This window comes from Sphingobacterium sp. CZ-UAM (assembly GCF_002000245.1).
Taxonomy (GTDB): Bacteria; Bacteroidota; Bacteroidia; order Sphingobacteriales; family Sphingobacteriaceae; genus Sphingobacterium.
The window spans coordinates 288,358-403,700 of the sequence record NZ_MTCM01000001.1 but is presented as its reverse complement, the minus strand read 5'-3'; the positions used below and the strand labels follow the sequence as shown (position 1 = coordinate 403,700).

Here is a 115,343-nt window from a genome sequence, read left to right as displayed (position 1 = left end):
GGAATAAAAGTACCGTTGATCGTCCGCTGGCCCAAAACAATCAAAGCAAACACCGAGACGGCTGTTATCTCAGCACAATATGACCTGATGGCTACCTTTGGACAGTTGGTCCAACAGGATCCCGGTAAGACCAATGGACTGTCCCTCCTGCCAACCTGGCTAGGACAAAAGAACCAGAAAAAACACCGATACCTTTACTTTGAATATCCCGAAAAAGGCGGGCAGATTGCCATACGTGAAGGACAATGGAAGGCAATTAAACTGGATCTAAAAAATAATCCAAAAGCAAAATGGCAATTGTATGATCTAGAAACAGATCCATGGGAGCAAAAGGATATTGCGAACAAACACCCCGAATTGCTTCGTCATTTTGATGAAATTATCCTTACTGAACACCGTCCTGCACACATAAAAGAATGGGAAATCGTAGACAGTAAGCTGGTAAAAAAATAAATTTCTCCGGATCTCATTTATTCACCGTTAAAAAACTTGGGTTGTCATGCTTGAAAACATGACAACCCAAGTTTTTTATGTAACTTCGTTATAAGCATCTGTGTTGGGAAGCGGACCTGTAAATATCCTATTGAACAACAACAAAGACCATGATATCGGTCAATGTGTCCATCTTAGGACAATGAAAGAAAAATATTGATAACCAAACATGCTTCAACTAGAGTCGCATATTAACGCATTAAAAGAGGGTAATGAAAGCGCATTGTGCTTTTTCATGGACCATTTTGGCCATGCGCTACGTTATTTTGCCTTTTCTTATCTACGCAGTAAAACCGATGCTGAAGAAATTGTATCTGATATCTTTGTCAAACTCTGGAATCACAGACAGAAAGTGGACAATTACGAAAGCCTCAAAGCATTTTTGTATATCGCGACAAAGAATGCCTGTATCGATATGAAAAGATCGGCTCGATTTAAAATGCAGACCGAAGAATTGGATATCCTTCAGAATTTATCCCTACCCGAGGACGATATTCTAAAAAAAATATTTAGAACAGAGCTAACGGAGTTATTACTGGCCGAAATCGATAAACTACCAAAACAGCAGGCTAAAATATGTAAATTGAGTTTTTTAGAGGATTTAGATACTGAAGAAATCTGTAAGATACTGGACACTACCCCATCAAATGTCTATTATGCACGTTCCAAGGCACTCCTCGCATTAAAAGAACGCTTCAGATCCAAAAATTTCGAATACCTTATTTTAATTTCAATGTCCGCAATACATCTTTTCAGAAGCTAAGAAACATTCATCTTTTCAGGCAGCTCCCTATCGTATAGCTATACTTACTGCCTTTTTGCTTTTACAGAAAGCCCACAGCTATTACATTCGATTACAGGTTGTTCAAAAGCAATAAATCCAGCGTTTTGCGAGATCATCAACACTTTAGTAAAAAACACGAATCAAATAAAAAATAGGTAATTCAGAGAAAAGAAATGGTCGGACCGAATTGTAATATAATCAACTGTAAAACAGCATATTATTATAGAACAAAAAAAAGCTTAGCATTTGGTCGGGCGACCTGCTAAGCTTTTATAAATACCTCTTTGTAAGAGGCAATCAACCTAAACCTATGACAAAGATAATGCTTCAAATGATATAAACAAAAATTTTGTAATATTTTTTTTCAACTCCCATAAATTTGTTTTGGCACAGCTGCAACAAAAAGAATAGTAAGTGTACAATATACACACAATCTTTTTGCTATTTTCAGAAGCCATTTTTTTAGCATACTATATCAAAGCAGATTCTATTACAGTATTTATCTCTTTCATGAATTATATTCACGATAAATTATTCTGTCATTCATGCGTCTATTTTGTTCGCAAAAACCGTGTTTCCTTCGATTATTTAGTAACTTTGATTTCATCAAAAATTTTAGTGCATGTTTACCGGAATCATAGAAACCTTAGGAAAAATCGAACGTATCGAACATGAAAAAAGCAACATCCATTTTTATGTGAGCTCTCCGATCTCCAATGAATTTAAAATAGATCAGAGCGTAAGCCACAATGGTGTATGCCTGACTGTTGTTGGACTGGAGGATCAGGTGCACAAAGTAACCGCGATTGATGAAACCCTGCAGAAAACGAACCTGGCCGAGTTGAAAGTTGGTGACTTGGTTAATATCGAACGCTGTACCCTAGCTGGCGGAAGATTTGATGGACATATTGTCCAGGGGCATGTCGATCAGACCGCAACCTGTATACAGAAAACAGATGAGAACGGCAGTTTTATTTTTACGTTTCAATACGACCCCACTAAACAGAATATCACTGTAGAAAAAGGATCCATTACGGTGAATGGCATCAGTCTAACTGTGGTTGATTCCCGCGATAACCGTTTTTCTGTCGCAATCATCCCTTATACCCTCGAACATACCAATCTCCAACAGGTTGAAGTAGGTACAACAGTTAATCTTGAATTTGATATTATTGGAAAATACGTCACAAAAATTATGGCCATGCGTGGCTAATCCAACGCAACCGATACTTACGACTTACATGGGTGGAACGATCAATCCATGTAAGTCGTTTGATAAGCCCTCAAGTTAAGCGCATATTAGATAGGACCATTCAAAAAAATCTGTCCTGAAATAGGTCTTCACTTCGACCCATCTTTACACCTATTCTGCCCGGTTTACTCTAGATAATGACCTTGACGGATAAGTAATGCGCGGTATTTATTAAAGACACTGGACTTGGATACAAAACCCATATATTTGTTTTCATCTCCAAGTACAGGTAATATCCAAGTGTCATCTTTGTTCATCTTAGCCATCACAATTTCCATGTTTTCGTTAATCCCCACCGTATCGTTTGGCTTCTGTGCCAATTTTTCAAAGGGCGTATCCCCCCCTTCTAACTCCCCTAACAGGACCGAAAATAAAAACTCACTATAGAGAAGTCCCATAAATTTACCTTCATAACTTACCACCGGAAAAATATTACGCTTGCTATGGATAATATCCGTCTGTCTACTTTTGGGCGTTTCATCCGGTCGTAGGATCACAAAATTGGTTTCCAGTACATATTTAATGCGCATCATGCTCAGTACCGAACGGTCCTTATCTTCATACGAAATCAGGTCGCCCGATTCGGCCAATACTTTTGTATAAATTGAGTGCTTCAATACCGCACGATTAATCAGATAAGAAATCGAACAGACCAACATCAAGGGGACCATTAAAGTATATCCCCCCGTCACTTCCGCAATTAAGAAGATACCCGTTAATGGCGCATGCATAATACCACTTAGTGCACCAGCCATACCGGCAACCACAAAATTGGGGACGTTAAGCTCCGCAATTCCCGTCAGATTGACCCCATAGGAAAAGGCAAACCCCAATAGACCGCCCATCACCAGGCTCGGTCCAAACACCCCACCGTTTCCGCCACCATTCAAGGTGAATAATGCCGCAAACGACTTACCAAATAAAGTCAAAATGGTATACCCCAGCACCACCAATCCCATATCTTTATAATCAGAAAACAAGCTATTTTTTACGATCGAGTTAAACTGCCCATTGAGAATCTGCTGGATGGTAATATAACCTTCGCCATACAGTGCCGGAAATACGAAAATCATAATCCCCAGGGATATTCCGCTTACCCATACTTTGTTATAGGGATTCTTTATCTTAGCAAACCATTTCCCTACCGAACTGGATACACGGGCAAAGTAGATTGTATACAGTCCAATCAATACCGCCAATAGCAAATAAAATAACAGGGCCGAGATTTGCCAATCCGAATTGAATGTGCTAAATAGCGGTTCACTGTACAAAAGCCGCGATACCACCGAGGCAAGCGCTGACGATATTAAAAGAGGAATAAAAACCGGAATGGAGAATTCCGGAAGCAATATCTCAATCGCAAAGATCATTCCCGCCAAAGGACTATTAAATGCACCCGAAATACCTGCTGCCGCGCCGCAGGCCAAAAGCATGGTGACTTCTTTATATTGCAGACCAAAAAAACGGGCAATATTGGAACCTATCGACGAACCTCCCAATGCGACGGGAGCCTCCAATCCACAGGAACCTCCAAATCCAACCGTAATCGCCGAAGTGACAACCTGCGAATAAATATTGCTCGGATCCAATCGGCTCCCCTTACGACTGATCGCATAGATAATCGGAGTGATACCATGCTCCATCTTCTTTCCTTTCAGAAATTTTCGCACAAAAAACACGCTCAACAATATCCCGATCAACGGAAAAATCAGGTAAACAGAATACTTCACTTTCCAATCAATATCATCCTGAATTGTCGCCGCTATAAAATGCGTTAGTCTTTTTAAGACAGATGCCATCAGACCACCAACAATTCCAACTAAAAAGGCCAGGAGAATAATAAAGTTCCTATTCGAAACTTTTTTCATCCGCCATTGATTGATCTGGTCTATTTTCTTAAAAAAACGTACACTGAGATTTGCCATGTCTTCTTATTGAAAGCTCAACACTTCCTTTTTCTTTTTTGTTTTGAATTTTTCGGGTACAACCGCCAATATCTCCCTTTCCAAAGCCTGGATTGCATGTCGTTTCACATAATTCTGCGTAGTGACTAAAGATATCTCCCGAACAGGTTCCGGTGACTTAAAATATCGGATTTTATCCAGTTGTTCATCCACATAGTCTGAAATCGAAAGCTCCGGCAGAATGGTTATCCCATCATTGATATCCACCATTCTTTTAAGTGTTTCCACGCTGCCAGTATTATATTCAAAACGCCCAGAAAGATCCTGATTATGTTTATGATGGCAAATATTAAGTACCTGCCCTCGCATGCAATGCCCCTCATTCAACAGCCAGAGTTTATCATCGGCAATGTCATCTCCACTTAGCACTTTCTTGGAAAACAAAGGACTATTTTCAGAGATATAAGCAACAAAATTTTCATAGAACAGAGGCGACTCCAGTATCCCCTGATCATTTAAGGGTGTTGATAGCACACCGCAATCCAAAAGCCCCACCTTCAATTCGTGAACAATACGTTCGGTGGTATATTCCCAGATTTGCAATTGCAATTTCGGATACTTCTCCATAAATGTTGTCAGTACCTTCGGCAATAGATAAGGCGCGATAGTCGGAATAACACCGATCTTTAAGCTGCCCTCGATCTCCCCCTTCTTATCCTGTACGATTTCAGCGATCTTTCGGCTCTCCATCAGTACCGATCTCGCCTGTAGAATGATCTTCTCACCGATTTCGGTAGGTACAACCGGCTGCCGGCTGCGGTCAAAGATTTTTGCTCCCAGGGATTCTTCCAGTTTCTGGATCTGCATACTTAAAGTCGGCTGTGTCACAAAACATTTTTCGGCTGCGGCAACAAAACTACGATAAGTATCTACAGCAATGATATATTCCAATTGGATTAAGGTCATGTTAAAATCTTTAAAGCGCAAAATTACGAATACTCGTTTAAAACGATGGCAAATACACAATATTTTAAGGCTTGACCATTGCTTTCCCGTACATATTACACAATAAATACCTTGCCAAAAAACAAGAATTGATAGACTATTATGACAATAGTTGACCGAAAAGTCGGATTCATCAAAAAGCTTTTCTTAAATTTGGAGATTTACAACAGTTGATATAAAAAAAACCATGAAGTTTATACATCATACGACAATTGCACTGGCGCTATTATTATCGGCAACAAATATCCCACATGGTATAGCGAATCCAGATGAAGGAATGTATCCATTGAGCGATCTAAATAGAGCTGGATTAAAGAAAGCCGGATTAAAGATCAGTGAAAAAGATATTTACAACCCCGGTCAGGTTGGATTAGTGGATGCCCTCGTTCAGGTCAGTGGATGTACTGGATCATTCGTTTCCAATCGTGGCCTGATTATTACCAACCATCATTGTGCGTTTTCAGCAGTGCAGCTGGCCAGTACAGCCATCAACAATTACCTCAAAAATGGTTTTGTGGCACAAAATCAGGAACAGGAGATTGAAGCAAAAGGGTTAAAAATCAGAATTACCGACTCATACGAAGACGTATCTGTTAAAATATTAAATGCTGTTGCCAATATCAGTGATCCCGTAGAGCGTATTAATACAATTAAAAGAAAACAAGAGGAACTTGTCAAACAGGCTGAAAAAGAAGATCCTACAATCAAAGCCGAAGTGTCCGAAATGTTCATCGGTAAAAGCTACGTGCTGTTTCGCTACAAAACAATAGAGGATGTACGCCTGGTATATATACCACGTCAAAATATTGGCGAATTCGGTGGTGAGACTGACAACTGGGTATGGCCACGCCACACCGGCGATTATTCTTTCCTTCGTGCTTATGTGAGTAAAGATGGAAAATCTGCCCCCTATTCCAAAGATAATGTGCCCTACCAGCCTAAAAAACACCTAAAAGTCAATCCAAATGGCGTAAAAGAGAATGACTTTACCTTTATCTTGGGCTATCCGGGAAAAACATTCCGGCACCGTCCCGCACAATATATTAAGTACCAACAAGAATACTTGCTGCCTTATGTTTCCGATCTCTACGACTTCCAGAATAAACAGATGGAAGAAGCGGGTAAAGATAATACAGATATCGCGCTCTCTTTAGCAACGCGCATCAAACGCAACGCCAATGTACTCAAAAATTACCGCGGGAAGCTCAAAGGATTGCGCGGCATTGATCTTCTTTCAACTAAAAAACAAGAAGATGAAGCACTTGCCGCCTTTATTTTAAGCAAACCTGAACTTAAAGATAAGTATGGTAACCTGTTAAACGATATCGCTGCCTACTATCAGGTTAGTGACCAAGACGCGTTGAAAGAACTTTGGATTAATAATATCTATAACAGCACAAGCTTACTGAAAGTTGCCCGCGATCTCAATACCTTAAAAGTGGCAATGGGTAAAGAGCGCTCTTCACATGCCGCAAAACAGTTATTCGACTATAATGTCGAACAGCTTAAAAAAAGTATTCAAGAAACTTACGAAAGCTACAACAAACAGGCTGACCAACGTATTTTTGGGAAAATGCTTGCCGACGCTGCTGCTTTCCAGGGTAAAAATCAGATCACAGCCATTCAAAAGCTCCAATTGAATAACGAATCAGCCAATCAATTTGCAACACAGATCATCAATGGTAGTAAGCTTACCGATCAAAACTATATCTTAAATACCGTTTTGGCCGATGCAAATGCCCTACAGCAATTTGATGATAAACTGTTAATTCTCCAAAATGAACTGAACAGCGATATTGTTATTTTTGCTGCCGAACAGAAAAGACGCGAAGGCGTGTTAAATAAACTAATGGGTGACTATGTAGCGGTCAAGGAAATTTTTCAGGCCAAAAACTTTATTCCGGATGCCAATTCCACCTTGCGCTTGACTTATGGACATATCAAAGGTTATGCTCCGGCAGATGCCACCTATATGAAACCATTCACCAGCATTGAAGGTATTATCCAGAAAGGAAACCTCGGTCTGCCTGAATTCGACTATCCGCAGGAAATCAAGACAGCGTATCTCAATAAAAATTTTGGTCCCTACCTCAAAAAAGACCTGGGATCGGTTCCTGTCAATATACTCTATGACATGGACACGACCGGTGGCAACTCTGGTTCGCCGATCATGAATGCAAATGGGGAGTTAATCGGCGTAAACTTTGACCGTGCTTATGATGCAACAATCAACGATTTCGCATGGAATGAAAGCTACAGTCGGTCCATCGGTGTAGATATCCGTTATGTGTTATGGGTAGCCGATAAAATTGATAATGCGCATTTTATTTTGAAAGAAATGGGTATATAATCCCTTTGCGTAAAGTAACTACTACAACAAAAAAGCACCTGAATCATTTGTTTAGGTGCTTTTTTTTATCGTCACTATGGCTTATAAAATTATACAAGCATTATTTTTCCATCAAATTCTGCAGCACCTGTTTCAACCGATTTAATCCCTCCTCTAAAATTGGTCTCGCACAGGCAATATTCAAGCGGATAAAGGAATCACTTCCTTTTCCATACATCGCTCCAACATTCACCTGTAAGTGGGCTTCCTGCAGGAGCAACTGTCCCAGCTTCCGGCTGGAAAGATTTAAAGCCGAACAATCTAGCCAAACCAAATAGGTACCTTCCAGGGGAACAATTTTCAGGAAAGGCAAATGTTGAGCCACGTAATTTTTTACATAAACATAATTATGATGAACATAACTCAAAACTTGCTGCAGCCATTCCTCACCATGTTGATAGGCCGCTATTAAACCAGTTATCGCAAAAGGACTTATACTGGCGATCTCATTGACAAGAAAAGCCTGCTGCACCTTTTTGTTCAGCAGTGGATCCGCGACAATAACCGTGGCGACTTGCAGGCCCGCCAGATTAAAGGTTTTGCTCGGTGCCATGCAAGTGATGGTATTCGCCAGAAAGGCTGGATCAATCGTTCCAAAAGGAATATGTCGATACCCCTCATAAACCAGATCGCAGTGGATCTCGTCCGAAACAACCAGTACATTGTTTTTTAGACAGATTTCACCCAATTGCTCAAGCTCCGCTTTTGTCCAGACCCTACCCGCAGGGTTATGTGGGCTGCAGAGAATAAAGAGCTTTACCTTTGGATCACTTGCTTTCCTTTCAAAATCCACAAAATCAATGGTATACTTTCCATCTTTGTACAGTAGATCATTGGAAACAACTTCACAGCCATTACGTTCGATCGACGAAAAAAAACAATGATACACAGGTTCCTGTATCAGCACTTTATCCCCCGTTTCGGTCAATGCGGCGACAATTGCCGACAGTGCAGGTACCACACCTAAAACCGGAAGTATCCACTCGCGCTGCAGTTGGAAACCATGTTTACGGCTAGACCAGTCCGCTACTGCTTGATAAAAAGCATCCGGAACTCTTGCATAACCATAAACTGCATGTTGCACACGTTCGCTCAGCGCATTAATAATTTCGTTGGATGCAGGAAAGTCCATATCGGCAACCCAGAGTGGAATTAAATCCGCATAATCCTGCTGATTCCATTTGACCGAATCCGTACCCCGACGGTCAATTATTTTATCAAAATTGTAGATCATAAAGCAATTTACTCAAAAATACCACGTACTTCCAACAATACTTCTGAGAAAATAGGAAGTAAAAAAATTGTCGAGACAAGCTGCCACGGCCCTGACAACTGCAGGACAGCGCGCGTTCAGGATCACGGCCATTCGCAAAACGTTCCTGACCACTGTTATTATCAGAAGTCAGCACATAAACTGAAATTAAGGGCGGTCAAAAATCAAGGGAAAGATTATATTTACATAAAATATAGCATATTGACTATGGCCCAAAGCAACTTTTCATGGAAAGCAAGAATCCGAAGTTTTGGTTATGCCTTCAATGGTTTAAAAATCGTCTGGCGGGAAGAACACAATTTCAGGGTACATCTCCTAGCCGCAGTATTGGCAATCGCACTTTCCTGGGCCCTCCGGATAAGTCCTTATGAATGGTTAGCCGTTGTCTTTTCGATCGGTTTTGTTCTTGTCTGCGAATTACTGAATACAGCACTGGAAAATCTAGCTGATTTTGTCTGCCCCGAAAAAAATCCCAACATAAAAAGGATCAAGGACATCGCAGCTGCAGCCGTTATGCTGAGTAGCTTAACGGCCTTATTAATTGGACTGCTTATATTTGTTCCTAAACTGCTATCATTGGCTCACATGTTCTAAGGCAAATTTTTCGTCATAGCTCAATTTATCCGGGGCAACAAAAGACATCTTCCCTCCTTTTTCCTCCATGTTTCCAAAACCTTCGACTGCCCTGTTTTTGGAAAATTTAAAAGCAACCTGCCGAACAGATTGTTGCCCTTCCGAGGCAAAAGTATAATCAGCTAACACTATACTGTCCTTTAACACCCCATCAATATGGCCTATATTGCGGTCTTTCTCTTTCCATCTGTAACTCAGGTCGCCGTGCACCCGGTTACCGTCGATCGCAATGGTCAGCGAAATTGTGTCACCATTTTTGAGGTATTGATACTTTCCCGGCTCAGCAACTGCGGCAATAGTTGTTGCTGTATCCCGGTTCAATTGCACCTGGTCGCCTTGCTTTTTACCACTTTGCTGACAAGCGACGGTAAAAAGCAGTAACGATAATCCAATATTGATTACTTTCATGCGAATAATTATTTTTCTTAAATATACACTGACAAGCTGCAAAATCAGCGCCAATGGGAATTTATTGATGAACTGATGCGTACCTATAAACGAGCTATTTCCTCTGCTCTGCTCATTCTTATCAATAGCAATCAAAACAATATATTGTTTTAAATAACTAACATTTAAACTTTTGAAATTCAGAAAACAAAAATTGCCGCAATATTGTTTATAAGTTAGCGACTGATAAAATATTAAAAATAAACAATTTAGTAACAATAAAATTATTCACAGCATATTGTAAAGCTAATTTTTATTAGTAAATTGTACATTATAAAATTCAGAAATTCTTAACCAATATTAGTATGAAAGATGTAAGCTTTAAGAAATTTGACAGTGGGTGTACATCCCTCACTAAATTATCCATTGAAACAGATTTGGCTATTATTGTAAAAGAGAATGTTTCTACTTCTTCGGAATCGAAAATAGAAAAACTTCGACGCTGTAAAGAGGAGTTATTGAAGAGCCTTTGGTTTGTTCAACGCCAGTGTTGATCGGTAATTCACAAAATTCAATCAATAGTCCGAATACCTTATTTTTCCTAAACAGAAAGCCTCTCCAGTTATTTTAAATTGGAGAGGCTTTTTTAATAGAATGCTGCTGATCTACGCGAATCAGAGTGATTTCAAATGTTTATAATTCGACTTAATGGTATCCCAGACCTCCTCTACATGGCCGGATAGCATTAATTTAGCCATACTTTCGGTCATTCCTTTCATTTGGCTGAATGATATTTTGGGTGGCATAGCCAAGGCATTGGGACTGGTATAAATATCCACGAGTACAGGTTCGTCCGTTATGCCGAAGGCCTCACTCAGTATTCCGTCTACCTCCTCAGGTCGGGTCACCGTAAATGCACGGATTCCCATCGCCTGCGCTACCATTGCAAAATCTGGGTTGACCATATTGGTTTCCTGATCTTTTAAACCGGCAACCTGCATCTCCAATTTAACCATCCCGAGTGAACGGTTATTGAACACAATCAGCTTGATCGGCAAATTATATTGTTTTATCGTCGCAAGATCACCCAGCAACATCGAAAGGCCGCCGTCCCCGCAAAAGGCTATAATCTGTCTTTCGGGATGTGCCAATGCCGCTCCTATAGCCATTGGCATTGCATTCGCCATGGATCCGTGATTAAATGAGCCCAGCATTTTGCGATCCCGGCGTTGATTGATATAGCGTGCTCCCCAAACACAGGACATCCCTGTATCTACTAGAAAAATAGCATCATCGCTTGCTTTTTGATCAATTGTATGCGCCACAAATTCTGGCTGAATAGCACATTCACTGCCCGGGTCTTCGACATAGATCATCAGATCTTCTTTTACCTTCTCATAGGCAGCCAATTGTTTTTCGAGAAAATTAGAATCAGTTCGTGCTTCCACAAAGGGTAGGACAGCTTTCAACGTGTGCTCAATATCTCCCACCAGGCCATAATCCACAATCGATCTTCGACCGAGTTTCTCGCCCTCGATATCAATCTGAACAATTGTTTTATTGGTGGGTATAAAATCCTTGTAAGGAAAATCTGTCCCCAGCAGCAGGATCAGATCCGAATGGTGCATACTCTGAAAGGCAGAGGCTGTCCCCAAGAGCCCTGTCATTCCAATTTCGTTGGGATTATCCCGTTGAATATCCAGTTTGGCCTTAAACGAATAACCTACAGGTGCCTGAATTTTTTCAGAAAGCTCCACAACTTGTTTTTGGGCCTTTCTGGCTCCTACACCGCAGAATAAAGTCACTTTATCCGCTTGGTTGATATATTGAGCCAAACGACCGATTTCAAGTTCCGATGGCCTGATCTGTGGTTCGGTGAAAAATACCTTTGCCGAAGTGTTCATATGCACAGCCTCCATTTCGGAAACATCTCCCGGCAGACCGATAACGGCAACATCCCGTTTCGAAATCGCTTGTTGTAAGGCATTCTGCACCATCCGTTGCACTTGTTCAGGTCGGGTGATCATCTGATTATAACAGGAGCAGTCGTCAAATAATTTGATTGGATTTGTCTCCTGAAAATAATCTGTACCAAACTCATAAGTAGCACAGGTCGAAGCAATCACCAACATTGGCACACGTGTTTTATGTGCTTCATACACTCCATTGATCAGATGTACATGGCCGGGGCCACTACTTCCCGCACAGCAGGCAATGCCCTGCAGATCCGCTTCGGCCGTCGCTGCAAATGCACCGACCTCCTCATGCCTGACGTGTATCCATTGCATGCTCCCATCCGCATGCACGGCCTCATTGAAAAAGTTTAAACTATCCCCCGTTACGGCATAAATACGCTTAATTCCCGCATCCTTTAAAATACCAACGATCTGCTGTGCTACATTTTTCATACCCATATGATGATTTAGAATTTTGATAAGGCGATGATACGCTGAATACGTTATCGCTTCTTTATAACAACAATATTGAATAACAATGGTTTTGGATATTCCACTATTCGACAAAAGGTACAGACGGATGGATCGGCAATTTTTATACCCCAACACGAGATGACAGGCTATGGCTTTTTAGAAAACCTTGCCTCAAAAAAATAGGCTGCTCTCCTGATACCGGAGAGCAGCCTATCATTCAACTATAGGATCGTCTAATTATTTGATCTTATTGGATAATTCACTTACAAAAGCTTTGGCATCATTGAGATCCTCATTCCAGGCAGCATAACGTCGAGATTTTTTTAATTTAGCGATTTTTGCATTCAGCTTGGCCAAATTCGCCTGATCATTGGATTTTTCCAACTTTTCTTTCAGAATATTTACTTTCGTGTAATCCTGGATCCCCTCCAGCATACGCTCGTAACGGATAGAGCTACGACCTTGCGGATAAACAATATACGTATCTCCGGCAGGCCATGTACGGAATCGTGAATCTTGCATTGGATTGGCTACCCAGGAATTAAAGGCCCAACGCAGTGCACCGTCAAATCCCGCAGCCAGTGCGTACCAAGCCATATAGGTCGATTCCGCCGGATCGGAAAATGTAAATTGGTTCGGAAACTCATCTGAACAGCAAACATAAAATGTAGTGATATACCCTTTTTTACGTCTTTCAATTAAATCATTTTGATCGAAAGGATCCCCTACAGCAACACTGATATCGGTACTTTTTTGATAACGCTTATAACTTTTATGGTTGTCCGCAAAAGCAATTCCAAATTCAGGTACCACACGTTCTAAAAGTTCCACCGCTGGATCCATTTGCTCCTGTGCTCGCTCATCCATTGCAATATTGGTAATTTTCAACCAGCCTTTGGCGCTGACATGTTTACTAAAATCTTTTAAGAAAGGTGTCCATAGCTCCTCAAACACAGGCGTGCCGGGTTTTGCAACCACATTGACCTGTTCATTTTTTGCTTCATCGAAATAATGTACCTCATTGTTCCAGGGCAGTAAAGAGTAACAATTGATCTGTTTGTTAATTCCCAGATCCATCATAAATTGAACCCATCGGTCAAATACCGCATAGTTATAGCTCCAGGATCCATCTTTTGCTTTCTTCCAGGTGATCATATCCGCATAGGGATCATAGGTCTGTACATTCCAGGCATCCTTATTTAGGGTTGCTGTGATGACTTTCTGACCAGCAGCAGCCAGCTGCTTCATTGTTGGCTTTAAGGCTTCAAAATGCTCATCACTCCACATCTTAACATTATTGACCCGCGCTACAGCCGATGGGTGTTGCCACTGATCCAAATGGAATGACCATTGTGAAGCCGGCGGTAATACATGCTCCTGAACATTCACAATCAGATCCAAATTCTGTACGACCTTACCTTTTTGTTTAACAGCAATGACTGTCTTATATTGACCTGCCGCCGCTCCAGCAGGAACTTTTACCGTAATCCAGACTGGACGTACGCGCTTGGCCTCAAGATTATAGCTTTTGACATCATCGAGCATATCGGCAGAAAGAGCAGCTTTAAAATCTTCGGGTTTACGATAGCCACAACCCTCCGCAAATTCATCTGTCATCACATAACGAACAAATCGTGCCTGCACCGCATCGGCGGAAATGGTTTTCCCGGTCCTTGACCTTAGCTCGCCCGTCGAAATGACAACATCCGGTGCTGCTGCGCTTGTCCACAGGAGCATTTGTGCCGATACCTGCTCCCCTTTCCAGGCATCCACCGTATTGTTAGGCTGGACAGCGATATTCGGGTTTAAAGATTTCGGAAAACGTTTATCGATAGACACAAACGATGCGTGCAAACCCGGTTTAACATTTGACCAATCGGAAAGCGTATCTCTTGTCGGATCTGCCATCTCAGTAAAAGTCGTTCCCACAGCATAACGCCCCTGGGAAAAACCTTGATTATTGCCGCAAAATAATAGACATGCGCATGCAATAGTAGAATAAATAGTAGTTTTAGGCATAACAGTTGTAATTAACAAAAAAAGCAAACATTTTCTGTTTGCTTTAAAAATACTAAAATTTTATTTATCTTCGCTTAACTTTGCTCAAAAATTTTAGAAAGTGCAGTATAAAGCTCCGGATGGTTTTTCTGAAATTTTGCTGGATTTTCAAAAAAGTATTCTGATGCGACAGCAAAAAATTCCCCGGGGTTGGTCATACCATAGGTATCAATATCCGATTGGTGCTGCTTTATCTTACTAATTTCCGTACGTATTAAATACATAAAAGGAATAACAGCTGCTTTGTCCAACAAATAAGTCGGAACACCATCTATTGTGCCATCGCTTTTATCAATAAGGTGCACAAATTCATGAATCGCTGTATTCTGACCATCACTTGGATTTTGAAAACCATATTCTAATGCTGCTTTAGACAAAATCATCTGTCCGTTCATGGCTCCTTCCCCCACCATTCCCATGATATTCCGGTCTGCATGACCTTCAAATTGATAATCAGCATTGAAATGGGCGGGATAAACCATAATATTGGTCAGGTTTGGATAAGTCCATTTCTTGAAAGCAAAGATCGGAATAATTGCGCTGGCCGCAATAAGCATATAATCTTTCAGTTCTAAGACAACCCCCACGCCCTCAATCTTGACCGTATCCAAAAATGACAGACAGCGCGACTCAAATTCCTGTTTATCTATGCTAGAGAGCTGCCGGTAATAAGCAACCTCCTTTTCGAGGATATCCTTCCCCTCATCACTCAGGACGCGTTTAATAGCCTTGTTGTTTTTCGCAGTACGATTTAACAAGTAATAGACAACATAGATGGTTACCGGTACAAGTAGTATAATAAAAATCTTTCCTAACATATTATTTTATCTTTATCCAACGGGGATCTCTGGCCTGCAAATTACGCAAAAAGCCTTTAAAATGAGATGTGCCAAATAAGATTAAAATTTTCTGCTGCGGAGCGTCAGCCACAAGAGAAGCTAGATTTTCTTCCCGTTGTTGCATGATAAATTCTTTATCAAACTTATTCTTGAGTGCTGTTTTTATGGGTTTGCAACCATAGGGTGCATTTAGCGGAGTATCGTAGTCGCAGGCATCGAGCTTTATGGTACCATAGCGGTATTCAAAATCGTCCAACAGCTTATTCTTTGGAATATCTGCATTCACAGCGGTTTCGTAATTAACCAGAAAAAAAGAGTAATCTGGCTGACTGATGATACGTTGTCCCAATTTACGGTACAGGGGCGCCCTCAGTACTTTTGATGTATCTCCGGGAGTTTCAATGCATTGTTGCAAGCCAAGGCGGTTGCCGGTCAGTTTTCTGAATTTTCGATCATATAGATCTCGTTGTTCGGCGCTATCCACCCTGTAGGCAATACTTTCATAAAAAACAACATAACCCGATTTTTGGAGAGAGTCTACCGCGGCCTGGATCTGATCATAATATACACGCGTTCCCAAATGCCGCATCGGGATATATATAATGCGGCGGTCACCGTTATGAAGTTCAAATCTTCGCGAAGCATCTCGTAACACGCCGGTGCTCTGTACCATTAAAGAAGTATCACAACCGGCAAATGTGATCAATAAAAAAAGAAGGGAGATAATCTGTTTCAAAGCATTTTTTTATTACAATAACATGCAATTATAACAATATATTATCTCCCTTGTTTAATAAATTTATACGGTGGCCAGCCCGATTGTCGTGCCACTTGGGATAACAGCATTTTTTTTGATCACCACAATACCATCGCAGACTGTGTACGTCTGATGATTGGCATTCAACAAATGGGGACCGCCATTAATGCGCACATCATTTCCGATACGACAGTTTTTATCCAGGATCGCATTTTCGATATAACAGCGTTCACCTACCCCAACGATAGGCATATTTTTTCTTTTCGCTTCATCCATATCCGAAAAATCCTCGTAATAGTCGGACCCCATCATATAAGTTCCCCGTACGACTGAACCAATACCAATACGTGAACGTACACCGATCACCGAGCGGTCTACCTTATCGGCATGGATAATACATCCATCAGAGATAACCGAATTAATCAATGTCGTGCCCGAAATCTTAGAAGGAGGCAACATACGTGGCCGGGTAAAAACCGTATTTTTATCAAATAGGTTAAAGGCTGGAATATTATCCGTCAGCCCGATATTCGCTTCATAAAACGACCCTATTGTTCCAATATCGGTCCAATAGCCTTCATACTGATAGCTGAGTACTTTGATATTTTCAATCGCATCCGGAATAATCTCTTTTCCAAAGTCCATTCCGCTATTTTCTTCCAACAGACGCTTGAGTACACCTTTACTGAATACATAGATCCCCATGGAGGCCAGGTATTCCCGCCCCTCCGCCTTCAAGTGATCGTTCACTTCCGAACTCCAGTCCAGCAACTGCTCACTATTGGGCTTCTCGATAAACGATGTGATGTGGTTGTGTTCATCCGATTTAAGAATACCAAAACCTGTTGCATCTTTGCCATTGACAGGAATGGTCGCAATTGTCAGATCACCTTCATTCTGTACGTGAAAGTCCACCAGCGCATCAAAATCCATCTGATAAAGCTGATCCCCCGATAAGATCAAAACATAATCGTAATCTATGCTTGCCAGCTTCTTGAACGATCTACGCACGGCATCTGCGGTGCCTTCAAACCATTTGTCACCATCATTCGTCTGTTCGGCCGCTAAAATATCGACAAAACCCTTACTAAAAATACTGAAGTTGTATGTATTTTTTATATGGGAATTCAGCGAGGACGAATTGAACTGTGTCAACACAAAAATCTTATTGAATCCCGAATTGAGACAATTCGAGATGGGAATATCAACCAAGCGATATTTTCCTGCAATAGGAACAGCTGGTTTAGACCGTTGGTCGGTCAACGGATATAGACGTGAACCCCTTCCTCCGCCCAAGACGATAGCTACTACATTGTGATGTGACATATCAAATTAAATTAATTGGTTATATAGACTTATATATTTCGCTGCGGATTTATCCCACGAAAAATCCAAACTCATTATTTTGTGTTGGTTGTCCTCAAATTTGGACCTATTTTCATAATACTCGACAGCGCGGATAATAGCTTTTCTGATATCAGCCACCTCAAGCGTGTCAAAACCAACACCATACCCATCGTTTTCCAGATCGATGACCGTATCTTTTAGGCCACCTACACGGTGTACGATCGGCAAGGTCCCATATTTCATGGCATAAAGCTGATTGAGCCCGCAAGGTTCGACCCGCGAAGGCATCAAAAGAAAGTCAGCACTTGCATAGAGCCAGTGTGCAAGATTTTCATCATAACCAAAGAACACATCAAAATTTTCTACCTTTTCCTCGACGAGCATTTTTACCCGTGCCTGAATCGCCGGATCTCCAGCTCCCAGTATAAATATACTCAATCTGTCTGAAAAATTTTTGGTTAGATCCAAAATTATATCCGGTAATAAATCAGCTCCTTTTTCAGCGGCAAAACGTCCGATAAAAACCAATAAAGGAAGGTCTGGATTAATTTTATACTGCTGCGCCAGAGCCTGCTTATTTTTTAGTTTACCGGCAAAGGCCGAGGCAAGATCATAATTTTCAATCAGGGTATAATCTTTGCCGGGGTCCCAGATATCCCAATCAATTCCATTGACAATCCCGACCGACTTGTTTCGTTCATCGTAAAACAGATGCTGTAGTCCGTTAGCTTCCACATACAATTCTTCAAGATACCCCTCCGAGACCGTCGTATAGGCATCACAGCACTTGATCAGTGCTGCAAGTGGATTTATCAAACCGTCCCAGTCCAACAGCCCCCATTTCCAGCTGTCAAATCCAGGCAATAAAATCGCTTTGCTCCAGTGTGTCCAACCCTGATACTGACCGTTGTGAACAGTCGCTACCGTCTTTACATCGGCAAGGAAATTATATTCATTGCTGTATTTCATCAAAAAAGGCATTAAACCCACATGATGATCATGGCAATGCACGATATCAGGTACAATTGCTTTTTCCTTAAACCAATTTAACACAGCATGCTGAAAGGCAATAAACTGCTCGCCCTCATCCGGATAGCAATAAACCTCCCTGCGATCCAGTTTGCCAGGAATTTTAATCAGATAGAGTTCAAACCCCAATATATTGTCTTTTTCCTTGAAAACACTATAATGCAATAATTCGGATCCTTGAAAAAAAGTTCCTTCATGAATCACATCGAAGGAGTGTTGTTGAACAAATGGACGGTCGTACCAAGGCATGATAACAGCTGCATCCACACCAAGTTTAGTTTGATACTTAGGCAATGCGCCGACCACATCTGCTAGACCACCAACCTTGGCTATTGGATAACATTCGACACTTAAATGAAATACTTTCATTGGTACATATTTTTTCCCATCGTTCAGATGGAGCTTATGTTATTTAAATTTATTTTCATCTACTTCTACTACGAGAACAGCATCTTAGACGGGAATACGTTCCGCTGGCTTTACAGGAACAGTTTCTCTCAGCTCCTTCTTCCGCTTAAGGATATACCCCCCGAGTGGTGGAAGATCGACCTGGGCCGACTGTGCACGGTTCATCCAATGCAGGTGTTCCGTTTCCACATGTTGACTGCTGACTCCTGAACCAAAATATGCAAGATCATCCGAGCTCAAAACCACTTCCCATACGCCGGCATAAGGCAGTCCGATACGAAAATGTTCACGGACAACAGGCGTCAGGTTAATCACGACCACCGTATCATCCCAGGAGTCAAACGCCTTACGCCAATAAACCAAGATTGAATGCTCACGGTCACCGGCATCTATCCATTCGAAGCCCGAGGCATCAAAAGCCTTTTGATAGAGACTGGGTTGTTGCTGATAAGTTGCATTTAAATCGGCCACGAACCTTTTCATCCCTTGATGTGGCATAAATTCCAGCAGATGCCAGTCGAGTGACTGGTTCACATTCCACTCAGACGTTTGCCCAAACTCTCCCCCCATAAACAACAATTTCGTTCCTAAGAACGTATACATAAATAAGTATAAAGCCCTTAGATTGGCGAATTTTTGCCACTCATCTCCAGGCATCTTATAAATTAGAGGCTGTTTTCCATAGACGACTTCATCGTGCGAAAGCGGGAGCATAAAATTCTCATGAAAAGCATATACTGTTGCGAATGTGATGCGATCGTGATGGTACTTCCTATTGATCGGATCTTCCTTAAAATAATCCAGGGTATCATGCATCCATCCCATCATCCATTTCATTCCAAAGCCCAGTCCACCTGCATAGGTCGGCTTACTCACACCCGGCCAAGAGGTTGATTCTTCGGCAATGGTCTGTACGTCGGGAAAATGCGCATAAACAGCTTCATTAAATTCCTTCAGAAATTGTACCGCCTCCAGATTTTCATTACCGCCGAATTCATTCGGAATCCATTCACCGGCATTCCGGCTATAGTCCAGATACAACATCGAAGCAACGGCATCCACACGAAGCCCATCGATATGAAAACGGTCCAACCAATAAAAAGCATTACTGATCAGGAAAGAGCGCACCTCATTACGGCCATAATTGAAAATATACGATTGCCAGTCCGGATGGAAGCCCTTTCGTGGATCTTCGTGTTCATAAAGACATGTGCCGTCAAAGCGATGAAGTCCATGCGCATCGCCAGGGAAATGTGAAGGTACCCAATCCAATAATACCCCAATTCCCGCTTCATGTAACGCTTCGATCAGGTACATTAAATCCTGTGCAGAACCGTAACGCGAACTCGCTGCAAAGTAGCCCGTGATCTGATATCCCCAGGAAGGATAATAAGGATGCTCCATCAGTGGCATAAATTCTACGTGCGTAAAATTCATTTCCTTGACATAAGCAACGAGCTGCACAGCAATCTCCCGATAGTTCAACAAGGTGTCCGGGCTCTCCGGATCTCTCGCCCATGAGCCCAGATGCAGTTCATAGACCGACCAAGGTTGATCCAGTCTATTTTTTACAACACGCTCCTTCATCCAGTTTCCATCATTCCATTCATACCAATTAGAATGAACAATGGATGCCGTTTTGGGTGCTACCTCCCATCTGAATGCGAAAGGGTCACCTTTCTCAAGCTCTTCTCCGGAAGAGGATTGAATACAATATTTATAAGTTTCACCATTGGCAATGCCTGGAATAAATCCTTCCCAGATGCCACTTGTATCCCAGCGGACATTTAAAGGGTGGCTCCCTTTGTCCCAGAAATTGAAGTTTCCCGTTACGGAAACGGATTTTGCATTTGGGGCCCAAACCGCAAAATAAACGCCTCTTTCACCCTCTACTTCCAGTTCATGCGAACCAAATTTTTCATACAATTTGAAATGCCTGCCCGACTGGAACAGAGCAACATCAAATTCCGAAAAAAGACTATGCGGTATTACTTGATTGGCCATGTTTAACCCTCTATCAATATGTTTTCAAATTCACGTGCGACATTAATCCAATATCGCCCCTGTTCATCCTGTTGTATTTTTGTATCGATTCCATCTGTTTTCACTTTTTTAACTGCAAATGGCAAACCTATTAACTGGAGCTTATACTCTTCGTATCTTTCGGTAAATAATCCATCACGGGTCTGTTTGATCGACAGGGAATCTTTTAATCCGGACACTGTAAAGCATTTTTCCAAATAGATATCCTGTTCATATGCGAATGTGTCTCCATGATCAGAATACACATATGAACGGTGTACCCCTTCCGAAAAATAGATATTCAACTGTAGTTCTTCGACCTTCTTTTCACCTGTGTATTGCATGACCGGGTATTCTGGGATGACAGAACCGCCACGGATAAACATCGGCATTTCATCCAGCGGAGTTGCAATGGTATGCTCTTTTCCGCCAACATAAACCTCATTATTGAAGTAGTAGAACCAGTCTCCGGCAGGCAGATAAACCACCTTGCTCGTCTGACCGGGCTGCAACACAGGCGACACCAATATCTTATCGCCAAAACAGAATTCTTCCTCGCGCTGCCAATTCGTAGGAATATGCTGCTCCACCATTGAAATCGGACGCAAAATCGGATACCCATATTTCGTTTGCTCCCAAAAACAGGTGTAGATATAAGGCAAAAGTTTGTACCGCAGTTCAATAAACTTTTTATTGATTTTCTCCCAGTCCTCACCGAAACTCCAAGGTTCGCGATCACGGGTATCCCCCGCTGAATGCACACGCATAAACGGAGAAAAAACACCAAATTGCATCCATCGTGTGAACAGTTCCCCATCTGGCTCCCCGGTAAAACCACCAATGTCCGTTCCACAGAAAGACATTCCTGAGGTAGACAAACGCTGCAACTGCAGGGTACCTAGTTTGAGGTGTTCCCAACTCGCTAAATTATCCCCGGTCCAAACCGAAGAATACCGCTGCGTTCCTGCATAAGCCGCTCGTGTAATGGTAAATGGACGTTTGTTTTTATACAATTTCTTTAAGCCGTCATAGGTAGCACGAACCATTTGCATGCCATACACATTGTGCGCTTTTCGGTGCGATCCACGATGCCCATCGTATTGATGTCTGACATCATCCGGAAAAGTCCCACGGCCAAAAACTGCCGGCTCATTCATGTCATTCCAAAAGCCTGCGACACCATCTTCTACCAGCCCCTGATATAAGGTTCCCCACCACTGTCTCACTTCGGGGTTGGTAAAATCAGGAAACTGACAGCGCCCGGGCCAGACAAAGCCTTCCATAAAATAGTCATCCCCACGGCGACAGAAATATTTATTCTCTTTCCCTTCCCGAAATACCCAATAGTTTTCATCCACCTTAATACCCGGATCAATCATGACCACTGTCTTGAAGCCCTCATTGGCAAGATCAGCGATCATTTTCTTGGGATTTGGAAAATATTGTTTATTCCATGTAAAACAACGGTAGCCATCCATGTAATCAATATCCAGATAAATGGCATCACAGGGAATCTGTCTTTTTCTGAATTCTTCGGCTACCTTACGCACATTCGCTTCCGGATAATAACTCCATCGGCATTGATGGTAACCGATTGCCCAAAGTGGTGGTAAATAATGTGTTCCTGTCAAGGTATGGTACCTGCGGATCACGTCAATGATATGCGGTCCATGGATATAGTAGTATTGTAATTCTCCGCCCTCTGACCAAAAACTGGTTTTTCCCGGATCCTCAGCAGCAAAATCGAAATAGGTCTTAAACGTATTGTCAAAGAAAATACCGTAAGCTTCACCGTCCTTCAGTCCAATGTAAAAAGGAATGGTTTTGTATAAGGGGTCCTGGTCATAAGCAAAAGCATAGGTGTCCGAGTTCCAATTCTTTAATCGCTTGCCACGCAGATTAAGCTTAGTAGCCTTATCGCCCAGTCCATAAAATGCTTCATTTTCAAAAGCAACTTTAGTATTATAGACATAATAACCCCCAAAATCCGGGCTCTCCTCCCAATGCATCGGCGCCAAATCCGCGTTGAATAATTTACCCGCTCGATCGGAAAAGGAAATCAAAAAATCACTTTTATTGATGCGACAGGAAATAGTGTTGGTATGCACACTATAATGGTCTACCTCTTCTTTACATTGATGTATACTGACCCGATGGTCTTTCTTTGCCAGTGCATAAGAGAAATCCTCCAGAAAAGTCCCCTGTGGAGCAAGTCGAACACGCACGATCTCATCCGTTACGATTTTCACCTCTACTTTTGCCTTACCATCAGAAAAATAGTATGATTTGTCATTTTGATGATGGGATACAACTGACTCAAGGTATTTCTTTTCAATTTTAGGCAAATCCAGTACCGGATTATTCACATGATGCATACTTTCCAAAGTATCATCATGTTCTTCCTCGTTTAGTGTGGTTTGATTTAGGTTGTCGTCTTCAAGCATAGCTGTAATATATTAAAAGTTTCTGTAGGCTTAATTCCTCTTTAAGATAGAAAAATTATCCCGCGCCGGCAACAAAACATAAAAAAAATCCCGTTCCTATACAGGAGCGGGATTGTTTATGTCAAATGGATCTCAACGCTGCTATTTTAAAAAATGAGCACGAAGCATCCAAGCCATTTTCTCGTGTTTTTCCAGTAAGCCCACCAAAAAATCTTCCGTACCATTATCCGCGGTATCACCAACGACAGCAATATCCGCCCGAATGGACATCGCAATAGACTCATGATCCGATAATAATTCCTTATAATAAGATTGACTATCTGTCTTCTCCGAGGTGGATTCTGTCAAGCGGGTTAATTTCAGGTATTTATCAAATGTACCTACCGCATAGTGTCCCTGGGTACGTACACGCTCCGCAACTTCATCAATAACTTCTGCCAACTCATCGTATTGGGACTCTAAAAATAAATGAGCAGCATGAAAATCAGCCCCTTCGACATTCCAATGCGCATTGCGTGTTTTCATATAGATAATGTGCTCATCGGCTAATAAGACATTGAGCAATTTCGCAACTTTTTTTAAGTCTGCATCTTTAATTCCAATTGAAGTTTTCATATTGTTTTTATTTGTTAACTATATCTTTTCATTGCTTAGTTAAATTTACCCAAAAAAGCAGGGAATACCAAAAAAACTAAGATTAAAATGTCATTTCAATAGCATAATAACCGTATTTTTGCCAACAAAATATTATTAGAGGGAAGACTGTGGGTACTTTAGACAACAACACTTATTTTCATGCATTCAAGGCGGATATTTCGGACATCGAACTTCCCCTGCGATTTACCTTTCCATTTTGCTATGAGCCACACCCACTAGCCATTGCTGCCGCGGAAGAACTTCAGGCTTACCTTGAGATCCAAAACGAATGGAAGCATAACTTTGGCCTTGGAGAAAATAATAAAGGGCTTGCCATAGGCAAGATGTTTGGCATACTGGTTGTCCGCGATCAGCAGCATCGGCTTGGGTATCTTGCCGCCGTATCCGGAAAACTTGCCGGCAGCAACAAACACCGCTATTTTGTCCCCCCCATATTTGATATGTTGGAAGAGGACGGCTTCTTTTTGAACGAAGAAGTACATTTAAATGCCCTCAATAGAAAAATTGAACTTCTTGAAAACAGTGAAGAGCTTGAGCGGACAAAACACAATCTCAACGTTTTAAAAGATCAATGGAACACACAGCTTGACCTGCTCAAAACAAAACTCCGAAATCAGAAAAAAGAACGCAAGGAAACCCGGACGAAATTACGGCCGCTCCTTTCGGATGAGGATTACGAAATACTGATGGACGATATGCGCAGCCAGAGCCTCAAGGACAAACAGGAGCTTCAGCGCTATCAATATGACATGCATCGGGCACTGGAATCGGAAAACCTTAAACTCCAAGGCTTGCTTTCTGACATTGCTGTATTAAAAGAAGAGCGTAAGATGCGATCCGGAAATCTGCAAAAACAGCTTTTTGAACAATATAATTTTTTGGACGCAACTGGGCAGCACAAGAATGTTGTTGCAATTTTTCAGGACTTTGACCAAAGCACGCCACCCGCGGGCTCCGGAGAATGTGCCGCACCGAAATTATTGCAATATGCCTACAGCAACAACCTTACACCCATAGCCTTGGCCGAATTCTGGTGGGGCTGCTCCCCTTCGTCCGAAATCCGCAGACATAAAAATTATTATCCGGCCTGCCGTAAAAAATGTGAACCAATCTTAGGTTATATGCTTCAGGGACTCGAGGTAGACCCCAATCCCATGCAACAGGAAACGACATTGCACACCGAACTTCCACAAATCTATGAGGACGAAGATATCATTGTTTTCAATAAACCGGCCGAGTTTTTATCCGTCCCCGGAATATATGTCAAAGATTCCGTCTACAATCGGGTACTCCAACGCTATCCCAATGCAGGTCCGATAATTATCCATCGACTGGATATGTCCACTTCGGGATTGCTGGTTGTTGCCAAAAATAAAGAAGCCCATCAATTTATACAGGATCAATTTATACGACATACCATAGCCAAGGAATATATCGCTTTGTTGGATGGTATCGTTGAACAGGAATCCGGGTTAATCGACCTTCCTCTGCGTGTGGATCTCGATGATCGGCCAAGACAAATGGTCTGTTACAGCTACGGCAAACCCGCCCAGACCAAGTGGGAGCGGATCTCAATCGAAGGTGATAAAACAAGAATCCGTTTCTATCCCTTAACAGGCCGCACACATCAACTTCGTATGCATGCCGTTCATCCAGAGGGACTCGCCACACCTATTGTCGGCGACGATCTTTATGGCAAAAAAGCGGATAGATTACACCTCCACGCAACTTTTATCAAGTTGATACATCCAAGTACCAAACAGGAAATCAGCTTTGAAATCCCACCTGAATTTTAACAGAATTGACTATATCGTTACAAAAGTCAGCAAATAGAGAAGCGGAAAATCATCGCGAAGTCAAAATGTGGGTTATAAATTATTGACCTAAATCAATAATTTATCACAAAAACCTGAAAAACAACAACTTAAATAATAAATAAAGTAGAGCGATTCCCTATATTACATTACAATAAAATTTTAAATATTCTTAATTTTTTGTTTCCTTTGTTCACTGATTTTTTGATTTTAATACTTATAAAGTCAAAAATAAAGTAAAAACAAGAAAACAATTTTGAATTTTCAAGATTATAGCAATATAATGGAAGCTAAATTAAACGCAAAATCCTTCATAACTAAACTCTTTTTCTCGATAACATTACTGCTATCAGCATCCATAGCCCTTGCGCAAACCAAAACGGTTACAGGCACGGTCAAAGATGCAAAGACAAAGACTCCCATTGCTTACGCTACCGTGGCTGTCGTAGGCGCACCAGCTTCTGCCGGAACCTCCACCTCGACCAATGCCAACGGGGAATTTAGATTGGTATTTCCAACATCTTATGTTAAAATCAGAGCAAGTTATGTCGGTTATGACAATAAGGACGCTTTCGTAACCAATGACGCTGTGCAGTCAAAGGAAATTCTAATGGATGCCCAGGACAATATGCTGGAAGAAGTCGTTGTTAAAGCCAAAAAGAAAAAATACAGCAACAAAGACAATCCTGCGGTCGCGCTGATCCGTAAAGTCATTGAAAATAAAGAGAAAAACCGTCTGTCGGGACAACAATACGCCGAATTTGATCAATACGAGAAAATGTCCCTGGGCTTAAGCAATCTTTCGGAGAAATTTGTCAACAAAAAAATCTTTAAAAATTATCAATTTCTTTTTGAAACAGACGATTCAGCAAAAACGGCAAATAAATATGTATTACCGGCTTTTATCGAAGAGAAAATGTCCAAAGTGTACTACCGTAAAGATCCAAGCAAAACCAAACAATATATACTGGGTAATCAACGGGCACAATTTGACCCCAAATTTATTGATAATGATGGTCTATCGTCTTATTTCAACAAACTTTACGAGCAAGTCGATATCTACGACAATAATATCTCATTGGTCACCAATCAATTTTTGAGTCCAATTGCGAACTCCGCTCCAACATTTTATAAATTCTTTATTACCGACACCATCAAAACTTCTCAACCCTGGTTGGTTGAACTGAGTTTTGTTCCTCGCAATAAAGCAGATATGTTATTTAAAGGGCAGCTATATGTCACTTTGGACGGAAATTATGCGGTTCAGGGTGCGAATATGACCGTTGCCGATGACATCAACCTAAATTTTGTGCGCGATCTTCAGATTCAGCTTAAATTTGAGAAAGACAGCAAGAGCAGATTTTACCTCAAAACGAGCACTTTAGGCATTGACTTTTCACTGACAGAAAAAGGAATGGGGATCCGTGGTAGCCGGACGGTCGACTACAACAACTATAAAGTCGGCATTCAGCAACCTGATAGTCTATATGATGGTCCTTCTACAGTCATTGCATACAATATCGAGAATAAGAAAGCGACAAAATCCTTATTTGAAACACAACGCCCGTTGGCCCTGGCGCAGAATGAATTGAATATTTATCACAATATTGATACCCTTCAAAAAATTCCTTCATTCAGGACCTTTATGGACGTTGCGGCCTTACTTCTCTCGGGTTATAAACAAGCTGGACCGGTCGAAATCGGGCCAGTGAACACCTTCTATAGTTTTAACCCTGTGGAAGGATTTCGCCTGCGTGTGGGTGGTCGTACCACGGAATCCCTGAGCAAACGTTTCTATGCAGAAACCTATGCTGCCTACGGATTCAAAGACCAAAAGTGGAAGTACTTTTTCAGTGGTACCTATGCCTTTAACAATAAGTCTGTATACTCTTTCCCGATGCATTATATCCGGGCTTCGTATAAAAAAGACACCAAGATACCAGGGCAGAAACTCGAATTCATTCAAGAGGACAACTTTTTGCTATCATTCAAACGTGGTGACAACGACCGCTACATCTACGAAACCAATTATGGTTTGGAGTATAAAAAAGAATTCTTAAACCATTTAACGATCGGTGCCGGATTTAATATCAACAAACAGTCCCCTGCAGGTAGTCTGACTTATCAGATGCTGGATGAAAATGGACAAAACAAATTGTTCAATGAACTAAATTCAACCGAATTGTCTGTCAACTTTAGATACGCGCCACATGAGGAATTTTATCAAGGCAAAATCTATCGTACACCGATATTCAATCAATACCCGATATTCACGTTTAATTATACAGCAGGAATAAAAGGTCTGGCAAAAGGAGAATATAATTACCATAGTTTTAACGTCGGTGCATTCAAACGTTTTTACTTAAGTCAATTTGGTTTTGCTGATGTCACCGCTGAGGGTAACTACATCGCCGGAAAAGAGATTCCATTCCCCTTCCTGACGATCCACCGGGCAAACCAGACCTATGCGTACCAGTTAAACTCGTACAACCTGATGAACTTCCTGGAATTTGTCAGTGACCACAACGCTTCCATCAATGTGCAGTATTATATGAACGGATTCCTATTGAATAAGATCCCATTGGTCAAAAAGCTTAAATTACGCGAAGTCTTTAGTTTCAAAGGTGTGTATGGTGGTCTTCGCAAAGAAAATGATCCAGACGATCCAAATTATGGTTCTAAAGTATTTGCATGGCAACGCAATGCAGACCAAATCCAAAGTTCATATACATTCGGCTCTGAACCTTATATGGAGGCAAGTATCGGTTTATCCAATATCTTTAAGATTTTGCGTGTAGACTACGTCAAACGTCTGAACTATCTTGACCATGTGGATGCTCCAGCTTGGGGAATCCGCGCCAGAGTCAGGTTTGATTTCTAAGAGTTTCCGTAAATTTATATTATAATTTTGGGGCCCTGTCGTTCTCTCAATCGACAGGGCCTCTTTTTTTATATGGGACATCTTCTGGTGGCATCCTTCGACAGGCCTTCGATCAGCCCTGCACATTCCTTCGGGAGACCTTCGGCAATTCTTCGGCTAGTCGTCGGAACAGCTACGTAACAAGGTGCAGACATCGTCGGAACAGCTCCGACTATCTTTCGGGATTTCTTCGACACTCCTTCGACACTCCTTCGACTGAGCTTCGACAATCCTTCGACTGGGCTTCGGGAAAAAGCCAATGAGCAGTCGAACAATTGTCGAACAGCTGCCAAAGAAATCCCGCAGCAGTCCCGTCCTTGTCTCGAAGCTGTCCCGTCCCTGTTCAGAAGCTGTCCCGAATAATACCCGATAAACATCCGAAGCCGGGCCAATCCAGAGTCGACGCGCTAGCGAAGCACAGCCGAACGGAAGAACAAAAAAAATCCCCCCTGCAAACAGCAAGGAGGATAAAATTAGAATATGACGATGGTTAGTTTCTCTTTTTGAAAGCATCTACACCGCTCTGTAGAAATGCCTTGTATTGTTCAACATCGTAATTAGCGCCGCTTTGAGGAACCAGTACCTGACCATTTGGATCAACGATGACATACAAAGGCTGGGAATTGCTGTTAAATACAGCGGCTTGGAAGTCGCTGTTTTTATTTCCTATAGTCTTTATTTTTTTATTACTGTACTTGGAAACAAATTGCTCATTGACTGGTAATTCGGTTTTATCATCCACAAATAATTCAGCCATAACAAATTCCTCTTTCAACAATTTAGCTACTCCGGGATCCGTCCATACGTTTGCCTCCATTTTACGGCAGTTGACACAATTCCATCCCGTGAAGTCAATCAATACAGGTTTATTTAGTTCTTTTGCTGTCGCCAGGGCCTGCTCGTAATCGTAATAAGGATCAAAGCCTTTTGGTGTACCACGCTCATGGAATATCTCGGCATATTTTTTCACCTTACCGTCCGTATGGGCTGCCGTACCGCTGCCAACTCCCGAAGACAGGTCAAAGTCCTGCGTTGCAGATGGTGGCAAAAAGGCTGAAATGGACTTTAAAGGCGCCCCCCATAAACCCGGAATCATATACACAACAAAAGAAAAAACAACAATGGCTAAAATGGTCCTTGGAACAGATAGAAATTTAAGCTCACTATCGTGGGAAAACTTAATTTTACCGATCAGATAAAGTCCCATCAAACCAAATACGGCGATCCATAAAGACAGGAATACTTCCCTGTCCAACCAGTTCCAATGATAAGCCAAGTCCACATTCGATAAAAATTTCAGGGCCAATGCCAATTCCAAAAATCCAAGTACCACTTTTACACTGTTCAACCAACCGCCCGATTTTGGCAGTGATTTAAGCATTGATGGGAACATGGCAAATAAACCAAATGGAATAGCCAAAGCAATGGAGAAGCCCAACATACCGATGGCCGGGCCTAATCGCTCGCCTTTTGACGCCGCTTCCACCAACAGTGTCCCTATGATCGGACCGGTACAGGAAAAGGATACCAGCGATAAACTAAAGGCCATAAAAAATAGGCCGATGAGCCCACCTTTGTCTGACTTAGCATCCATTTTATTAACGAAAGAACTAGGCAAGGTAATTTCAAATGCACCAAAGAAAGAGGCCGCAAATACGACCAGCAGCAAGAAGAAGATAAAATTAAAAATTCCGTTGGTTGAAAGTGCATTGAGTGCATCAGAACCAAAGGCAATGGTAATAATCATCCCTAAAGCAACATAGATCACGATAATAAAGAGACCATATAAGAGGGCCTTGCTAATGCCACTAGCGCGACTACCAGACTGCTTGGTGAAAAAACTCACCGTCAAAGGAAGCATCGGAAATATACAGGGCATCAATAAGGCCGCAAAGCCCCCAACCAAGCCCGCGATAAAAATACTCCACAGTGATTTTTTACCGTTTTCAGTAGATTCTTCCACCTTATTGGTCGCAACAACCGTTTTGCTGGAATCAACACTTGCTGTCATGGTATCGGGTGACTCTTCGAATGATAAAGAATCCGGACTGATTGTTCCGTCCGTAAATTCCAGACCTTCCGTGCTAGCTGTACTATCCTGTTGCGCAAACATAGCAATAGGAAAGATAAGCAGGAATAAAAGGGTTAATAATTTAAAATTAGTTTTCATCAGCGTATAATGTGTTTTTCATAATTTATTTGTCTGGAGACTGATTATTTGTTCTGCTGTAAATAAAACCCGAGGAGCAATATACTCCCCGAGTTAACTATAAACATATGAAACTAAATCTTATTAGGCTCCAAATACTGGATTCGGTAGTCTACATATTGGTTGAAAGCCCAGAAAATTAACATCGCTGGATAGATATCCTGGTTTAACAGGTTCTTCTTTTACCAGGTCCGTGCTTAAATATTTCTTATTGTCATCACATAATAGCGTCACAACGACTGCTTCCTCCCCCAGCTCCTGCTGTAACTTAATCGCTCCGATAACATTCGCTCCAGAGGAAATCCCAACAGCAAGCCCCAGTTGTCTTGATAATTTTTGGGCCATAATGATTGAGTCACCATCGTTGGCACAGACCACTGCATCAAGTTCATCCAGATCAACGATAGCCGGGATAAATTCATCAGATATACCCTGAATACGGTGTGAACCTACTTTATGTCCTGTCGTTAAAGTTGGACTTTCCGCTGGCTCCAAGGGATGTACACGAACATTTGGATTTGCTTTCCGTAAACTACGTCCTACACCCATAACAGTTCCACCGGTGCCCACTCCCGCGACAAAAGCATCTGCCACCAAACCCTGCTCCTCCAATTGTTCCACAATCTCATAGCCGGTTGTTTTCTCATGCGCTTCTGCATTATATTGATTCTCAAACTGACGTGGCAGAAATACACCACCCGCCGCCGCGAGCTCTTCACTTAAACGAATACTTCCTAAAAAGCCACCTTCTTCTTTGCTGATCAACTGAATATCAGCCCCCATACTTCTGATAATATCGGTACGTTCCTTACTTAGCCAGTTTGGCATGATGATCTTTACCTGATGCCCTAGTGCTTTACCAATAGCCGAAAAAGCAATTCCGGTATTTCCACTCGTCGCTTCGATTACAACATCCGTTGGGCGGATCTGGCAATTCATATACGCTTTATACAAGATGTATAGCGCCATCCTATCTTTGATACTACCTGTCAAGTTGTAATTCTCACATTTTACAAATACCCGACCTGGCTTACCTTTGTAGGTATACTGCAATTCCAACATGGGGGTATTCCCAACCAGTCGCCACAAATGCTTAAATCTTTTGTCCAACGCAGGGGATAAACATGCACTTAGTAATTCTTGTTCCGCCATTTTTATATAAATGATTATTCTGTAGCAAAATTGAATAATAACAAGATATTATTCAATACATAACCATTATTTCAAGAAAAATTCAATAAATACACACTAATAACAATAAATTATTCAAACAAACATTATAATTTTGCAACAACACCGAAAATATTCAGATTATGGAATTGGACGATATTGATCTAAAATTATTACGCCTATTGCAGCATGACGCTTCATTAAGCAACAAAGAACTCTCCTTCGAATTGAATAAATCAATTGCGGCAGTACATGAAAGGGTAAAAAAATTAAAAAGACTGGGTTATATAAAAAAAACAGTGGCAATCCTTGACCGGCATAAAATCGGAATCGGACTGATTTCGTTTTCGCAGGTATTCCTCAAAGCACATACCTTCGAAGTGCTTAATGAATTTGAAAAAGAAGTGGCGAAATTTCCTGAAGTGATGGAATGTTATCAGATGGCAGGTTCTTATGATTTCATGTTACGTATTGCGACCAAAGATATGGATGCCTATCATATTTTCTTACGCCATCGGCTTGCAGTATTACCTCAGGTCAATACAGTACAGACGTATTTTGTGTTATCGGAGACAAAGAGCGAAACAGCCTATCCGCTGTAATCGAGGACATCTGATCCAAAAATAAAACGACGAGGTATTGATTTAACATAAATCAATACCTCATACATATTATTGAATTTAATCGAACAATAGGGTTCCGGTTACATTCCAGCTGCTGAAACTCGTACCTTCGGGTGCACCCTGCGGGATCTGCACCTGTAATTTGTAATCCCCAGCTTTTAAATCGCCCAGATCGATATAAATTGGTGGAGTCACTGTTCCCGGACACCAGTTAGAGCGGCTCAGATCTGATGAAGACAATCCAGTAGCAAAATTACCCGAAGCAGGATTGGACAGACGGTAAGAACCGCAATCATTGCGCCAAGGTGTATATTTAAACAGCAAGGCGTCGTTTAGAAAGATGCGGTTTTCCTTAGGAACGAATTCATCACCATTGCCCCAGCCGCCATGACCGGTCGTGATATAGCGTAACTGTACATTTTTAGCGTCCTGATCCAAGTGAAACGACAAGGTCAGCCCTTTTTCTTTATCAAACATAGATCCATACTCCTGTCCCCCCATTTCCATCACATTGGTTGTGGTAAATAACGACATCGCCTTTTTCAGATTTCCTTCCGAGCCCTCCTCAAACCCAGGATGTATGGTCAGCTCTACACTCACCTCGTGACCGTTCTTATCATAGTTACCAATGAAAGCGCCCACATACACTTCCTGTTCACTTAACATGCCCGCGAGCTCGGACACATCCTGTCTATAAAGCACAGAATCCTGCCAAACCTTATCCTTTAGCTGAAGATAGTTAAACTGCTTAACACCAAAGGGTGTAAAAAAACGCATCAGCTCAACAATCGGCTCAAAAGTTGCCGTTCTTACCACGCCTTGATAACTCTTTCCATTTCCATTTTCATACTTCGGTAGGGTCGACATACCGTTTTTCATCCCATCCAGAAAACTCTGTGCTTTATTCGCCGGGATAATAAAAACGGACCCCGTACGATCGTATGCATCACCTTTAGACTGTTCCACAAGCTGAACGAACACATTATCACTAGGTTTTATTTTCGGTATTTTGACTTTCTTGACAATGACTGTCCCGTTGGCAAAACGTAGGATTGAATCTGATTTGGTATCATCTGAAAAACGAATGCGTTCCTTTTGAAACACCGGAAGTTGAATGAAACGGTTTTTCCAGATAAGATCTTTATAGGACAGTTCGTCATAACGTTTCTCGCTTCCTTTTAGTTTCAATTGCTCCGGGATGGTCTTGACTTTCTCGACCTTCGTGGCGAAAGTCCGTGTATTGCCATTTCTGACGACCTCCAAAACCAGCCCTAGATCTTGCCCCAGTTCGCTAGGAGCAGCTTTTATACCTAGTTTGTCTGTATACCATAATTCCAATTTATTGGAGTTGATACTCGTTTCCACTTTTTTACAAGGATACCCCAAGATGGTCTTAGTTTCGTTCGTCGGGGTGAATTTCTGCTTAGAGAGCGCCAAAGAATCTCTTGTCAGGATAAGGGAACCATCTTTCAGTTTCGCAATTTTTAGCAGGGCATTTCCAACAGACCGCTCCACCAGTACACGTTCGTATGGCGGTAATAATTGTCCCTTTATATCTTTTTCCGAGCTCACGTAAGTTTCATTTGCATTGGCATACACCAGTACCCCATTCTGATTAGCGGGTGTATTCCCATTAAAACTCTGATTATACTGGATCATATAGCTCGTTAGCTTCTGCGCATAAGAGGACAATGACAGACATAAAATGGAAACAAAAAGGATATTTTTCTTCATCGTATACATATTGGATTAAACACAAAAATAAGAAAGGCTTTAGGAATTCCTAAAGCCTTTCTTATTTTATGCTAAAACGTTTATTTTATCAACCAGATATCCAAAAGATAAAAAACCGCAAAGATTACCGACGCATAGCCATTGGTCGTCATAAAATCGCGGTTTACCCGACTTAAATCTGTCGGGGAAAATAGCGTATGCTGATAAATCAGCAAGGCACCGTAAAAAACCACACCTAAATAATAAATCCAACCAACAGACATTAAAAATGCCGGTATTAAAACAAATATAAAAGACAGCACATGCAAAATTTCCGATACGCGCATCGCTCCTTTGGTTCCCAGCCACACTGGAATGGAGTTTAATTTATTGGCGCGGTCAAAGGCTTCATCCTGCAAGGCATAAATAATATCAAATCCACTCACCCAGGTTAACACAGCAAACCCATAAAGAACAGGTACAGTTGCGAACTGCCCTGTAATCACAAGATATGCCCCGATAGGCGCCAGCCCCAATCCCGCACCTAATACCAGATGGCATAAGGGGGTGATACGTTTTGTATAGGAGTAAAAAAGCACCACAAAAAGCGCAATCGGAGATAACATAAAACACAGGGAATTTATAAAATAAGTCGCCGTGACAAAAAGTAAGCAATTGACAATGGTAAAGATCAAAGCATTGCGGGCCGAAATCTTCCCCGCGGGAATATCCCGCATGGCTGTTCTGGGATTAATGGCATCAATATCACGGTCTAAATACCTATTGAAGGCCATAGCGGCATTTCGCGCCGTTACCATGCACAATAACATCAACAGCAATAATTTCCAGGAGAAGGTATATTCAGTGGTGTGCAGCGCCAAAAAGAAGCCAATCAGGGCAAATGGCAATGCAAACACGCTATGGGCAAATAATACTAAGGAAAGATACTTCTTCATGAGGCGATCTTAATTACACTTTCAAACGTTCAGCATCCTATCCCCGACAATGATCCGATTGACGAAGCCCGTATGTTGAACGTTATCTACTTATTAATTACTTAAAACGGCATTCTTTCTTCCGGCTCTGGTGCCACAAATCGACTATTGACCTCATCGATGGTTTCCAAAATTGCTTCATGCCCCACTTTCTTCTCAGCGGAGGTCAAAAATATCGGCGGCACCTCCTCAAACCATTGCAACAGCGATTTTTTAAATTTCGCAATGTTCGCATCAGATTTCACAGCTGATTGTTTATCCGCCTTAGTAAAGACGAGCATAAAAGGCAAACCGCATTCACCAAGCCAATAACAGAAATCAAGATCGATTTTCTGTGGTTCGAGGCGACTGTCAACCAAAACAAATACACATTGTAAATTATCTCTATGTGTAAGGTATCTGCGAATGAATTTCTCCCATTCATTTCGACTCGTTTTGGACGCTTTCGCGAATCCATAACCGGGTAAATCGACCAGATACCAGGTATCATCTATGATAAAATGATTGATCAACTGAGTCTTACCAGGTTTCTGAGAAGTCTTGGCAAGCCCCTTCTTATTTGTCATGGCATTGATCAAAGAAGATTTACCTACATTAGAACGGCCTATAAAGGCGTACTCAGGCAAATTTGGCGCAGGTAATTTGTCAACTCTCGTGTTGCTACACACGAATTCGGCTTTTTTTACTTCCATGGAACAAAGGTACATTAAATGAAACCGTTTGACAAGGTTTACTCCGCTTCTATACGATAAAAAAACTTCAACCGCCAATCTGTAACATTTAACAGCAGACAGATACTAATAGTCAAAATAAACAAGTGTATATTTGATAGCAAGCGATATATGCTATTTTTCCATAGAGAATTTAATTAAACCTTAGAAAAGATGTTACTCGAAATCAATCATGTCACCAAGGATTACGCCAATCACCGGGCATTGGACGATGTGTCCCTCCAGATTCCAAAAGGAAAGATTTTTGGCTTACTGGGACCAAATGGCGCGGGAAAAACATCCCTGATCCGCATCATTAATCAGATCACTGCACCTGATTCCGGTGAAATTCGCTTTAATGGGGAACTGTTAGGTCCACAGCATATTGGGCAGATAGGCTATCTTCCGGAAGAACGCGGTCTCTACAAGAAAATGAAAATCGGGGATCAGATGCTTTATTTGGCGCAACTGAAAGGGCTTTCAAAAAAAGAAGCTTTACATCGTATAAAAGATTGGTGCGAACGACTTGATATAACTTCATGGTGGGACAAGAAGATTGAAGATCTCAGCAAGGGAATGCAGCAGAAGGTGCAATTTGTGGCCACCGTTATTCACCAACCGCAATTGATTATCCTTGATGAACCCTTCTCAGGTTTTGACCCAGTGAATGCCAATATCATTAAAGAACAGATCCTGCGGTTAAATGCTGAAGGTGCTACAATTATCTTCTCCACCCATCGCATGGAAACGGTAGAAGAGCTCTGCGATCATATTGCCTTGATCCACCGCTCCAAGAAAATCCTGGATGGTCCCGTACAAGATATCAAGAAAGACTACAGGAACCAAACCTATACCTTGGAATTTACCCCCAATGCAGAAAGCATTGACATCAGCAATGAAAGTCTATTTAAAATTGTCAGCTCATCACAAAAAGAAGATATTTACAAGGCTACTATTCAGCTAAATAAATATATTAATATAAACAACGTATTAACATCTTTATTACCAAAAATACAGCTTAATCAAATCATCGAGCTTGTCCCTTCCATGGCAGATATTTTTATCCAGAAGGTTACTGAGGCCTCACCTTTATCCCCAGATCATGCATAAGATATTACTCATCATTCAACGGGAATATCTATCCCGAGTCAAGAAAAGATCATTCATTGTGATGACTTTCGCGGTCCCGCTTTTCTTTTTTGCACTGTATGCAGGTATGTTTTACCTGACAAAAAAGAGCTTTAAAGATGCCCATACAGAAGTCTTTATCATTGATCAACAGGGCGACTTCGCCAATAGGCTTCAAAGCAATAAAAATGTAAGCTACAAGAAGAGTCAACTACCCCTTCAACAACAAAAACAACGCCTGGCCCAAGAGCAAACCAAACAGGCAATCTTATACATCCCTCAAGATATCCTGACGACACAAAAGGCTGAATTGATTACCAGCGGCAAAACAAGTTTTGTCACGCAGGAGATTATCAGTGGTCAGTTGGAAGACATCATTCGGGAAAAGGAATATAAAGCCAAAGGGATAGACCTCAAGCTGATCCAGTCCATTAAACCCAAAGTAGCGCTTGATGCCAAGGAAATTACCGTCGACGGTGAAGAAAAAAACAGCAACACAGCCATAGCCATGGGGATTGGCGTCGCCTTGGCTATTTTGGTTTACCTGTCTCTCTTTCTCTATGGCGCACAAGTCATGCGCGGTATCATTGAAGAAAAAAGCAATCGCATTATAGAAGTTATTATATCTTCTGTAAAGCCCTTTCAGCTTATGATGGGTAAAATTGTTGGGATCGGTATGGTTGGCCTTACACAATTTGTGATGTGGCTTGTACTCACGCTAGGGCTCTTTCTTGTGGCTACTACATTATTTGTCAATCCACAAGACATACAGGAAGTCGCCGCCGGCCAGCCTGGAGCGGCCAATATGGGAACAGTATCCAAAGCAATGGGACAAGGTGGTTCTGCCGCTATTCTCGCTTCAATCCAAAGTTTCAATTTCACCGAGGTTATTGTATTCTTCTTTCTGTTCTTTATAGCAGGTTACCTCCTCTATAGTGCTATATTTGCTGCTGCGGGCTCTGCCGTAGACAACGAAACCGAGGCCAATCAGTTTTCCATGCCGATCACCATGCCCCTATTGTTAACGTATATTCTCTCTTTCGGAGTTATCATTAACGATCCCAATGGTCCAATTGCCACCTGGCTGAGCTTTATTCCATTTACATCCCCCATCGCTATGCTGGTCCGCATTCCTTTTGGTGTCCCTTTATGGCAGATATTAACTTCATTGACCTTGCTTATTTTAACCTTCCTATTGGTCACCTGGATAGCTGCACGTATCTATCGTGTGGGGATATTGATCTATGGAAAGAAAGCCAGTCTCAAAGAAATCATCAAATGGTTTAATTATAAAAATTGATCGGACCGATCAACAAGGCATATAAAGAAGCGAAGGCTAGATTGTATTGTACAATCCAGCCTTCGCTTGTTATCAACCCAACTGTCAAAACCTCAGTTCAAACAGCTCCATAAACCTACTTTTCTTTCAGTATGACAACTACAGGGCAAATGGTTTAATATCTAATATTGAACTTCTGAAATACAAAATGCCATAACCAGATCGGACCTATCAATAGAAATTGCATAAACTGCTTTCCAGTAATTGCCTTTTTCTCTTTTCTTTTACCGAGAAACAGTGCGACTAACGCCAGCAATGCGATCGCCAAGCATACCCAAATTACCGCAGGACCGCCATTTTTTTGTACGTATTCCAACTGAACAATAAAAAAACTCATTGCACCGATCGAGAATAAAATGGCATAAGACAAGGTTGCCGATAATTTCAGGTAAAAATAGATGACAATTGCAATAAAGAAAGAACCCCAGTTCAGGAAGGTATGCCAATTAAGCTTCACCAAAAATTCAAACTGTGGAAAAGGAATCATCCAAATACAGCCCATCACACCGAAGAATAACAGCGGCAAAAAGATGATCTGAATAATACGATTGGTTGGGTCTTGAAAATTAGCATTCAATTCCTCAAAATAGGTATCTACTGGACGTTTCGGTTCTACTTCCTGAACTTTCTTCTTTTGTTTCATTCGGCAAATTTAATAAATATTGATCTGCATAAACCGCTGAGCGGGATAATATTCTCATTTTTTTGGTCTGTCGCTTGTCATTATATGCTTTATTCGACCTTTAACTGGCAATCTCCTATCCAATTACGTAATATTGCAACATGAAGTCTTACAAACATATCTTATTTGATCTCGATGGCACCCTGACAGACCCTGCGGAGGGCATCACCAAATGTATCGCGTATGCACTCGAAGCAAAAGGGATACATACGCCTGATTTAAATAGCCTGAAGCCCTTAATTGGCCCTCCATTGAAAGATACGTTCATGCATACCTATGGATTTGATGAAAAGGAAGCGCTGGCTTGTGTAGATAAATACCGTGAGCGCTTTGCAACTCAGGGCTTATATGAGAACCTGCTCTTTGATGGCATGCCCGAATTGCTGGAAGGGCTTAAAGCTAAAGATTATAAGGTATACTTAGCGACCTCAAAACCCGAAATTTTTGCACATAAGATTTTACAGCATTTTGCAATCGACAGTTACTTCGATTTTGCTGGCGGAAGCGCATTGGACGACTCCAGACCGACCAAGACAAGTGTCATCCAGTATGTATTGAACGAAACTGCCCTAACGGATCCCCAGCGCTGTATTATGATCGGGGACCGCAAGCATGATCTAATCGGCGCCCGGGAAACAGGCATGGATGCCATCGCTGTGCTTTATGGCTATGGCAGCGAGGAAGAACTTATGAAAGAAAGGCCAACCTATCTGATGCATAGCGTATATGATTTAATTGATTTTTTTGATGCATAAATAAGCTTTCGGCAGGAATAACTATTCCGCGCTGGGTACCTGCTGATATTAAAAGATACAGCAACAAAAAAACCCAATCAATGATTGGGGCTTTTGCTATACTGATTATCTACGATCCTGGATTATTTTTCCAGGGCTCTTCGATAAACTATTTCGCGTAAGATACGGATCTCGTCTCCCGGATGACAGTCACTTTAATCTGACCTGGATAAGTCATTTCAGTCTGTATACGGTTTGAGATATCAGCTGCCAATATTTCTGATTGTGCATCGGATACTTTTTCACTCTCCACGATGACGCGTAATTCACGACCGGCCTGTATCGCAAAAGTTTTCTCGACACCAGGGTAAGATAGTGCTAAGTCTTCAAGTTCTTTCAAACGTTTGATGTAGCTTTCGACAACTTCACGGCGTGCTCCAGGGCGTGCTCCTGAGATAGCATCACAGGCTTGTACCACAGGAGAAATTAAGGCTGTCATCTCAATTTCATCGTGGTGGGCACCAATGGCGTTACAAACATCTGGGTGCTCTTTATATTTTTCAGCCAATTGCATACCTAGAATCGCGTGTGGCAATTCCGGATTATCATCAGGCACTTTACCAATATCATGCAATAGTCCAGCACGTTTTGCATGTTTTACATTCAATCCCAACTCAGCAGCCATTGTTGCCGCAAAATTGGCAACCTCACGGGAGTGCTGTAGAAGGTTCTGACCATAAGAAGAACGGTAACGCATACGTCCCACCATACGGATCAGCTCCGGATGTAATCCATGAATACCAAGATCAATAGCTGTACGTTCACCAATCTCAACAATCTCGTCTTCAATCTGTGTCCGTGTTTTTGCTACAACCTCCTCAATACGAGCCGGGTGGATACGGCCATCCGTTACAAGACGGTGTAAAGCCAAACGGGCAATCTCACGACGTACTGGATCAAAACCAGAAAGGATAATTGCCTCCGGTGTATCATCCACGATGATCTCTACACCTGTTGCAGCTTCCAATGCACGGATATTACGACCCTCACGACCGATAATACGGCCTTTGATCTCATCATTTTCGATATTGAAAATGGAAACGGTATTTTCGATCGCAGATTCAGTAGCTGTACGTTGGATCGTTTGGATAACGACTTTTTTCGCTTCTTTCGTCGCGGTCAATTTTGCTTCGTCCACAATATCCTTGATCTGAATCATGGCCTGGGAACGGGCTTCCTCGCGCAATGAATCCACCAATTGGTTTTTAGCTTCGTCAGCTGTAACACCAGCGATACTCTCCAATTGCTTGATCTGTTGTAATTTTAAAGCCTCAACTTCTTCGGATTTCTTTTCATTAAGTTCAACCAACTTATCCAATTGCTTCTTCTTGGCATCCACCTCCTGCTTATCGCGGTTGATGCTCTCCAGCTTTTGGTTAATAGATTGTTCTTTCTGTCTCAACGTATTTTCCTTTTGGTTGATGGTGTTGTTACGTTGATTCACCTCCTTTTCGTGTTCGGATTTTAATTGAAGGAATTTCTCTTTAGCCTCCAAAAGGCGTTTCTTTTTAATGTGCTCTCCTTCCTGCTCTGCATCTTTTAGTATGCTATTTACCTTATCTTTGGCTTCCTGCTCTTGTTTTTTGAATAACAGAACCAACAGATAACGACCTATAAGTACACCAACAATCAGAGGAATTATAATATAAAGTGCGACGTCCATGTATGTATAATTGTATTATATATGTTTGTTTTTATTAATTATTAAAATTTCAATAGAATAAATCTCTCCAGTATTTTGAACCGGGCAGAAGCTGGTTTAATAGCTTTGATATCCCGATACACTCCTTTTCCTTGGGCCACCGATCGCATCAGACCGGATTTACAGGCTAAATGCAATCAGGTCCTGGCAAATGATGACTTCATCACAAAAAAAAACCGCAATTAAATTTAAACAGGTCTCATGTATTATTAAACTTCGTGATTACATAATTAGGCTTAGATTATGACCCAGATGGCTTTCGCAAAATGGCCTATATCTTTTTGCGCCTGTAATATTGAAGCGTTAAGTTTAAAATAGTGACAACCCGAATTTAATTGCGGCAAATTCGTCGTTTTAAGCTCTAAATATAAAGAACGTAAATTTATTTGTTAAAGAAATCCGTCAACAACTGGTCAAGCTCCTGTACTGAGTTTTCCAGCCCCACTTCGTGGTTCTGGGACTGCCGCTCCGCATTCAACATTCGCGTAGCGAACTGCAATACACACATGGACAACAAATCCTGTTTATCTCTCACAGTATAGTTTTCCTGCAATTCCTTTACCTTTTCATTTATCAATTTCGCAGCATGTCGAATCACTTCCTCCTCCGCGCTTTCCACCCGTAGGGGGTAAACACGATCTGCGATATTTATTTTTATGGAAATCTCTCCCATTTCTTTGAGCTTTTTAACGTTGTATTAGTTTAAATTCCGATGATCTCCAAATTCCAACTACTTCAACAAACTAATACATTTGTCTATTTCTCGCACAAAATCGTTAATTTTTTGTTTTGTGTCAAGTATTTTTTCATTAATTGCTTCCTTATCCGTTTCCGAATCCAAGGTCCTGGCGACGGCCAGTGCCTTGACTTTCTCTTCCAGCTGCTTGCTTTTATCGTTGCTCGCATCGAAAGCCACTTTTAAGGATTGTACCTCTAATTTAAGCAAATCATTCTCTTCTTGCAAGACTTCGCACATTTGAATTAAGTTTTTCGTTTTCTCAACGATCAGATTCATTTGTGAAGACAATGTTGCCATAGCGTAAATCGAATATTACCAATTAATGTTGTATCTCTAATTAACCACGCACCTCTGCGTTTAGTTCCTTCTCAAAATTAACAATTAATTTTTGAACTATCGCATCAATTTGTTTATCGGTCAATGTTTTTTCTTCATCTTGCAAGATAAAGCTCAGAGCATAAGACTTTTTCCCTTCCGGAATTTTATCACCTTTATACACGTCAAACACATTTACTTCTTTCAGAAGCTTGCGTTCGGTCTTTTGCGCGACAAATTGTAGCTTATCGAAGCTCACATCTTCATCAATCAACAGGGATAAATCACGTCGTACAGCAGGGAACTTGGACACTTCCTTGTATTGAATGTTATTCTTGCGAATAATTTTCATCAGGACATCCCAGTCAAAATCGGCAAAGAAAACCTGTCCTTCCACATCTGCTTTTTTCAAATTGGCGTTAGCTACCGCTCCAAATGAAACCAGCCGTTTCTGGCCTTTCATATAACTCAGTCCGTAAGCAAAATGATTGCCCGGTGCATCTTGGATTTGGATCCCCTCAATCTTGAGACGTTTGATAATGGCATCAACTGCAGCTTTCAGATGATAGAAATTGACATGACCTTTTTTACTATTCCACTGTTCGGCTTCTTCCCGGCCTGTTATTGCAAAAGTCAAATGCTGCGTTTCTTTATATCCCTCTCCATCCAATGCATAGGTTTTGCCAAATTCGAAGAATTTCAGATCGAAATTTCTTCGCTTCTGGTTATATTCAATGGCATTCAAGACCGAGAACAACATATTTTGACGCATGGTATCCAAATCCGAACTTAAAGGATTGAATAATTTTACTGCCGTCTCGCTATCATCTGCATAATCAAGCTTTGTCAGCGAATTTGCCAATATTTCGCGGAATCCATTACCGATCAACAGATCCGCCAATTGATTCAAGACAACTTCTTTATCTGGTTTTTCGACCGTATTTAAAGAAGCTTTGATCTGGGATTTTAGCTCAATGTTATTGTAGCCATAAATCCGTAGGACCTCTTCTACAACGTCTACTTCACGGGTCACATCGACACGGTAAGCCGGTACTAAAACGTCAAGTCCCGTTTCTGTTTCCGAAGCAACCTCTATACCCAGGGCAACAATAATTGACTTAATTTCCTCATTCGGAATGGCCTGCCCGATCAATCTTACCACATTCGCATAACTGACGTGGAATGAAAATGGTTTGATTTCTACCGGATATTCATCTTTTAACGTAGAAGAGATCGTGCCGCCTGCAATTTCCTGAATCAACAATGCCGCGCGTTTTAACGCCTCTACCGTAATATTAGGATCTGTACCGCGCTCGAAACGGAATGAAGCATCGGTTTTTAAACCATGTCTTTTGGAAGTCTTACGTACCGAAACAGCATTAAAGTAAGCCGATTCCAAAAATACATTTGTTGTTTCTGTTGAAACACCCGAGTAAGCGCCACCAAAAACACCCGCAATACACATCGGTTTTTCAGTATCTGCAATCACAAGATCTTCTGCAGAAAGCGTCCGCTCCGCAGCATCCAGGGTCACAAATTTTTCCCCTTCTTTTGCCGTACGGACAATTACTTTATTACCGGCAATCTTATCTGCATCAAATGCATGCAATGGTTGCCCAAGATCATGCAAGATATAATTGGTAATATCAACAATATTATTGATCGGACGTACACCGATTACATTTAACTTTTCTTTCAACCAGTCCGGTGATTCAGCCACCTGCACACCGGAAATATTGATTCCACTATAACGTGGGCAGGCTACAGCATCTTCAACAACTACTGTCGTCCCTGCCGCTTCCGCAGCCTGAAATGCCGAAACATCCGCTTTTAGGATATCCGTACGGAAATAAGCAGCGATATCACGCGCCACCCCCAAATGGGATGCTGCATCCGCACGATTCGGTGTAAGACCGATTTCGTAACGGTAATCATCCTGAATATTGAAATGATCTTTTACCAATGTTCCTACCGCAACATCAGCAGGCAATTCAACGATACCGGCGTGAGATGTTCCCAAACCGATCTCATCTTCACCGCATAACATACCTTCGGATACTTCACCACGAATTTTAGATTTAGTAATCTTAAACGGCTCTCCGCTCAGTGGATGGCATGTTGTCCCTACTGTTGCCACAATTACCTTCAATCCGGTGCGGCAATTAGGTGCACCACATACGATATTCAATAATTCAGAAGCGCCTACATCCACTGTAGTAACGCGTAATTTATCGGCATTTGGGTGCTGTTCACAAGTTTTCACCTCACCAACGACCAAACCGTCCAACCCTCCTGGGATACTCTGTACAACATCCAGTGCTTCTACTTCCAATCCTGTATTTGTCAGAATCAAAGACAATTCCTCTGCTGTCGAATCTATATTAACGTGTTGTTTTAACCAATTATATGAAATGTTCATCTCGAATTTGATTTGATGCACAAACTTAGATAAATTTGACTTTGTATGCAATTATAATTGCGCAGTATATCAATTTATCCTTATTGGCACATACATAAAAAATAAATCTACCCCATCATGAAAAGTTCAGCCCTCCTATTGATTGTTCACTTTGATCCGCTATCGAGAGCTAAAAAGATAGGGCCCTATAGCTGTCCTTATTTCATTCTTTTTTAAACGAATAATGCCCCTGATTTTTTAATCAAAATACAATCATTTCCATCAAAATAATATGTAACTTTGTGCTTTAATTTGAAGAACGTTCAAAACAAACATTTATAATGATTCATTTCTTTGAGAACCCATCGAACACCGTATATGGTGTTCAAAGCGTAAACTCTTTATCACAAGAAGACATTACTAAACTCAACTGGCTATTCGGCAACGCCAAAAAACTCGACGACCAAACCCTTAACCATTACTTTGTAGGCCCCCGCGCAGCGATGGTCACTCCCTGGAGTACCAATGCCGTAGAAATCACACAGAACATGGGTATCCAAGGAATTGTTCGTATCGAAGAATTTCAACCGGTACCAGCAGATTTCAATGATTTCGATCCAATGATTTCGCAAAAGTTCAGTATGTTGACGCAAGACATGTACACGGTCAACATTACACCGGAACCTATTTTGGAAATTGAAGACATTGATGCCTACAACAAATCCGAAGGATTGGCATTAAATCCGGAAGAAGTAACCTATCTGAACAACCTTGCCGCCAAATTAGGCCGTCTTTTGACTGACTCCGAAGTTTTTGCTTTTTCACAAGCCAACTCCGAGCACTGTAGACATAAGATTTTCAATGGTACTTTTATCATTGATGGTGAAGAACAGCCTACTTCCCTATTTAAATTAATTAAGAAAACATCCGAAACAAATCCTAACGAGATTGTTTCCGCTTATAAAGACAACGTAGCATTTATTAAAGGCCCACGGGTCACGCAGTTTGCCCCTAAATCGGCCGACAAACCTGATTTTTACGAGGAGAAATCCTTTGATTCGGTCTTATCCGTAAAAGCCGAAACCCACAATTTCCCGACAACTGTAGAACCTTTCTCAGGTGCTGCTACAGGATCTGGTGGTGAAATCCGCGACCGCATGGCTGGTGGTCAAGGTGCCATTCCTTTGGCGGGTACAGCGGTCTATATGACGGCTTATTCCCGTTTATTACAAGACCGTCCCTGGGAGAAAGCCATGCCGGAACGTCAGTGGCTCTACCAAACACCTGTAGATATCCTGATCAAAGCTTCCAATGGAGCGTCGGATTTCGGAAATAAATTCGGCCAACCCCTGATTACAGGATCTGTTTTGACCTTCGAACACGAAGAAGAGGGCCGTAAACTTGGTTATGACAAGGTCATTATGCAAGCAGGTGGTGTCGGTTATGGAAAATTGGATCAAGCGAAAAAACATACCCCTAAAACAGGGGATAAAATCGTCATCTTAGGTGGTGAAAATTACCGTATCGGTATGGGTGGTGCAGCTGTCTCCTCAGCAGATACCGGTGCTTTCGGTTCGGGTATAGAACTGAATGCAATCCAACGTTCCAATCCTGAAATGCAAAAACGTGCGGCTAATGCTGTAAGAGGTTTGGTTGAGTCTGATCATAACCCTATTGTTTCTATCCATGACCATGGCGCTGGTGGACACTTAAACTGTCTATCTGAATTGGTGGAAGAAACAGGTGGCCTAATCGATCTTGACGCGCTTCCTGTAGGCGATCCTACCCTTTCGGCAAAAGAAATCATCGGTAATGAGTCTCAGGAAAGAATGGGGCTAGTGATTGCCGAAGATGATATCGCAACCCTCAAACGCGTCGCTGACCGCGAACGTGCACCGATGTATACGGTAGGTGATGTCACTGGTGACCATCGTTTTACCTTTGCCTCCAAAAGCAATGGCGCAAAACCAATGGATTATGCCTTAGAGGACTTTTTCGGTTCGTCACCAAAAACGTTTATGCGTGATAAAACCGTAAAACGCAATTATGCAGATCTTAGCTATGACGCAGCGAATATTCCAAGTTATTTAAATCAGGTTTTACAGTTGGAAGCTGTGGCTTCCAAAGACTGGTTGACCAATAAAGTGGACCGTTGCGTGGGCGGTCGCGTTGCCAAACAACAATGTGCCGGTCCATTGCAATTGCCTTTGAATAACGTCGGTGTCATGGCACTGGACTACAAAGGAAAAGAGGGTATTGCCACAACAATAGGTCATTCTCCGGTAGCAGCATTGGTTGATCCAGCTGCGGCAAGTAAAACGGCTATTGCTGAATCATTATCGAATATTGTATTTGCACCGATCAAAAACGGCCTTGCAGGCATATCATTATCGGCCAACTGGATGTGGGCAGCAAATAACGAAGGCGAAGATGCGCGACTTTATCAAGCGGTCAAAGCCTGTTCAGATTTTGCCATTGCTTTAGGAATCAATATTCCTACCGGAAAAGACTCCTTGTCGATGAAGCAAAAATATCCAAATGGTGAAAATATTATCGCCCCTGGTACATTGATTATATCAGCAGCAGGAAATTGTACCGATATTACCAAAGTAGTTGAACCTGTCTTAAACAAAAACGCAGGCTCCATCTACTACATCAATCTATCAAAAGACAGCTTCAAATTAGGGGGTTCCTCTTTTGCACAGATTGTCAATAAATTGGGTACGGAAGTTCCTACCATCCAGGATGCAGATTATTTCAAAACGGCATTCAATACCGTTCAGCAATTAATCAACGATAATCAGCTCGAGGCAGGTCACGATATCGGGTCAGGTGGTTTGATCACGACCCTTTTGGAAATGACATTTGCCGATGTGAATTTGGCTGCAAATTATGACCTTTCGGGATTAAATGAGTCCGATGCTGTAAAAGTGCTGTTCAGTGAAAATATCGGGCTTGTGCTACAGGCTAAAGATGATACTATTTTCGAGCAAGCGGTTCAAAAAGCTGGCATAGATGCTGTGAAAATCGGTCAGGCAGTTGCAGGAAGCACAGTGACCATCAAAAACAGAGCGGAAACCTTCAGCTTTGATGTTGCGGCAACACGTGATATCTGGTCGACCACTTCCTTCCTATTGGATTCGAAACAATCGAAAAATGGAACTGCACAACAACGTTTCGATAACTATAAAAATCAACCTTTAACGTTTACCTTCCCAAGTCAGTTTAATGGCAAAAAACCAGTGATTGATGGAAGTAAAGCCCGTCCGAAAGCAGCAATTCTTCGGGAGAAGGGTTCCAACTCAGAGCGCGAAATGGCTAATGCGATGTTCCTAGCCGGTTTTGATGTGAAGGATGTTCATATGACAGACTTGATTTCCGGCCGTGAGACATTGGAAGATATCCAATTTATCGGTGCTGTCGGTGGATTCTCTAACTCAGACGTACTGGGTTCGGCAAAAGGTTGGGCCGGAGCATTTCTTTACAATGAGAAAGCGAAAAAGGCATTGACCGATTTCTTTGCACGCCCAGACACACTTTCGGTTGGTATCTGTAATGGTTGCCAGTTGTTTATGGAATTGGAAATGATCAATCCAGAGCACGAGATTCATGGTAAAATGTTGCACAACACCTCAGGAAAACATGAGTCAAACTTTGTTTCCGTAAAAGTTCAGGAAAATAACTCCGTGATGCTTTCTACATTGGCAGGAAGTACATTGGGTGTTTGGATTTCACATGGTGAAGGAAAATTCAGTTTACCTTATGCAGAAGAACAATACAATATTGTCGCAAAATACGGTTATGAACAATATCCGCACAACCCAAATGGTTCGGACTACAATACCGCAATGATCTGTGATAAGTCTGGTCGCCATTTGGCAACAATGCCACATATCGAGCGTTCGATTTTCCAATGGCATTGGGCAAACTATCCAAAAGGACGCCAGGATGAAGTTTCTCCTTGGTTAGAAGCATTCGTCAACGCCCGCAATTGGATTGACAATCACAGCAAGTAAAAGCAACAAGATAAAAGCTCCTTCATAGATGAAGGAGCTTTTTTTTAGATATCCCTTTTGTATCCGGGTTTGTTCATCATATTGTCCAGGGAGTATTTTCCAGATCCCATGACCATAAAAAAGATTAACAAAAAGAATACGACTATAGAAAGCCACAATTCGGAATTCACATAACTAAAACCATTGGTGATGTTGACAAAGAAGACAGCCCCCACCAAGACAGGCAACAACAATAGGGAAGCCAAGCGGGTTTGAAAACCCAAAATAAGGAATAAGCCACCAACCAAATGCGTGAATACCACGTAATGAACAGCGCCCCAAACCGATAGGTGAAAACTGCTTTGTTCGATCATATGCGCAACCACTTGCCTGTCGTTTACAAAGGTTATACCCTTGGCAAAAATCATAATGCCCAGAGCAATTCTTAGGTAATCAATCCATTGTGGGTGATGGACATTTCCCCAATGCTCAATGCGATGTATCAGGTTCATAATATACCTCCTTTTATAGATGGTTATACTGCTATAACAAACGAATCACAAAAAAGTTGTTGCACTTTATTATTTTAATACCCAAGCTATTGCACATCATATCGCCCAATGGTAGCCAAAAAGACGAAAGATGAATCAGGCAATCGCAAACCGGATTACAATATCCCATAAGGCTGTTGTGATCAATCCGATTACAATACTAAAACCGATAACAAGATTAACCAATTTGGCATTGAGATGATATTGTTCGGCGACAATCCCGGAGGTAACCAGCGTAGGCATGGCGGCTTCGAAAATACTGATTCGCGCTACCGGTCCTTTTACTCCAAGTAACAGGGCAAATAACAGGACTAATAAGGGGGCTAAAATTAATTTATAGGTCATGGCTGTACTGATCTGCGCAAATTGTTGGCGCCAGCCCTCAAATTTCAACTGTAAACCGATAGAAAACAAGGCCAATGGTCCCACTGTAGCCACAAGCTTGTCAAAAAAAGGTTCAGCAGCGCTGAAATCAACAAACTGGCCTAACATCAATGCCAAAAGACAACCGATCAATGGCGGAAAAGTAAGTAATTTCCGGATCATAAATTTGGTGTCAATGGATTGTCCGTCCTGCAGATTTGCTTTAAGCGCATTGATGATACCGGCAGTGGATAATAAAATAAATGTCGTTTGGTCACAAATAATGGCAATCGGCAATTGCGCTTCGCCAAAATAAGCCATAACCAAAGGAAAGCCGATGAATGAGGTGTTGCTATACCCCGCAGCCAATTCCAGACTACTTCTCGAGCGCTGCTTATAGGACTTCCGCTTACAATACCATTCCATAAATAACCAACTGCCGGCCCAAACCAAAACCGCCGAAAAGATCGGAAATAATAGTTGTGACGACCATACAATCTTTGGAATATATTTAAAGGAAACTGCTGGAAGCGCAAAATAAAGTATCCAGGTATTGATGCCTTTATGTGCCTCACTGTGGATTAGCTTTGCCCTTCTTAACAGCATACCAGCAGCAATACAAAATACAATCATTATGAAGTTAACCATATTTTCCTTACAATTTTATACGACACAAAAATGCAATTGTATCCTTGGGAAAAACATGTATAAAGACATTATTTTTATGTATATTTAATACTATACAACTAAAGATCATGCGAAAGAGACAATTCGAACCATTATTGATCAGCGAATTTGTGGAAGACACATTTCACCTACCCATGCATGAGCAAAACTATTATGAGCTCGTTTATATACGCAGCGGGCAGGGAAAGCATGTCATCAATAAATTTGAATTGAATTATGAACGCGGTGATATTTTCCTAGTTAGCCCAGCAGACAAACATTATTTCAATATTCACGAAAAAACACATTTTCTATTTATTCTTTTTACCGACAGCTATTTTTCACAAAATCGTCGCCAGCAAAAAAACTATACCTGGATTATGGAGTTAATGAACGACAGAGGACTAAGAGAAAGCAAATTGCACATGACTGATCACGATCGTTTGATTTATTCTCATTTATTGGAAGCTGTACGATTATACTGCATTACCGCTGTCAACCAAACCTCGCCTTGGCTTTCTGATCAACTGGTTGCGATCTTCGGCCGTTACAAGGAAATATCGGAAACACAGCGTATACCAGAGCTGCATACACTCCACATAGACAGCTCTATCACGGCTTATATTCACCAACATATCTTTACGCCGGAGTATCTTCAGATAAAAACGATTGCCCAAAAATTTAATATATCCCCAACTTACTTTGGCATTTATTTCAAGAAACACTTTGGCAGTAGCCTGAGAGACTACATCAATATGTACCGCATTGAATTAATTGAACATCGGCTTAAGTCCACGGCATATACACTTAAACAGGTTGCCGAAGAGCTCGGCTTTGTTGATGAGAGCCACTTATCGCATTTTTACAAACGTGCAAAGGGCTACAGTCCCAAAGCCTATCGACAACGACAGGCACAATGATACCTTATTACCTTTTGCAGCCATACAACAAACAAAAGACATCCCCTATTATACGACATTTCAATTTTTAGGAGGCAGCACACTATAGAATTTAAGACCCTTTTCTTCAAACTGTTTATAGAGAATAATTAATACATCGTTTTTAAAAGAAGAGGCATTAGCCGCAAAATTCACCCAACAGAAAACGCTTAAATAAATCATTTCTTCACTGATGTCCTGTACACTGATACCACTATCTCTTTCCTTAACGAAATGTGGGCTCGTCGCCATTGCATCATTGATCCATTGTTTCGCCTGCTCAAGGTTTGCTTTCCGGTCAATATGCAGGACAAAACTTGTCTTACTATACTCTTGCGATAATGTCCAGTTGACAACCCTACCCGACAATAGGTCCCCGTTAGGAATAATCACATCCGCTCCGTCGGCGGTCTTCAGTACGCTCGCACGGATGCCGATCTCTTTCACCCGCCCTTTTTTATCAGCCAGTTCGATCTGGTCTCCCACACGAAACGGTTTATCAAAAACCAAGATAATTCCGGACACGAAGTTATTGATGATATTTTGCATACCCAGACCTATCCCCACACTCAATGCCCCAATGACTACGGTAAGTTTGTCCAGACTCATCCCTAAGGCTGAGATTGCCATAAAAAAGCCGATCAGGATAATTGCCAGACGGAACAACGGAAACAGCGTCATCTTTTGATTATAAGCCTGGCTTATTTGACCATCTTCGCCCCCCAGTACAATGAGACTGATGTTTTTTTGAAACCAATTCGCAACAAGCAATAGCAGTACCGCAACAACGAGATTACCTAAAGTAAAGGAGATACTACCGATGCTACGTACCTTTCCAAAAAATGTCTCGCTCAGTCTCAGTAAAGTCTCAATAAACTGTAGGTTATTTGCCAGCACAATAACAGCCAACAGGATACACACAATCCGAAGGACCTGGGTGATGATTGCCAGGGTTCGTTGTTCATTGAAACGCATCCAAAACCCAGCAACCAAGCGATCTTTTTTGAACTGGTTACGGACATCTAATTTGATCATGTCAGCAAAATATTGCAGTGTAAACGACTGCACCAAACCTACGGCACACGCGATACTAAAACTCCGCGAGTGTTCCACATGTCCAATAACGTTCAAGGTAATGGCAGTAATATTTAAAATGGCAAATACCACATAGATAAAATTGCTGATATATCCCGGACTTTCTGGGTTATTAATCCGCCGCTTGGTATAACTGACCAAACCCAGTGCGATTAGATTAAAGCCAATACAGATAACACGCAAAAACAGGTCATCACTCACAATCATATTGACAAAGACATCCAATAGATAAAAGATGATCAGAATAAGCGCGATCTTACGTTGCTGTCCAGTCATTTTATGTCTTAGCAAATACATAAAGATCAACATGATCAGCAGTTGGGAGGCCTGTAAGATGAAAGTCGGTGTAAAGAAATTAACAAAAGGCAGTAGGGTGAATAAGAAAATAACAGTTTTCCCAACAATGACATCAATGGCGAGCTTATTGGACGGATCATTTTGCTTCAGTACATAGGCTACCCGTACAATCCAATACGAATAAGCCAGTCCCAGCACAATCAACAAAATCCGGCTCGCCCAATCCGTACGATTGACATATTTGTCGATGGATTTATTATTGCTATAGTTACTGCGTATATTATCTAAAATAACATCTTTGGAAATACTTGTTGTATTCGCCTTCCAAATCGAACTTTTGCTTGCTGCAGCATCAGACTTCTTAGCTGTAGTTTTTGTCTCAGTAACGAGATCCAATCGATTGAGGTGACGCTGATTCTTCACGATCAGTTCATCGATCGTCCGATTGATCATTTCAAGCGAATCCATCTTGGAGGACAACTTTAGCCCGGCACTGCTCAGGTATTGGTATGCCCTTGCGTGATTATTGGCACTGATATCATAACGATTGACAATATTACGAATCTGATCTTGCGTACTGCTTAAACTGTTGGAATAATTTGCAATACTCCCTTTAATCGAATTAAGCTGCCTAATCTCATCAGAAATTGCATTTTTTAGCAGCGCAACAGAATCTTTTGCCGAACTGGCGCTGGTAGCAGCATAAGAGTTGGATTTTTCATTTAACTGCGCGACAAACTCCGCCATAGAGGCGGTACGGATATTGGACAAAAATGTCAAATTCACCTTCCGTATGTCATTACGCAACGAATCGTTCTCCGTTCTGGTCGAGTCTATACCAATTCTTCTATTTAACCTGGTATGTGACATTGACCTATCGGTATTTGCCCCTCTCCTTATCTGAACCGAGTCTTGCCCCATAGCATACAAATGCAATGACAATAGCCCCATTACAAAAACAATGAAATGCTTCATGTTGCTTAATTTCATACCCGCAATATGTTAATCTCTTTCAATAATAAGCTTTGCCCACCGCAAAATGTAGTGTCGCGGGAGCGAACGAATTATTTTTCCGACAAAAATAACTTATCTCAGCCTAAAATCGTATAGCATCCGATAATTTAAGTTCCTCCAGACGCTTGACTTTATCGTCACGGTAAAACAGATTCATGGTCTCAAAGGGGATCAACTTTAGATCTTTGTTGACAATATGTACGCAGGACTTTTTGACTGCACGCACATCGAAATCATAGGCGTCCATAAAATTCATAATTATGATACGGAAAAGATTATCATAATCTAATTCCGGAGCACACACATCAGGTAGACAGCAAAGCAATTGATTGACCTTTGGTTTTACTTTATCCACCGAAATACCGGTACTAAAAATATCGAGTAGCTGCATCTGAACACCGGTATCCTGCTCATAAACAATGGTATTGCGCGACTGATTGTTCAAGAGTACCGCTGGGTCAATATGCCTGGTTAGCGGAATCCTTTCATCGCCAATCTTAAGCACATAGCCCATGGCCAGCGCATCTGGATTACAGGGAACCGGAATGATATCATGTGGATTCAACAGTGGATATTGGTTCAGGATCTCCTGTCTGACTTCGGTCAGCGTCATTTTGTGCTGCTGGGCATCCGCCGCATTTCTACCGGCAATTTCTACGGGCTGGAACGTCACCCCACGTACACAACGCTGGCTTAAAGCAAAGTCCAGTATTGCTCCGATCTCATCATCGTTGGTTCCTTTTTCCAGCACTACCACAAGCGTAGTACTTAGATTTAGCGCATTGAGTTTTTCAATTGCTTTTTTCCGTACATCCGTTAGATCCTTCCCTCTAAATTTCTCCAGCACGGACGGACGGAAAGAATCAAATTGGAGATAAATTTCAAATTCTGGCGCGTAGGAGGCCAATTGTTCAGCAAATCCAGGGTCATTCGCAATGCGGATACCGTTGGTATTCAGCATGAGATGTTTAATCGGTTTTGTTTTGGCGATGTCCAGAATCTTAAAAAACTCAGGGTGAATGGTAGGTTCTCCCCCACTGATCTGAACCACATCCGGCTCCCCTTCATTTTCGACAATCTTATCAAACATACGTTCGATTTCTTCCAGTGAACGGTGCCTTCCATAATGCGGTGAAGACATCGCGTAGCAGGTCGGGCAGGTCAGATTACAGCGGTCGGTCACTTCAACGATCGAAAGACAGCTATGCTGTTCGTGATCGACACATAAACCACAATCATAGGGACAGCCAAAATGAACTTCCTTATCAAATTTCAAAGGTGTCTCAGAAGCTTTGTTATAATTCCGGATATTTTTATAATATTCAACGTCCGTCGCAATCAGCGTCTTGAAAAAACCATGATCAGGGCAATTCTTGGTCATAAAAACCTGTTCATCTTCGATAATAATTTTCGCTCCAACACGGGAAAGACAAGTCGGACATAGACTAATGGTATAATCGTAATAGGTGTAATTTCTGACTGGCATATATTTTATCCTTGTTAACTTAATGCTATTCCGCAAGCGATCCCACCTGCTATCATCGCTCCAATACCACCCAATAGCACTTTAAGCCAAGGATTAACATTAAATGTAGAGGCTTTATTATTGGATTTCATAATCGAACCAATGAGGATGACCAAAAGCGCTATCCCGATAACTATAGCTCCTCCAAACAGTAAAAACAAGCCCAAAAAAGCTGTGTTTTCCGAACCAAATGATCCTTCGAGTAAATACATAATTTAGACCTTCCTTTCTATATGCGTATTGTTCAATAAATAAATATAATAAATTATCACGACAAGACAGGTAATTTGTATGGTACTCATCCCCAATAGAATTATTGCTCTTGGCTTGATAAAATCCAATAAAAAGCGAAAACTGAAATAGCTGAACATAAAAAATTGAAAGAGTAAGCCATTTTGGAATATAAATTTCCATTTAAACCACTGCAGGGAAATAAATAATAAGATCAAAAACGCTATTTCATACAAAGCAACCGGATGTCTGCGATAGGCATCACCGAGGTACATCCCAAAGGGGCAATCGGTGGGTAAGCCGTAGGTCTGCTCAAATACCCCGGTATAAAAACAACCTATCCGCCCGATCATAATGGCAACAATCAGCGGAAAGACCATACGATCGCCGGTGCTCTCTTTCTTGTCCATCATTTTTTTCATCAGTTCTACTCCAACCAACCCGCCAGCCAAGCCCCCCACAATCGTATTATTCAACCAGATATAACGCCATTTACTGACTGCACCCATTAGTTCCTCCGGACGTTCAAGTGATCCGATTACATGCGATCCGATTAGGGCTCCTATAGCTGCAGCAATCACTATTAAAAGTGAGTTTGTATGACCTAAGCTCTCCTGGTCTTTCCATTTTAACAGCTGATAATAACGCATGCCCATAAACATTCCCAAACCTTCCATAAATGGATGCAGGAGAAAAGTCTTACCAAACAAATCAATGGTGACCGGAAATTCGATTGCAATTAGCATAAGCAAGTATACAAAAGACAATTCAGATATCTATAGCCAAAAAAGCAAAAGCCGGTTCACAATTGAACCGGCTTTATATCCTCCATTTGTACAGCAGCCTATAATTGGTCGCTGTAAACAAATCTGATTTCTTCCCTCAAATTATAACGGGAGGCCATTACCTCACCATATGCGCCTGCGGAACGGATAGCAATCAAATCACCACGTTTTGAAACTGGCAAAGGCACTTCCTTTCCAAAACAATCCGAAGATTCGCAGATTGGCCCTACTACATCATAGTTTAAGGCTTCTGTCGCTGTACCTTCACTGATATTCTCCATTTTATGGTAAGCCTGATACAAGGCTGGGCGCATCAATTCAGTCATTCCCGCATCCAGGACTAAAAAATTTTTCTTGACGCCGTTTTTGACATATAACACACGGCTGACCAGACTACCACATTGAGCCACTAAAGCCCGCCCCAATTCAAAATGAACTTCCTGATGGGATTTACGCTCAAGGAAACGGTCAAAAATATCAAAATAGGCCTCAAAATCCGGAATCGGGTTGCCATCTGGATTTTTATAATCTATCCCAAGTCCGCCACCTACGTTCAAAACACGAATCTGTGTTCCGCGTTCCTCAAACCAATTTTTCCACTCATTAACTTTTACACACAGGCTTTTGAATACCGTCATGTCTGTAATCTGGGATCCTACGTGGAAATGTAAACCTACCAATTCTATAAAATCACATTTCTTGAGAACAGCTGCACATTTCTCCAGATCCGCATTCGGAATTCCAAATTTGTTCTCGTCAAGTCCTGTGGTAATATAATGGTGTGTATGCGCATCCACATTGGGGTTAATACGTAGTGCCACATTGGCCTTCACCCCTTGCTTTGACGCCAATTCATTTATGACTTCAAGCTCCTGAATAGATTCTACGTTGAACGCAAAAATATTTTGCTCCAATGCGTAGTTGATCTCCTTATCCGATTTTCCAACCCCCGCAAAGGTAATATGCTGTGGTTCAAAACCACATTCGATCGCCTTTTTCACCTCATTTCCACTCACACAGTCCGCGCCAAAACCGATCTGGCGGATCGCCTTTAACAACACATCGTTAAAATTGGCTTTCAATGCATAATGAACATGGAATCCTCTTTTATGGGAAGCCGCATAAGCTGCTTCCAAGGTTTTGTTTAACACGGCCAGGTCGTAGTAATAAAACGGCGTTTCTTTTTCTGCAAATTTTGCCGCTATAGCTGTATTTATCATATAAAACCTTCTTTCTTAAAATAAACGATTATGCAATGAACGTAAAGCCTCTGTTTTATGATCTGAATTCAAAAGAATGGATACATTAAAATCTGAACCACCATAAGAAATCATGCGAACCGGCAAATGTTTTACAGCATCAAGCACGCGAGCGGCATAACCATGGCTGTTCAAACCGAAGTCACCAACCACACATACAATTGTCTGATCGCCGTCTACAGTAACAGAACCAAAGTCCTCCACTTCTTTAATGATATCCGCTAAGTTCGTTGTATCATCGATCGTTAATGAAACGGCAACTTCCGAAGTCGTAATCATATCAATCGGTGTTTTATAACGTTCGAAAATCTCAAAAACACGACGTAGGAAACCGTAGGCAAGCAACATCCGTGATGAATGAATATGGATGGCGGTAATGCCATCTTTCGCTGCAATAGCTCTTATACATCCCTTTTGTGCTCCATCCTTACTGATCAAAGTTCCTTTGGCATTCGGTTCCATGGTATTTAGCAAACGTACCGGTACATTATATTTTTGTGCCGGAAATACCGATTGTGGATGCAATATCTTCGCGCCAAAATAAGCTAATTCAGCAGCCTCGTCGAAACTAAGGTGTGCGATCGGTGTCGTACCTTTAACGACACGCGGGTCATTGTTATGCATCCCATCAATATCTGTCCAGATCTGCACCTCTTCGGCGCGGATAGCTGCTCCGATCAATGAAGCGGTATAGTCCGATCCGCCACGGCGCAGGTTATCAATTTCACCAAATGAATTTCTACAGATAAATCCTTGCGTGATAAACAGGGTATTTTGGGGATGTTGTGCCAAAATCGCCGTCAATTTTTCACCGATATATTCCACCATTGGCTCATTGTCCTCATCGATTTTCATAAAATCCAATGCAGGTAGCAAGACAGATTGTATTCCGATTTCGTTGAGGTAAAAATGCCATAATGCGGTAGACATCAATTCACCTTGCGCTAAAATAATTTTTTCTTCAATCGGCGTAAACAGCTCATTTGCCAAGCTTGAAATCAGGTTAAAATGATAGTCGATTAATTCCTTGCCGTTTTTATATCCGGTTTCAGTATTAAAAAGTTCCTTAATAAGGTCTTCGTACTTATCCTTGTGCTTCTTGATCAAATCCTTAGCCTCGTCCTTCTTACCTGCTGTGTAAGCCTGACCTATTTCCACCAAAGCATTTGTCGTTCCAGCTACCGCGGACAACACAACGATCTGACGTTCCGAAGGGTTTACAATATCCAACAACCCTTTGATACGTACTGCACTTCCTACTGAAGTACCACCAAATTTTAAAACTTTCATACTAAAGTTACAATTATTAAATTTCTGTGCGCCAATATAGGCAATTCATGAATGTATTTTAAAAAAAAATGCGGCACAAAATCATGAAAGTTTTGTGCCGCATATATTTATTCTATGCGGAAGAACTACTTCTTCAAATTTTCGATCAGTAAACCGGCCAATTCTTCGCCGATTCTTTCCTGTGCTTCATTTGTCGCTGCACCGATATGTGGTGTCAACGAAATCTTTGGATGTTTTAAAATTTCCTCACGTGGAGTCGGTTCGTTGTCGAAAACATCTAAACCAGCAAATGCAACTTTGCCGGCATCCAATGCCTTAACCAGCTCCAATTCATCAATAACACCACCTCTGGAAGCGTTCACCAAGCCAACACCATCTTTCAATAATGGGAACTCGGCAGCACCGATTGCCGGTTTATCCAAGAATGGCACATGTAAGGAAATAAAATCTGAAACTTTCAACAAGTCATTCATTTGAACCTGTTTGATCGGAACCTCTACTTGGATACCTCCAGAAAGATCAATCGTTAAACCTTTCGGACCGTCAAATAGATCCGTATAAACGACATCCATTCCCAGTCCGATTGCGATTTTAGCAACTTCACGGCCGATACGGCCAAAACCAACGATACCAATTGTCTTACCGCGAAGCTCAGTTCCAGCACCATAGGCTTTTTTCAACGCGCCAAACTTCGTATTTCCGTCAACAGGCATCTTCCGGTTGGCATCGTATAAAAAGCGTACACCATTCAAAAGATGCGCAAAAACCAATTCAGCTACGGATAAAGAAGATGCAGCTGGTGTATTCACAACAGCAATACCTTTTGATCGCGCGTATTCAACATCAATATTATCCATTCCTACACCACCGCGACCGATTACTTTCAAATTCGGACAGCCATCGATCAATGCCTGGCGAACTTTAGTTGCACTCCGTACAGTAATCGCATCATAAGCAGGCAGCTTTTCAGCCAACTCATCCTGAGGTATATGGTTTGTATCTACAGTATGACCGGCATCTTCCAACATTTTCTTTCCTAGTGGATCGATACCGTCATTTGCTAATATTTTCATCCTTTATAATTATTTATGGCTACAAGTTTCTCATTGTATAATGCATCCCTGAAAGCCGGTTTAATTGTTAAGTGATAAAACGACCTTTGTTACTGATCAAAATTGGATCTCCACGAAACGGTCAATTTCATCTGCATATTTAATCGATTAGACTATTTGTGTGTATCTTCAAATTCCTTCATGGCATCTATCAAAGCATTGACGCTGCTCAATGGCAAAGCATTGTAAATCGACGCTCTAAAACCACCTACCGAACGGTGTCCTTTGATACCAATCAGATTACGTTCTTTCGCTAAAGCTAGGAACTCCGCTTCCAGTTCAGGTGTATCCATCACAAAAGTCACATTCATACGCGAACGATCCTCCACAGCAGCAGTACCTTTAAATAAAGGATTGCGATCAATCTCATCATATAGTGCACGAGCTTTAATAATATTTTCCTGTTCCAAAACAGCAACACCACCTTTTGCTTTTAACCAACGTAGATTTAACATCGAAACAAAGATGGAGTATACCGGCGGTGTATTGTACATGGAGCCACCATTGATGTGCAACTGATAATCTAACATCGAAGGCAGTACACGACCCGATTTACCCAAAATATCATCCTTCACAATAGCCAGTGTCACACCAGCAGGCCCCATATTTTTTTGTGCTCCGGCATAGATTAAATCGTAATCTGCAACATTGATCTCACGGGAAAAAATATCGGAAGACATATCCACGACTACTGGTAAATCTGTAGCTGGCTTTTCAAAAACTTCAGTACCATAAATCGTATTATTCGAAGTATAGTGAAAATAAGCAGCATCGGAAGGGATTGAATATCCTTTTGGTATATAAGAATAGTTTTTGTCTATCGACGAAGCTACAACATCTACTGAACCAAATTTCTTTGCTTCTTTTAAGGCTTTTGTTGCCCAAACACCTGTATCCAAATACGCAGCTTTACCGCCTTCAGGTAAAAGGTTGAGTGGTGCCATTGCAAATTGAAGACTTGCCCCGCCTTGCAAGAAAAGAATCGAATATCCTTGTGGTACGGCTAATAATTCTCTTACTAACTGAGTCGCCTCATCGATCACTGCTTCAAACTCTTTGGAACGGTGAGAGATCTCTAAAATTGATAAACCTGTGTTGTTAAAATCAATTACAGCTTCTGAGGCTTGTTGAAATACTTCCTTTGGCAGAATACATGGACCTGCTCCAAAATTATGTTTCATTGATGTTATAGTTTGTTGGATTGCCCGTTTTGAACCCTAGTGGAGCAATCTGTTGTTTTAAAAACCAAAGGTAAAATAAAATTATATATTTTTCAACTATTCTGTTTTTTTATTGAAAATTTACAAAATTCTGAATCATTTCAATAAAAATATTACACAAGTCAATCCCCGTTGGTTATTAAAGTAATCAAAGAAGAAGCACTTTCCATGCCATATCTAATTGATTATCTTGCAAATACTCCTTCGCCTTTAACTGAAGGTGGACATTACGGGAGGATTGATCCCCGATAAAGGCGTTTAACAATTCGTAAATTTCCGGCATCGTTGTAATCACATCCACCTCCATTGCTGTTGGTAATCGGTCTATCAGAGCCAGTTTAATTTTATCGTCTGTACTCAAGACGGTGGAGTCTTTTACAAAAGGCGGAAGTTGATCGTAGTCCATAAAAAAAGCAGAAATTTTAGTCAAATTTCTGCTTAATATCTTAAAAAAGAAAATTCTTATAATTTTTCGATGATCCGATCAGCAAATTCGCTGGTTTTCACCAAGGTGGCATCGTCCATCAGGTTATAAAAATCGACGGTGACTGTTTTTGCAATGATGGTCTCCCCAAGTGCCCGCACAATTGCCGCTGCGGCTTCTGCCCAGCCCAAGTATTCAAACATCATGACACCACTCAGGATCACGGATGAAGGATTCATGGTATCTGTATTCGCAAATCGGGGTGCCGTACCATGGGTTGCTTCGAAAACGGCATGACCAGTTTTAAAATTGATATTGGCTCCCGGAGCGATACCTATTCCACCCACCATCGCTGCCAATGCATCAGAGATATAATCCCCATTTAGGTTTAAGGTGGCGACCACCGAAAAGTCACGCGGGTTAAGCAGGATCTGTTGTAAGAAATTATCCGCAATAATGTCCTTAATTAAAATTTTACCAGCAGCGAGCGCATCTTTTTGTTCCTGATTGGCAGTAGCTTCACCTTTCTCGGCTTTGGTTCGCTCCCATTGCCCCCAGGTATAGGTTTTGTCCGCAAATTCGGTTTCTGCAACCTCGAAACCCCAAATTTTGAAAGCCCCTTCTGTGTATTTCATAATATTTCCCTTATGCACAATCGTGACCGAGGGTAATGCATAATGGATAGCATGTTCTATAGCTGCACGAACAAGACGTTTGGACCCCTCTTCAGAAACCAATTTGACCCCCACGCCCGTAGTACTCGAAAAATTGTAGTCTATATCAAGCTCATCGTGCAGAAAATCCTGTAGTTTATTGGATTCGGCACTCCCGGCCTGAAACTCGATACCAGCATAGATATCTTCGGTATTTTCGCGAAAGATAACCATATCCACATATTCAGGATGTTTGACCGGAGAGGGTACCCCCTCAAACCATCTTGTCGGCCGCTGGCAGACATACAGATCCAGGTCCTTGCGTAGGGCCACATTCAATGAACGTATGCCGCCCCCAACAGGTGTGGTCAAAGGGCCTTTTATTCCTACCAAATATTCGCGCAATATATCCAGTGTAGCTCGGGGCAACCACTCACCGGTTTCATTAAATGCTTTCTCCCCCGCCAAAACTTCCTTCCAGTTGATTTTTCGCTGCCCATGATAAGTCTTTTCCACAGCTTTATCAAAAACACGCACGGCTGCATGCCATAGATCGGGACCTATACCATCACCTATGATAAAAGGAATTGTTGGGGAATCCGGAACCTGTAAGGTTCCATTGTTGGACATTGTAATCTTATTTGACATAAATCTGTGTTTTGTGCGGATAACAACTATCCTTTATTAAACATATTTCCAATCTCTTTGCTAATCTTGCGGAATATCGGAGCTGCTTCAACATCTTCATATTCGTCGATGTGCGCGTTCTCTATCCTACTAGGAAACACCAAAACAAGGTTTTCGTTTGCATAGATACCCTCTAATTTTTTCGCCACACCATCCAGCGAATCGCGGTATGAAACCTCTCCATTTCGCGCAGATACAAAAATAAACATGGAATCCTCTTCTTTAAACGCTTTTAACCCCTGTAGATTATCCCAGTCATCGAAATGTTTAAAAGCAACCGGCACGGAGTTCTTAATTTCGATAAGATGTGCTTCAATAGCAGCTGCAGAGCGCGTATCTACCACAAAAGAGATCGGAACGGACAATTCCTGCGCCAGTTTAATAACCTTCTCCAGCCAGTATTCAAAACCAAACTCAGCTTCACACATCGGTGGTGCAAATACCACAATGGACTTATTGGAAATAAAAGGCTTTTTAAAGTGGCAGAGCATCACATTGGCAGAGGTTCTATTGAGTATACTTTCCGTTTTTTCGCCGACAAATTTATCCATAAAGTTCGCCGCACTTGGCCAACCAAGCACAATACAATTTGCAGAAACCTCCTTTGCTGACCGGGCCACGCCACTGGCAATGTTTAAATCGATCGTTGCACTGATATTCACATTGGTCTCTGAGCCAGAAGCGTAACGCACCATACTATCCAGATTTTTGCGTGCTTTGCTCATATTCAGCTGAGCCTGCTCATTATCTTTTACCACGGATACGATATTCACAGGATAGGTACACTTTTTACTCTTGATATAGGTAGAGAAGTCAAGAATAGGTTCCATATTGTCCATATTGGCAATAGAAATCAATATATTTTCATCTTTCTCCTTGACCACATCGATATGTTCTTCATCCTGTTCACCATCCATAACCACTTTTCTGGAAGCATTCCCTGTCACAATGGTTGCGACAATACAGGTTACCAGGATCAATAAAATCGTACCGTTCAAGACATTTTCGTCAATGATCCCATTTTTATACCCGACCATAATTACAGCCAGGGTTGCGGCAGCATGGGCACTGCTCAACCCAAAAATCAGGTTACGTTGCCCGCGGCTGTACTTAAATATTTTCTGTGTCAACCAGGCTGCCACATATTTTCCCACTATTGCGACGATGGTCAAGGTACCCGCAATAATTAATGCCTGGGGACCTTTTAAAATGACACTTACATCCACAATCATACCTACTGAGATAAGGAAAAATGGAATAAAAATAGCATTTCCGATAAACTCGATACGATTCATCAATGCCGATGAATGTGGAATCAATTTATTCAGTGCCAGACCAGCCACAAAGGCTCCGATAATAGGTTCCAATCCCGCAATTTCCGCAAGAAAGGCTGCGAAAAATACCACGGACAGTACAAAAATATAATTCGATGTCTTTTCGCTTCCGAGCCGCTCAAAAAACCACTTTGCTATCCGCGGAATAATACCGAACATAATGAAGAGGAATATGGCAAAGGAAATCCCTAAGGTGACCCAAAATTCATTTCCGATATTACCTTGTGAAACTCCTGTAATAACAGCTAATATAATCAGCACCGCCGTATCGGTCAGGATCGTCCCCCCGATCGTAATTGCCACTGCCTCCATCTTGGAAATACCATAACTGTTCACAATGGGATAAGACACCAACGTATGCGTAGCAAACATACTCGATATCAAAAGACTCGCCAGGACATCATAACCCAACAAGAAATGACAAACGGGATAACCTATACTTATGGGTACAATAAATGTAAAAAAACCAAACAGTAAACTTTTGTTCTTGGTCTTTTTAAACTCATTCATATCCAATTCCAGACCGGCTATAAACATGATATACAAAAGTCCGATGGTGGAAAACAAATTAATTGCTGAGTTCTTCTCCAGCCAATTTAATCCATGCGGTCCAATAATAACACCAGATATAATCAAACCGATAATGCCCGGCACCTTAATCGGCCGGAGGACAATAGGGGAAAGTAGGATAATAAAGAGTACCAGCGAAAAAATAAGTACGGGATTCTGTAAAGGCGCTTCGAAAGCGTGGGAAATATGCTCAAAAGTTTTATTCATATGTGCTCGTATGCTATCGGTAAAATATGTCCGCTTATTTTTCGTCACTCAGCGAAAAACAGCTAACAGCTCTAAAAATACGATTTTTCCAGCAAAACGCGGCTTAAAAAAGGGCTTACTTAAAAGAAATTGCTTTTATCGGACTAATCTTAGTGATCAACATTGAAGGAATAAACAAGGAAACCATCCCTATAAATACCACAGCAAGATTAACTAAAATAACGTCAGACCAGTAGAGTTTTACAGCCACATAGGAGATATAGTAGGTCTGCTCATCCAGTTTGAAAAAATGGGTATAATCCTGAAGAAAATAAAAGCTCAAGCCGATCAGGTTTCCGATCAGCAAGCCAAGACCGATGAGGTACAGTGCGCTATACATAAATACCCGCCGTATACCCGCATTATGGTAACCTAAAGCTTTCAAAATACCAATCATGGATGTCCGCTCAAGGATGGTAATCAGTAAAGCTGAAATCATATTGATAATCGCTACTACAGTCATCAATACAAAAATAATTTTGGTATTCATATCCAACAGATCCAACCATTGGAAAATGTCAGGCACCTGATCTTTGATATTGATTGCCTGCATATCAATGGGTAACATGTCTTCTATTTTACGGGTTGTCTCCTGCAGCTGGCTGAAATTCTTGATTCGGATCTCATAGCCACCGACCTCATTGTCATCCAGATTGCTTAATTTCCGAATGACATTCAAAGATCCAATGACATAAACTTTATCAAGTTCCTCGGACCCCGTATTAAAAATTCCCTTAATGACAAACTTGCGCTTACGGATTGGCTCCTGAACGAAATACATAATAAAGTCGTCCCCCACTTTCAATAATAGGCGATCTGCCAGATATTTTGAAATTAGTATCTGATTATCTTTATTTTCAGATTTAAAGTCTATGGTATTCCCTTCAAGCAGCATATTTTTTATGGGCTGCTGATCGTACAGCGAATCAATTCCTTTTAAAACCACACCTTCCACTTCGTCATTCACATTGATAATCCCCGCTTTTGTTGCAAATGGATTAATGGAATACACTTCCGGATCTGCCAATATAGCTTTATGAAGTTGGGGTGTCAGGGCGATAGGTGAATTTTCATACGATTTATTGAGATCATAACGCAGGACCAATACATCCGCAAAAAAGCCGCGTTGTTTGCTAATGATCTCCCCCTTAAATCCCCGCAGAACCGCAATAGATATGATGATGGCAGCGATGGCTAACGCAATTGCACCTATCGTAACGCGGACGATCAACTTGGAGAAAGTCCGTTTACCTGAGAATGCTATTCGATTTGCTAAAAAATAAGGAAAATTCAAGCTTTCAATATATTTATGTAACTTCGCAAAGTTATAAAAATTTGTTATTTACAAAACTTTAATAGCAAATTATTAGCGCTTTCGCAGATGATTTTTATCATCCCAATGATTTATTTGATTTTAAGGAATTTACAAAACACAGACCTCTTATGCGTATTATTTTCATGGGCACCCCTGACTTTGCTGTTGCTTCCCTTGAAGCGCTCATTCAATCTGGCGAGCAAGTCGTTGCTGTAGTCACCGTACCGGATAAGCCAGCGGGTCGTGGGCAAAAAATACATGAATCCGCCGTTAAAATATATGCAGCACAACATCATATTCCGGTTCTCCAGCCGGTCAAACTCCGGGATGAGGCCTTTCTAGCTGAGCTCAAAAGTTATCAAGCGGACCTTCAGGTCGTAGTAGCATTCCGTATGCTACCTGAAGTTGTCTGGAATATGCCAAGATACGGCACTATTAATGTCCATGCCTCCTTACTCCCTCAATACCGGGGGGCGGCTCCGATCAATCATGCGATTATGAACGGTGAGCAGGAATCTGGGGTAACCACCTTTTTGTTGCAGCATGAAATCGATACGGGAAATATATTACTCGCCGAAAAAGTTGCCATTAGTGATACGGATACTGCCGGAGACCTTCACGACAATTTGATGCATGCTGGAGCTAACACCTTACTTCGTACCCTACAGGAGTTGAAAGCGGGGAATCTGCAACCTAAAAGTCAAGACGACATCGCGCCAAACGAGCCGTTGAAACATGCACCAAAAATTTTTAAAGAAGATTGCAAAATCAATTGGGACCAACCCACAAACGTTGTTTATAACTTTATACGCGGACTTAGCCCCTATCCAACGGCGTTCACGCTATTAAATGATAAAGTACTAAAAATATACAAGACAGAAAAAGAGCAAAGAGCTACTGATGCTGCTCCGGGAACGATAGAGACGGACCAAAAAAACTATTTAAAGTTTGCAACACAGGATGGCTATATCAGTGTAACGGAACTTCAATTGGAAGGCAAGAAAAAGATGAATATAGTAGACTTTTTAAAAGGCTATAGATTCTAATTTTTTTCATCGCCACCATCGTAATATTGCAACAAGTCACCAGGCTGGCAGTCTAGCGCCTTACATATTGCTTCAAGTGTATCTAATCGCAGTGCCTTAGCCTTTTGATTTTTTATGATTGAAAGATTAGAAAGGGTGATCCCCACACTGTCGCTCAATTGGTTAAGCGACATTTTTTTTTCTTTCATTATTTTATCCAAATGAATTAAGATTGGCATATTATAATTTTTATTCCTTTAAATTTATTTACTGTCTCTTGTAAAACAAAACATATATCTTTTTGTTTTATCATAAAATTATCATTTTAAAATAAATTCGAAGAATACGTTTTACGTAACATATCTGATATCATTAGATAAATTACTTGAGAATATAAAAAAATAAAATTTGTTAGCGCTTTAAATATCAATCAGTTGAATATTACGACCGCAATTGAGGAAGAAAAACAATTTTAAATGGAATAGTTTTTGATAATGTAAAATGAAGGTTCGCAAAAGCATAACTCATTATAGATGAGAGGTTAGATAATCCATTTTCCATTAATAATTCAAAAATTTTTCGTATTTTCGCAAACATTTCTTAGAGAGGAGAATTAATAAAAATTAATGAGACAGCTCAAAATTACACAATCTATCACCAATCGTGAGTCCCAGTCTTTGGACAAATACTTACACGAAATTGGTAAAGTAGACTTAATTACAGCAGAAGAAGAAGTAGAATTAGCACAGCGCATCCGCGAAGGCGACCAAGTTGCCTTGGAAAAATTGACTAAAACCAACCTTCGTTTCGTAGTATCAGTAGCAAAACAATATCAAAATCAAGGATTGACCTTAGGTGATTTAATCAATGAAGGCAACCTGGGCTTAATTAAAGCGGCTAAACGTTTTGACGAAACTAAGGGTTTTAAATTTATTTCTTATGCCGTTTGGTGGATTCGCCAATCTATTCTTCAAGCAATTGCTGAACAATCACGTATCGTACGTCTGCCATTGAACCAAGTAGGTTCTTTAAGCAAAATCAGTAAAGCTTTCTCAAAACTAGAACAAGAATACGAGCGGGAACCATCTCCAGAAGAATTGGCAGATATCCTTGAAACTACAGTTGACAAAGTTTCGGATACTTTAAGTAATTCTGGACGTCATGTATCTATGGATGCACCTTTTGTCCAAGGTGAAGAAAATACACTCTTGGATGTATTGGAAAACCATGATCCAGATACCGATAGTTCTCTAATTGATGAATCTCTATCAGAAGAAATCAAGCGATCATTGGCAACTTTAACAGAAAGAGAACGCGAAATTATTGTTCTTTTCTTTGGATTAGGATCCAACCACCAACTGTCGCTCGAAGAAATCGGTGAGAAATTCAATTTGACACGTGAACGCGTGCGTCAAATTAAAGACAAAGCTCTTCAACGTTTGAGACACACTTCTAGAAGCAAAATCTTAAAATCTTATTTAGGTTAAAAAGATATTTATTGAAATTTTTGGTAATCCCAATCAGAGATGATTGGGATTTTTTGTTTGCAATAAGGGCTGTTTACCTTTAGCAAACAGCCCTAGCCCACATTGATAGCTGATCAATGCGCTTTGCTATTTTGTATCCGGCATTAAGATAAATTCGAAAAGCCGGTCTTTCTTCAGATACTTCGCAGCAACGTCCTGTACCGATTTAGGCGTAACTTTATTCAAGTTTTCCATCCGACGGGTATATCTGTTGATATCCAATTCGTTTTGATAAGAACTGGAAATATAATTCAACCAATAGCCATTTTCACGCAAGCTTAGTTCATTCTGTCTTTTTTGTTCGGCCACAAATTTTTCAATATCCACTTTGTCCGCCCCCTGATCCTGAATCTTTTTCACCTCATCCAGCGCAGAACTAATCAATGGATCAGCTTTATCAACTGCTGAGCCAAAACCGACTGAAAACGAATAGCGTGCCTTAGGTAATTTACTGAAGCTAGCCCGGGCACCGACACCATAAACACCGCCTTCTTTTTCACGCAAACGTTCGAGCAATTTGATCGTCAATATACTTTCTAAAGCTTCCATATTGACATTTTCGCTTTCGCTGTAACTGTAATCTCCATAGTAGGCCAACTGGGTGCTTGCTTTTTCCTCCTTGCCTTTGTGAACAACCACACGCTGTCCTTTAGTCGGCTCCAGAATATTCAAATCTTTGTAATTTTCTCCGCGTTTGATCGCAGGCAGGGAAGCAAGATAAGTTTCAATAAAGGGTTTAATCTGTGCTTCATCAAATGATCCTACAATAGTAAATACAAAATCAGAGGCATCTGCAAATCGCTCTTTATAAATTGCCAGCGCGCGCTCACGGTCAATTTTTGAAAGTGTTTCCACAGTAGTGTTTTGTCTGCGGATATTATTCCCATAGAGCACTTCCTTCACTTTATCCGAAAAAACATTATTTGGGTTGCTTAATCTATTTTCCAACGACCCTTTTGCTCTTGTCATCGTGCTTTGGAAAACATCGATATCCAAACGGGGTTCCGTAAAATAGCCATAAATTAATTCAAAAGCGTTTTTCAGGCCCTCTTTGTCCGTACTTCCCGAAATACCCTCATAGCGTTCAGAAATATAGGGTGAAATTGAGACTTCTTTTCCAGCAAGGTATTTTGTCAGCTCCACATTGTTCATTTGCCCAACTCCGCTCGCATCGACCAATGAGGATGCATTCGAAGCTGAGAAATAGTCAGTGTCGGCATAAAGCGAAGTTCCTCCAGGACTATAAGCCATAATCTGGATTTCGTCGTTTTTAAAGTCTGTAGGTTTTAAAATCACCTTCACGCCATTGCTCAATACCAATTCTTTTGCCTGAACAGCACTAATATCCTTTGAAGACAGGATCGTTCCTTTAGTAGGTTCTTTGGAAAGCAAAGGAAGATTAGAAACCTTGTCCTCGTAAGCAGACACCGGACTATCTTCGACGGCTTTTACCCATCCCAAAACGGTTTGTTCTGTAGGTAGGTTTGCCTTTTCCTTTTCTGGCCCCATAATCAAGATATCACGATTTAAATCGGTATAATATTTCTTGATCAGACCATTCACTTCTTCCAGTTTCAAGGTTGGCAACAACTGTTTCGTTAGGCGATAAGATGCTTCATTGCTCAAAGCCGGTTCATTGTCGATAAAATAGTTCAGATACCGATTGACATAGTTATCCGATTTTTTCTTATCCCGTTCGATATAAGCTGTTTCATTTCCCTTCTTCATATCAGCAAGCGCACGATCCAGTTCTGTCTGCGTAAAACCGTATTTTTGGATACGTTCAAATTCCGTCAACATGGCCTTAAATCCAGACTCCAGTTCACCTGGCTTAGGTACAACCAATAAAGAGAAGGTATTTAAATTAGAGACAAAATCACCAATGCTACCACCGGCTTGCATAAAAGGTGGATTCGGCTGCTGCATCAGCTCAGAGAAACGACCAGCAATCATCTGGTTGAAAATATTTTTGAGTAGTTCATTACGGTAGTCTCCTACAGTCACGACCTTGTCTTTTTCATTTTTGATCAAGATCTGTGCGACGGTATAAGGTAACTCTGGATCCGAAATCGTCAAAAATTGATTCTTATTCAATAAATCAACCCGATACTCTTTGCGTGGCAGCACCTTTTTCGGCATTGTCATGTCCGAAAATAACACTTTCACTTTTTCCTCAATTGCTTTGGGATCAATATCACCTACAACAATAAGCGCCTGCAAATCCGGGCGGTACCAATCCTGATGAAATTTACGTATTTCAGTATAGGGAAAGGTTTTTAAAATTTCTTCGGTACCAATAGGCAGACGTTTTGAATAAAGGGAGCCGTTAAGCAGCATTGGGAAATACTGATCTTGCAGACGTTGTTGTACCCCTCTTCCACCGCGCTTCTCTTCCAAGATAACACCACGTTCTTTGTCAATTTCCTCACCATCCAATAGCGCATCCTGTGCCCAATCACGCATGACCTGTAATCCATTTTTCAGTAATTCCGGATCATCGGATGGAATAGGTAATTGATAGACCGTCTGATCAAAGCTCGTGTAGGCATTCAGATCCGAACCAAATCTTACACCAGCTTTCTGAAGGTAATTGACAAGTTCGTTTTTTGGAAAATGCTTCAAGCCATTAAAGTTCATGTGCTCCAAAAAGTGCGCCAGTCCCAACTGCTTTTCGTTTTCTAGGATTGACCCCGCCTTCATACCCAAATACATAGTAACTCGCCCCTTAGGCTCGGTGTTTTTGCGGATAAAATATGTAAATCCATTTTTCAGTTTACCGGTGACAACTTCATTGTCGAAAGGTAACTTTTGATTTAAGGCCAAACTATCCTGCGATAGAATAGCCCTGGCATGTGCTGTTAAAGTAGTGGGCATTTTTGCCTCTACGCCGTAAAATGTAGCCGGAAGCAAAAAGGCTAATGCAAGTGGTTTAATGAATTTCATACAAATGAATCTCTTTTTTTAGTCGGTTATTTTTTGCTAATTGTTTATATTAGGGTAAACGGAACTGGAGACCAATTGTCCCGATAAATGGTAAAATACAGATAAAATAATATTATTAATATCCCCTACGGGATCGAGCGTCTCTTTACTATTGCTCATGGTTTGTAAAACAAGTCTAAAAATACAGAATATCTTTCGAAAAGAACAATAGTTAATTGTAATTTTGTTGCAAATGGATTTCAGCAACTGGCAGGTCATTAAAAAAGAATTCGAACGATTTCTAAAGTTCGAACGGGGTTTGAGCATTAATTCGATCGAGGCTTACCTCAATGATGTTTCTAAATTCCAAATCTATTGCGAGGACAACGGGCTCGCTTTAAATAAAATCGTACGGAAGGATATTCAGGATTTTCTGCAATGGTTACAGGAATTCAATATCTCACCATTCACACAATCCCGTTTAATATCCGGGCTAAAAACCTTTTTTAGCTTTCTAGTCATTGAACATGACCTAGATAATAATCCAACTGAATTGCTGCAAGCACCACGCTTAGCGCGGAAACTCCCCAGCGTACTGAGTATCCATGAGATTGATCAACTGATAGCAGCTATAGATCTTTCTTCGACGGAGGGACAGCGCAATAAAACAATTATTGAAGTTTTATATGGCTGCGGATTGCGTGTGTCTGAACTCGTCAATCTCAAGATCTCCAATTTGTTTCTCGACGTAGAATTTATCAAAGTGGAAGGTAAAGGTAGCAAAGAACGACTGATTCCGATTGGACAACAGGCGATCAAACATCTCCGGCTATATTTGGATTCGGTTAGACCCCATATTAAGATCAAAAATGGAAATGAAGATATTGTGTTTCTGAACAGACGAGGTTCGGCTTTGTCCAGGGTGATGATCTTTCTGATCATTAAGGAACTTGCTCAAAAAATTGGACTACAAAAGATCATCAGTCCGCACACCTTTAGGCATAGTTTCGCCTCTCACCTGGTTGAAGGTGGGGCAGATTTACGGGCTGTACAGGATATGCTGGGACATGAAAGTATTACGACAACCGAAATATATACACACATTGATCGGGATTATCTTCACTCCATCATTACACAATACCATCCCAGGTCTTAATCTTCTCTGGAGTGAGCAAGTCAATAGACCGTTATAAAATGCTTGTCAAGTCGTGCAGAATGTTTTTTAAGTCCTAAGCTCAATAAAATTTGGAGTACGATAACGCGTCTGAGTAATAGTTTAGCATAGCTTCAACGCAACATTGCATACATATTACTAATAGACAAAAAGTTAGCCTAGAAAAGCGGAATGTACAAATTATAAAAGCAGCGAAGTCAAAAACCGGGAGCGATATGCACTCGAAATTCGCCGTTCAAAAGATTAAATTTTATAGCAAAGATTATTTGTAAGATCTAGAAAATAGTATATCTTTGCGACACGTTCCCGTAGTTCAATGGATAGAATTTCAGATTCCGGTTCTGACGATGTGGGTTCGACCCCCGCCGGGAACACAAGAGGAGACACTTCATTGAAGTTGTCTCCTTTTTTATGACAAGAAAAACTGTTAACTAAACTATTAAAATATTTTGATTCTGCCGCCCCCATTTTTAAACGAATATACTAACAAAACTCGTATAAGCGTTGGGTTTTACAGTGCATATCTCATTTGAGGACAGATTTGGCTCGTTCTTACTATATAAAGTTGCCAATCAATATAAAACACTCTGTTCAATGTTATTTAGGGTTTATCCATACAACTGTCCGTATCCGAACAAAAAACGTACGATATTGAACGCCGGAAGCTTGAACAACAATACAACTTATTGATTAAAAAATAGTTAACTAATTGGCATATCTCTTGAAATACCTCATAAGAAAGCTAAGATGATTCATGATCGGATTCTAAATCCATTATCATGCATCAAAAATCTAATAGCTCTAACCAAAAATCTAAAACGAAATGAATAATATAATCTTAAAAAACAGCGTAAGACATCTACTTAGAAATAAGCTTTATACATTCTTGAATGTTTTAGGATTGAGTATAGGCATAAGTGCGTGTTGGGTGATTTACAAATTTGTAAGTTATGAACTGAGTTTCGAGAATAAAATAGAAAATAAGGAGCATACTTATAGATTGATAAGTCGATTTGGGGAAAAAGGTGAATTTAGCTTTACTGGAGGTATATCCACTCCCATTTATTTTTATATGAAAGAAGAATTGGTCGGAGTAAAGCGAGTTGTTCCAGTATTTAAGCGTTTTACAAAAAGTGTAAGGGTACCAATAAACCAACAAAATGAGGGCAAAAAGGAAAATTTTGATTTGACTAATCAAAGCATTATTAATACCGAAGGGAATTATTTTGACATGGTCTCTTATAAATGGCTCGCCGGTGATAAAAAAACAGCATTGAATAATCCTTCCAAAGTAGTATTAACCGATAAGCGGGCGAAATATTATTTCCCTAATACTTCTTATGAGAATATTTTGGGTAGGACATTGATCTATGACGATAGTATACAAGTGGCAGTATCCGGTGTAATAAAAACATTGGATTTTCCAACGGAATTTAAAGGTGAAGAATTCCTACTATTGAATAAATCTAAGTTTGATTTAAGTTTGGGGAATTGGACAAATACTAATAGCACGGATATGGTATATTTTCAAACCAACAACACCGAAGAGGCAAATGCCGCTTTAGCTAGAATACAGAAAAAAGTTTCAGACAATTGGAATCTATTCAATCAGGAGAACAAAATTAATTTTACATATAACCGCCAAATAGAGAAATTACCCCTTTTAGAGTCCCATTTTGCTACGGATGTAAAAGATAATGGTATTAATAAAACCAGTAAGAATGTAATTTATGGACTTATTGGTACAGCTATATTCTTATTGATTTTAGCATGTATAAACTATATTAACCTCACTACGTCCCAAATACCTCAACGGTCAAAAGAAATTGGTATTCGCAAAACCCTTGGAAGTAAGGCTAAGCATCTGATTCTCCAGATGATGCTAGAAACAGTTGTTGTAGTATTATTTGCAATTATTTTATCAAGTGTAATATCTTATGTTGCAATAGACGCTTTACGGGATTTCTTTACTCAAGACAGCGTAGAATTTCTGAATCCAGTTAGCTTTATCGTATTCCTGGGAATTGTTTTGATCTCTACTACCCTACTGGCTGGACTTTATCCTTCCTGGATTATTACCACAGTAAATGCAGTTAGTATTTTTAGAGGTAAGGGCGAAGTGAAAATAGCTAATGATAAAATCACCCTTAGAAAAATACTGATCGTTTTTCAATTTGTCGTAGCACAAATATTCATCGTATCAGCATTGATTATTGGGAAACAAATGAGCTTTACCATTCATAAAGAATTGGGATTCAATAAAGATGCCGTCATTACGACAGACATTCCTTATAAATTATGGAATTCTGAAAATTATAACACTAAAAGAAAAACATTGGTTGAAGAACTAAGAAAGATTTCTGGAATAAAGCATGTTAGCCTAGGTCAAAAACCAATGGAAGATCAGGTAGCTTCTACAGTTTTTAATCACATTATACCGGGAATTAAAGAACCAGAGATGCAGCGGATATTCTTAAAATCCGTAGATACTGCTTATTTGAAGCTATATGATTTAGAATTGATCGCTGGTCAAAATCTATTGCCATCTGACACGATAAATTCTTTTGTAATCAATGAAAGTGCAGTTAAAACATTCGGGTTTCAGTCACCTGAGGATGCCATTGGTAAGATTATAGGACAGGGAAATAGAAGGTTCCCAATTATGGGTGTGGTAAAAGACTTTCATATCAGCAATTTCTATACTGTTATTGAACCTATGGCATTGAGAAGTTTTATGGGGAATGTCAATACCATCAACATTAAATTTGATGCCGGTAAAAGCGAACAATTTCCGGAATTATTTAGGCAGATAAGTGACAAATGGAACCAATTCTTTCCGAAAGAGGAATTTAATTACAGGTTTTATGATGAAAGTATTGCCGATCTTTATAAAAAGGAACAGCAGCTTCTAAAGTTGACGAATATCAGTACTGCCCTAGCAATTTTGATCAGTTGTTTAGGTCTATTTGGATTAGCAACAATCATCGCCTACCAGCGAAGCAAGGAAATCGGTATACGCAAAGTGTTGGGGGCTTCTATTTCGAGTATAGTCAACTTACTATCTAAGGATTTTGTGAAAATGGTATTTATTGCTATTCTTGTTGCTGCTCCCATAGTTTGGTGGGCAACTAATAAATGGCTCCAGGATTTCGCATATAAAATAGACGTAAATTGGATACCGTTTACTATGGGAGGTACAATTGGCATATTAGCTGCACTATTGACAGTATGCTACCAAGCATTCAAAGCCGCAAAAACAAACCCAGTAGATAGCCTTAGGGATGAGTAGATACATAAGCGACTAATTATTCGCACAATAAAAAAAAATCACGCTTGATTTTTCTTTTTTTTAAAAATACGCTTCAAAGTTGTTTTCAAGTTACAGCCATTTTATATTTTTGGAAAATATAGATTAACATTTTCTATGAAAAACAGCATCATGCAAATTCAAGAAGGTATTTATTCGATTAGATGACTTAATGAGGACAAGCATTAAACTTAAAATCACTGCTCTAGGTATATCCAATATCTTGAAAGAAAATAAAGTGATCCGTTTAGAGCATCACCATACATACGTAAAAAAACTAATGAAGAGATTAGCACAATTTATCATTCCTATCAGCATCACAGTTTCAAGTTGCAGCGTATTCCAAAAAAATAGTAAAAAAGAGTTTAACGATGGCTTCTATACACAAAATATAGATGGCGTAAAGCAAAAAGTCTATATTGATGTTGCCGATGAAACTATTCGGATCCACCCATCAAAGCCCAAGGAAAATGGCCAATTTAGCATTGATACATGCAACGTATATCAATTTCAAAAGAATGTATTGAAAGCGAACTCCGAACAGTCTGCTTCATTCAGTAAACCGTCTTTCGATATTGATTTTTTGACGATCCCTCTAAAATTTCGCCCTGCACAAACCGGAGTTCCTATGCAGTTAAATACAAACTTGAACGGGGCTGGTTATTTCGGATACAGACGGGACAAATACATAATCAATTACACAACAAATCCACTTGGTGTATCCGATAGAAGCATTAATCATTTAGGTTTTTCATTTGGCGCTTTCACAGGTCTTGGAAATTCTTCGCTATCCCCTACAACGACAAATAACGCCATTCAACAAGAATATGAAGGTGTTGTTTGGAGCAAAGGATTTGCAGGAATTTTTGCTGTCAATAATTTCACTGTTGGAATGGCATTGGGTTTCGATCATCTATTGGATGGCAATCGTTCCACCTGGATTTATCAAAATAAACTCTGGTATGGACTTGCTTTTGGCCTCAACTTAAATTAAAGTTGCTGCAGTAATGCCGTTAACATCGATTTCGAATTCCTTAAATACCATCGGTTTTGACGATGATACCGACACGATAACAGGCTTTCCGCTCATCATTTCGCGCGTCCCTATATTGTCCTCAATTCCATTGTATTATTTACAATCACACTTTTAGTTTTATAGGAACGATTATTGGGTCTATCACGGGGCCTCCAGAAGCGATATTTTTTGCATAATAAATCGGTAAAAAAGCTCTTACTGAATCCATTACCTACATTCTAGACAGAGGAAATTTCTACCGCAAGATGAAGAATCTTGGTATCCTTAACAATAAAATTCCTCGTCAAGCTTACAAAAAGCCTTTTTGCAACAATTTATGCTGCGATGCCGTAAATAAGTTTCGAAACAAAATATTGATTTCATTGTCAGCCGTCGCACCCGAAATTCCGGTATGGGGATAGAGTTTATTTACATTGGACAAAATGATCTCTACAAAATCCCGACTTTCTATCGCTATGCGCTCATATAATGCAGTGTTATCAGTCCCATTCTTGATATTATTCCAAGAACAAGCTGCCAAATCCAAGATTTTATGCGTCCTATCTATATAATCCTGCTGCATTTCGTCCAACTTCCGAAAAGCAGCTTTACTTTCAAGAATCTCCCATTTCCCCTGATTGGACCTCAATACAAATAACTTCTCAATCAGATCCATAAACCGCTGATACATCCCCATAAAATTGACCAGTAAGGTCAACTCCGCAAATGGTATAAAAGGATATTGATAAAGCAGATCTGTATACGTACTTTTCTTTGCATCAATAGAAAAAGACCGGTTCTCATCCACACATATATTGTCCAGCGAAAAAGAATGCGAGGCTGTCGCTTCCAGGCCAAATGTATCCCAATCGTAATGAATTAGCACCTGTTCGCGATCGACAAAAAAAGACTTCACCAGGGGATTTCCATCCTCGTCCAGTATGGGCTGACCTTTCTCCTGAATATAAGCATTCAACGTAAAATGCGTCAAGTGAGGTGCTCCAGTAGCATATTTCCACAGCCCCTTCAGACGATAAGATGTACGCTCACGTTCGGCGACACCAGCAATCTGCCCACTCCCCCCAAAACATACCTGTTTTGAAGCGAAAATATCCCGTCCCACCAGCTGATCAATAAAACCGACAAAAAGATTGGCACCTGCACATAAAGTTACTGTCCACGCCAATCCGCCATCCCAATAGGCCAGCTCCTTCAAAAGGGAAAGCCCATTGACCAAATCCAGGCCTAAGCCGTTCAATGATTGTGGTACCCAAATTTTAAACCACTTGTTATCATAAATCAACGCTAACTGCTCCCTAGACAAACTTTTCTGTTGGATGCCTTTCATTTGCTGATCCCTTAGTACAGCGATAGTCGCATCACTCAGTTGCATATTTCTTTTCATTACTTAATATTCTCCGCCAATTAAAATAGCCACTAAAAGCCATCACAAATAAAAATAAGGTTAAACCAGCATATAGGAATAAACCTTTGTGCATAAGCAAAGGAATTGCCATCAGGTTACTGATGTTCAATAAAATCCAATTTTCAATTTTGCGCTTCGCCAACAACCACATCCCAGCCCAAGCTGTACAGGAAACAAAAGAGTCCCAAACAGGAACGTCCGAATCGGTTAAATGAACCAGACCAAAGTAGAATGATAGAAAGCCCGCTATACAGATAATACCAACAATCCACCAATCTCCAGCTGTATTGCGGCTGATTGGGACAACACGGTCACTGCTATATTTCCAATAGATCCAACCATAGATGCTCATTACCAAATAATAAACATGGAGCAGGATCTCCGCATATAGTTTGGCATGGAATAAGACATAAACCGATATAATGATACCTATTATCCCAAAGAGATAATTGATCGATTTATTTTGTCTTGAAAACCAAACCTGCAAAATGCCAAAACATACCCCCAGCCACTCAGCTAGGCTAGCTTGTTGTATTTGCTGGATTAAAGCATCAAAAATTGTATCAGAAGTCATTCAATTGTTTATTATTTCTTATATTATATAATAAACTTAGGCGGGTAAAAACAGCTGTTTTTATTGAAATTAAAATCCCTACGCCAGCATTATCCGGATCAGGTATATAAAAGCGATTGTACAAGGTTGCACAATCGCTTTTATTGGGTATAATCTCAGCCTTCGATGACAATGCATCCAAAGCACCCCATAAGTATATTTTGTAAATCGAAATTAATCGATATCAATTAATTTCAACGCTTTATGCGTGCGTATACGCGTCTCCCTACAAAGCTCAGCGTCATCGTTTAATGATTTGCCATGGGAAGGAATCATCTCCCGTAGTTTCTTGCGGTATTCATCTGATTTAGCACGTTCAGGGAAGCATTTCTTCAATAAGCTAATCATGATCGCCACTGAAGTAGATGCCCCTGGAGAAGCACCCAATAGCGCCGCAATAGAACCGTCTGCACTCGAAACCACTTCTGTACCAAACTCTAAAATCCCGCCTTTCTTCTCATCCTTTTTAATCACCTGAACACGTTGACCGGCTTTTTCAATAACCCAGTCTTCCAATTTAGCAGTTGGCATAAATTGCTTCAGAGACTCTAATTTATCTTTAGGAGATTTCATGACCTCAGTAATCAGATACTTGGTCAAAGGCAAGTTATCAAGTCCTGCCGATAACATCGGACGGATATTGGATAATTTGATCGATGCAGGTAAGTCAAAATAAGATCCCTGTTTTAGGAATTTGGTAGAGAAACCAGCATAGGGGCCAAAAAGTAAGGCTTGCTTGCCATCAATATACCGGGTATCCAGATGCGGTACCGACATCGGTGGCGCGCCGACAGATGCCTTACCATAAACTTTAGCATGATGTGTATTGATAATCTCTTCGTTTACACATCTCAACCATTGACCTCCTACAGGAAATCCACCGTAACCTTTTGCTTCTGGGATACCAGATTTCTCTAGTAATAATAAGGAGTGGCCTCCAGCGCCGATAAAAACAAATTTCGCTTTTAGCTCTCTCTTCACCCCGGTTTTCAAATCCTTCACTTCGATTTCCCAACGTCCATCGTCTTCGCGTTCGATATCGACAACTTCGTGGTTTAGGGATATTGAAATATTTTCTTTTTTTGCCAGGTTATTAATCAAATCACGCGTCAATGAACCGAAATTCACATCAGTACCGAGGTCCATCTTGGTTGCAGCAATTTTCTCTCCTGCATCCCTTCCTTCCATCATCAAAGGAATCCAGGATTTTAACAACTCAGGATCTTCGGTATATTCCATTCCCTTGAACAAGGTCTGGGTATTCATTGTCTCCCATCTTGTCTTTAGAAATTTCACATCTTTTTCACCAAAAACAGCACTCATATGTGGAATGCTGCGGATAAAATTCTCCGGTTGGGCGATAATACCTTTATCAACCAAGTATGACCAAAACTGCTTCGATACTTCAAATTGTTCGGCAATTTTAACCGCTTTATCAACCTTTACCGAACCATCTTTTTGCTCCGGTGTATAGTTTAATTCGCACAAGGCCGAGTGACCTGTACCAGCATTATTCCAAGCGTCAGAACTCTCAGCCGCCACAACATCCAAACGCTCAAGAATTTCAATATTAACGTCTGGGCTTAATTCATTGATTAGAGTCCCCAAAGTAGCACTCATAATACCGGCGCCGATCAGAACAACGTCAACTTCTTTATTTGATTTTTTGCTCATGTTTTTGTGATTGATGCAAATTTAATATAGTTTTTGGTAAACCCCCAAGCCTTTTGTCAAAAAACTGTACTTTTTAGAAGCACTTATTCAAAAATACCATTGATTTATTAAAATAATCCTAAGTATAAAGGAAATGCAACTTTTCAGGTTTTCGAAGCCCTTACTCAGGATATTGTTGATCGATACGGCTGTAAATAGCCCGAAATAAGACAAATATCCGAGCTTTTTAAATCGTTATTTATCGAAAGATTTTGTGTTATAATATAGTTTTAACATTTTTGCAAAAACATCAACGAATAACTTTACACTCTTATATGAAATTACTTGAAGGAAAAATTGCTTTGGTAACTGGAGCATCAAAAGGAATTGGAAGAAAAATTGCTGAAGTGTTTGCACAGCACGGCGCCAATGTCGCTTTCACTTACCTTTCGTCTGTAGAAAAGGGACAAGCGCTGGAAAAAGAGCTTCAAGCCTACGGAACAAAAGTAATTGGCTACCGCTCTGACGCTTCAAAATTTGAAGAAGCAGAACAGTTAATCAATGCAATCGTTGCGGATTTTGGAAGTCTGGATATCGTCGTCAACAATGCCGGCATCACAAAAGATGGCCTGTTAATGCGTATGACAGAAGAAAGCTGGGATGATGTCCTAAATGTCAACTTGAAATCCGTATTCAATGTTACAAAAGCTGCTTCAAAAATAATGATGAAAAACCGTAATGGTTCATTTATCAATATGTCTTCTGTTGTTGGCGTCCAAGGTAATGCTGGTCAATCAAATTATGCAGCTTCCAAAGCAGGTATTATAGGCTTCACCAAGTCCATTGCAAAAGAACTAGGTTCACGCAACATCCGTGCGAACGTGGTCGCACCTGGATTTATCCGTACGGAAATGACAGATATATTAGATCCTAAAGTAATCGCTTCCTGGGAAGCCGGAATTCCGTTAAAACGCGCCGGATCTCCCGAAGATGTAGCCAACGCATGTCTCTACCTAGCCTCTGATTTATCCGCATATGTGACTGGACAGGTTCTTCCTGTTGACGGCGGTATGTTGTAAGATATAGCAAACACTGGTGTCCAAAAATCGATACCAGTGTTTTCTCTATTATCCCGAATAGCAGAATTCGCCAGCAGGCTCTTTTACATTATTCCGACGCTAGAGCTTACGCTTTCCTACCCAATATTTCCAAATTTTAGCTAATTTTGTCCATCAAAATTTAAATGTTATGACGAATTGGGCAGATTTTTTTGCAATTCAAACAGAAGATGATTTTAATCAACAATGTTTAGAAACTTATCGCTTCCAGCTGCTGCATTGTCAGGTCTACCGCGACTATGTTTCGCTGATAGGCAAAGAAAAAAATCAAGTCCAACATTATAGTGAGATCCCTTTCATGCCGATAGAATTTTTCAAAACACAAAGAGTACTGGCAGCCGGAATGGATCCCCAAATTATATTTTCAAGCTCGGGTACAACAGGTATGGTCACATCCAAACATCTTGTTGCTGATCTGTCCATCTATGAGCAGACTTTTCGACGTATATTCGAAGACTTCTATGGTCCAATTACAGATATCGCTGTTTTAGCCCTACTCCCATCCTATCTCGAAAGAAGCGGTTCTTCGCTGATCTATATGATCGACGACCTGATGAAACAGAGTAAACAGGCAGAGAGTAATTATTTTCTATACAATCATCAGGAACTATACAATACGCTTGTTCAATTAAAAGAAAAGGGAACGAAAACCATCCTTTTTGGTGTCACTTATGCCTTGCTTGATTTTATTGAACAATATGCTCTTGAATTTCCAGAGCTGATTATCATGGAAACCGGCGGAATGAAAGGTAAACGTAAAGAAATGGTCAAAGAGGAAATTCACCAGTTGCTTCAGGACGCTTTTAAGGTCAATGGAATTCACTCTGAATATGGTATGACTGAATTGCTGTCTCAAGGATACTCCTGTGGTCAGGGCATTTTCCATCTTCCGAAATGGATGAGAATATTAATCCGTGATACAAATGATCCTTTGAGCTTAATTTCTTCCAACAGAACAGGAGGAATCAATGTCATCGACTTAGCCAACCGCTATTCGTGCGCATTTATAGCCACACAAGATTTAGGAAAAGTGTATGCCGATGGTTCATTTGAGATCTTGGGCCGTTTTGATCAAAGCGATATTAGAGGCTGTAATTTATTGGTTCAATAAAATAAAAAGCCCCATAATAAATTTATAGAGCTCTCTTTGCCTGTGCTATCTTGTATAGCGGTCATGGAATCTGTCTGCTATCTCAGGCTTGGATCTTCAAACGTATTTCCAGCGCGCATATCCCCCGAATCATATCCTTTTTTGAACCAGGCCATACGCTGCGCTGAAGTTCCATGCGTAAAGGATTCTGGCACGGCATACCCCTGGGCAGCTGTCTGCAACTTATCATCCCCCACAGCTTCTGCGGCTTTCATACCGTCTACGATATCGTTATAATCTATTTTTATGTCGGTATATTCATTGAGATAATGCGCCCATACACCAGCATAGAAATCAGCTTGAAGCTCGGTCATCACTGAAATCTTGTTATTTTCGCGTTCACTTAATTTCCCGCGGGCTTGATTGGTTTTAGGTAATAAGCCCACCAATTGTTGAATATGGTGCCCAACCTCGTGTGCAATAACATAGGCCATTGCAAATTCACCTTTCGCACCGAATTTATCAGAAAGTTCACGGCTAAATGTCAGGTCCAAATAGATTTTTTGGTCTCCGGGACAATAAAACGGTCCATAGGAAGCCTGTCCCATCCCGCAACCATCTGTTTGCGTACCACCATCGTAAAAAACCAATGTGGTCGGCGTATAGTTATGCTGCATCTGCTCCTTAAATAGTTTAGCCCAGACATCTTCCGTGCTCTGCAACACGGTCAAAGAAAACTCCGTCAGCCTTTTTTCCTCAGGATTCAGTTCGCGAGGCTGTCCAGACTGTTCGGTTTGCCCCCCCATATTCTGTGCCTGTTGCAACAGCTGCATGGGATCTCCACCCATCAAAAAACCAATAACTAATACAATAATCCCGCCTATACCGCCCAATGCTAGCTTTCCACCACCTGACATTCCCCGACGATCCTCAAAATTGCCACTTTGTTTACCTCCTTGCCATTTCATATGATTTATCTATTTATTCCAGTTAATAATTTTTTCCAATATCGTTAGCGTACAAATTCAGTACCAATATAACTAGCTTGCCTTATTTTTTTTAGTGTAAAACCAGCTTTATTTTATCAGCTACAGCTTTCTACGATTTATATTCTTATTTTTGGGCTTTTATAGAAACAGATATGAAATTAGAAGAACAATTACTAGCGCGGGCTGGCGGAAAATGTGAACTAACAGGCATTGCTGCGGATTTAATCACCTATACATTACCACCTGAAACCAGTTCGACTTTGGATAACAGCCTACTGATTTCAACAACATTGGCCAACCAGCTCAATAAAACCGAGCAACTAAACCCTGAGGACTGGAAATTTCTACCCAATGCCATGTGGTCTGAAAATCCTGCCGTACAGATTGTTTGTTGGCGAATGCTAAATCGTTTGAAAAATGAAGGCTGGGCCTCCGAGGCGCTGGATATCCTTTATCTTGACGATGAAACATTGGCCGAAGCAAAGAAAACAGGAGATCACGAAAATGATGGTTACGTGTCGTTTCATGAAGACAGTATCGGTCAACGATTATTGGAAGGTGATACTGTCGTATTGACCAAAACATTAGATGTAAAAGGCTCTTCACTCAAAGTAACCTTGGGGACTGTGGTTAAAAATATCCGCTTAGTAGCCGATAATATTGAACAGATCGAAGGAAAAATTGAAGGTCAAACAATTGTTATATTGACCAAATATCTACGCAAACAAAATTAAGGAGAGAATTTTTCCGCTATAAAAATCTAGCCCTAAACCAGTAATCTTATACTACTGATTTAGGGCTAGATTAATTATGTAAACTCCCTATTGTGGATAATTGCGCATAAACTCAAAGCGATAGTTCGGATGCTGTTTAAGACTGTCAATTAAATCTGACAGTAATTTCTGTCCTTTTTTGGTTTGGTACATATTATCATGGGTCAACAGTACAACATTATTTTTTGTGTAGGATGTGCCTTTGCGAAGTAAGTTTTTCATCTGTGTATACAGCTGGTTAACTGATAAATCGGGCTTACCAGTTACACCATTGATCTTCCATTCACAGTCCCAGCCCATCACTTTATAACCATTTTGATGTAACAATTCCGCTGTAGATGCACCACTTTTTAGATCAACTTTTTTACGATCCCCTACATACCAGATATTTCTTCCCGGAAGCCTAACGATTTTATGCTGCAAGCCTAGAGATTGTTCTGCTAATTCAAAATCTTCAAATGCCGTCACTGGATTTGAGTAAAATGTAGTATACTTATCATGAGCATGCCAGTAACTATGATTGTAGCAATCGACCAACGGATTATTTTTATAACGTTCCGTATAGCTATGCATTTTTTTACTCATCTTGTCATGAGCGCCAATCAAAAATGCGTTGATTTTAATACCTTTCGCCGTTGCGATAGAATCTAAATATTGACTACCGTTAAGCGGGCCGTCATCGAAAGTAAGGTAAATATACCGCGGCGAAACTGAGTCCGTCAATAAAACTGTGGTATCTTTAGCACCAGTATAGGAAACATCTGCCTCCATCTTGGTAATGGAATCTTTACGTAGCGAATCCACTTTTGTAATGGAATCCTGCACAACAATTAGACTATCTCTCCTGTGCTGCACGGAATCGACAGTAACACCCTTTTCTCCTTTTTTACCGCTGTTTTGATTACAAGACTGCAACCCCAAGCCAACTATCCCCAAGCCCATCCATAGAAAGCTTGATTTAAATACTTTTCTCATTACAAAAATTAACCTATACGACACATGCGATCTTTTGCGTGCAAAAGATCTTTTTTTTAAAGTCATGCAACATTCCTCTATCACAAAATTAAGATAATTTTTCAGGAATTAGCGATGCAACAAAAAAAGGCACCTATCTTTTGGACAGGTACCTTTCAATTAAACGATTAAGATACTTAAAACAGACAGATCCGATTAATCTCTATGTCTCCCTCCATGCCTGTGTTCATGTCTATCTTCATATCCGCGTCCATGCCATCTTCCCTTATCGCCATGTCTTCTGCTTTCTCCCCAGGAACGTTCGCGTCTTACGCTACGCTCGCTTGCAAAGGAATATCCGCCATGCCCATGGTGGCTATCCCGGATAGTAACCTGTCTGCCACGTAAGCGCCCATATCTGCTTCTGTAACGGTCATGATGATGCCAAGGGGTACGATCGTTGATCACTACTTTATGCGCCCTATAAAAATCATAATGCCGATATCTTCTTGGTAAACTCGACCTTCTTATCCAGCCACCATTATCATAGTAGACATAACATCGCGCTGGCACATCATAATACATGTTGTATTCAGGCATGTAATAATAACGGGCGTAATCATAACCCGCTGGCCCCCAACTGGGCTGACTCCCAATATTCACGCTGATACTGACCTGTGCTTCAGCCGTTCCAGCTACAAAAAGCCCGGCAATGATAGCAGCGGTGTAAAACATTTTTTTCATAAGTAGCTCCTCCCTTAGTTTTGTAATTTCTTCTTTACAATACGACAACAAACTGTATGCAAAAGATTAAATGATAAATGTTAATTTTTGTTAACAAAAACTTAATCTATTCAGCACGAATAGTTTAGTTTTAATTTCGCAATGCATTACAGGGAAACTTTTTAGGATACAAATTGTTCAACCATTAATACTTTTCATACTTTAATTAAACTTTAGCATGAATACTTACACTATTGGAATCATCGTCGGTAGCTTAAGGAAACAATCCTATAACAAAAAAATAGCTGCTTTTATCTGTGAACAACCGGCCAACAAGTTTAACTATCGCGTGATCGAAATTGGGGATCTCCCCCTTTACAACCAGGATTTCGATGATGAAGGCAACCCGCCTGAAAGTTATGTCCGGTTTCGGAAGGAAATCGCTTCGCTGGACGCAGTACTTTTCATCAGCCCTGAATACAACCGCTCCATACCGGCTGTCCTAAAAAATGCTATAGACGTGGGATCTCGACCTTATGGCAAAAATAAATGGGATGGAAAGCCGGGTGCAATTATTAGCTCTTCGACGGGAGTCTATGGTGGTTTCGGCGCAAATCATCATATCCGACAGGCTTTGGTATTCGTCAATATTTACCCCATGCAGCAGCCCGAAGCATATCTCGGAAGTATCAAAGATTCCATCGGAGAAAACGGCAAGGTCGAATTGCAAAAAACAATAGACTTTCTACTTAGCTTCAAAAAAGCTTTTGAACACTGGATCATCAGAATTGTGCATACAAAAGGCCAGGATTAATTTAAATGGAATGAGCCCGGTGGAATATCGAGCTCATTATATCAAATACACTGCGTAAATTAGTCCAACTTTTTGAGGTCAGTCCAATCCTGGCCTTTTGTCTTTATTATTTACTTCGTACAACCTTAATTTTGCTCCTCATTTGCATCGTAATTCCAGCTTAACAGTTTGTCCTGCAATATGCGTGAGATCTTATTGAAATAGCGTTTTTGCTTATATCCCATCACCCATTGCACCCCCTGTACCGCATTTGTACAAAAAATTTCATCTGCCCTTTTCATGATCTCGGGGCTGATCTGCGCCTCCACCACTTCAATCCCTTCAGCCCTCGCCATATCCATGACAACACGGCGCATAACCCCTTCGATACAGCCTTCTGAAAGTGCCGGTGTGTACAATATTTTTTCGTAATACACGAAGATGTTTGATGTTAGTGACTCACAAAGGTAGCCTTCCTGATTTAAGATCAATACATCATCAAATGCCATTTTTTTCTTATAAATACCCGCCAACACATAAATTTGAGCGTTGAGCGATTTGATTTTAGATAAATCACTATAAGGCTTTTTGAATTCACTATATAAGCCCACAATCAGGCCGACTTTCTTATCCCTCAGGTTGGGTTCTATGCGTTGTACCTGTAAAACAAATCCCGGTTTATTTGTGCTTGGACTATAGAGTCCACCACCGGTCCGGAAGACAATCAGACGAATGCGAACCTGTTGGCCCAGCATATTATTCTTACGGATCAATTCCTCCGATCTTGAACGGATAAAAAATTCGTCGAAAAGATTCGCATCATCCAGGTGAATCAATTCCATCCCCTGCTGTAAACGCGCTACATGGAAATTCAGAAAACGGATGTCACCGTCTTTATACAACATAGTTTCAAACAATCCATCACCATAGCGAAAGCCTCTATTTTCTATGCTAAATATTTCCTGTTCTTCCGGCACTACATTGCCATTATAATTGATATAGTTTGTCGGCATCTTTACTTGTTTCTAAATTTTAATCATTTTCCACAGCCATGGAATTTGCAGCATAACCACGCCACTTTTCTAAAGCTAAACGAAAATCTTCAGGATATGGTACTTCAAAATACATATTTTCTTTTGATGTCGGATGAACAAATCCCAATACCTGTGCATGAAGCGCCTGCCGTGGAAGCAGGTTAAAACAATTGTCTACGAATTGCTTATATTTTGAAAAGACAGTTCCTTTTAATATTTTATCCCCACCGTACATGGCATCATTAAACAATGGATGACCAATGGATTGCATGTGCGTACGAATCTGGTGTGTACGTCCAGTCTCTAATTGGCATTCAATTAATGTCACATAACCTAATCGTTCCAATACTTTGTAATGTGTCACGGACCATCGTCCTTTATCCTCACTATCGTACATGGCCATTATACGTCTATCTTTCAAATGACGACCAATGTAACCTGTAATCGTGCCATCCTCTTTCAAATCACCCCACACCAAAGCAATATATTTACGGGTAATGCTATGATCAAAAAATTGCTTTGCCAAAAAGGCCATCGATTTTTCGTTCTTAGCGATAACCAGTAAACCGGAAGTATCTTTGTCTATTCGATGTACCAGACCGGGACGGTCTGAATTTCCAGGCAGCTGTGGCAACTGTTGTATATGGTAAGTCAATGCATTGACCAATGTACCTGTGTAATTATTATAGCCCGGATGGACAACCATACCTGCTTCTTTATTTACGATAAGTACATCGTCGTCTTCATATTTTATGTCTAATGGAATATTTTCAGGATAAACCTCGTTATCACGCGGCGGATCAGGTAATACCAAGGTAATAACATCATCAGGTCTGACTTTATAACTCGCCTTGATTTCTTTGCCGTTAACCATGACAGAACCTGCTTCAATGGCATGCTGAATTTTACTTCTTGTAGCATTCTCTACCCTATTCATCAGATATTTATCAATACGGAGTAATGCCTGCCCCCTATCCACTTCAATGCGTAGATGTTCAAATAACTCTTGTTCTTCTTGATCTTGCGATCCCATTTGTTCTGTCATGCTACAAAAATAAGCCAAATGAAACAATTTTCGTTAAATTTGTTTTCATTTAATATTATGTTGCCATTTAAAATTCATAGTCCCGAAACAGAAGTCACGCTACCTTTATGGGAGAAAAAGCACATCAAAGTGACACTGAAAAGAGATGACCTGATTCATCCCTTTATTTCAGGCAATAAATGGCGAAAATTAAAGTATAATCTTCAGGAGGCCTTACAGCTACAAAAAAATCATCTCGTTACTTTTGGCGGAGCCTGGAGCAATCATTTGTTGGCGACAGCTTGTGCTGGAGCTACTTTCCAGTTCAAAACTACCGCTTTCGTAAGAGGTGATGAGCACGTTAATAACCCTGTGCTGACCATGTGTCAATTGTTTGGGATGCAGCTTATTTATGTGGACCGGGACGCTTATCGAAACAAAGAAAAGCTGTATGGTGATTATTTCGGTCAGGATTCCAACAGCTTTTATATCCATGAAGGCGGCTATGGTATCTTGGGCGCCAGAGGCTGCGCCGAACTTGTAGACGAACTTCAACAGGACTATCAACATATCTTTACCGCCTGTGGTACCGGCACTACGCTTGCAGGAATTGCTAATGCAATCGACAAAAAAGATCTTTTTACCAAGATACACGGCGTCCCTGTCCTAAAGAACGGCAGCTTTATCTCTGATGAAGTTAATCAACTTTATCCCCATCTTAGCCCTCCTATTTTACACCTGGATTATCATTTTGGCGGCTACGCGAAGACCAATCCTGAACTACTTACCTTCACACAGCATTTTATCAGTAATACGGGAATTATGATCGAACCAACCTATACCGGGAAATTGCTCTATGCAATTGATGATCTTATAAAAAAAGATTATTTCACACCAGCAGATCAGCTACTCGTCGTTCACACTGGCGGCATTACTGGACTGCTTGGGATGTATGATCGTTTTGCATTTAATTGACCTAGATCAATAAATGGCTCTTTATACCGCTAGCAGACATTTGACTGACATTTTTTTTTCGATTATGTTGTAAGTTTGACAAGTTTAAAATTTAAAACTTATACAGCGATGAAAATATTAGCATTTGCAGGAACCAGTAATAAGAATTCGATCAACAAAATCTTTGTGACAAGTACGTCCAAATATTACAAAGAAGCCGATGATAGCATAGAGCTTCTAGACCTTAATCACTTCGAAATGCCTATTTATTCCTATGATAAGGAGGTAGAACTGGGGATCCCACAATTAGCGTATGATTTCGCAGCAAAGATGGATGCTGCAGATTTCTTACTCATTTCGTTGGCCGAACATAATGGCTCTTACACATCGGCCTACAAAAACATTGTAGACTGGGTATCCCGTATCCCGAATCGCAAAACATTTAATGGCAAACCCGTTTTCCTATTGGCAACTGCTCCCGGTCCAATGGGTGGATCAACGGTATTAAACACAGCAGTCAATAGAATTACCTGGGACGGTGCCGATATACTGGACTCGTTCTCCTTACCCGAATTTCATAAAAATTTCGAAGAAGGAAAAGGTATCACCAATCCAACACTAAGAAGCCAGCTGGAGGCAAAAGTACGTAAGACGAAACGCGCTCTTGCAGAAAAAATAACGGTTCAAGGTTAACAAAAGATTGACAAATAAACATTGTAAAAACCTCTTTTAATACGTAAATTCAAGCCTTATTAAAAGAGGTTTTTTGATATGGCAAAAAAAATATTATTACTCGTTGGAGACTTTGTGGAAGACTACGAAGCAATGGTTCCATTTCAAGCTATGGGATCAATAGGAATAACAGTTGATGCCGTTGCCCCTGATCGAAAAAAGGGTGATGTGGTACCTACTGCCGTACATGATTTTACTGGTGACCAGACCTATAAAGAACTACGGGGGCATAATTTTGCGATCAATAAGGATTTTGATCAGGTTAACCCAGAAGAATATGATGGTCTTTATATTGCCGGTGGTCGTTCGGCGGAATATATCCGACTTGATCAACGTGTATTGGAGATTACCAGACATTTCTTTGAAAAGAATAAACCTGTTGCAGCAATATGCCATGGAATCCAGGTATTGACAGCGGCAAAGGTTCTTACAGGGCGAACTTTGACAGCCTATGTGGCTGTAGGACCGGATATTGAGTTAGCTGGCGGCACCTGGAAAAATATTCCAGCAGACCAGGCTGTTGTGGATGGCAACCTAGTGACATCTCCAGCTTGGCCGGGACATCAGGCTATCTTAAAGGAATTTTATAAATTATTGGATATAAACATTACAATTTAAGCGTATTTTAATGAAGAAGAATAAAAAGGTATGGCTTTTGGTCATTCCGGTTTTAGTGTTGTTGGGTTTTATTTTAAAGGATACTTTCAATCAGAAAAGTATCGAAGATCTACCGGGCGGATTTAAGGAAGTTGCATTTGTCAGAAATGAACAAAATAAGGGTGGTATTGTCCGGATCTATGCCGTAACGGTTGGCGATGTATTAAATGCTGATTATACTGCTTGCCTGGAGCTCCTACCTGTCAATGATTATGGAAGTACGACAACTGTATATTTTTTCGACCGTACGGCTCCTTATCCTACGACCTTGGCAATTGATGCCCCGCACTTCGATGGTACCAAGTATAAAGCAATCCAGATTTCAAAAAAATACGGAAAAAAGAAATAACAATACAGTCGAGGATGTTGTTTCCCCCAAAAGGTCTCGCACTTTTTGGGGTATTTTTTTGGAAGTAGATGAAGAAAAAATAAATTAATAATTCTTTAACACGAAAAAGTTCGTTTATCGCGCCTAGAGCTATAGTTTTGCTTCTTAAATTTATGTATATTTAGCTATGGCGAAAAAATTTATTCCTAGAGATGTTAGCTGGTTGAGCTTTAATGGCAGAGTATTACAAGAGGCTGCAGATGAGACTGTACCTTTGCCTCTAAGAATCAAATTTTTAGGTATATTTTCCAATAACCTGGATGAGTTTTTTCGTGTCCGTGTGGCCGGTCTCAAACGTGCAATCGACCTAAAGGATAAAAGTGCCAATCAATCTTTTTATGAAGATCCACAACTGATTTTAGAAGAACTCAATATCCGGGTAATCAAACAGCAAAAGAAATTTGACAACACCTGGAATCGGATCCAAAAAGACATGGCCAAGCAAAATGTCTTTATCAAGACAAGTGAGGAGCTTAGCCCCGAACAACAGCAGTTTGTCAGTGAATATTATCAGGATGATGTGGAATCGAATGTCATCCCGCTCATTCTAGATGATGTCCGTCCAATGCCCTATATCCGGGACAAAAGTCTCTATTTGGGCATCTCTATGGGAAAAAGCGAATGGCAATACGAAACTAAGTTTGCACTAATTGAAATTCCGACAAGCCAAAATGGGCGATTTGTCCAATTGCCTTCGCCAAAGGATGAAAAACATATAATTCTGCTTGAAGATGTCATTAAATTCAATCTTCCATTGATATTTTCCTATTTCGGCTTCGATGTATTTCATGCGCATGTGTTTAAAGTCACGAAAGACGCAGAATTTGACATTGATAACGACATCAATACAACATTGGTGGAAAAGATCAGTAAAGGGGTCAAAAATAGACGAAAAGGTAAACCCACCCGCTTTGTTTTTGACCAGGAGATGGATCCGAAACTCGTGGAATTTTTGATCAAAAAACTGAACCTGTCAAAAAAAGATAGTATCATACCCGGACAAAAGATCCATAATTTTAAACATTTTATGGACTTTCCAAATGTGTTCAAGTCATACCATCAACCGCAGGAAAGGACCTCGTTCCCACATCCCTATTTCCAAAACTATGAACGGGTTACCGATACTGTTCTGAAAAAAGACGTTCTGCTCTCCTTCCCTTACCATGAGTTTCGTCCCATCATTGACCTTTTACGTGAAGCAGCGATGGACCCGGATGTAAAAACAATACAGATTACTGCCTATCGCTTAGCATCGAATTCCAAAATTGCCAACGCATTGATAAACGCTGCCCGAAATGGCAAGGAAGTAACCGTCATGCTTGAACTACGTGCTCGATTTGACGAGGAAAATAACCTGGATTGGAAAGAAAAACTGGAATTGGAAGGCATCAAGGTACTTACGGGAATTCCAAATAAAAAAGTACATGCCAAATTATGTGTTATCAAAAAAAGGACTGGCGCAAAAACAGTTCAATACGGCTTCGTCAGCACCGGTAATATCAACGAAAAAACGGCTAAATTATATGGGGATTATTGTTTACTGACGAGTAATCGAGATGTCATTGCGGATATTAATAAAGTTTTCAATTACCTTAGACGGCCGAAATCAGACCCTGCAGAAATGATCAAAAACTGCAAAAGCTTATTGATCTGCCCAATTGATATGCGTAGGGAACTACTACATTTCATCGATCTGGAAATAGCAGAGGCGAAAGCTGGTCGCAAAGCATCCATCATTGTCAAAGTAAACTCCCTGAGTGATAAAGATATGATTAAAAAACTCTATGATGCGGCGACAGCTGGGGTTAAAATAGATCTTATTATCCGTGGCATTTATTGTGCAACGAACCAGAAAACATTTAAATCCCCGATGAATGCTATTTCAATTGTGGATGAATATCTGGAACATGCCCGCGTCATGTATTTTTACAATGCTGGAAAAGAGTTAATGTATATTTCTTCTGCGGATTGGATGACCCGAAACCTAGATCATCGCATTGAAGCTGCAGTAAAAATTACAAGCAAAAAGATCAAGGAAGATCTAAAGGAGATGCTTTATATCCAGCTAACAGACAATGTCAAAGCGCGTATTCTGAATAATTCCCTGAGCAACCACTACGTTGAAAATAAAAAGGAACCTTGTCGCTCACAGATCGAGATCTATAACTATCTAAAAAGAAAAATAACAGATCATTAACATCAATAGACCAAGCCCTAGGACTCCGCTACCCTAGACTTGGTCTATTGATACCGAAATATTATCTAAAATCTGCTTTCAATGCATCGCTACATGCAAAGATTGAGAATCTAAAGTTGTATCTTCATCCCATGAAACTCAACTTCTGTCTATCAATTTGTCTCGCTTTTGTTGCCTTCCAAGTAAAAGCCCAGCAAAAAATGCCATCCAACTTTGTCTATGTAAAAGAAGTCATCCCTACAATTACGCTTGATATGCGTTATTTTGGCAGTCATAATTTTACTGGAAGAGCTATCCGTGGCTATGAAAAGCCTGTTGCAATCCTAACCAAACGTGCCGCATTAGCCTTACAGCAAGTTGAACAATATCTTAACAATCAGGGGCTAGCACTAAAAATCTTTGATGCCTATCGACCGCAACGTGCAGTTGATCATTTTAAAGCTTGGTCGCTGGCCACTCAGGATACAATAGCCAAGCGTGAATTCTATCCGGAACTAGATAAAAAAAACTTATTCAAACTTGGCTTCATTGCCAGCAAATCAGGACATAGTCGTGGTAGTACCGTCGATTTAACCTTGGTCGATCTTAAAGATCATAAGGAAATCGATATGGGCGGAGCCTTTGATTTCTTCGGAGCAGTTTCACATCATAACTATACCAAACTAACGGCAAAACAAAAGAAAAATCGTAGGATATTACGTGAGGCTATGGCTAAATTTGGGTTTAAGGCTTACGATAAGGAATGGTGGCACTATACCCTAAAGGATGAACCCTATCGTAAAACCTATTTTGATTTTATTGTAAAGTAAATATGTACTCCATCGATAAACACATTGACAATAAAGATTTTTTCGTTTTTCATATCAAGGGAAACAAGTCCAAACCGGTCTTTAGCCCTCAGGAGCAACAGATATTGGCAAACAACAGTCTATATTCCCTCTGCCTCATAAAAAAAGGGGAAACTTCCTTTATAATAAATGACCAACGGATACAGGTCAGACAGCATCAATTGCTGTTGACTCATCCATCCTCAAAAGTCAATGCTGATTCGGTCGCTAAATCGTGGGACTGCGAGGTCTATCTGATTTTCTTTAGTATAGATTTTACGTTTAAATTGGAACTTCAAAAAGACTTTTTTGACTTTACAAAAAAGTCACTCGCATTGAATAGCAATCATATTTTTTCACTTTCGATACCAGATGCCGCAAACCTGTCTAACCTATTCAAGCAGTTTATTCATTACGACAAGCAAGGTGGAGACTATATTTTCAAACCACAGATTATCAGATCACTGACGGAAGTATTGTTTTGTGAGATCGCACGTTTAGCCAGCCAAAACATAAAAAATATTCCTGTGGTACCTTCACGGAAAAGAGAAATATTATCCAATTTCTATTTGTTACTAAAACAATCTTTCCGTCAGGAGCATAGGGTACAGTTTTACGCTTCAGAATTGAATATTACACCCAAACACCTCTCCGTGATCACGAAAGAACTCACCGGAAAGCCAGCAATAGAATTGATCCAGAATGTTTTGGTGGAAGAGGCTAAATGTTTGCTCCGTCAAGGGCTATCGGTCGGAGAAATTGCGAAACAGTTACATTTCTCAGACCAGTCTTTTTTTGGAAAATTCTTTAAGCGAAATGTAGGCATATCGCCTAAAGAATTTCGTCAAAAAGCCTGATTAAACAAAATCGTTAAGATCAAAGATGGTACTAAATTGTTTATCCGCGGCGGAAATATCCTGTAGTTTATCTTCCCCCCAAGTCTGCCCTTTCAGCCATAGTGTCTGACACCCAACAGTCTTGGCCGGAGCCATATCCTTACTATAGGAATCCCCCACAACTAAAATTTCAGCAGCAGGTAAGCCCATAGCCTCCACGCCTAATGCATAAATCGCTGGATCCGGTTTACGTACACCCACTAACGCTGACTCGACCACCGCTTTAAAATACGATAAAATTCCGAAATCAGCCAACACAGCTTTTAGATTACCATAGAAGTTGGATACCATTACAATGGGGTATTGATCACCTAGAATAGCCAATAATGGCTCCACCTTTGCAACAGTATCTTTGGCAAGTGAATAACCGTCAAATGCGATTTTATCAGCCAATTGCATATCCAGATCATAGCCGGCAGCTATGAGATATTCAAATTGCACCTTGAGTTTCGCTTCAAGTACCTGCAGGAAATTAAACTCCGGTTTAATAATCGGCTGAATGGCCATTTGACGTTCGGCGTAGGCATATGCTTCCTGAAAAGAAGTTAGATTGACAGGGACTTGATATTTTTCATAACCGGACCATATCACTGCTCCCCAATGTCCGCCGTTCGTATCTAATGTGCCACCATAATCAAAAATAATCCCATTAACTATAAACTTATCCATTGTTATTTCTTTTTAACTAAACTCATCCAACCTAAACCAATCATGATCCAAACAATCTCACGGATCCTTGTCACGATCCCCATAAAGATACCAACAGAAGCTGGCAAGCCTATACTCATCACAGCCATCGCCAAACCACCTTCACGTGTTCCCAGCTGCATCGGAAAGAAAAAGACCAGATTTGCAAATAATGAAGACCCCGAACTAATAATCATGGCATCAATAAAATCGATGTTGATATCCAATGCCAGGCCAATAAAATAGATCTCAAGACATCCCACCACCCGAGCTACAAATTCCCAAAAAAGAGACTTATAAAATCGGTCTCTACGGTTTTGAAATAAATTCTTCACTTGTTGGTCGACATCATTTAAGGTTTCAAATTTTGATTCCAGTAGACTATTGATTTTCTTTCCAACCAAGGGCAATCGTGAGAGGGCGCTTAATAAGGAAACTGTAATTCCCTTTTTATAGAATTTTGTAAACAACCAGGTACATACTATTGCCATAACAAAAATTACAGCACAGGCAACATTCACCAAAGTACTTGCGGGCACAAACCATAGGATGAGAAACACGGATACCACCCAGAATAAAATATGGGATAGAATATGCATCACACCATAGAGCAGCACGGATGAACCGGCCTTTGAACCACCAACATAGTTCTTCAGTTCCATAATACGATAAGGTTCGCCTCCCAAGGCTACAAATGGTGTAATGTAATTAATAGCGTAACCTGACACGGTCAATTGCAGTACTTTCCAAAAAGGAACATCGGTCTGCGGTAATTGCGGCTCTTGAATAATCGCTTTAAAAGCCATGGCATTCATCCAATAAAGAATAGCCCAACTTCCCAATACCGGCAAAAACCACCAACCAATTTTCGCTAGATTCGTCCAAATCTCCTGAACTCCCATAGCATGGATCATATAGGCCAATGTACCTATACCAATTAGCATAAAGAGTACTTTATAGATTTTACTCCCCATAGGTTGGATCCTTTGTTAATTTATCAACAAAATAACCACTTACCTTTTCCTGTCTATTACACATATAGATTAATATCGGATTTAAGACAAACATATCAAAGAAAAAGTAAATCCATGGTTGACCTATAAATAACCAAACAAAGAGAAAGATTACCCGCGTATTGAACTGCACAATATTGGTGTACTTCATTAATGGTTTATTTTTTAGTCTGAAATCTACCATTAATTGTTTAGGCAAATCATCCTTGTAACGGGATTTGACAATATGCAGTAACTGCTGCAATTTAGGCGATAACTTTTCCTGGTTTCGGGTATACCCCATATAACCATTCAGCACAAACTTGCTAAAAAAGTTTTTTCGCCAAGATAAGGCGTCATAGTCAACTTTCAAATCACGTGTATTATCCAATTCACTGCCAGCCTTGCCTTTGATAAAATAGAGGTGAACATTCCGGTAATAGTCCGCCATGGCAGACTGTAACATATGGGATACCCCTGCAAGAATACAAAATACCCATAACCAATTCGACCAGCCTTCATTGATACTGCGCAAACAAATGGCAATATGGATGGAGGCAAACCAAAAATCACCTGCAAAGCCATCCAAAATACGACCAAAACGGCTTTTATTATTTGTCATCCGCGCCAATTGTCCGTCTGCGCTATCCAACGAATTAGCGAAAACCAACAACAGCATTCCGATCACATTAATCCATAGCTCTTCATAATAAAATAAAATTCCTGCCGCAACACCAAAGAAAATACTTATGATCGTCACAGCATTGGGTGTAATCCCGATTTTAGCACATACCTGTGCAATACGATAACCAATCGGTCTATAAAACCAAATATCTATTTTTTCTTCGGTATCATTAGATTTTAAAGATTGTTCGAATGCACTCAAATTCTCTTCTTCGATTACATTAACTTGTTCTCTCTGCATTGTGGTTCTTTTCAGTAAATTTATGGTAAACCATTTGTGCAATGGCTTCGGCTGCTTCTGCTCGACAAGGTGCAAAACTGGGCCAATCATTTAGATCGATAATATGAAAACCGCCATTTGCATCAATAATCACATCACCGCCATAGATATGAACATCCAATACTTCTGCCGCACGATTGGCCACTTGCTTTAATTTAGCTAAATCAAATGGAAAATGGACAACTTCGTCATTGATCTGTTCATACAAATCGTACTTATGATGATTATGTTCATAGGGATAAAAGTAGAAAAAGAAATCGGTATCCCTGACCGCATAAAACTTTAATAGGTCTCCTGCAAGATGCTCGGAAATAACGGCCTCCTTAATCCCCCGGAGCGCATATTCGTTTAGGATATGCTGTGCTTCTTTAAGGCTCGCAGCAAAAGTAACATCTTCTTTATGAATGGCGTGGAAATCCCCACGTTTGATCCAGACACCCTTTCCCTTCAGTTTTTCAAAAATAGCCTGTATATCTGCGACTGTTGAAATCACGATACTCTTCGGGTAAGGAACCCCTCCTTCTAACAACTTAAGGGTCATGTTTTTTCGAAAACAGTTTTCAATTCCGAAACCCGAATTCAATACGTTAACACCATTATTTTGGAGGTATTGCAACTTCTTAACCAAAGTCTTTGTTCTACCCATTGTCAGCACGTTTTCCTGTTTGATAGAATCCAGTGCTAAGAATTCATCCTCATTACAAACCTCGACTGACGCACCTCGCTCGGTCAATTTTAGCACAACTTCGTTAAATATTGCAGCATCGTTCCCCACATGATTGGGAGAAAAGCGGTTTTTACGCGTCACGCCTAAAATAGAAATCATTTCGCTCATTTTACTAACTAACTTCCCCACTCAAAAACTGTTCCGCTACGACTCGGTCCTTCAAGTGGTCGATATCTACTACTTTTTCAAATACAAATGCTTCAACATGCAGATCATTTTCCAAAAGCGCACGCTGAAAGTTGCGCATCCTGGAATTTCCAGCTGCAACGGAATTTAATGCACAGCGCATTGCCGCTTTACGAAAGCAGTAAATACCTCCTGAAACAAATTTTGTTTCCGCTGTAGCCTGATCCAAAAATGCTTCCACGTTTAGCTCCTGATCTGTGTTCACATATAGCGGGCTCTCGTCATCGACAAATGGTGTGACTGCCATAAAAGCGTCTGCATTTTTCTTTTGCCGGAAAGTTGTTAGGTATTCGTGAAATTCATGGGGTCTAAAAACAGTATCTGTGGTTGTCAGACAACAGGAGGTCCAATTTGGATTGCTTTCCACCAATAAGGCAAAACTATGCAGGGAGCTCGGTGTATCCTCCTCGATCAAGACAATAGGAAGATCGAATGCTGTCTGCGTTAAAAATTTCTTCAATTCAGGTGATTGCCTATTGATAATAACATGCACTTGCTGCGCACCTTCCTTAGCAAAGACACGAATCAATCGTTCAATTAATGGAACACCATGTAAAGGTAGCAGGGGCTTAGGCAAATTAAAGCCTTCTTTTCGCAATCGAGATCCTTCTCCCGCCGCAATGATAGCAAATTCCATTCCTTCTAATTGCAAAATAATATCATTCATTAAAAAAGTAAAACCCCTGTCACGATCTTAACGTTTGCAAACGCAAAAATTTACAGCGGGTTATTTCTGGACAATTGCTTGATAGCCCCTTCCACATCTCAAAATAGAGGGGGTTACACAAGCTCATGCACTAATTGTCCTGAAGAAAAAGGGGAAGAATTACCTAAAGCAATTTTTCCCCTTTTTGTAAAGGTAATTTATTGAATACTGTCTACTAACTCCTGGTAATAATCTAATCCCAGATGCGTAATCAAATCTTCACCCATAATATGGCGCAAAGTATTTTGCAACTTCATTAATTGTTTGAAAATATCATGCTCAGGAGGCAAACCTGGTGCCGTTTGCGGAGATTTCAGGTAAAATGATAACCATTCCTGGATGCCTGACATACCAGCGCGTTGTGCCAAATCAATAAATAACGCCAAATCCAACGCAACCGGAGCAGCTAAAATTGAATCACGGCACAAGAAATTGATCTTGATCTGCATTTTGTAACCTAACCAACCAAAAATATCGATGTTATCCCAAGATTCTTTGTTGTCACCATGAGGTGGGTAGTAATTGATACGTACCTTATGGTATAAATCACCATACAGTTCAGGATTCTTTTTCGCATCTAGGATTTCTTCCAATACCGATAATTTAGAAACTTCTTTTGTTTTGAAGTTTTCCGGATCATCCAATACCAATCCATCGCGGTTACCTAAGATGTTTGTTGAGAACCAGCCTTCTACACCAAGTGCTCTCGCCTGAAGACCAGGAGCAACAATTGTTTTCATCAACGTCTGACCTGTTTTGAAATCCTTTCCAGCGATTGCAACGCCATATTCCTGTGCCAATTCAACGATCGCAGGAACATCACACGTTAAGTTCGGAGCGCCATTCACATAAGGAGCACCTTCTTTTATCGCCGCATAACAATAGATCATACTTGGTGGAATGCGTTGATCATCATTATCCAATGCCTCCTCTAATTTTGCAATTGTTGAGAAAGCTTCGTTTGTCTCAATATAGCGTTCGGTAGAACCACACCATACCAATACCACACGGTCTAATCCATTTTTTTCTTTAAATTCACGGATATCGCGTTGTACCGCATCAGCCAGCTCGCGACGTGTTTTTTCTGTTTTGATGTGTGTGCCGTCCAAATTTTTAACAAAATTCCGATCAAACACCGCTTTCATTGGTTGAATTGCCTCCAATTCAGCTTTTACAGCATCTAATTGACCTTGTTCCAATACCTGTGCTTTTGAAGCAGCTTCATATACGTTATCTTCATATACATCCCACCCTCCAAAAACGACATCTTCTAATTTTGCCAAAGGGACGAAATCCTTGATTAAAGGATTCCTATTCTCCGTGCGCTTACCTAGACGGATTCTGCTCAATTGAGAAACAGATCCGATCGGTTTTGAAAAACCTTTGTTTATAGATGCCACACCAGCGATTAATGTTGTAGCCACAGCACCCAATCCCGGAATAAGAATACCCAATTTACCATTGGCATCTTTCACTTGTTGTCCCATATTAATTCTATATACTTAATTTGTTATTTAATTGATGTTTTATGATAAAATAATTCTTAAAATTAGCTTAAAAAAACATATTTCATACCCCACTAAACTTTATTTATAAAATCGTGACAATTGATTTTTCTAAGCCTATTCGAAGACAAAAGAAATACGATGAAACGAATTTGCCCGCCAATAAAATATCACCCATCTCATTGAAATTTAAGTCTTTTGATCATACCTTAAAAAATAAAATATAATCATAACTAATTTTACTCAATATATTAACATTAAAAAACTAATCCAAATACAATTCAAAAAAAGTTATTCTTACTAAAAAATTGGTCAATTTTTCTTTTTCTATTCGTTATAAAAATGACAATAAAATTGGAAAATGATTTCGGGAGCCTTACCTTTAGGCTGATAATTGAAGAAACCGTCATGAGTTTAGATTAAACGAGTGCAACAAGTTTATGTAAACCATGAAAAATCAACATTCCTAAATATTTATTTCAATGAAAACTACAATTTCGTTTCTGGCTTTCGCTTTGTTAACTGGAAGTCAGCTCTATGCCCAGACTGCTGTAGATTCCGCTTATGTTCGGGATCATTATGAGAAAACCGAAGTAACGATTCCGATGCGCGATGGCAAGAAATTGTTTACTGTGATCTACAGCCCCAAAGATAAATCGAAGAGATATCCAATTTTATTGAACCGAACTCCCTATACGGTGGGCCCCTATGGTCAAAACGTGTATAAAAAGAGCCTGGGTAATTTCCCTGCAATGATGCGGGACGGTTATATCTTTGTCTATCAAGATGTCCGTGGGAAATGGATGAGTGAAGGCGATTTCGAAGATGTCCGGCCCACAACGCTCAGTAAGGATAAAAAAGCAATTGACGAAAGCACGGATACGTATGACGCCTTAGAATGGCTACAGAAAAATGTGAAAAACTACAATGGAAAAGCGGGCCTATACGGGATTTCCTATCCAGGTTTCTACTCTACGGTAGGATTGGTCAAGACTCATCCCAGTCTTAAGGCTGTCTCACCACAAGCCCCTGTAACCGACTGGTTTATTGGGGACGACTTCCACCACAATGGCGTATTATTCCTACAAGATGCTTTCACATTTATGTCAACATTTGGTGTTCCACGCCCAAAACCAATTACCCCCGATCAATTCAAAAGTAATATCCAGGTCAACGAGGTCGATAAATATAATTTTTTCCTTGAGGCCGGAACCGCTAAAGAGCTTAAAGAAAAATATTTTGGCGATTCGGTCAAATTTTGGAACGACCTATTTAAACATCCCAACTATGATGAGTTTTGGAAAACCCGTGTCATCACCAATTATCTACAGGATGTGAAACCCGCTGTCATGGTTGTTGGTGGTTTTTTCGATGCCGAAGATGCCTACGGGACGTTTAAAACGTATCAGTCCATCGAGGAAAAGAGTAAAACAAACAATTCGATTTTGGTGGCAGGCCCTTGGTACCACGGTGGATGGGTACGTGCTGCAGGAGATTACCTAGGCGATATTCAATTTGAGAAAAAAACAAGTATCACCTATCAGGAAAAATTTGAGCAGCCGTTTTTCAGTCACTATTTAAAAGAGGAAGGTAACTTCTCTGCTGCCGAAGCCAATATCTTTATTTCCGGAAGCAATGAATGGAAACAATTTGAACAATGGCCCCCGAAAAATGTGGAGACCAAAAAGCTTTATTTTCAACCACAGGGCAAGCTCGGTTTTGAGAAAGTTCAACGTACCGACTCATGGGATGAATATGTAACAGACCCCAACAAACCCGTTCCCCACCAGGGCGGACTCATACAGACCCGCACACGCGAATACATGGTCGATGATCAACGCTTTGCGGCCAATCGTCCCGACGTCATGGTCTATCAAACAGCTCCCCTGACAGAAGATATCACCATTGTGGGTCCGATCAAAAACTTCCTCAGGGTGTCTTCAACGGGTACGGATGCAGACTATGTGGTTAAACTTATTGATGTTTATCCCAATGATGCCCCCAGTTTTGAAGGGAAAACAATGGCGGGGTATCAGATGATGGTCCGAGGGGAAATAATGGCTGGAAAATACAGAAATGGTTTTGACAAACCTCAGGCTTTGACGCCTGGACTCGTGGAAAAAATTGATTTTGTGATGCCTGATGTCGCGCACACCTTTAAAAAAGGACACCGTATCATGGTTCAGGTACAAAATTCCTGGTTCCCATTGGCGGAACGGAATCCACAGGTATTTATGGAACCCTATACAGCGACCAAAGCCGACTTCCGTAAAGCAACACAGCGCATTTTCCATGACGTCAACAATGCGACCTATATCGAATTTGACATCCTAAAAGATTAAACAGAGGTGAACAGAATTGACAATATCAACAAGTGGTCCATGAGTAAACTATCCACATAGACAGCGGCCCCATTATTTTAAAATAATGGGGCTGCTAGCATTTACCAAATGTCGTTTACGCGATTATGATTCTTCCACGAATTTATTTTCTGCCGCTTTTATTCCTGTCAATAACAGCAGGACAATACTAATTGCAAGAAAGTAAAAGGAGTAGTCCCAGGATGGGTCTATCTCATGCAATTTTCCAAAAATTGGTGGGCCGAATGCTGCAATCAAATACCCGACTGATTGCGCCATTCCCGAAATTTTGATGGCATTCGCTGTCGATTTTGCCCTTAAACTAAAAAAGAGAATAGAAAGGCTAAAAGACAGACCATTGGAAAGTCCTAATAATATGGCTGCAACATAGATCCCATCGAGCTTATATAAAAAGAAGATCAAAATGCTGCCCAGCATACCCACCGCAACAGCAACAGCCATCAGTCGCTGATCTTTCATTCGGTGCGCAATAATAGGCCCGACAAACATAATGGGGATCATCGCAATCTGGATCAAAAACAACAACCAACCGGTGTCTTTGGCAGCCATCCCATAATCGACCAATACCTTGGGCAACCAGGAAATCAAACTATAATAAACCAATGATTGAATTCCCATAAATATACTGATATACCAAGCCAATCTGGATTTAAAAATATGCCCAATCCCAGTCTGCGCTTGCTTTTTCTGTTCAGGAATAACATTGTTTTGCCCACCTAGCCGATCAAAGAAGACAGCAATGATTGATAAAACAGCCAATATCACCCAAACGCCAAGGGAACCTCTCCATCCAAAGCCAGTCCACTCCCCCAAACGTAGACTAAAGCCCGATGCGAATGCCGCTGTCAAATTCATTGCTACGGCAAAAATACCAGTCATTAGCCCAATATGCTTGGGAAAACTGGTCTTAATATAACCTGGAGCCACTACATTACCCACACATATTCCTAAGCCGATCATGACGGATCCTGCAAACAAAGAAGCTGTACCGCCCCCTACCCTTACAATGATTCCCACAGCAAGAACAATCAATCCAAACAACAAAAAACGATGCATACCCTGAACGTGGGAATACTTACTCACCAGGACCGAACAACTTGCAAACATAAAAAGAGGAATTGCCGTCAATAAACTACTTTGAAAGCTATCTAATGTAAGATAGTCACTGATCTGACCCAAAACAGGCCCGACAGCCGTAATCGGCGACCTCAGATTCGTTGAAACTAAAATTACAACCAATACAGACACCCAGCTCCAGGATATAGTGTTTGATTTTTGCATATTATTATTCATATATTATTTATTTCTTGGATGTAATAGCTAATGTTTAGCGGTTGAATGCTTCCGCAAGAATATGGTATTACCACATGATGAATACACCTACAAGAAGATCTGTTGCAAAGATAGATTCAGTTATTTAATTAAATTTGCCATTGATTTAATTTATAACGACATGGGCTGTTCCAATCATATTGAAACAATTGAGAATATAAAAAAATCTAATTTTGTCTGGTTTGAAGAAAATTGGGTTCACGACGATGCGTTACATACACATCGTAAAGCGCAGTTGATTTATGTCGAGCAAGGGTTCCAATACCTCACCGTTGAGGGAAAAATGTATCTGCTCCCCCAGAATCATGTGGCATGGGTTCCCTCAAATGCTTTACATAAGACCAATTCACAGTCCAGGAGTATCAAGTTAATGATCCTCTTTTTTGATATCGAGCAGGGAGATCCATTTTTCGAAAAGGTTCAAATATTCGCTGCTCCGAAGGTGTTAAGAGAAATGATCTTATATGCCGAAAAATGGTCAAAATTGACGGAAGAAAATGAACATGAAACGATTTTCCTTCGTGCACTCCTTAACGAACTTCCCGCCTTCGGATCCCGCTTATTGCATCTAGAAATTACGCTGCCGAGTGAAAATAGATTACAGACAGTATTAAATCACCTACACGACCACTATACCCATCCTATCAAAATGGAGGAAATTGCGTTATTATCCAATCTTTCCCTGCGTACTATTGAACGATTATTTAAAAAGGAAACGGGAATGACCCTGGTCAAATATCAGCAATTGCTACGGCTAATTAAAAGTCTTGAATTATTAAGCACAGGTGAACTGACCATATCCCAGATTGCCTACAAAGTCGGGTACCAAAGTGTACAGGCCTTTACAAATAGTTTTTATGCTGTCATGGGCTACAGGCCTTCCGCTTTTATAGAGCATTAACAGCATAATGAGAAGCGTGTTTGTAGCTTTTTAACTACAAAAAACAAACAGGTTGTTAAAAATAATAAACAAGATTTGCATATGTGTAAAATACACACTATCTTTGTTGCATCATAATTTAGGTTTATAATTGGTTATTTAAGGTTTTCATTCTCCCCGTTTGAAAACCTTTTTTTTTGTCCCTATATTTTCTATTAAATTCTATTTGATGTGCCTTTTATGACTGATCCTGTTATAATCTCATTTATAAAATAGAGAAGGAAACCCTACAAAATAGCAGCCTTCAGAAAATCATCATTCAAATTAAATTCTCAAAAAATTCAATAATTCTTCAACAATAGTGTATTTTTAACCGTAAGTTCAAAATAGGAGAATCCTATTCGCAACATAAACATAAAAATACATCGAAAATATAAATAAACACATATGGCAGAGCATGGGGATTTACAAATCGCAATATTAATCGATGCGGATAATGTTTCCTATCGAAAGATCGAAGAGATTCTGAACGAAGTCAAACGCTACGGTATCCCGACGATCAAACGGATCTACGGTGACTGGACCAATCCTTATGTCGAAAAATGGAAGGATAAGCTTCTCACCCATGCAATAACCCCCATCCAGCAGTATAGCTATACACAAGGTAAAAACTCGACGGATTCAGCTCTCATTATCGACGCGATGGACATTCTACATTCCGACAGGGTCGATGGCTTCTGTATTGTATCGAGCGACAGCGATTTCACCAGACTGGCAACCCGTTTAAGAGAATCGGGTAAGTTGGTGATCGGTATTGGAGAGAAAAAAACGCCGAAACCTTTCATCGTTTCTTGCGACAAATTTATTTATGTTGAGATCTTTGAAAAGAATCAAAAAAAGGAACCTAACACAAAGAAAAAACAGCAGAATCAGCCCAAACCTGTACCTGTAGACAATCCAACCAGCATAGCAGTGCTTGACGAAGAGACACTGGAATTATTAAAAGACACCGTTGATGACACCGCAGATGAAAATGGATGGGCATTTTTAGGAGAAATTGGTAGTCTTTTCAATAAAAGAAAACCGGATTTCGATGCGCGAAATTATGGCTACGATAAAATGTCTCACCTTTTTAAAGCCTATACGGAGGATTTTGAAATCGAAGAACGTAATACGGACAAATCGCGAATAAAACATTATTATATTCGAAACATCATTAAACGACCGCTATCCGCCATCGCCCCTGCCCCGGCAACTGAAGTTCAAAAAACGACATCAAACACAGCTTCAAAAACAGCGGAAGTTGCCGCAAAACCTGCGAATCAGAATACACGAAAAAAGGGCCGTCAAGATAAAAAACGTCAGGATACAGCCACAGTAGAAAATTCAGGAAAAGAAACCCCGACAGTTCAGCAGAAAGAGGAACAGCAAGTAGTAGAAAGCGTAGCGCAAAACGATTCTCCCAATCGCATGTCATTTCCGGCAGCGGGAAATAAGATTACAGCAGACGATGTTAAAAAATCGCAAATCAGAATTACGAAAGATTTTAAACCTCTGTTTCCAACAAAATCACAAAAGCTACGGATCATTATTGGCTCCAACGAATATGAAGGTAACTTCACCTACCGTGGACGCGGATTCCATGTCCTTAAACTAGGCAAAGAGGCCGCGATCCAACTTGGACTAGCGGAAGGGATACAACTGGAGATAACAAAGCTCAACGAGCATAGCTATACACTTCAAAATCAATCTAATTAATTTTTGATAAACTGGAAAATTATCTGAAGTACTGGTTGAATCCAAGCGAACATTCAGTCAGTACTTCAAATCATACAAGGATTCTTTATCTCGTGTCCCAACAAGTAGTCGATCAGCACTTCACCTTTTAATACGCTCACCTAAATTTACTGTTCAAAATTAAAGCTAAACCCTTAAAAGTCATCGTATACAATGCTACAAAGAATACAGTGCTACAAAGAACTTTTTGATCATCAACTGGTAACAGGTTTATCTTCCACCGGCAAACTCCATTGTGAAATGGTAGTTTTCGTCAATAGGCACTACTTTTCTATCAACCTTGCGCAGATCACGTGCTTCTTCTGTCCATAAAAAAGGATAAAATGAAAACACTTGATTTCCATCCAATTTTTGCACATCTTCCACCCATTCCTTCCATTTAAATGTTTCGTAAAATTGACGGATTTCACCCCTCAATGTCCAATAGATAAAATCAGAATAACCGCACTCCAAACTTTCCCATTGCAAGGTGTCCTGTGCAAAATAATAGACCTGTCCTATGCCCTCACCCAAGGCTCCAGCATTAATCGCAAAATAGCCGCCCAAAACATCGTCGGCAATTAACAGAAAACCACCTTTCTCCCCTTCTTTGTCAAAGCTTTTCCCTTTGTTCCACTCCATGATACCTCGATTCAATTTAGCAGAACCCGAGCCTAGAATCCGTAGCCATCCCCCATCGATAAGTATTCCACCGGTTTGATGAATAATAGCACCCATAGGAGATTTTGTGGTAATCTGAGCTCGTAGTAACTCTTCATCTGCACGCTTTGGATTTCTGGGCAGTACCTCATAAGAATTACTTGCTCCCCTCATCCATTCTTCGACCAGATTCCATCCTGAATCTGTCGGATTAATCAACTCATTTAGACTCTTCATTCCTTGTGCTTTATATTCAAAACAAACCATATTTATCGCCTTTACTACATCCACTTTCAATAGAAAGAAAAATAAAGTGACGCATCTTGAATTGCCGAAATTACCACAATTCTTCCTGTCATCCAAATCACATAAGTTCAGTGACTAAAGTCTAAAATCCGATTTAACCATTACTTTACGCACAAAACATAAGAACCTTGAAGCAATTTTCGTTAAATTTAAACCATGCAACATGAATTAGAAAAACTTCGGTATCCCATAGGCCGCTTTGCCGTACCAGATCATATTGACAAGCAATTACTGAATGATTGGATAAAAACAATCGCAGACTTCCCCGCACGACTCAAATCCGAAGTCAGTGACCTGCCAGATATCGCTTTGGAGAAACGATATCGTCCAGACGGTTGGACCATCAGACAAGTAGTGCATCACTGCGCTGATAGCCATATGAATAGCTTTGTCCGTTTTAAATTAGCGCTGACAGAAGATTACCCTACGATAAAACTCTATGAAGAAAATCTGTGGGCAGAACTTCCAGATGCCAAACATAACCCCATTGAAAGTTCCCTAAGATTATTAGAAGGTTTACACCAACGTTGGGAAATCTTACTAAAGAGTCTGAGTGACGAACAACTGGAACGCGCATTTATTCATCCGGTTACCAAAAGGTATATTTCGCTCAAAGTAAATATAGGCCTATATGCCTGGCATTGTAATCACCATTTGATGCATATCGTCAACGCAAAAAATAGTCCATTATAACAGTTGATATTTGTTTCAGCGATATATACGTAAATACACACTTACGAAGCCATATTTGAAAAAAGATCGAGGGCTATACAAATAAAATGCAGGAAAATAGGGGTGTCCAACCGTTTAGGACACTCCTCTTTAATAAAATTGTACCGATCTAACTAAGCCGTCAACCACAATACAACGATAAAGGCACCAAAGGCTCCCAAAGCAAGGCCTACGATACCGGCGATCAAAAAAGTCCGCAGATAATAGCCGAACGTTTTGGTCTTTTTCTGGAGGATATGGATAATCCCCACTATCAGGGAATAACCTGCACCTACGCCAAAAAATAGCATAAAGGCTAGGTCGATCAGCATACCTGTGAAATCTAAATTCGCAGAAGATAACATCGTGCAGGTTATTTTTTCTTTTTAAACAGTTTACTGAAAAAGGATGAACTACTATTACCTGTAGGTTCGTCCTTTGCTTCCACTTCCCCACTTTTCTCGTCCGCCCAAATTAACAATTCGGGTTCAATATCCAATTCGTGTTGTCGGGCAAAGTTCGACCAGTAGGCATGTTTTTCCTGATCCCTAAAGTCGGGATCATTTTTATAATAACCCAATAAACTTTCTGTAGCAGACTCATAGACACTATAACGATTTGCCCGCTCAAAATAATGAATGGCTTTTTTACTGTCCTTTTTAAATTTTAACCCCGCATCATACATCAAACCGTAATAAATATTGGAATAGCTATCCGCTTTATCTTTCTTCAGATAAACAAGTAGACGGTCATAGTCATCTAAACTATAATAAATCGAAGCAATATTGCGATTATTTTCAACCAGTTTCAACTCCGCTTTTTTGTAGTAATCCAATGCTTTTTCAAGATCTTCCTCTACATAGGTCCCACTAAAATAGAAATAACCCAAGTTGGATAATGCATAGCCATTCCCAAGATCAGCCCCGTTGTTATAGGCCTCAAAAGCTTTTTTTAGATCCGATGTATAGCCTATTCCATGCTGGTATAGATAACCGATGCTATTCCAAGAAGACGCATACCCCTTTTTGGCGGACCGCTCATAGTATGCAATTCCTTTTTTCAGGTCCAGAAAACGTGTGTCTTCATTATCAGTATCCGTATAGATATTACCGAGCTCATACATACTGCTTTCATTGTCCTGATCAGCTGAAAATGTAAAGTAACGGATGGCATTTTCGATGTCTCCATTTCTCCAGCAATCCATGGCCATGTGATACAATGTATAGCTATCATAAGCGGATTCAAAATCTACACCCCGATCCGATTTCCACTGGGTGAAAAAATGGTCAAAAACCTCAAGTTCCTTTCCTTCCAACTTGTCCAGTGCCTTGATATAATATCCATACTGATCTTGGGGCACCTCTTCCAATCCCTCATATCCTTTATTGAACAGTTTGCCGTCGCGCAACATCATTAGATCTTGATAATGCCGTACACTACAACAGATGAAATCGAAGGATTCACTCAGTTCTTTGCTATCAGTATCGTAGTAATAATACCCGCCCACCTGATCTTGCAGGATAAAATAGTCCATCAGCGCATAGCTGATTGCGGCATAATGTGCTGACAATGGAATCAGCCAACTTTTAGTCTCTGTGTGATAGATTCCTCTTTCCGATTCGGTTTGGATGATATAACAATTAAAGGCACCATTACCAAAATCTGCACCTCCCTGTATAGATTTAATCGTCAGATCTTGCAGAAGAAAACCCTTGCTAGCGAGGTCATACAAAAAATATTTACCTTCCGAAAGGTAATATAATGCACTGAGCCCATTCATGGCATTTAAAATAGCTACATCTTTTACCAAAAGGGAGCCGTCTGCTGCATGGACTGATTTCTTTTTTTTATTGTTTAAATTGACTGCGTAAAAATCAAACAACAATTCGTTCAAAACCCCTTCTGGATACTCGCCCAATAGAACACCCTGACTGGAATAGTATTTACGTAGTTTGCTGTTCGCTATCGGCTGATAAATAAAGCCCTCGTAGTCTATTTCAAAAGGCTCATCAGAACCTGTCGCATGCAAGCCCTTACCTTCGGCATCGATAATGTCATATTTCCCGTCCCGCTGTCCCTGGTAGAATCCATAAGCAAAATCGTCCAAAACCGCATAGTTCAAGGGAATAATTGTAGCGCCAGTTTCCACGTCCACCAAGCCATGCTTGCCCACTAAACTCACTTTTCCTACAATCCTGCCACGGCCACTCTGTACAGGCGCTGCAGCGTCGTAAATACAGGGAATAGTCTCTTCGCCCTTTCTATTTAAATAGCCAAACAAACCTTCTTTCGCAACAACTGCAAAGCCATTGTAATCAAAGTCTCCGATCTCGTCATAGCGGGGTTCAACTTTCTCCTCACCCCTCGCATTCCGGATTCCCCAACGTCCGTTTTCTTCAAAAAACTGGTTATCAAGGCTATCAATAGCTTCCGTATTCCACCAGCCCAATCCATAGTTGCTCCACTCAGCTTCTAACATCGCTAAAAAGGAATCATAACCTGAGCGACTCAAAATAGGATAAAGCGCTGATAACGACTGCTTCTCTATTGCTTTTTCGTAATACAGGTTCTTCTCATAAATTTCAAATGCAAAATCCTTTGCTTGTTGGCTATGTTTAACCTCAGACATATTAAAAACATCACGCGCATTGATCTGGAAGCATTCAAATGGAAGTCCATGCAGAAAATCGAACATTTTTTCGATGGTCAACAGAACAGCAGCATTGGATATCAAATTATACTCCTGAATAAGCAGATCGTAGAATTTTCTCAATTTTAAAACACCCGCTTCTTTTTCAGCATATACTAAGGTTCCTTTCGCTTTTGGATTTGCGGCAAACAAGGGCAGCAACAGATCTGGAATGACATAGTTCCATTCACCCAAATAAGCACGGAAATACTCCTGATCTTTTTTATCTGTGTTATAAATATAAATTCGATGTGCCATATTGTTTTTTTATTCTTCTATATCAACGTCATTGTTTTTAGCAAAATCAAACCAAAAGTTGTATTTAGCGGCATCTGCAAACGTTCCATTTTTATAGTAATACAAGAGACGGTTGACGGCATAAGCATAGGTAGCGTTTTGGTTTGCCTGTTCGTAGTAACGCAGCGCCTTTACCATACTCTGTTTCACACCCCAGCCTTCTTCATACAAAATCCCATAATAAATTGCAGCATACTGTCCCGCTTTATCCTTTTTCAGATAACGTAAAAGATTAGTGTAATCTTTTTGTTGATAATAAATTTCAGCTATCTGTGCATCGTTGTCGATGCCTTCTTTTTCAGCCTGCTTAAAATAATGCAAGGCTTGCCCATAATCCTGTTCAAGATGCTCTCCTTCATAATACCAGTGACCAAGGTTACTCATGGCCTGCCCTTCCCCAAGTGCTGCTGCTTTTTGGTATGCTGTTAAGGCTTTGGGAATATCAGGCGGCAGACCGAGTCCTGTAGCGTAGATAAAGCCTAGATTAGTCCAAGCTTGCGCATGATCCTGTGCTATCGCCTGCTTGTAGAAGCCGATTGCTTTAGGAATATCCAGAAAATCTTCATGATCCGTATCGCAATAGATATTGCCAAGAAGGTACTGACAGTCGGCACTACCCCGGGAGGCGCCGATAGTCAACAAAGGTATAGCTTCGGCTATCTTACCGGCCCAATTTAGTTTCCGTGCTTTTTCATACAGCGTCTCGTTATCAAGATAAGATTCGTAACCTGCTCCCTTCCGTTTTGTCCAAGCCTGATAGAACTGTACAAAATAACTCTGGTCAGTTCCCTGCAAATTATATTTTTCGGCATACAAACGGCCAAATGCTGTTTCAGGAAATTCAGCAATATTTCGTTTTTGATCTACATAAAACAGCCTTTCTCCTTTAAATAAGAGCAAGAATTCACCTTCGCTTCGTTCCGGATGTGGATCATGAATTGGCGCACTGACATAATCGTAAAGTTCGCTACAGAAATTCACTTTTGTATCAAAATAGCGCATTCCTTCGGACTCATGGATACGCATAAAGTCCATATAGCAATATTCGATTTTTAGATAAGCCGGATCCGGTTCGAGCAGCCATTGATCCAAATATGCTTCATATATCCCCTGCCCCTCGGCACAGGCGACAACAAAGATATCTTTTCGAAAGTTTTTAATGCTATCGACCAAGATTTTATCAATGGATCGATCGACTAAACGGAATAGGTCATGCGCGAGTGCATAAATCCGCCATTGTTTATTTTTCAGGTATACGATACTACGATAACCATCCAAAACGATGATACGATCAATCTCTTCATCCAGCACAGTGCCATCGGGCTTGATGATTGAAATCTTTCGCTGCAACTTATTGGGTTTGATCCAGAAGTAGGCGTTGGGGAGAGCCTGTAAGCTATCTTCCAGAAAACTGCCCAGATAGTGACCGTCCATACGAAAGTATTTCCGCTTCATGGTACCCTTTTGCCGCTTATAAAAAAGCTTACAGTAATCGTATTCAAAAGGTTCATCCGCCGATTCGGCAATAACCTGTGTTCCATCAGCAGCAAAAAGAAAGTAATTATCACCTTGCTTTGCATTCAAAAAACCACGGGCAAACCAGTCCAAATCATCATAAGCAGCAGGTAATGAAAGTTGCTTGCTATCAATATTCAATATACCACGTTTCCCTTCGATTTCGACCTCAGCGTAATTAACCCCATCGATAACACGCGCGTCAAACGCCTCAACGTACTGACAGGATACGATCTCCTTTCCCTGTTCATTGATGTAACCAAACAGATGATCCCGTTCAACCACAGCA

General features: G+C 40.6%; 92 protein-coding genes, 1 tRNA gene and 1 riboswitch (2 of these 94 only partly in view). Of the genes, 34 read left to right on the top strand and 59 right to left on the bottom strand.

What is annotated here, in order from left to right; all coding sequences use genetic code 11:
• The 3 genes from BWD42_RS01620 to BWD42_RS01610 all read left to right on the top strand — a co-directional run.
• Positions 1 to 453, top strand: partial view of an arylsulfatase gene (locus BWD42_RS01620; RefSeq protein WP_077432734.1) — the 3' end only. It extends 1,038 nt beyond the left edge of the window; the window shows 453 of its 1,491 coding nt (coding positions 1,039–1,491); the start codon falls outside the window, past its left edge; its stop codon occupies positions 451 to 453.
• A gap of 208 nt (positions 454 to 661) precedes the next feature.
• Positions 662 to 1,255 carry an RNA polymerase sigma factor gene (locus BWD42_RS01615; RefSeq protein ID WP_077432733.1) on the top strand — a complete coding sequence of 198 codons (594 nt, stop codon included), beginning with the start codon at positions 662 to 664 and terminating at the stop codon, positions 1,253 to 1,255.
• Positions 1,256 to 1,898: 643 nt separating this feature from the next.
• Positions 1,899 to 2,489 (top strand): riboflavin synthase, encoded by a 591-nt coding sequence (locus tag BWD42_RS01610; protein ID WP_077432732.1) that lies wholly within the window; start codon positions 1,899 to 1,901, stop codon positions 2,487 to 2,489.
• Positions 2,490 to 2,653: 164 nt separating this feature from the next.
• Here BWD42_RS01610 and BWD42_RS01605 read toward each other — a convergent pair whose 3' ends face one another.
• Positions 2,654 to 4,453, bottom strand: a complete 1,800-nt coding sequence (locus BWD42_RS01605; RefSeq protein ID WP_077432731.1) for a chloride channel protein — start codon at positions 4,451 to 4,453, stop codon at positions 2,654 to 2,656.
• A 6-nt stretch (positions 4,454 to 4,459) separates the two neighbouring features.
• Positions 4,460 to 5,398: a hydrogen peroxide-inducible genes activator gene (locus BWD42_RS01600; RefSeq protein ID WP_077432730.1), complete on the bottom strand. Its 939-nt coding sequence runs from the start codon at positions 5,396 to 5,398 to the stop codon at positions 4,460 to 4,462.
• Between the two features lie 226 nt (positions 5,399 to 5,624).
• On the opposite strand from BWD42_RS01600, the gene BWD42_RS01595 reads away from it, so the two are divergent.
• Positions 5,625 to 7,787, top strand: coding sequence for a S46 family peptidase (locus tag BWD42_RS01595; RefSeq protein WP_077432729.1), 2,163 nt, complete (start codon positions 5,625 to 5,627; stop codon positions 7,785 to 7,787).
• 100 nt (positions 7,788 to 7,887) lie between these two features.
• Here BWD42_RS01595 and BWD42_RS01590 read toward each other — a convergent pair whose 3' ends face one another.
• On the bottom strand, positions 7,888 to 9,060 hold the full coding sequence (locus BWD42_RS01590; RefSeq protein WP_077432728.1) for a MalY/PatB family protein: 1,173 nt from the start codon (positions 9,058 to 9,060) through the stop codon (positions 7,888 to 7,890).
• A 246-nt stretch (positions 9,061 to 9,306) separates the two neighbouring features.
• On the opposite strand from BWD42_RS01590, the gene BWD42_RS01585 reads away from it, so the two are divergent.
• The gene (locus BWD42_RS01585; RefSeq protein WP_077432727.1) at positions 9,307 to 9,693 is read left to right on the top strand and encodes a diacylglycerol kinase family protein; all 387 of its coding nucleotides are present in this window, start codon (positions 9,307 to 9,309) and stop codon (positions 9,691 to 9,693) included.
• Here the strand turns inward: BWD42_RS01585 and BWD42_RS24415 are convergent.
• The 10 genes from BWD42_RS24415 to BWD42_RS01535 all read right to left on the bottom strand — a co-directional run bounded on the left by BWD42_RS24415 (position 9,673) and on the right by BWD42_RS01535 (position 24,067).
• On the bottom strand, positions 9,673 to 10,140 hold the full coding sequence (locus BWD42_RS24415; RefSeq protein ID WP_139350982.1) for a hypothetical protein: 468 nt from the start codon (positions 10,138 to 10,140) through the stop codon (positions 9,673 to 9,675). The two genes, BWD42_RS01585 and BWD42_RS24415, sit on opposite strands and share 21 nt — an antisense overlap.
• Before the next feature lie 653 nt (positions 10,141 to 10,793).
• Positions 10,794 to 12,527: a thiamine pyrophosphate-dependent enzyme gene (locus BWD42_RS01575; RefSeq protein WP_254846156.1), complete on the bottom strand. Its 1,734-nt coding sequence runs from the start codon at positions 12,525 to 12,527 to the stop codon at positions 10,794 to 10,796.
• Between the two features lie 258 nt (positions 12,528 to 12,785).
• The gene (locus BWD42_RS01570; protein WP_077432724.1) at positions 12,786 to 14,567 is read right to left on the bottom strand and encodes a DUF4091 domain-containing protein; all 1,782 of its coding nucleotides are present in this window, start codon (positions 14,565 to 14,567) and stop codon (positions 12,786 to 12,788) included.
• Positions 14,568 to 14,641: 74 nt separating this feature from the next.
• Complete coding sequence (locus BWD42_RS01565) at positions 14,642 to 15,424, bottom strand: zinc-dependent peptidase (RefSeq protein WP_139350981.1); 783 nt, start codon at positions 15,422 to 15,424, stop codon at positions 14,642 to 14,644.
• Between the two features lies 1 nt (position 15,425).
• Positions 15,426 to 16,181, bottom strand: a complete 756-nt coding sequence (locus tag BWD42_RS01560; protein ID WP_139350980.1) for a hypothetical protein — start codon at positions 16,179 to 16,181, stop codon at positions 15,426 to 15,428.
• Positions 16,182 to 16,244: 63 nt separating this feature from the next.
• On the bottom strand, positions 16,245 to 17,528 hold the full coding sequence (locus BWD42_RS01555) for a glucose-1-phosphate adenylyltransferase (RefSeq protein ID WP_077432722.1): 1,284 nt from the start codon (positions 17,526 to 17,528) through the stop codon (positions 16,245 to 16,247).
• A 6-nt stretch (positions 17,529 to 17,534) separates the two neighbouring features.
• Positions 17,535 to 18,947, bottom strand: a complete 1,413-nt coding sequence (locus tag BWD42_RS01550; RefSeq protein ID WP_077432721.1) for a glycogen synthase — start codon at positions 18,945 to 18,947, stop codon at positions 17,535 to 17,537.
• Positions 18,948 to 19,031: 84 nt separating this feature from the next.
• On the bottom strand, positions 19,032 to 20,990 hold the full coding sequence (glgB, locus tag BWD42_RS01545; RefSeq protein ID WP_077432720.1) for a 1,4-alpha-glucan branching protein GlgB: 1,959 nt from the start codon (positions 20,988 to 20,990) through the stop codon (positions 19,032 to 19,034).
• A gap of 2 nt (positions 20,991 to 20,992) precedes the next feature.
• Positions 20,993 to 23,452, bottom strand: coding sequence for a glycoside hydrolase family 31 protein (locus tag BWD42_RS01540; protein ID WP_077432719.1), 2,460 nt, complete (start codon positions 23,450 to 23,452; stop codon positions 20,993 to 20,995).
• Positions 23,453 to 23,593: 141 nt separating this feature from the next.
• Positions 23,594 to 24,067 (bottom strand): Dps family protein, encoded by a 474-nt coding sequence (locus tag BWD42_RS01535; RefSeq protein ID WP_077432718.1) that lies wholly within the window; start codon positions 24,065 to 24,067, stop codon positions 23,594 to 23,596.
• A 149-nt stretch (positions 24,068 to 24,216) separates the two neighbouring features.
• Between BWD42_RS01535 and BWD42_RS01530 the strand changes: the two genes are divergently transcribed.
• Positions 24,217 to 25,905, top strand: a complete 1,689-nt coding sequence (locus BWD42_RS01530) for an RluA family pseudouridine synthase (RefSeq protein ID WP_077432717.1) — start codon at positions 24,217 to 24,219, stop codon at positions 25,903 to 25,905.
• 301 nt (positions 25,906 to 26,206) lie between these two features.
• Complete coding sequence (locus BWD42_RS01525; RefSeq protein WP_077432716.1) at positions 26,207 to 28,804, top strand: DUF5686 family protein; 2,598 nt, start codon at positions 26,207 to 26,209, stop codon at positions 28,802 to 28,804.
• A 68-nt stretch (positions 28,805 to 28,872) separates the two neighbouring features.
• Here the strand turns inward: BWD42_RS01525 and BWD42_RS24410 are convergent, their stop codons facing one another.
• The 3 genes from BWD42_RS24410 to BWD42_RS01515 form a co-directional block, all read right to left on the bottom strand.
• Entirely contained in the window at positions 28,873 to 29,220 is a 348-nt protein-coding gene (locus BWD42_RS24410) for a hypothetical protein (protein WP_139350979.1), read from the bottom strand.
• Positions 29,221 to 29,333: 113 nt separating this feature from the next.
• Positions 29,334 to 31,013, bottom strand: a complete 1,680-nt coding sequence (locus BWD42_RS01520; protein ID WP_077432715.1) for a protein-disulfide reductase DsbD family protein — start codon at positions 31,011 to 31,013, stop codon at positions 29,334 to 29,336.
• A gap of 123 nt (positions 31,014 to 31,136) precedes the next feature.
• Complete coding sequence (locus BWD42_RS01515; protein WP_077432714.1) at positions 31,137 to 32,204, bottom strand: PLP-dependent cysteine synthase family protein; 1,068 nt, start codon at positions 32,202 to 32,204, stop codon at positions 31,137 to 31,139.
• A gap of 158 nt (positions 32,205 to 32,362) precedes the next feature.
• On the opposite strand from BWD42_RS01515, the gene BWD42_RS01510 reads away from it, so the two are divergent.
• Complete coding sequence (locus BWD42_RS01510) at positions 32,363 to 32,824, top strand: Lrp/AsnC family transcriptional regulator (RefSeq protein WP_104381061.1); 462 nt, start codon at positions 32,363 to 32,365, stop codon at positions 32,822 to 32,824.
• A gap of 78 nt (positions 32,825 to 32,902) precedes the next feature.
• Here the strand turns inward: BWD42_RS01510 and BWD42_RS01505 are convergent, their stop codons facing one another.
• From BWD42_RS01505 to yihA, 3 genes are all read right to left on the bottom strand, one after another.
• A complete protein-coding gene (locus BWD42_RS01505; RefSeq protein WP_077432712.1) occupies positions 32,903 to 34,579 on the bottom strand; it encodes a PNGase F N-terminal domain-containing protein in 1,677 nt (558 codons plus the stop codon).
• A gap of 80 nt (positions 34,580 to 34,659) precedes the next feature.
• Positions 34,660 to 35,514 carry a UbiA-like polyprenyltransferase gene (locus BWD42_RS01500; RefSeq protein ID WP_077432711.1) on the bottom strand — a complete coding sequence of 285 codons (855 nt, stop codon included), beginning with the start codon at positions 35,512 to 35,514 and terminating at the stop codon, positions 34,660 to 34,662.
• Positions 35,515 to 35,615: 101 nt separating this feature from the next.
• Entirely contained in the window at positions 35,616 to 36,245 is a 630-nt protein-coding gene (gene yihA / locus BWD42_RS01495; RefSeq protein ID WP_077432710.1) for a ribosome biogenesis GTP-binding protein YihA/YsxC, read from the bottom strand.
• Positions 36,246 to 36,437: 192 nt separating this feature from the next.
• Between yihA and BWD42_RS01490 the strand changes: the two genes are divergently transcribed.
• Positions 36,438 to 37,373 carry an ABC transporter ATP-binding protein gene (locus tag BWD42_RS01490; RefSeq protein WP_077432709.1) on the top strand — a complete coding sequence of 312 codons (936 nt, stop codon included), beginning with the start codon at positions 36,438 to 36,440 and terminating at the stop codon, positions 37,371 to 37,373.
• On the top strand, positions 37,366 to 38,691 hold the full coding sequence (locus BWD42_RS01485; RefSeq protein WP_077432708.1) for an ABC transporter permease: 1,326 nt from the start codon (positions 37,366 to 37,368) through the stop codon (positions 38,689 to 38,691). Before BWD42_RS01490 ends, BWD42_RS01485 begins: the two co-directional genes overlap by 8 nt.
• A 154-nt stretch (positions 38,692 to 38,845) precedes the next feature.
• On the opposite strand, the gene BWD42_RS01480 is transcribed toward BWD42_RS01485, so the two are convergent.
• Entirely contained in the window at positions 38,846 to 39,373 is a 528-nt protein-coding gene (locus tag BWD42_RS01480) for an Mpo1-like protein (RefSeq protein ID WP_077432707.1), read from the bottom strand.
• A 140-nt stretch (positions 39,374 to 39,513) separates the two neighbouring features.
• Between BWD42_RS01480 and BWD42_RS01475 the strand changes: the two genes are divergently transcribed.
• Positions 39,514 to 40,167 (top strand): HAD-IA family hydrolase, encoded by a 654-nt coding sequence (locus tag BWD42_RS01475; RefSeq protein ID WP_077432706.1) that lies wholly within the window; start codon positions 39,514 to 39,516, stop codon positions 40,165 to 40,167.
• A gap of 148 nt (positions 40,168 to 40,315) precedes the next feature.
• Here BWD42_RS01475 and rny read toward each other — a convergent pair whose 3' ends face one another.
• The 4 genes from rny to pheT all read right to left on the bottom strand — a co-directional run bounded on the left by rny (position 40,316) and on the right by pheT (position 45,381).
• Positions 40,316 to 41,869: a ribonuclease Y gene (gene rny, locus BWD42_RS01470; RefSeq protein WP_077432705.1), complete on the bottom strand. Its 1,554-nt coding sequence runs from the start codon at positions 41,867 to 41,869 to the stop codon at positions 40,316 to 40,318.
• A 421-nt stretch (positions 41,870 to 42,290) separates the two neighbouring features.
• Positions 42,291 to 42,581: a cell division protein ZapA gene (locus tag BWD42_RS01465; protein WP_077432704.1), complete on the bottom strand. Its 291-nt coding sequence runs from the start codon at positions 42,579 to 42,581 to the stop codon at positions 42,291 to 42,293.
• A 57-nt stretch (positions 42,582 to 42,638) separates the two neighbouring features.
• Positions 42,639 to 42,944 carry a hypothetical protein gene (locus BWD42_RS01460; protein WP_077432703.1) on the bottom strand — a complete coding sequence of 102 codons (306 nt, stop codon included), beginning with the start codon at positions 42,942 to 42,944 and terminating at the stop codon, positions 42,639 to 42,641.
• 40 nt (positions 42,945 to 42,984) lie between these two features.
• Complete coding sequence (gene pheT / locus BWD42_RS01455; protein WP_077432702.1) at positions 42,985 to 45,381, bottom strand: phenylalanine--tRNA ligase subunit beta; 2,397 nt, start codon at positions 45,379 to 45,381, stop codon at positions 42,985 to 42,987.
• A 320-nt stretch (positions 45,382 to 45,701) separates the two neighbouring features.
• Between pheT and purL the strand changes: the two genes are divergently transcribed.
• Positions 45,702 to 49,376: a phosphoribosylformylglycinamidine synthase gene (gene purL / locus BWD42_RS01450; protein ID WP_077432701.1), complete on the top strand. Its 3,675-nt coding sequence runs from the start codon at positions 45,702 to 45,704 to the stop codon at positions 49,374 to 49,376.
• 44 nt (positions 49,377 to 49,420) lie between these two features.
• On the opposite strand, the gene BWD42_RS01445 is transcribed toward purL, so the two are convergent.
• Positions 49,421 to 49,867 carry a DoxX family protein gene (locus BWD42_RS01445; RefSeq protein ID WP_077432700.1) on the bottom strand — a complete coding sequence of 149 codons (447 nt, stop codon included), beginning with the start codon at positions 49,865 to 49,867 and terminating at the stop codon, positions 49,421 to 49,423.
• A gap of 135 nt (positions 49,868 to 50,002) precedes the next feature.
• Positions 50,003 to 50,917 carry an AEC family transporter gene (locus tag BWD42_RS01440; protein WP_077432699.1) on the bottom strand — a complete coding sequence of 305 codons (915 nt, stop codon included), beginning with the start codon at positions 50,915 to 50,917 and terminating at the stop codon, positions 50,003 to 50,005.
• A gap of 107 nt (positions 50,918 to 51,024) precedes the next feature.
• Between BWD42_RS01440 and BWD42_RS01435 the strand changes: the two genes are divergently transcribed.
• Positions 51,025 to 51,855 carry an AraC family transcriptional regulator gene (locus BWD42_RS01435; RefSeq protein WP_077432698.1) on the top strand — a complete coding sequence of 277 codons (831 nt, stop codon included), beginning with the start codon at positions 51,025 to 51,027 and terminating at the stop codon, positions 51,853 to 51,855.
• 60 nt (positions 51,856 to 51,915) lie between these two features.
• Here the strand turns inward: BWD42_RS01435 and BWD42_RS01430 are convergent, their stop codons facing one another.
• The 12 genes from BWD42_RS01430 to BWD42_RS01375 form a co-directional block, all read right to left on the bottom strand.
• The gene (locus tag BWD42_RS01430; protein ID WP_077432697.1) at positions 51,916 to 54,255 is read right to left on the bottom strand and encodes a mechanosensitive ion channel family protein; all 2,340 of its coding nucleotides are present in this window, start codon (positions 54,253 to 54,255) and stop codon (positions 51,916 to 51,918) included.
• Positions 54,256 to 54,361: 106 nt separating this feature from the next.
• Positions 54,362 to 55,765 carry a radical SAM protein gene (locus BWD42_RS01425; RefSeq protein ID WP_077432696.1) on the bottom strand — a complete coding sequence of 468 codons (1,404 nt, stop codon included), beginning with the start codon at positions 55,763 to 55,765 and terminating at the stop codon, positions 54,362 to 54,364.
• Between the two features lie 14 nt (positions 55,766 to 55,779).
• A complete protein-coding gene (locus BWD42_RS01420; protein WP_077432695.1) occupies positions 55,780 to 56,016 on the bottom strand; it encodes a hypothetical protein in 237 nt (78 codons plus the stop codon).
• Positions 56,017 to 56,019: 3 nt separating this feature from the next.
• Positions 56,020 to 56,781 carry a prolipoprotein diacylglyceryl transferase gene (locus BWD42_RS01415; RefSeq protein ID WP_077432694.1) on the bottom strand — a complete coding sequence of 254 codons (762 nt, stop codon included), beginning with the start codon at positions 56,779 to 56,781 and terminating at the stop codon, positions 56,020 to 56,022.
• Between the two features lie 98 nt (positions 56,782 to 56,879).
• A complete protein-coding gene (gene lysA, locus BWD42_RS01410; RefSeq protein ID WP_077432693.1) occupies positions 56,880 to 58,040 on the bottom strand; it encodes a diaminopimelate decarboxylase in 1,161 nt (386 codons plus the stop codon).
• Between the two features lie 15 nt (positions 58,041 to 58,055).
• Positions 58,056 to 59,369 (bottom strand): aspartate kinase, encoded by a 1,314-nt coding sequence (locus BWD42_RS01405; RefSeq protein ID WP_077432692.1) that lies wholly within the window; start codon positions 59,367 to 59,369, stop codon positions 58,056 to 58,058.
• A gap of 125 nt (positions 59,370 to 59,494) precedes the next feature.
• The gene (locus BWD42_RS01400) at positions 59,495 to 60,442 is read right to left on the bottom strand and encodes a D-2-hydroxyacid dehydrogenase (RefSeq protein WP_077432691.1); all 948 of its coding nucleotides are present in this window, start codon (positions 60,440 to 60,442) and stop codon (positions 59,495 to 59,497) included.
• 152 nt (positions 60,443 to 60,594) lie between these two features.
• Entirely contained in the window at positions 60,595 to 61,662 is a 1,068-nt protein-coding gene (gene serC, locus BWD42_RS01395) for a 3-phosphoserine/phosphohydroxythreonine transaminase (RefSeq protein WP_077432690.1), read from the bottom strand.
• Positions 61,663 to 61,849: 187 nt separating this feature from the next.
• The gene (locus BWD42_RS01390) at positions 61,850 to 62,107 is read right to left on the bottom strand and encodes a hypothetical protein (RefSeq protein ID WP_077432689.1); all 258 of its coding nucleotides are present in this window, start codon (positions 62,105 to 62,107) and stop codon (positions 61,850 to 61,852) included.
• A 56-nt stretch (positions 62,108 to 62,163) separates the two neighbouring features.
• Entirely contained in the window at positions 62,164 to 63,426 is a 1,263-nt protein-coding gene (gene icd, locus BWD42_RS01385) for an NADP-dependent isocitrate dehydrogenase (RefSeq protein WP_077432688.1), read from the bottom strand.
• 26 nt (positions 63,427 to 63,452) lie between these two features.
• Complete coding sequence (locus tag BWD42_RS01380) at positions 63,453 to 65,576, bottom strand: cation:proton antiporter (RefSeq protein ID WP_077432687.1); 2,124 nt, start codon at positions 65,574 to 65,576, stop codon at positions 63,453 to 63,455.
• Positions 65,577 to 65,691: 115 nt separating this feature from the next.
• Positions 65,692 to 66,909: an ABC transporter permease gene (locus BWD42_RS01375; RefSeq protein ID WP_077432686.1), complete on the bottom strand. Its 1,218-nt coding sequence runs from the start codon at positions 66,907 to 66,909 to the stop codon at positions 65,692 to 65,694.
• Between the two features lie 149 nt (positions 66,910 to 67,058).
• On the opposite strand from BWD42_RS01375, the gene fmt reads away from it, so the two are divergent.
• Entirely contained in the window at positions 67,059 to 67,976 is a 918-nt protein-coding gene (gene fmt, locus BWD42_RS01370) for a methionyl-tRNA formyltransferase (protein ID WP_077432685.1), read from the top strand.
• Here fmt and BWD42_RS01365 read toward each other — a convergent pair.
• Positions 67,973 to 68,194, bottom strand: a complete 222-nt coding sequence (locus BWD42_RS01365) for a helix-turn-helix domain-containing protein (RefSeq protein WP_077432684.1) — start codon at positions 68,192 to 68,194, stop codon at positions 67,973 to 67,975. The two genes, fmt and BWD42_RS01365, sit on opposite strands and share 4 nt — an antisense overlap.
• Before the next feature lie 387 nt (positions 68,195 to 68,581).
• Here BWD42_RS01365 and BWD42_RS01360 point away from each other — a divergent pair, with 387 nt between their 5' ends.
• Complete coding sequence (locus BWD42_RS01360; protein ID WP_028068906.1) at positions 68,582 to 69,442, top strand: RNA polymerase sigma factor RpoD/SigA; 861 nt, start codon at positions 68,582 to 68,584, stop codon at positions 69,440 to 69,442.
• A 126-nt stretch (positions 69,443 to 69,568) separates the two neighbouring features.
• On the opposite strand, the gene BWD42_RS01355 is transcribed toward BWD42_RS01360, so the two are convergent.
• Complete coding sequence (locus tag BWD42_RS01355) at positions 69,569 to 72,424, bottom strand: M16 family metallopeptidase (protein ID WP_077432683.1); 2,856 nt, start codon at positions 72,422 to 72,424, stop codon at positions 69,569 to 69,571.
• Positions 72,425 to 72,656: 232 nt separating this feature from the next.
• On the opposite strand from BWD42_RS01355, the gene xerD reads away from it, so the two are divergent.
• The 4 genes from xerD (at position 72,657) to BWD42_RS01335 (ending at position 77,878) form a co-directional block, all read left to right on the top strand.
• Complete coding sequence (gene xerD / locus BWD42_RS01350) at positions 72,657 to 73,559, top strand: site-specific tyrosine recombinase XerD (RefSeq protein ID WP_077432682.1); 903 nt, start codon at positions 72,657 to 72,659, stop codon at positions 73,557 to 73,559.
• Positions 73,560 to 73,879: 320 nt separating this feature from the next.
• Positions 73,880 to 73,951: transfer RNA gene (locus BWD42_RS01345), tRNA-Arg, on the top strand.
• Positions 73,952 to 74,400: 449 nt separating this feature from the next.
• Positions 74,401 to 76,866: an ABC transporter permease gene (locus BWD42_RS01340; protein ID WP_077432681.1), complete on the top strand. Its 2,466-nt coding sequence runs from the start codon at positions 74,401 to 74,403 to the stop codon at positions 76,864 to 76,866.
• Positions 76,867 to 77,164: 298 nt separating this feature from the next.
• Positions 77,165 to 77,878, top strand: coding sequence for a hypothetical protein (locus BWD42_RS01335; RefSeq protein ID WP_139350978.1), 714 nt, complete (start codon positions 77,165 to 77,167; stop codon positions 77,876 to 77,878).
• Between the two features lie 331 nt (positions 77,879 to 78,209).
• On the opposite strand, the gene BWD42_RS01330 is transcribed toward BWD42_RS01335, so the two are convergent.
• The 3 genes from BWD42_RS01330 to BWD42_RS01320 form a co-directional block, all read right to left on the bottom strand.
• Entirely contained in the window at positions 78,210 to 79,304 is a 1,095-nt protein-coding gene (locus BWD42_RS01330; RefSeq protein ID WP_077432679.1) for a hypothetical protein, read from the bottom strand.
• A complete protein-coding gene (pnuC, locus tag BWD42_RS01325; RefSeq protein ID WP_077432678.1) occupies positions 79,279 to 79,899 on the bottom strand; it encodes a nicotinamide riboside transporter PnuC in 621 nt (206 codons plus the stop codon). The genes BWD42_RS01330 and pnuC overlap by 26 nt, the downstream gene beginning before the upstream one ends.
• 58 nt (positions 79,900 to 79,957) lie before the next feature.
• Positions 79,958 to 80,099, bottom strand: a riboswitch (TPP riboswitch).
• A 13-nt stretch (positions 80,100 to 80,112) separates the two neighbouring features.
• A complete protein-coding gene (locus tag BWD42_RS01320; protein WP_077432677.1) occupies positions 80,113 to 81,612 on the bottom strand; it encodes a malate:quinone oxidoreductase in 1,500 nt (499 codons plus the stop codon).
• A 314-nt stretch (positions 81,613 to 81,926) separates the two neighbouring features.
• Here BWD42_RS01320 and fabG point away from each other — a divergent pair, with 314 nt between their 5' ends.
• Together fabG and BWD42_RS01310 are read left to right on the top strand one after the other, a co-directional pair.
• Positions 81,927 to 82,670 carry a 3-oxoacyl-[acyl-carrier-protein] reductase gene (fabG, locus tag BWD42_RS01315; protein ID WP_077432676.1) on the top strand — a complete coding sequence of 248 codons (744 nt, stop codon included), beginning with the start codon at positions 81,927 to 81,929 and terminating at the stop codon, positions 82,668 to 82,670.
• Positions 82,671 to 82,839: 169 nt separating this feature from the next.
• Complete coding sequence (locus BWD42_RS01310; protein WP_077432675.1) at positions 82,840 to 83,820, top strand: acyl transferase; 981 nt, start codon at positions 82,840 to 82,842, stop codon at positions 83,818 to 83,820.
• 77 nt (positions 83,821 to 83,897) lie between these two features.
• Here BWD42_RS01310 and BWD42_RS01305 read toward each other — a convergent pair whose 3' ends face one another.
• Positions 83,898 to 84,767, bottom strand: a complete 870-nt coding sequence (locus BWD42_RS01305; RefSeq protein ID WP_077432674.1) for a neutral zinc metallopeptidase — start codon at positions 84,765 to 84,767, stop codon at positions 83,898 to 83,900.
• A 173-nt stretch (positions 84,768 to 84,940) separates the two neighbouring features.
• Between BWD42_RS01305 and BWD42_RS01300 the strand changes: the two genes are divergently transcribed.
• Positions 84,941 to 85,522, top strand: coding sequence for a PhnA domain-containing protein (locus tag BWD42_RS01300; RefSeq protein WP_077432673.1), 582 nt, complete (start codon positions 84,941 to 84,943; stop codon positions 85,520 to 85,522).
• Positions 85,523 to 85,609: 87 nt separating this feature from the next.
• On the opposite strand, the gene BWD42_RS01295 is transcribed toward BWD42_RS01300, so the two are convergent.
• Positions 85,610 to 86,536: a polysaccharide deacetylase family protein gene (locus BWD42_RS01295; RefSeq protein WP_139350977.1), complete on the bottom strand. Its 927-nt coding sequence runs from the start codon at positions 86,534 to 86,536 to the stop codon at positions 85,610 to 85,612.
• Between the two features lie 195 nt (positions 86,537 to 86,731).
• The gene (locus BWD42_RS01290; RefSeq protein WP_217699977.1) at positions 86,732 to 87,259 is read right to left on the bottom strand and encodes a hypothetical protein; all 528 of its coding nucleotides are present in this window, start codon (positions 87,257 to 87,259) and stop codon (positions 86,732 to 86,734) included.
• A 217-nt stretch (positions 87,260 to 87,476) separates the two neighbouring features.
• Here BWD42_RS01290 and BWD42_RS01285 point away from each other — a divergent pair, with 217 nt between their 5' ends.
• Positions 87,477 to 88,052 carry an NADPH-dependent FMN reductase gene (locus tag BWD42_RS01285; protein ID WP_077432671.1) on the top strand — a complete coding sequence of 192 codons (576 nt, stop codon included), beginning with the start codon at positions 87,477 to 87,479 and terminating at the stop codon, positions 88,050 to 88,052.
• A 125-nt stretch (positions 88,053 to 88,177) separates the two neighbouring features.
• Here the strand turns inward: BWD42_RS01285 and BWD42_RS01280 are convergent, their stop codons facing one another.
• Together BWD42_RS01280 and BWD42_RS01275 are read right to left on the bottom strand one after the other, a co-directional pair.
• A complete protein-coding gene (locus BWD42_RS01280; protein WP_077432670.1) occupies positions 88,178 to 89,044 on the bottom strand; it encodes an aminotransferase class IV in 867 nt (288 codons plus the stop codon).
• A gap of 19 nt (positions 89,045 to 89,063) precedes the next feature.
• Entirely contained in the window at positions 89,064 to 90,110 is a 1,047-nt protein-coding gene (locus BWD42_RS01275; protein WP_077432669.1) for an RluA family pseudouridine synthase, read from the bottom strand.
• A gap of 18 nt (positions 90,111 to 90,128) precedes the next feature.
• Between BWD42_RS01275 and BWD42_RS01270 the strand changes: the two genes are divergently transcribed.
• The 7 genes from BWD42_RS01270 (at position 90,129) to BWD42_RS01240 (ending at position 96,701) form a co-directional block, all read left to right on the top strand.
• A complete protein-coding gene (locus tag BWD42_RS01270; RefSeq protein WP_254846155.1) occupies positions 90,129 to 91,064 on the top strand; it encodes a 1-aminocyclopropane-1-carboxylate deaminase/D-cysteine desulfhydrase in 936 nt (311 codons plus the stop codon).
• Between the two features lie 108 nt (positions 91,065 to 91,172).
• Positions 91,173 to 91,736: an NADPH-dependent FMN reductase gene (locus tag BWD42_RS01265; RefSeq protein WP_077432668.1), complete on the top strand. Its 564-nt coding sequence runs from the start codon at positions 91,173 to 91,175 to the stop codon at positions 91,734 to 91,736.
• 78 nt (positions 91,737 to 91,814) lie between these two features.
• Positions 91,815 to 92,393: a DJ-1/PfpI family protein gene (locus BWD42_RS01260; RefSeq protein WP_077432667.1), complete on the top strand. Its 579-nt coding sequence runs from the start codon at positions 91,815 to 91,817 to the stop codon at positions 92,391 to 92,393.
• Positions 92,394 to 92,403: 10 nt separating this feature from the next.
• The gene (locus BWD42_RS01255; RefSeq protein ID WP_077432666.1) at positions 92,404 to 92,781 is read left to right on the top strand and encodes a hypothetical protein; all 378 of its coding nucleotides are present in this window, start codon (positions 92,404 to 92,406) and stop codon (positions 92,779 to 92,781) included.
• Between the two features lie 166 nt (positions 92,782 to 92,947).
• Complete coding sequence (gene ppk1 / locus BWD42_RS01250) at positions 92,948 to 95,017, top strand: polyphosphate kinase 1 (RefSeq protein ID WP_077432665.1); 2,070 nt, start codon at positions 92,948 to 92,950, stop codon at positions 95,015 to 95,017.
• 200 nt (positions 95,018 to 95,217) lie between these two features.
• Positions 95,218 to 95,826 carry a M15 family metallopeptidase gene (locus tag BWD42_RS01245; protein WP_077432664.1) on the top strand — a complete coding sequence of 203 codons (609 nt, stop codon included), beginning with the start codon at positions 95,218 to 95,220 and terminating at the stop codon, positions 95,824 to 95,826.
• Positions 95,827 to 95,828: 2 nt separating this feature from the next.
• The gene (locus BWD42_RS01240; RefSeq protein ID WP_077432663.1) at positions 95,829 to 96,701 is read left to right on the top strand and encodes a helix-turn-helix domain-containing protein; all 873 of its coding nucleotides are present in this window, start codon (positions 95,829 to 95,831) and stop codon (positions 96,699 to 96,701) included.
• Here BWD42_RS01240 and BWD42_RS01235 read toward each other — a convergent pair whose 3' ends face one another.
• The 6 genes from BWD42_RS01235 to BWD42_RS01210 all read right to left on the bottom strand — a co-directional run bounded on the left by BWD42_RS01235 (position 96,702) and on the right by BWD42_RS01210 (position 102,489).
• Positions 96,702 to 97,409: an HAD family hydrolase gene (locus BWD42_RS01235; protein WP_077432662.1), complete on the bottom strand. Its 708-nt coding sequence runs from the start codon at positions 97,407 to 97,409 to the stop codon at positions 96,702 to 96,704.
• A 2-nt stretch (positions 97,410 to 97,411) separates the two neighbouring features.
• Positions 97,412 to 98,401, bottom strand: coding sequence for a lysylphosphatidylglycerol synthase transmembrane domain-containing protein (locus BWD42_RS01230; RefSeq protein ID WP_077432661.1), 990 nt, complete (start codon positions 98,399 to 98,401; stop codon positions 97,412 to 97,414).
• Entirely contained in the window at positions 98,391 to 99,344 is a 954-nt protein-coding gene (locus tag BWD42_RS01225; protein WP_077432660.1) for a CDP-alcohol phosphatidyltransferase family protein, read from the bottom strand. The genes BWD42_RS01230 and BWD42_RS01225 overlap by 11 nt, the downstream gene beginning before the upstream one ends.
• Positions 99,325 to 100,209, bottom strand: a complete 885-nt coding sequence (locus tag BWD42_RS01220; RefSeq protein WP_254846154.1) for a hypothetical protein — start codon at positions 100,207 to 100,209, stop codon at positions 99,325 to 99,327. Before BWD42_RS01220 ends, BWD42_RS01225 begins: the two co-directional genes overlap by 20 nt.
• A gap of 13 nt (positions 100,210 to 100,222) precedes the next feature.
• Positions 100,223 to 100,963 (bottom strand): NDP-sugar synthase, encoded by a 741-nt coding sequence (locus BWD42_RS01215; protein ID WP_254846153.1) that lies wholly within the window; start codon positions 100,961 to 100,963, stop codon positions 100,223 to 100,225.
• 197 nt (positions 100,964 to 101,160) lie between these two features.
• Positions 101,161 to 102,489 (bottom strand): inositol-3-phosphate synthase, encoded by a 1,329-nt coding sequence (locus tag BWD42_RS01210; protein ID WP_077432658.1) that lies wholly within the window; start codon positions 102,487 to 102,489, stop codon positions 101,161 to 101,163.
• A 500-nt stretch (positions 102,490 to 102,989) separates the two neighbouring features.
• Here BWD42_RS01210 and BWD42_RS01205 point away from each other — a divergent pair, with 500 nt between their 5' ends.
• The gene (locus BWD42_RS01205; RefSeq protein WP_077432657.1) at positions 102,990 to 104,849 is read left to right on the top strand and encodes a CocE/NonD family hydrolase; all 1,860 of its coding nucleotides are present in this window, start codon (positions 102,990 to 102,992) and stop codon (positions 104,847 to 104,849) included.
• Between the two features lie 123 nt (positions 104,850 to 104,972).
• Here BWD42_RS01205 and BWD42_RS01200 read toward each other — a convergent pair whose 3' ends face one another.
• Complete coding sequence (locus tag BWD42_RS01200; RefSeq protein WP_077432656.1) at positions 104,973 to 106,181, bottom strand: CynX/NimT family MFS transporter; 1,209 nt, start codon at positions 106,179 to 106,181, stop codon at positions 104,973 to 104,975.
• 61 nt (positions 106,182 to 106,242) lie between these two features.
• On the opposite strand from BWD42_RS01200, the gene BWD42_RS01195 reads away from it, so the two are divergent.
• Both BWD42_RS01195 and BWD42_RS01190 read left to right on the top strand, forming a co-directional pair.
• Positions 106,243 to 107,121 carry a helix-turn-helix domain-containing protein gene (locus BWD42_RS01195; RefSeq protein ID WP_217699975.1) on the top strand — a complete coding sequence of 293 codons (879 nt, stop codon included), beginning with the start codon at positions 106,243 to 106,245 and terminating at the stop codon, positions 107,119 to 107,121.
• A 426-nt stretch (positions 107,122 to 107,547) separates the two neighbouring features.
• Positions 107,548 to 108,858 carry an NYN domain-containing protein gene (locus tag BWD42_RS01190; RefSeq protein WP_077432655.1) on the top strand — a complete coding sequence of 437 codons (1,311 nt, stop codon included), beginning with the start codon at positions 107,548 to 107,550 and terminating at the stop codon, positions 108,856 to 108,858.
• Between the two features lie 249 nt (positions 108,859 to 109,107).
• Here BWD42_RS01190 and BWD42_RS01185 read toward each other — a convergent pair whose 3' ends face one another.
• Positions 109,108 to 109,773: a DUF2625 domain-containing protein gene (locus BWD42_RS01185; protein WP_077435675.1), complete on the bottom strand. Its 666-nt coding sequence runs from the start codon at positions 109,771 to 109,773 to the stop codon at positions 109,108 to 109,110.
• 225 nt (positions 109,774 to 109,998) lie between these two features.
• Here BWD42_RS01185 and BWD42_RS01180 point away from each other — a divergent pair, with 225 nt between their 5' ends.
• Positions 109,999 to 110,535 (top strand): YfiT family bacillithiol transferase, encoded by a 537-nt coding sequence (locus BWD42_RS01180; protein ID WP_077432654.1) that lies wholly within the window; start codon positions 109,999 to 110,001, stop codon positions 110,533 to 110,535.
• A 152-nt stretch (positions 110,536 to 110,687) separates the two neighbouring features.
• On the opposite strand, the gene BWD42_RS01175 is transcribed toward BWD42_RS01180, so the two are convergent.
• The 3 genes in view from BWD42_RS01175 to BWD42_RS01165 are tightly spaced (at most 9 nt apart) and all read right to left on the bottom strand, a layout consistent with a single transcriptional unit that may run on beyond the window.
• The gene (locus BWD42_RS01175; protein ID WP_077432653.1) at positions 110,688 to 110,918 is read right to left on the bottom strand and encodes a hypothetical protein; all 231 of its coding nucleotides are present in this window, start codon (positions 110,916 to 110,918) and stop codon (positions 110,688 to 110,690) included.
• Between the two features lie 8 nt (positions 110,919 to 110,926).
• Positions 110,927 to 113,500 (bottom strand): SEL1-like repeat protein, encoded by a 2,574-nt coding sequence (locus tag BWD42_RS01170; RefSeq protein WP_077432652.1) that lies wholly within the window; start codon positions 113,498 to 113,500, stop codon positions 110,927 to 110,929.
• 9 nt (positions 113,501 to 113,509) lie between these two features.
• A protein-coding gene (locus tag BWD42_RS01165) for a tetratricopeptide repeat protein (RefSeq protein WP_077432651.1) crosses the window boundary here: on the bottom strand, positions 113,510 to 115,343 show its 3' portion. The gene runs 644 nt beyond the window's last position; only the last 1,834 of its 2,478 coding nucleotides appear in the window; its start codon lies off the right edge, out of view; its stop codon occupies positions 113,510 to 113,512.

Coding starts and splice junctions, on each gene's coding strand:
- BWD42_RS01615 (WP_077432733.1), top strand. CDS start 662: ATGCTTCAACTAGAGTCGCATATTAACGCATTAAAAGAGGGTAATGAA.
- BWD42_RS01610 (WP_077432732.1), top strand. CDS start 1,899: ATGTTTACCGGAATCATAGAAACCTTAGGAAAAATCGAACGTATCGAA.
- BWD42_RS01605 (WP_077432731.1), bottom strand. CDS start 4,453: ATGGCAAATCTCAGTGTACGTTTTTTTAAGAAAATAGACCAGATCAAT.
- BWD42_RS01600 (WP_077432730.1), bottom strand. CDS start 5,398: ATGACCTTAATCCAATTGGAATATATCATTGCTGTAGATACTTATCGT.
- BWD42_RS01595 (WP_077432729.1), top strand. CDS start 5,625: ATGAAGTTTATACATCATACGACAATTGCACTGGCGCTATTATTATCG.
- BWD42_RS01590 (WP_077432728.1), bottom strand. CDS start 9,060: ATGATCTACAATTTTGATAAAATAATTGACCGTCGGGGTACGGATTCG.
- BWD42_RS01585 (WP_077432727.1), top strand. CDS start 9,307: ATGGCCCAAAGCAACTTTTCATGGAAAGCAAGAATCCGAAGTTTTGGT.
- BWD42_RS24415 (WP_139350982.1), bottom strand. CDS start 10,140: ATGAAAGTAATCAATATTGGATTATCGTTACTGCTTTTTACCGTCGCT.
- BWD42_RS01575 (WP_254846156.1), bottom strand. CDS start 12,527: ATGAAAAATGTAGCACAGCAGATCGTTGGTATTTTAAAGGATGCGGGA.
- BWD42_RS01570 (WP_077432724.1), bottom strand. CDS start 14,567: ATGCCTAAAACTACTATTTATTCTACTATTGCATGCGCATGTCTATTA.
- BWD42_RS01565 (WP_139350981.1), bottom strand. CDS start 15,424: ATGTTAGGAAAGATTTTTATTATACTACTTGTACCGGTAACCATCTAT.
- BWD42_RS01555 (WP_077432722.1), bottom strand. CDS start 17,528: ATGTCACATCACAATGTAGTAGCTATCGTCTTGGGCGGAGGAAGGGGT.
- BWD42_RS01550 (WP_077432721.1), bottom strand. CDS start 18,947: ATGAAAGTATTTCATTTAAGTGTCGAATGTTATCCAATAGCCAAGGTT.
- glgB (WP_077432720.1), bottom strand. CDS start 20,990: ATGGCCAATCAAGTAATACCGCATAGTCTTTTTTCGGAATTTGATGTT.
- BWD42_RS01540 (WP_077432719.1), bottom strand. CDS start 23,452: ATGCTTGAAGACGACAACCTAAATCAAACCACACTAAACGAGGAAGAA.
- BWD42_RS01535 (WP_077432718.1), bottom strand. CDS start 24,067: ATGAAAACTTCAATTGGAATTAAAGATGCAGACTTAAAAAAAGTTGCG.
- BWD42_RS01525 (WP_077432716.1), top strand. CDS start 26,207: ATGGAAGCTAAATTAAACGCAAAATCCTTCATAACTAAACTCTTTTTC.
- BWD42_RS24410 (WP_139350979.1), bottom strand. CDS start 29,220: ATGTTTATCGGGTATTATTCGGGACAGCTTCTGAACAGGGACGGGACA.
- BWD42_RS01520 (WP_077432715.1), bottom strand. CDS start 31,013: ATGAAAACTAATTTTAAATTATTAACCCTTTTATTCCTGCTTATCTTT.
- BWD42_RS01515 (WP_077432714.1), bottom strand. CDS start 32,204: ATGGCGGAACAAGAATTACTAAGTGCATGTTTATCCCCTGCGTTGGAC.
- BWD42_RS01505 (WP_077432712.1), bottom strand. CDS start 34,579: ATGAAGAAAAATATCCTTTTTGTTTCCATTTTATGTCTGTCATTGTCC.
- BWD42_RS01500 (WP_077432711.1), bottom strand. CDS start 35,514: ATGAAGAAGTATCTTTCCTTAGTATTATTTGCCCATAGCGTGTTTGCA.
- yihA (WP_077432710.1), bottom strand. CDS start 36,245: ATGGAAGTAAAAAAAGCCGAATTCGTGTGTAGCAACACGAGAGTTGAC.
- BWD42_RS01490 (WP_077432709.1), top strand. CDS start 36,438: ATGTTACTCGAAATCAATCATGTCACCAAGGATTACGCCAATCACCGG.
- BWD42_RS01485 (WP_077432708.1), top strand. CDS start 37,366: ATGCATAAGATATTACTCATCATTCAACGGGAATATCTATCCCGAGTC.
- BWD42_RS01480 (WP_077432707.1), bottom strand. CDS start 39,373: ATGAAACAAAAGAAGAAAGTTCAGGAAGTAGAACCGAAACGTCCAGTA.
- BWD42_RS01475 (WP_077432706.1), top strand. CDS start 39,514: ATGAAGTCTTACAAACATATCTTATTTGATCTCGATGGCACCCTGACA.
- rny (WP_077432705.1), bottom strand. CDS start 41,869: ATGGACGTCGCACTTTATATTATAATTCCTCTGATTGTTGGTGTACTT.
- BWD42_RS01465 (WP_077432704.1), bottom strand. CDS start 42,581: ATGGGAGAGATTTCCATAAAAATAAATATCGCAGATCGTGTTTACCCC.
- BWD42_RS01460 (WP_077432703.1), bottom strand. CDS start 42,944: ATGGCAACATTGTCTTCACAAATGAATCTGATCGTTGAGAAAACGAAA.
- pheT (WP_077432702.1), bottom strand. CDS start 45,381: ATGAACATTTCATATAATTGGTTAAAACAACACGTTAATATAGATTCG.
- purL (WP_077432701.1), top strand. CDS start 45,702: ATGATTCATTTCTTTGAGAACCCATCGAACACCGTATATGGTGTTCAA.
- BWD42_RS01445 (WP_077432700.1), bottom strand. CDS start 49,867: ATGAACCTGATACATCGCATTGAGCATTGGGGAAATGTCCATCACCCA.
- BWD42_RS01440 (WP_077432699.1), bottom strand. CDS start 50,917: ATGGTTAACTTCATAATGATTGTATTTTGTATTGCTGCTGGTATGCTG.
- BWD42_RS01435 (WP_077432698.1), top strand. CDS start 51,025: ATGCGAAAGAGACAATTCGAACCATTATTGATCAGCGAATTTGTGGAA.
- BWD42_RS01430 (WP_077432697.1), bottom strand. CDS start 54,255: ATGAAATTAAGCAACATGAAGCATTTCATTGTTTTTGTAATGGGGCTA.
- BWD42_RS01425 (WP_077432696.1), bottom strand. CDS start 55,765: ATGCCAGTCAGAAATTACACCTATTACGATTATACCATTAGTCTATGT.
- BWD42_RS01420 (WP_077432695.1), bottom strand. CDS start 56,016: ATGTATTTACTCGAAGGATCATTTGGTTCGGAAAACACAGCTTTTTTG.
- BWD42_RS01415 (WP_077432694.1), bottom strand. CDS start 56,781: ATGCTAATTGCAATCGAATTTCCGGTCACCATTGATTTGTTTGGTAAG.
- lysA (WP_077432693.1), bottom strand. CDS start 58,040: ATGATAAATACAGCTATAGCGGCAAAATTTGCAGAAAAAGAAACGCCG.
- BWD42_RS01405 (WP_077432692.1), bottom strand. CDS start 59,369: ATGAAAGTTTTAAAATTTGGTGGTACTTCAGTAGGAAGTGCAGTACGT.
- BWD42_RS01400 (WP_077432691.1), bottom strand. CDS start 60,442: ATGAAAATATTAGCAAATGACGGTATCGATCCACTAGGAAAGAAAATG.
- serC (WP_077432690.1), bottom strand. CDS start 61,662: ATGAAACATAATTTTGGAGCAGGTCCATGTATTCTGCCAAAGGAAGTA.
- BWD42_RS01390 (WP_077432689.1), bottom strand. CDS start 62,107: ATGGACTACGATCAACTTCCGCCTTTTGTAAAAGACTCCACCGTCTTG.
- icd (WP_077432688.1), bottom strand. CDS start 63,426: ATGTCAAATAAGATTACAATGTCCAACAATGGAACCTTACAGGTTCCG.
- BWD42_RS01380 (WP_077432687.1), bottom strand. CDS start 65,576: ATGAATAAAACTTTTGAGCATATTTCCCACGCTTTCGAAGCGCCTTTA.
- fmt (WP_077432685.1), top strand. CDS start 67,059: ATGCGTATTATTTTCATGGGCACCCCTGACTTTGCTGTTGCTTCCCTT.
- BWD42_RS01365 (WP_077432684.1), bottom strand. CDS start 68,194: ATGCCAATCTTAATTCATTTGGATAAAATAATGAAAGAAAAAAAAATG.
- BWD42_RS01360 (WP_028068906.1), top strand. CDS start 68,582: ATGAGACAGCTCAAAATTACACAATCTATCACCAATCGTGAGTCCCAG.
- BWD42_RS01355 (WP_077432683.1), bottom strand. CDS start 72,424: ATGAAATTCATTAAACCACTTGCATTAGCCTTTTTGCTTCCGGCTACA.
- xerD (WP_077432682.1), top strand. CDS start 72,657: ATGGATTTCAGCAACTGGCAGGTCATTAAAAAAGAATTCGAACGATTT.
- BWD42_RS01340 (WP_077432681.1), top strand. CDS start 74,401: ATGAATAATATAATCTTAAAAAACAGCGTAAGACATCTACTTAGAAAT.
- BWD42_RS01335 (WP_139350978.1), top strand. CDS start 77,165: ATGAAGAGATTAGCACAATTTATCATTCCTATCAGCATCACAGTTTCA.
- BWD42_RS01330 (WP_077432679.1), bottom strand. CDS start 79,304: ATGAAAAGAAATATGCAACTGAGTGATGCGACTATCGCTGTACTAAGG.
- pnuC (WP_077432678.1), bottom strand. CDS start 79,899: ATGACTTCTGATACAATTTTTGATGCTTTAATCCAGCAAATACAACAA.
- BWD42_RS01320 (WP_077432677.1), bottom strand. CDS start 81,612: ATGAGCAAAAAATCAAATAAAGAAGTTGACGTTGTTCTGATCGGCGCC.
- fabG (WP_077432676.1), top strand. CDS start 81,927: ATGAAATTACTTGAAGGAAAAATTGCTTTGGTAACTGGAGCATCAAAA.
- BWD42_RS01310 (WP_077432675.1), top strand. CDS start 82,840: ATGACGAATTGGGCAGATTTTTTTGCAATTCAAACAGAAGATGATTTT.
- BWD42_RS01305 (WP_077432674.1), bottom strand. CDS start 84,767: ATGAAATGGCAAGGAGGTAAACAAAGTGGCAATTTTGAGGATCGTCGG.
- BWD42_RS01300 (WP_077432673.1), top strand. CDS start 84,941: ATGAAATTAGAAGAACAATTACTAGCGCGGGCTGGCGGAAAATGTGAA.
- BWD42_RS01295 (WP_139350977.1), bottom strand. CDS start 86,536: ATGAGAAAAGTATTTAAATCAAGCTTTCTATGGATGGGCTTGGGGATA.
- BWD42_RS01290 (WP_217699977.1), bottom strand. CDS start 87,259: ATGAAAAAAATGTTTTACACCGCTGCTATCATTGCCGGGCTTTTTGTA.
- BWD42_RS01285 (WP_077432671.1), top strand. CDS start 87,477: ATGAATACTTACACTATTGGAATCATCGTCGGTAGCTTAAGGAAACAA.
- BWD42_RS01280 (WP_077432670.1), bottom strand. CDS start 89,044: ATGCCGACAAACTATATCAATTATAATGGCAATGTAGTGCCGGAAGAA.
- BWD42_RS01275 (WP_077432669.1), bottom strand. CDS start 90,110: ATGACAGAACAAATGGGATCGCAAGATCAAGAAGAACAAGAGTTATTT.
- BWD42_RS01270 (WP_254846155.1), top strand. CDS start 90,129: ATGAAACAATTTTCGTTAAATTTGTTTTCATTTAATATTATGTTGCCA.
- BWD42_RS01265 (WP_077432668.1), top strand. CDS start 91,173: ATGAAAATATTAGCATTTGCAGGAACCAGTAATAAGAATTCGATCAAC.
- BWD42_RS01260 (WP_077432667.1), top strand. CDS start 91,815: ATGGCAAAAAAAATATTATTACTCGTTGGAGACTTTGTGGAAGACTAC.
- BWD42_RS01255 (WP_077432666.1), top strand. CDS start 92,404: ATGAAGAAGAATAAAAAGGTATGGCTTTTGGTCATTCCGGTTTTAGTG.
- ppk1 (WP_077432665.1), top strand. CDS start 92,948: ATGGCGAAAAAATTTATTCCTAGAGATGTTAGCTGGTTGAGCTTTAAT.
- BWD42_RS01245 (WP_077432664.1), top strand. CDS start 95,218: ATGCCATCCAACTTTGTCTATGTAAAAGAAGTCATCCCTACAATTACG.
- BWD42_RS01240 (WP_077432663.1), top strand. CDS start 95,829: ATGTACTCCATCGATAAACACATTGACAATAAAGATTTTTTCGTTTTT.
- BWD42_RS01235 (WP_077432662.1), bottom strand. CDS start 97,409: ATGGATAAGTTTATAGTTAATGGGATTATTTTTGATTATGGTGGCACA.
- BWD42_RS01230 (WP_077432661.1), bottom strand. CDS start 98,401: ATGGGGAGTAAAATCTATAAAGTACTCTTTATGCTAATTGGTATAGGT.
- BWD42_RS01225 (WP_077432660.1), bottom strand. CDS start 99,344: ATGCAGAGAGAACAAGTTAATGTAATCGAAGAAGAGAATTTGAGTGCA.
- BWD42_RS01220 (WP_254846154.1), bottom strand. CDS start 100,209: ATGATTTCTATTTTAGGCGTGACGCGTAAAAACCGCTTTTCTCCCAAT.
- BWD42_RS01215 (WP_254846153.1), bottom strand. CDS start 100,963: ATGAATGATATTATTTTGCAATTAGAAGGAATGGAATTTGCTATCATT.
- BWD42_RS01210 (WP_077432658.1), bottom strand. CDS start 102,489: ATGGGACAACAAGTGAAAGATGCCAATGGTAAATTGGGTATTCTTATT.
- BWD42_RS01205 (WP_077432657.1), top strand. CDS start 102,990: ATGAAAACTACAATTTCGTTTCTGGCTTTCGCTTTGTTAACTGGAAGT.
- BWD42_RS01200 (WP_077432656.1), bottom strand. CDS start 106,181: ATGAATAATAATATGCAAAAATCAAACACTATATCCTGGAGCTGGGTG.
- BWD42_RS01195 (WP_217699975.1), top strand. CDS start 106,243: ATGGTATTACCACATGATGAATACACCTACAAGAAGATCTGTTGCAAA.
- BWD42_RS01190 (WP_077432655.1), top strand. CDS start 107,548: ATGGCAGAGCATGGGGATTTACAAATCGCAATATTAATCGATGCGGAT.
- BWD42_RS01185 (WP_077435675.1), bottom strand. CDS start 109,773: ATGAAGAGTCTAAATGAGTTGATTAATCCGACAGATTCAGGATGGAAT.
- BWD42_RS01180 (WP_077432654.1), top strand. CDS start 109,999: ATGCAACATGAATTAGAAAAACTTCGGTATCCCATAGGCCGCTTTGCC.
- BWD42_RS01175 (WP_077432653.1), bottom strand. CDS start 110,918: ATGTTATCTTCTGCGAATTTAGATTTCACAGGTATGCTGATCGACCTA.
- BWD42_RS01170 (WP_077432652.1), bottom strand. CDS start 113,500: ATGGCACATCGAATTTATATTTATAACACAGATAAAAAAGATCAGGAG.